100 protein-coding genes and 1 pseudogene (2 of these 101 cut by a window edge) are annotated in these 114,133 nt (G+C 61.7%); 34 read left to right on the top strand and 67 right to left on the bottom strand.

The features are described 5' to 3' along the window. The 4 genes from glpD to PFEN_RS14075 all read right to left on the bottom strand — a co-directional run. Positions 1–1,532, bottom strand: partial view of a glycerol-3-phosphate dehydrogenase gene (gene glpD / locus PFEN_RS14090; RefSeq protein ID WP_191487418.1) — the 5' portion only. 7 nt of this gene lie to the left of the window's left edge; the window shows 1,532 of its 1,539 coding nt (coding positions 1–1,532); the start codon lies at positions 1,530–1,532; its stop codon lies beyond the left edge, outside the window. A 384-nt stretch (positions 1,533–1,916) separates the two neighbouring features. After that, on the bottom strand, positions 1,917–2,672 hold the full coding sequence (locus PFEN_RS14085) for a DeoR/GlpR family transcriptional regulator (RefSeq protein WP_191487417.1): 756 nt from the start codon (positions 2,670–2,672) through the stop codon (positions 1,917–1,919). Positions 2,673–2,982: 310 nt separating this feature from the next. Then, the gene (gene glpK / locus PFEN_RS14080) at positions 2,983–4,488 is read right to left on the bottom strand and encodes a glycerol kinase GlpK (protein ID WP_191487416.1); all 1,506 of its coding nucleotides are present in this window, start codon (positions 4,486–4,488) and stop codon (positions 2,983–2,985) included. Positions 4,489–4,579: 91 nt separating this feature from the next. Beyond that, positions 4,580–5,431, bottom strand: coding sequence for an MIP/aquaporin family protein (locus PFEN_RS14075; protein WP_191487415.1), 852 nt, complete (start codon positions 5,429–5,431; stop codon positions 4,580–4,582). Positions 5,432–5,804: 373 nt separating this feature from the next. On the opposite strand from PFEN_RS14075, the gene ybaK reads away from it, so the two are divergent. Next, positions 5,805–6,275, top strand: coding sequence for a Cys-tRNA(Pro) deacylase (ybaK, locus tag PFEN_RS14070; protein WP_191487414.1), 471 nt, complete (start codon positions 5,805–5,807; stop codon positions 6,273–6,275). Positions 6,276–6,288: 13 nt separating this feature from the next. On the opposite strand, the gene PFEN_RS14065 is transcribed toward ybaK, so the two are convergent. Together PFEN_RS14065 and argF are read right to left on the bottom strand one after the other, a co-directional pair. Then, positions 6,289–7,338 (bottom strand): ABC transporter ATP-binding protein, encoded by a 1,050-nt coding sequence (locus tag PFEN_RS14065; RefSeq protein ID WP_191487413.1) that lies wholly within the window; start codon positions 7,336–7,338, stop codon positions 6,289–6,291. Then, a complete protein-coding gene (gene argF / locus PFEN_RS14060; protein WP_191487412.1) occupies positions 7,335–8,255 on the bottom strand; it encodes an ornithine carbamoyltransferase in 921 nt (306 codons plus the stop codon). Before argF ends, PFEN_RS14065 begins: the two co-directional genes overlap by 4 nt. 416 nt (positions 8,256–8,671) lie before the next feature. Between argF and PFEN_RS14055 the strand changes: the two genes are divergently transcribed. From PFEN_RS14055 to grxD, 3 genes are all read left to right on the top strand, one after another. Continuing rightward, positions 8,672–8,962 (top strand): hypothetical protein, encoded by a 291-nt coding sequence (locus PFEN_RS14055; protein ID WP_191487411.1) that lies wholly within the window; start codon positions 8,672–8,674, stop codon positions 8,960–8,962. A 135-nt stretch (positions 8,963–9,097) separates the two neighbouring features. Then, positions 9,098–11,203 carry a molybdopterin oxidoreductase family protein gene (locus tag PFEN_RS14050; RefSeq protein ID WP_191487410.1) on the top strand — a complete coding sequence of 702 codons (2,106 nt, stop codon included), beginning with the start codon at positions 9,098–9,100 and terminating at the stop codon, positions 11,201–11,203. Between the two features lie 203 nt (positions 11,204–11,406). Further along, complete coding sequence (grxD, locus tag PFEN_RS14045) at positions 11,407–11,748, top strand: Grx4 family monothiol glutaredoxin (protein WP_191487409.1); 342 nt, start codon at positions 11,407–11,409, stop codon at positions 11,746–11,748. A 192-nt stretch (positions 11,749–11,940) separates the two neighbouring features. Here the strand turns inward: grxD and bfr are convergent, their stop codons facing one another. Continuing rightward, on the bottom strand, positions 11,941–12,411 hold the full coding sequence (gene bfr / locus PFEN_RS14040) for a bacterioferritin (RefSeq protein WP_191487408.1): 471 nt from the start codon (positions 12,409–12,411) through the stop codon (positions 11,941–11,943). 197 nt (positions 12,412–12,608) lie between these two features. After that, complete coding sequence (locus PFEN_RS14035) at positions 12,609–12,827, bottom strand: bacterioferritin-associated ferredoxin (RefSeq protein WP_191487407.1); 219 nt, start codon at positions 12,825–12,827, stop codon at positions 12,609–12,611. 286 nt (positions 12,828–13,113) lie between these two features. Between PFEN_RS14035 and PFEN_RS14030 the strand changes: the two genes are divergently transcribed. Continuing rightward, positions 13,114–13,716: a peroxiredoxin gene (locus tag PFEN_RS14030; RefSeq protein ID WP_121134265.1), complete on the top strand. Its 603-nt coding sequence runs from the start codon at positions 13,114–13,116 to the stop codon at positions 13,714–13,716. Between the two features lie 70 nt (positions 13,717–13,786). On the opposite strand, the gene rnt is transcribed toward PFEN_RS14030, so the two are convergent. Then, a complete protein-coding gene (rnt, locus tag PFEN_RS14025) occupies positions 13,787–14,464 on the bottom strand; it encodes a ribonuclease T (RefSeq protein WP_191487406.1) in 678 nt (225 codons plus the stop codon). Continuing rightward, a complete protein-coding gene (gene pyrC / locus PFEN_RS14020) occupies positions 14,461–15,507 on the bottom strand; it encodes a dihydroorotase (RefSeq protein ID WP_191487405.1) in 1,047 nt (348 codons plus the stop codon). Before pyrC ends, rnt begins: the two co-directional genes overlap by 4 nt. Positions 15,508–15,665: 158 nt before the next feature. Here pyrC and PFEN_RS14015 point away from each other — a divergent pair, with 158 nt between their 5' ends. Then, positions 15,666–16,595, top strand: coding sequence for a flagellar protein MotY (locus tag PFEN_RS14015; RefSeq protein ID WP_191487404.1), 930 nt, complete (start codon positions 15,666–15,668; stop codon positions 16,593–16,595). 129 nt (positions 16,596–16,724) lie between these two features. Further along, on the top strand, positions 16,725–17,942 hold the full coding sequence (locus tag PFEN_RS14010; RefSeq protein ID WP_007938916.1) for an argininosuccinate synthase: 1,218 nt from the start codon (positions 16,725–16,727) through the stop codon (positions 17,940–17,942). Positions 17,943–18,006: 64 nt separating this feature from the next. Here the strand turns inward: PFEN_RS14010 and PFEN_RS14005 are convergent, their stop codons facing one another. Beyond that, positions 18,007–18,555 (bottom strand): hypothetical protein, encoded by a 549-nt coding sequence (locus PFEN_RS14005; RefSeq protein WP_191487403.1) that lies wholly within the window; start codon positions 18,553–18,555, stop codon positions 18,007–18,009. Positions 18,556–19,457: 902 nt separating this feature from the next. Here PFEN_RS14005 and PFEN_RS14000 point away from each other — a divergent pair. Beyond that, complete coding sequence (locus PFEN_RS14000; RefSeq protein ID WP_040070340.1) at positions 19,458–20,084, top strand: response regulator transcription factor; 627 nt, start codon at positions 19,458–19,460, stop codon at positions 20,082–20,084. Positions 20,085–20,301: 217 nt separating this feature from the next. Here the strand turns inward: PFEN_RS14000 and PFEN_RS13995 are convergent, their stop codons facing one another. The 8 genes and pseudogenes from PFEN_RS13995 to metG all read right to left on the bottom strand — a co-directional run bounded on the left by PFEN_RS13995 (position 20,302) and on the right by metG (position 27,243). Beyond that, complete coding sequence (locus PFEN_RS13995) at positions 20,302–20,481, bottom strand: PA3496 family putative envelope integrity protein (RefSeq protein WP_040070339.1); 180 nt, start codon at positions 20,479–20,481, stop codon at positions 20,302–20,304. A gap of 106 nt (positions 20,482–20,587) precedes the next feature. Then, positions 20,588–21,226: an endonuclease III gene (gene nth, locus PFEN_RS13990; RefSeq protein ID WP_191487402.1), complete on the bottom strand. Its 639-nt coding sequence runs from the start codon at positions 21,224–21,226 to the stop codon at positions 20,588–20,590. Between the two features lie 145 nt (positions 21,227–21,371). Continuing rightward, on the bottom strand, positions 21,372–21,962 hold the full coding sequence (locus tag PFEN_RS13985) for an Rnf-Nqr domain containing protein (protein WP_191487401.1): 591 nt from the start codon (positions 21,960–21,962) through the stop codon (positions 21,372–21,374). After that, positions 21,955–22,554, bottom strand: coding sequence for an RnfABCDGE type electron transport complex subunit G (locus tag PFEN_RS13980; protein WP_191487400.1), 600 nt, complete (start codon positions 22,552–22,554; stop codon positions 21,955–21,957). Before PFEN_RS13980 ends, PFEN_RS13985 begins: the two co-directional genes overlap by 8 nt. Beyond that, on the bottom strand, positions 22,551–23,543 hold the full coding sequence (locus tag PFEN_RS13975) for an RnfABCDGE type electron transport complex subunit D (protein ID WP_191487399.1): 993 nt from the start codon (positions 23,541–23,543) through the stop codon (positions 22,551–22,553). Before PFEN_RS13975 ends, PFEN_RS13980 begins: the two co-directional genes overlap by 4 nt. A gap of 1 nt (position 23,544) precedes the next feature. After that, a pseudogene (gene rsxB / locus PFEN_RS13970) lies at positions 23,545–24,360 on the bottom strand (electron transport complex subunit RsxB); the annotation flags it as partial. Then, positions 24,357–24,944: an Rnf-Nqr domain containing protein gene (locus tag PFEN_RS13965; protein WP_191487397.1), complete on the bottom strand. Its 588-nt coding sequence runs from the start codon at positions 24,942–24,944 to the stop codon at positions 24,357–24,359. The pseudogene rsxB and the gene PFEN_RS13965, both read right to left, overlap by 4 nt. Before the next feature lie 247 nt (positions 24,945–25,191). Then, on the bottom strand, positions 25,192–27,243 hold the full coding sequence (gene metG / locus PFEN_RS13960) for a methionine--tRNA ligase (RefSeq protein ID WP_191487396.1): 2,052 nt from the start codon (positions 27,241–27,243) through the stop codon (positions 25,192–25,194). A 339-nt stretch (positions 27,244–27,582) separates the two neighbouring features. Here metG and apbC point away from each other — a divergent pair, with 339 nt between their 5' ends. Further along, positions 27,583–28,677, top strand: coding sequence for an iron-sulfur cluster carrier protein ApbC (apbC, locus tag PFEN_RS13955; RefSeq protein WP_191487395.1), 1,095 nt, complete (start codon positions 27,583–27,585; stop codon positions 28,675–28,677). Here apbC and PFEN_RS13950 read toward each other — a convergent pair. Both PFEN_RS13950 and PFEN_RS13945 read right to left on the bottom strand, forming a co-directional pair. After that, on the bottom strand, positions 28,584–28,976 hold the full coding sequence (locus tag PFEN_RS13950) for a hypothetical protein (RefSeq protein WP_191487394.1): 393 nt from the start codon (positions 28,974–28,976) through the stop codon (positions 28,584–28,586). The two genes, apbC and PFEN_RS13950, sit on opposite strands and share 94 nt — an antisense overlap. Positions 28,977–29,196: 220 nt before the next feature. Further along, the gene (locus PFEN_RS13945; protein WP_002554837.1) at positions 29,197–29,406 is read right to left on the bottom strand and encodes a cold-shock protein; all 210 of its coding nucleotides are present in this window, start codon (positions 29,404–29,406) and stop codon (positions 29,197–29,199) included. 374 nt (positions 29,407–29,780) lie between these two features. Here PFEN_RS13945 and dcd point away from each other — a divergent pair, with 374 nt between their 5' ends. The 3 genes from dcd (at position 29,781) to PFEN_RS13930 (ending at position 31,662) form a co-directional block, all read left to right on the top strand. Beyond that, positions 29,781–30,347, top strand: a complete 567-nt coding sequence (gene dcd, locus PFEN_RS13940; protein WP_191487393.1) for a dCTP deaminase — start codon at positions 29,781–29,783, stop codon at positions 30,345–30,347. A 107-nt stretch (positions 30,348–30,454) separates the two neighbouring features. Continuing rightward, positions 30,455–30,688 (top strand): hypothetical protein, encoded by a 234-nt coding sequence (locus tag PFEN_RS13935; protein ID WP_191487392.1) that lies wholly within the window; start codon positions 30,455–30,457, stop codon positions 30,686–30,688. Between the two features lie 128 nt (positions 30,689–30,816). Continuing rightward, positions 30,817–31,662, top strand: coding sequence for a transporter substrate-binding domain-containing protein (locus tag PFEN_RS13930; protein ID WP_191487391.1), 846 nt, complete (start codon positions 30,817–30,819; stop codon positions 31,660–31,662). Positions 31,663–31,868: 206 nt separating this feature from the next. Here PFEN_RS13930 and PFEN_RS13925 read toward each other — a convergent pair whose 3' ends face one another. The 6 genes from PFEN_RS13925 to PFEN_RS13900 all read right to left on the bottom strand — a co-directional run bounded on the left by PFEN_RS13925 (position 31,869) and on the right by PFEN_RS13900 (position 38,891). Beyond that, positions 31,869–32,633: an ABC transporter ATP-binding protein gene (locus tag PFEN_RS13925; protein ID WP_121134233.1), complete on the bottom strand. Its 765-nt coding sequence runs from the start codon at positions 32,631–32,633 to the stop codon at positions 31,869–31,871. A gap of 7 nt (positions 32,634–32,640) precedes the next feature. Beyond that, a complete protein-coding gene (locus PFEN_RS13920; RefSeq protein WP_191487390.1) occupies positions 32,641–33,759 on the bottom strand; it encodes a succinylglutamate desuccinylase/aspartoacylase family protein in 1,119 nt (372 codons plus the stop codon). An 11-nt stretch (positions 33,760–33,770) separates the two neighbouring features. Continuing rightward, entirely contained in the window at positions 33,771–34,481 is a 711-nt protein-coding gene (locus PFEN_RS13915; protein WP_191487389.1) for an ABC transporter permease, read from the bottom strand. Further along, positions 34,478–35,206, bottom strand: coding sequence for an ABC transporter permease (locus PFEN_RS13910; protein ID WP_191487388.1), 729 nt, complete (start codon positions 35,204–35,206; stop codon positions 34,478–34,480). The genes PFEN_RS13915 and PFEN_RS13910 overlap by 4 nt, the downstream gene beginning before the upstream one ends. Before the next feature lie 58 nt (positions 35,207–35,264). Then, complete coding sequence (locus PFEN_RS13905; RefSeq protein ID WP_191487387.1) at positions 35,265–36,044, bottom strand: transporter substrate-binding domain-containing protein; 780 nt, start codon at positions 36,042–36,044, stop codon at positions 35,265–35,267. Between the two features lie 393 nt (positions 36,045–36,437). Beyond that, a complete protein-coding gene (locus PFEN_RS13900; protein WP_191487386.1) occupies positions 36,438–38,891 on the bottom strand; it encodes a penicillin acylase family protein in 2,454 nt (817 codons plus the stop codon). 217 nt (positions 38,892–39,108) lie between these two features. Here PFEN_RS13900 and PFEN_RS13895 point away from each other — a divergent pair, with 217 nt between their 5' ends. Continuing rightward, a complete protein-coding gene (locus tag PFEN_RS13895; protein WP_191487385.1) occupies positions 39,109–39,663 on the top strand; it encodes a cysteine hydrolase family protein in 555 nt (184 codons plus the stop codon). Between the two features lie 41 nt (positions 39,664–39,704). On the opposite strand, the gene PFEN_RS13890 is transcribed toward PFEN_RS13895, so the two are convergent. The 8 genes from PFEN_RS13890 to PFEN_RS13855 form a co-directional block, all read right to left on the bottom strand. Beyond that, on the bottom strand, positions 39,705–40,802 hold the full coding sequence (locus tag PFEN_RS13890) for a DUF1513 domain-containing protein (protein WP_191487493.1): 1,098 nt from the start codon (positions 40,800–40,802) through the stop codon (positions 39,705–39,707). A 2-nt stretch (positions 40,803–40,804) separates the two neighbouring features. Further along, on the bottom strand, positions 40,805–41,869 hold the full coding sequence (locus tag PFEN_RS13885) for an imelysin family protein (protein ID WP_191487384.1): 1,065 nt from the start codon (positions 41,867–41,869) through the stop codon (positions 40,805–40,807). 26 nt (positions 41,870–41,895) lie between these two features. Next, a complete protein-coding gene (locus PFEN_RS13880; protein WP_191487383.1) occupies positions 41,896–43,317 on the bottom strand; it encodes a di-heme oxidoredictase family protein in 1,422 nt (473 codons plus the stop codon). Between the two features lie 34 nt (positions 43,318–43,351). Continuing rightward, positions 43,352–44,686, bottom strand: a complete 1,335-nt coding sequence (locus PFEN_RS13875) for an imelysin family protein (RefSeq protein WP_191487382.1) — start codon at positions 44,684–44,686, stop codon at positions 43,352–43,354. Positions 44,687–44,797: 111 nt separating this feature from the next. Next, positions 44,798–46,849 carry a putative bifunctional diguanylate cyclase/phosphodiesterase gene (locus PFEN_RS13870; protein WP_191487381.1) on the bottom strand — a complete coding sequence of 684 codons (2,052 nt, stop codon included), beginning with the start codon at positions 46,847–46,849 and terminating at the stop codon, positions 44,798–44,800. Between the two features lie 284 nt (positions 46,850–47,133). Further along, a complete protein-coding gene (locus PFEN_RS13865) occupies positions 47,134–47,730 on the bottom strand; it encodes a superoxide dismutase (RefSeq protein ID WP_191487380.1) in 597 nt (198 codons plus the stop codon). Between the two features lie 179 nt (positions 47,731–47,909). After that, positions 47,910–48,512 (bottom strand): LysE/ArgO family amino acid transporter, encoded by a 603-nt coding sequence (locus tag PFEN_RS13860; RefSeq protein WP_191487379.1) that lies wholly within the window; start codon positions 48,510–48,512, stop codon positions 47,910–47,912. Beyond that, the gene (locus PFEN_RS13855) at positions 48,494–48,919 is read right to left on the bottom strand and encodes an ACT domain-containing protein (RefSeq protein ID WP_191487378.1); all 426 of its coding nucleotides are present in this window, start codon (positions 48,917–48,919) and stop codon (positions 48,494–48,496) included. Before PFEN_RS13855 ends, PFEN_RS13860 begins: the two co-directional genes overlap by 19 nt. Before the next feature lie 95 nt (positions 48,920–49,014). Here PFEN_RS13855 and PFEN_RS13850 point away from each other — a divergent pair, with 95 nt between their 5' ends. The 4 genes from PFEN_RS13850 (at position 49,015) to PFEN_RS13835 (ending at position 52,413) form a co-directional block, all read left to right on the top strand. Continuing rightward, positions 49,015–49,908 carry a LysR family transcriptional regulator ArgP gene (locus tag PFEN_RS13850; RefSeq protein ID WP_191487377.1) on the top strand — a complete coding sequence of 298 codons (894 nt, stop codon included), beginning with the start codon at positions 49,015–49,017 and terminating at the stop codon, positions 49,906–49,908. 52 nt (positions 49,909–49,960) lie between these two features. Further along, a complete protein-coding gene (locus PFEN_RS13845; RefSeq protein WP_191487376.1) occupies positions 49,961–50,959 on the top strand; it encodes an NAD-dependent epimerase/dehydratase family protein in 999 nt (332 codons plus the stop codon). A 114-nt stretch (positions 50,960–51,073) separates the two neighbouring features. Next, positions 51,074–51,916, top strand: a complete 843-nt coding sequence (locus PFEN_RS13840; RefSeq protein WP_191487375.1) for an ATPase — start codon at positions 51,074–51,076, stop codon at positions 51,914–51,916. Positions 51,917–52,098: 182 nt separating this feature from the next. Continuing rightward, positions 52,099–52,413, top strand: a complete 315-nt coding sequence (locus tag PFEN_RS13835; protein WP_191487374.1) for a hypothetical protein — start codon at positions 52,099–52,101, stop codon at positions 52,411–52,413. Positions 52,414–52,428: 15 nt separating this feature from the next. Here PFEN_RS13835 and PFEN_RS13830 read toward each other — a convergent pair whose 3' ends face one another. After that, positions 52,429–53,541 carry an enoyl-CoA hydratase/isomerase family protein gene (locus tag PFEN_RS13830; RefSeq protein WP_191487373.1) on the bottom strand — a complete coding sequence of 371 codons (1,113 nt, stop codon included), beginning with the start codon at positions 53,539–53,541 and terminating at the stop codon, positions 52,429–52,431. A gap of 130 nt (positions 53,542–53,671) precedes the next feature. On the opposite strand from PFEN_RS13830, the gene ung reads away from it, so the two are divergent. After that, positions 53,672–54,364, top strand: coding sequence for a uracil-DNA glycosylase (ung, locus tag PFEN_RS13825; RefSeq protein WP_191487372.1), 693 nt, complete (start codon positions 53,672–53,674; stop codon positions 54,362–54,364). Positions 54,365–54,564: 200 nt separating this feature from the next. Beyond that, positions 54,565–56,547, top strand: a complete 1,983-nt coding sequence (locus PFEN_RS13820) for a hypothetical protein (protein ID WP_191487371.1) — start codon at positions 54,565–54,567, stop codon at positions 56,545–56,547. A 217-nt stretch (positions 56,548–56,764) separates the two neighbouring features. Here PFEN_RS13820 and PFEN_RS13815 read toward each other — a convergent pair whose 3' ends face one another. Further along, a complete protein-coding gene (locus tag PFEN_RS13815) occupies positions 56,765–56,974 on the bottom strand; it encodes a hypothetical protein (protein WP_191487370.1) in 210 nt (69 codons plus the stop codon). A 76-nt stretch (positions 56,975–57,050) separates the two neighbouring features. On the opposite strand from PFEN_RS13815, the gene PFEN_RS13810 reads away from it, so the two are divergent. Both PFEN_RS13810 and PFEN_RS13805 read left to right on the top strand, forming a co-directional pair. Then, entirely contained in the window at positions 57,051–58,940 is a 1,890-nt protein-coding gene (locus PFEN_RS13810) for a hypothetical protein (RefSeq protein ID WP_191487369.1), read from the top strand. A gap of 349 nt (positions 58,941–59,289) precedes the next feature. Next, complete coding sequence (locus PFEN_RS13805) at positions 59,290–61,503, top strand: autotransporter outer membrane beta-barrel domain-containing protein (RefSeq protein WP_191487492.1); 2,214 nt, start codon at positions 59,290–59,292, stop codon at positions 61,501–61,503. A gap of 90 nt (positions 61,504–61,593) precedes the next feature. Here the strand turns inward: PFEN_RS13805 and PFEN_RS13800 are convergent, their stop codons facing one another. The 7 genes from PFEN_RS13800 to PFEN_RS13770 form a co-directional block, all read right to left on the bottom strand. Further along, complete coding sequence (locus tag PFEN_RS13800) at positions 61,594–65,091, bottom strand: hypothetical protein (protein ID WP_191487368.1); 3,498 nt, start codon at positions 65,089–65,091, stop codon at positions 61,594–61,596. A gap of 177 nt (positions 65,092–65,268) precedes the next feature. Next, the gene (vapC, locus tag PFEN_RS13795) at positions 65,269–65,673 is read right to left on the bottom strand and encodes a type II toxin-antitoxin system tRNA(fMet)-specific endonuclease VapC (protein ID WP_191487491.1); all 405 of its coding nucleotides are present in this window, start codon (positions 65,671–65,673) and stop codon (positions 65,269–65,271) included. Then, positions 65,666–65,905, bottom strand: coding sequence for a type II toxin-antitoxin system VapB family antitoxin (vapB, locus tag PFEN_RS13790; protein ID WP_191487367.1), 240 nt, complete (start codon positions 65,903–65,905; stop codon positions 65,666–65,668). The genes vapC and vapB overlap by 8 nt, the downstream gene beginning before the upstream one ends. A gap of 160 nt (positions 65,906–66,065) precedes the next feature. Further along, positions 66,066–69,893, bottom strand: coding sequence for a hypothetical protein (locus tag PFEN_RS13785; RefSeq protein WP_191487366.1), 3,828 nt, complete (start codon positions 69,891–69,893; stop codon positions 66,066–66,068). A 163-nt stretch (positions 69,894–70,056) separates the two neighbouring features. Then, positions 70,057–71,571 carry a tripartite tricarboxylate transporter permease gene (locus PFEN_RS13780; RefSeq protein WP_191487365.1) on the bottom strand — a complete coding sequence of 505 codons (1,515 nt, stop codon included), beginning with the start codon at positions 71,569–71,571 and terminating at the stop codon, positions 70,057–70,059. 1 nt (position 71,572) lies between these two features. Next, positions 71,573–72,031 carry a tripartite tricarboxylate transporter TctB family protein gene (locus tag PFEN_RS13775; protein ID WP_191487364.1) on the bottom strand — a complete coding sequence of 153 codons (459 nt, stop codon included), beginning with the start codon at positions 72,029–72,031 and terminating at the stop codon, positions 71,573–71,575. A 57-nt stretch (positions 72,032–72,088) separates the two neighbouring features. Continuing rightward, complete coding sequence (locus tag PFEN_RS13770; protein ID WP_191487363.1) at positions 72,089–73,066, bottom strand: Bug family tripartite tricarboxylate transporter substrate binding protein; 978 nt, start codon at positions 73,064–73,066, stop codon at positions 72,089–72,091. Positions 73,067–73,312: 246 nt separating this feature from the next. On the opposite strand from PFEN_RS13770, the gene PFEN_RS13765 reads away from it, so the two are divergent. Together PFEN_RS13765 and PFEN_RS13760 are read left to right on the top strand one after the other, a co-directional pair. After that, positions 73,313–73,984, top strand: coding sequence for a response regulator (locus PFEN_RS13765; RefSeq protein WP_191487362.1), 672 nt, complete (start codon positions 73,313–73,315; stop codon positions 73,982–73,984). Beyond that, the gene (locus tag PFEN_RS13760) at positions 73,977–75,392 is read left to right on the top strand and encodes a sensor histidine kinase (protein WP_191487361.1); all 1,416 of its coding nucleotides are present in this window, start codon (positions 73,977–73,979) and stop codon (positions 75,390–75,392) included. Before PFEN_RS13765 ends, PFEN_RS13760 begins: the two co-directional genes overlap by 8 nt. Positions 75,393–75,449: 57 nt before the next feature. On the opposite strand, the gene PFEN_RS13755 is transcribed toward PFEN_RS13760, so the two are convergent. Next, positions 75,450–76,271 (bottom strand): HDOD domain-containing protein, encoded by an 822-nt coding sequence (locus tag PFEN_RS13755; protein WP_191487360.1) that lies wholly within the window; start codon positions 76,269–76,271, stop codon positions 75,450–75,452. Between the two features lie 23 nt (positions 76,272–76,294). After that, positions 76,295–77,236, bottom strand: coding sequence for a YgfZ/GcvT domain-containing protein (locus tag PFEN_RS13750; protein ID WP_191487359.1), 942 nt, complete (start codon positions 77,234–77,236; stop codon positions 76,295–76,297). Between the two features lie 151 nt (positions 77,237–77,387). On the opposite strand from PFEN_RS13750, the gene PFEN_RS13745 reads away from it, so the two are divergent. Both PFEN_RS13745 and PFEN_RS13740 read left to right on the top strand, forming a co-directional pair. Continuing rightward, complete coding sequence (locus PFEN_RS13745) at positions 77,388–77,642, top strand: succinate dehydrogenase assembly factor 2 (protein WP_191487358.1); 255 nt, start codon at positions 77,388–77,390, stop codon at positions 77,640–77,642. Further along, positions 77,626–78,078, top strand: coding sequence for a protein YgfX (locus PFEN_RS13740; RefSeq protein WP_191487357.1), 453 nt, complete (start codon positions 77,626–77,628; stop codon positions 78,076–78,078). Before PFEN_RS13745 ends, PFEN_RS13740 begins: the two co-directional genes overlap by 17 nt. On the opposite strand, the gene nadB is transcribed toward PFEN_RS13740, so the two are convergent. Beyond that, positions 78,047–79,663 carry an L-aspartate oxidase gene (gene nadB / locus PFEN_RS13735; RefSeq protein WP_191487356.1) on the bottom strand — a complete coding sequence of 539 codons (1,617 nt, stop codon included), beginning with the start codon at positions 79,661–79,663 and terminating at the stop codon, positions 78,047–78,049. The two genes, PFEN_RS13740 and nadB, sit on opposite strands and share 32 nt — an antisense overlap. 540 nt (positions 79,664–80,203) lie before the next feature. Here nadB and rpoE point away from each other — a divergent pair. From rpoE to PFEN_RS13715, 4 genes are all read left to right on the top strand, one after another. Beyond that, positions 80,204–80,785 (top strand): RNA polymerase sigma factor RpoE, encoded by a 582-nt coding sequence (gene rpoE / locus PFEN_RS13730; protein ID WP_017127586.1) that lies wholly within the window; start codon positions 80,204–80,206, stop codon positions 80,783–80,785. 31 nt (positions 80,786–80,816) lie between these two features. Then, positions 80,817–81,410: an RseA family anti-sigma factor gene (locus tag PFEN_RS13725; RefSeq protein ID WP_191487355.1), complete on the top strand. Its 594-nt coding sequence runs from the start codon at positions 80,817–80,819 to the stop codon at positions 81,408–81,410. Positions 81,411–81,418: 8 nt separating this feature from the next. Next, a complete protein-coding gene (locus PFEN_RS13720; RefSeq protein WP_191487354.1) occupies positions 81,419–82,396 on the top strand; it encodes a MucB/RseB C-terminal domain-containing protein in 978 nt (325 codons plus the stop codon). Between the two features lie 305 nt (positions 82,397–82,701). Next, entirely contained in the window at positions 82,702–84,132 is a 1,431-nt protein-coding gene (locus PFEN_RS13715; RefSeq protein WP_191487353.1) for a DegQ family serine endoprotease, read from the top strand. 63 nt (positions 84,133–84,195) lie between these two features. Here PFEN_RS13715 and PFEN_RS13710 read toward each other — a convergent pair whose 3' ends face one another. The 18 genes from PFEN_RS13710 to PFEN_RS13625 form a co-directional block, all read right to left on the bottom strand. Continuing rightward, positions 84,196–84,681, bottom strand: coding sequence for an RDD family protein (locus PFEN_RS13710; protein WP_191487352.1), 486 nt, complete (start codon positions 84,679–84,681; stop codon positions 84,196–84,198). Positions 84,682–84,797: 116 nt separating this feature from the next. Beyond that, a complete protein-coding gene (locus PFEN_RS13705; protein ID WP_181288664.1) occupies positions 84,798–85,010 on the bottom strand; it encodes a cold-shock protein in 213 nt (70 codons plus the stop codon). Positions 85,011–85,433: 423 nt separating this feature from the next. Beyond that, a complete protein-coding gene (gcvT, locus tag PFEN_RS13700; RefSeq protein ID WP_191487351.1) occupies positions 85,434–86,558 on the bottom strand; it encodes a glycine cleavage system aminomethyltransferase GcvT in 1,125 nt (374 codons plus the stop codon). A gap of 59 nt (positions 86,559–86,617) precedes the next feature. After that, positions 86,618–87,994, bottom strand: a complete 1,377-nt coding sequence (locus tag PFEN_RS13695; protein ID WP_191487350.1) for an L-serine ammonia-lyase — start codon at positions 87,992–87,994, stop codon at positions 86,618–86,620. 364 nt (positions 87,995–88,358) lie between these two features. After that, a complete protein-coding gene (gene gcvP, locus PFEN_RS13690; protein WP_191487349.1) occupies positions 88,359–91,208 on the bottom strand; it encodes an aminomethyl-transferring glycine dehydrogenase in 2,850 nt (949 codons plus the stop codon). 9 nt (positions 91,209–91,217) lie between these two features. Then, on the bottom strand, positions 91,218–91,595 hold the full coding sequence (gene gcvH, locus PFEN_RS13685; RefSeq protein WP_191487348.1) for a glycine cleavage system protein GcvH: 378 nt from the start codon (positions 91,593–91,595) through the stop codon (positions 91,218–91,220). Between the two features lie 488 nt (positions 91,596–92,083). Beyond that, positions 92,084–93,592: a sigma-54-dependent transcriptional regulator gene (locus PFEN_RS13680; protein ID WP_191487347.1), complete on the bottom strand. Its 1,509-nt coding sequence runs from the start codon at positions 93,590–93,592 to the stop codon at positions 92,084–92,086. A 114-nt stretch (positions 93,593–93,706) separates the two neighbouring features. Then, entirely contained in the window at positions 93,707–94,066 is a 360-nt protein-coding gene (locus PFEN_RS13675) for a DUF5064 family protein (RefSeq protein WP_191487346.1), read from the bottom strand. A 55-nt stretch (positions 94,067–94,121) separates the two neighbouring features. After that, on the bottom strand, positions 94,122–95,051 hold the full coding sequence (gene arcC / locus PFEN_RS13670; RefSeq protein ID WP_191487345.1) for a carbamate kinase: 930 nt from the start codon (positions 95,049–95,051) through the stop codon (positions 94,122–94,124). Between the two features lie 229 nt (positions 95,052–95,280). Then, positions 95,281–96,291 carry an ornithine carbamoyltransferase gene (locus PFEN_RS13665; RefSeq protein WP_191487344.1) on the bottom strand — a complete coding sequence of 337 codons (1,011 nt, stop codon included), beginning with the start codon at positions 96,289–96,291 and terminating at the stop codon, positions 95,281–95,283. 192 nt (positions 96,292–96,483) lie between these two features. Then, positions 96,484–97,740 (bottom strand): arginine deiminase, encoded by a 1,257-nt coding sequence (arcA, locus tag PFEN_RS13660; protein WP_191487343.1) that lies wholly within the window; start codon positions 97,738–97,740, stop codon positions 96,484–96,486. A 332-nt stretch (positions 97,741–98,072) separates the two neighbouring features. Beyond that, positions 98,073–99,425, bottom strand: coding sequence for a CoA transferase (locus tag PFEN_RS13655; RefSeq protein ID WP_191487342.1), 1,353 nt, complete (start codon positions 99,423–99,425; stop codon positions 98,073–98,075). 342 nt (positions 99,426–99,767) lie between these two features. Beyond that, positions 99,768–100,175 (bottom strand): YbaN family protein, encoded by a 408-nt coding sequence (locus PFEN_RS13650; RefSeq protein WP_191487341.1) that lies wholly within the window; start codon positions 100,173–100,175, stop codon positions 99,768–99,770. Positions 100,176–100,429: 254 nt separating this feature from the next. Next, the gene (locus PFEN_RS13645; protein WP_191487340.1) at positions 100,430–101,038 is read right to left on the bottom strand and encodes a biliverdin-producing heme oxygenase; all 609 of its coding nucleotides are present in this window, start codon (positions 101,036–101,038) and stop codon (positions 100,430–100,432) included. 115 nt (positions 101,039–101,153) lie between these two features. Further along, on the bottom strand, positions 101,154–103,736 hold the full coding sequence (locus tag PFEN_RS13640; RefSeq protein WP_191487339.1) for a TonB-dependent receptor: 2,583 nt from the start codon (positions 103,734–103,736) through the stop codon (positions 101,154–101,156). 118 nt (positions 103,737–103,854) lie between these two features. Then, positions 103,855–104,820, bottom strand: a complete 966-nt coding sequence (locus PFEN_RS13635) for a FecR family protein (protein WP_412071433.1) — start codon at positions 104,818–104,820, stop codon at positions 103,855–103,857. Positions 104,821–104,925: 105 nt separating this feature from the next. Beyond that, positions 104,926–105,444: an RNA polymerase sigma factor gene (locus tag PFEN_RS13630; protein WP_191487338.1), complete on the bottom strand. Its 519-nt coding sequence runs from the start codon at positions 105,442–105,444 to the stop codon at positions 104,926–104,928. Between the two features lie 453 nt (positions 105,445–105,897). Continuing rightward, on the bottom strand, positions 105,898–106,350 hold the full coding sequence (locus PFEN_RS13625; protein WP_224770957.1) for a hypothetical protein: 453 nt from the start codon (positions 106,348–106,350) through the stop codon (positions 105,898–105,900). A gap of 591 nt (positions 106,351–106,941) precedes the next feature. Between PFEN_RS13625 and PFEN_RS13620 the strand changes: the two genes are divergently transcribed. Further along, entirely contained in the window at positions 106,942–107,376 is a 435-nt protein-coding gene (locus PFEN_RS13620; RefSeq protein ID WP_191487337.1) for a hypothetical protein, read from the top strand. Positions 107,377–107,872: 496 nt separating this feature from the next. Here PFEN_RS13620 and PFEN_RS13615 read toward each other — a convergent pair whose 3' ends face one another. Both PFEN_RS13615 and gap read right to left on the bottom strand, forming a co-directional pair. After that, positions 107,873–108,337, bottom strand: a complete 465-nt coding sequence (locus PFEN_RS13615) for a methylglyoxal synthase (protein ID WP_191487488.1) — start codon at positions 108,335–108,337, stop codon at positions 107,873–107,875. 35 nt (positions 108,338–108,372) lie between these two features. After that, positions 108,373–109,374, bottom strand: a complete 1,002-nt coding sequence (gap, locus tag PFEN_RS13610; protein WP_191487336.1) for a type I glyceraldehyde-3-phosphate dehydrogenase — start codon at positions 109,372–109,374, stop codon at positions 108,373–108,375. 212 nt (positions 109,375–109,586) lie between these two features. Between gap and edd the strand changes: the two genes are divergently transcribed. The 4 genes from edd to PFEN_RS13590 form a co-directional block, all read left to right on the top strand. Continuing rightward, a complete protein-coding gene (gene edd / locus PFEN_RS13605) occupies positions 109,587–111,413 on the top strand; it encodes a phosphogluconate dehydratase (protein ID WP_191487335.1) in 1,827 nt (608 codons plus the stop codon). Continuing rightward, a complete protein-coding gene (locus PFEN_RS13600; protein WP_191487334.1) occupies positions 111,410–112,369 on the top strand; it encodes a glucokinase in 960 nt (319 codons plus the stop codon). The genes edd and PFEN_RS13600 overlap by 4 nt, the downstream gene beginning before the upstream one ends. A gap of 311 nt (positions 112,370–112,680) precedes the next feature. Then, positions 112,681–113,412: a response regulator gene (locus tag PFEN_RS13595; RefSeq protein WP_191487333.1), complete on the top strand. Its 732-nt coding sequence runs from the start codon at positions 112,681–112,683 to the stop codon at positions 113,410–113,412. Then, on the top strand, positions 113,402–114,133 hold the 5' portion of the coding sequence (locus PFEN_RS13590; protein ID WP_191487332.1) for a sensor histidine kinase. Its footprint extends 729 nt past the window's final position; only the first 732 of its 1,461 coding nucleotides appear in the window; its start codon is at positions 113,402–113,404; its stop codon lies beyond the right edge, outside the window. The genes PFEN_RS13595 and PFEN_RS13590 overlap by 11 nt, the downstream gene beginning before the upstream one ends.

Below are 114,133 nucleotides of genomic sequence, written 5' to 3'. Positions count from 1 at the left end.
GCTTCGATCTTGCCTCGGTGCTGTTCGACCTTGTCCAGGTAGCGCTGCAACTGTTGCTGCTCGGCCGCCGTGGTGAACAGGCCCAGCTTGCTGCGCCGCCACAGGATATCCACGGCCGCGCAGGCCCACTCCTCGCTGCACAGGTAATCCACCTCGCGGGTATAGAGGCCGCCGCCCAGGTGTTCGCCCAGGTCGCTCAGATCCTGCACACCCTCCAGCAGGCGCCAGGTGCGGCTGCCATAGCTGGTGGCCCAGCGCCGGGCAATCTCGCTCGGAATCCAGTCGAAGCGGGTGCGGATCTCGTGGCTCAAGGCCTGTGGCGTGGTCATGCCTTCGCCACCGGGCAGGGGCGCGTTCGCGGTCCAGCTCGGCTTCAGGTCCTTGAAGAACGGCGCCAACTGGGTCAGCGCCGACTCGGCGAGCTTGCGATAGGTCGTCAGCTTGCCGCCGAACACCGATAGCAGCGGCGCTTCGCCATGGCTGTCGGACAGCGCCAGGGTGTAGTCACGTGTCACGGCCGAAGGGTTGTCGGACTCGTCGTTGCACAGCGGACGAACGCCGGAATAGCTGTGCACGATATCGCCGCGGGCGAGCTGCTTCTTGAAGTGCGCGTTGACCACCTTGAGCAGGTAGTCGGTTTCCGCTTCGGTGATGCTGACCTTGGCCGGGTCGCCTTGGTATTCGCGGTCGGTGGTGCCGATCAGGGTGAAACGGTTCAGGTATGGAATGGTGAAGACGATGCGTTGGTCCTCGTTCTGCAGGATGTGCGCGTGTTCACCTTCATACAGCCTGGGGACGATCAGGTGACTGCCCTGGATCAGGCGGATGCCGTAGGGCGATTCCAGCTTGAGGTCATCCTTGATGAACTTGGCGACCCAGGGGCCGGCCGCGTTGACCAGGGCCTTGGCCTGGATCGAGAACCGCGCGCCGTTGCCGCGCTCCATTTCCAGGTGCCACAGGCCTTTGTCGCGGCGGGCGCTGACGCAGCGGGTACGGGTGTGCACATGGGCGCCGTTCTCCCGCGCCGCCATGGCATTGAGCACCACCAGGCGAGCGTCGTCGACCCAGCAATCGGAGTATTCGAAACCTTTGGTGATTTCGGCCTTGAGCGGGCTGTCGGCGCCGAACTTCAGGCTTTTCGAAGCGGCGAGCTTTTCGCGTTTACCCAGGTGGTCATAGAGGAACAGGCCGGCGCGAATCATCCAGGCCGGACGCAGGTGCGGACGGTGGGGGAGGACGAAGCGCATCGGCTTGACAATATGCGGGGCCTTGGCGAGCAGTACTTCGCGCTCGGCCAGGGCTTCGCGGACCAGACGGAATTCGTAGTGCTCCAGGTAGCGCAGGCCACCGTGGATCAGTTTGCTACTGGCCGAGGAGGTGTGGCTGGCCAGGTCGTCCTTTTCGCAAAGGAAAACCGAGAGACCGCGACCGGCTGCGTCCGCGGCAATCCCGACACCATTGATACCACCGCCGATCACGGCGATGTCATAGATCTCGGCAAGGGGTGGGGCAGGCAAGGTGTTGGGGTTCATCGGTGGGCCTCGCAGGGTCTTCTCTATATTTGAATTCGAACATTAATGTTCGCTTTCGAAAATAGTAGCGGATAAACAGGCCCACGACCAGTGAGTCCTGATTGAAAAAATCCATCAGGATGGCTGGAAAGGAAAATTATCGAACATTGTAGGGCGATAGCCGCGTAGGCGCTGTGGCGAGCGGGCTTGCCCTAAGGCCAGTCAGTCAAGGTCGAACACCGTCCCTGTGGGAGCAGAGCTTGCTCGCGAAGAGGTCCTTGAGGCCGCTAAAAGCTTCGCGGGCAAGCACCGCTCCCACAAGTTAATGACGATCTCAATATCCCACCCCCCTTGACTGACTGGCCTTAGGGCAAGCCCGCTCGCCACAGGGGGCAGGCCTGAGCCTCAGACGACTTCCAGGCGAATCTTGTGTTGGTGCAATAGCTGGGCCAGCGCCGGCACGGGGGCCTGGTCGGTCACCAGGCAATCGATCAGGGTGATCGGCCCCAGGCGCACCATGGCGTTGCGTCCGAATTTGCTGGAGTCCGCCGCCAATATGACCTGTCGGGCATTGGCGATGATTGCCTGGGAAACCCGCACTTCCTGGTAGTCGAAATCCAGCAGGCTGCCGTCCTCATCGATGCCGCTGATGCCCACCAGGGCGAAGTCGACCTTGAACTGGTTGATGAAGTCGACGCTGGCCTGGCCCACCACGCCACCGTCGCGGCGCACGTTGCCGCCGGCGAGGAGGACTTCAAAGTCGTCCTTGGCGCTGAGGATCGAGGCGACATGCAGGTTGTTGGTGATGATCTTCAGGTGGTTGTGATTGAGCAGCGCCCGGGCAATGGATTCGGTGGTGGTGCCGATATTGATGAACAGCGAGGCGTGATCGGGGATATGGGCGGCGATAGCCTCGGCGATACGCTGCTTTTCATCGCGCATCTGGTCGGCACGCATGGCGTAGGCGGTGTTTTCCACGCTGGAGTCGTAGGCCGCGCCACCGTGGTAGCGACGTAGCAGATTGGAGTCCGCCAACTGGTTGATATCGCGGCGGATGGTTTGCGGGGTCACGACAAAAAGCTGGGCCATTTCCTCGATGCTGACATAGCCGCGTTCGCGGACCAGTTCGAGGATTTGCTTCTGGCGGGGAGGCAGATTCATTGGGCGTCCTTTGGGCTGCCGTACAAATTCCTCCATCATGCCGCAGGAAGGACCTGTCTGCCACTTGCGGGGCCTATCAATCGTGGATATGTGGCGTGGGCGTCGTGCGTTGTTGCTGTCGAGGTCGCTCTTGCTTCGGCGGCCTGTTGAACTTCGTCTGATCGTGAGATCGCCACAAAACCTGTAGAGCCTGGCTTGTCGGGGCGCCGCATCGCAGCGAAGCTGTTGGCGTCTTCAAAGACGCCTTCGCGGCGATCCGACAAGCCCGGTTCCTACAGAGACTCGTTCAGCCTAAAGAGCTGCTTCAGGCTCAGTTGCTATCTTCGTGCGGTTCCCAATCGCGGGTGCGGCTGACGGCTTTCTGCCAGCCAGCATAGAGTTTTTCCTTCTCGGCCTCAGGACGTTGCGGGGCGAACTCGCGTTCGATCACCGCCTTGCCCCGCAACTCGTCCAGGCTGCCCCAGAAACCGCACGCCAGGCCGGCCAGGTAGGCCGCGCCGAGTGCCGTGGTTTCGCGCATTTGCGGGCGCTCGACCTGGGTCCCGAGAATGTCGGCCTGGAATTGCATCAGGAAGTTGTTGGCCACCGCGCCGCCGTCCACGCGCAGGGCCTTGAGGCGTTCGCCCGAGTCCTGTTGCATGGCGTCCAGCACGTCGCGGGTCTGGTACGCGATCGACTCCAGGGCGGCACGAATGATGTGGTCGACCTTCACCCCGCGTGTCAGGCCGAACAGCGCGCCACGGGCATAGGGGTCCCAGTACGGGGCGCCCAGACCGGTGAACGCCGGTACCAGATAGACGCCGTTGCTGTCCTTGACCTTGCTGGCGAAGTATTCGGTGTCGAAGGCGTCGTTGATGATCTTCAGTTCATCGCGCAGCCACTGGATGGTGGAGCCACCGTTGAACACCGCGCCTTCCAGGGCGTAGGCCACCTCGCCGCGCGGGCCGCAGGCGATGGTGGTGAGCATGCCGTGCTTGGAGCGTACCGCCTTGGTGCCGGTATTCATCAGCAGGAAGCAGCCGGTGCCGTAGGTGTTCTTGGCCTGGCCCGGTTCCACGCACATCTGGCCGAACAGGGCGGCCTGCTGGTCACCGGCGATACCGCCGATGGCGATGCCACTCTTGGTGTGGCCGTAGATTTCCGAGGAGGACTTCACCTCTGGGAGCATTTCCCGGGGAATGTCGAGGATCTCCAGCATCTTCGAGTCCCACTCCAGGGAGTGGATGTTGAAGAGCAGGGTGCGCGAGGCGTTGGTGTAGTCGGTGACGTGGGTCTTGCCACCGGTGAATTTCCAGATCAGCCAGCTGTCGATGGTGCCGAACAGCAGCTCGCCGTTACGCGCGCGTTCGCGGCTGCCTTCGACGTTGTCGAGGATCCACTTCAGCTTGGTGCCGGAGAAGTACGGGTCGGTGACCAGGCCGGTGGTTTCGCGGATGTACTCTTCGTGGCCGTCGCGCTTGAGCTGCTGGCAGATCTCGGTGCTGCGGCGGCACTGCCAGACGATGGCGTTGTAGATCGGACGGCCGCTGACCTTGTCCCAGACCACGGTGGTTTCACGCTGGTTGGTGATGCCGATGGCCGCCACCTGGTCATGGTGCAGGCCGGCTTGCGCCAGGGCTTCGACCATCACCGCGCTCTGGGTGGCGAAGATTTCCATCGGGTCGTGTTCGACCCAGCCGGCTTGTGGGTAGTGTTGCTGGAATTCGCGCTGGGCGGTGCCGACCACGTTGGCGTTGCGATCGAAGATGATCGCCCGGGAGCTGGTCGTACCCTGATCGAGGGCAATGATGTAGTTCTTATTCTGAATGTCGGTCATTTTCGATTGCCTTGCTGAAATAGGGAAAAGTGCCGGGATGAGCGCCGTCAGGGAGAAAGGCGCTCACGAGGGGTGGCGCAGTGCAGGTGTTTCAGGAAGCCTGGACCTTTTTGGCAGCGGTCGCCGGTTGTTCCTGTGTCGCAGGTGCGGCGCTGGGCAGGTGACGGGCAATCATCCCGCGATACAGCACGGCACCGAGGCAGGCACCGACAATCGGTGCAAAGATCGGAATCAGGAAATACGGAATGTCGCGCCCGCCGGTGAAGGCGATGTCACCCCAGCCGAAGAGGAAGGTCATCAGCTTGGGCCCGAAATCTCGCGCCGGGTTCATGGCAAAGCCGGTCAGCGGGCCCATCGCGCTGCCGATCACGGCGATCAGCAGGCCGATCAGCAGTGGTGCCAGCGGGCCATTGGGCAGACCGTTGTTGTCGTCGGTCAGGGACATGATCACGCCCATCAGGATCGCGGTGATCACCACTTCCACGAGGAACGCCTGGGCGGTGCTCAGGGCCGGATTGGGATAGGTGGAAAACACCGACGCCAGTTCCAGGCTGGCCTGGGAGCCGCGGATCATATGGTGGGCCTGTTCGAAATCGAAGAACAGGTTGCTGTAGAGCGTGTAAACCAACGCGGCGGCACAGAAGGCCCCGGCGACCTGGGCGAAGATATAGAACGGCAGTTTGCGTTTTTCGAAATCGGCGAACAGGCACAGCGCAATGCTCACGGCCGGGTTGAGGTGAGCGCCGGAAACGCCGGCGGTCAGGTAGATCGCCATGCTCACGCCCATGCCCCAGATGATGCTGATTTCCCACAGGCCAAAGCTGGCGCCCGCGACTTTGAGCGCGGCAACGCAGCCGGTGCCGAAGAAGATCAGCAGCGCGGTGCCGAGGAATTCGGCGATGCATTGGCCCGAGAGCGACGGTTGTTTCAAAGCGGTACTCATTGGACACCTCGATTTTTGTTGTTGTTAGACGCCCACCCGGATGATGGACGTGGACTTTTCACCGATGCTCAGGAAACCCCATCTCTGATTTCGGCTTACCGCTCGTTACTGCTGAGAGTAGGGCTGTGATATTCAGTTTCGAAAAAATATAGACAAGAAACGCTGATGTCAAAGGTCGAAAGTGAACGATAGTCCACTTTTTGAGCGCTGGCTGCGTGAATGAGGAGGATTTATACGTAGGAAAAGGGTGATTTTTACGCACTCATTGATGCTTGTCGCATTAGGAAAAGCTTGATGCTTGGCCTGTCATAGAGCCTTTTCGTTGCGAATAGCCTAAAATCCGCGCTTGTCTTTCGAACCGCCTGGACCTGCCATGACCCCTGCATTGGACCTGCTGAAAAAAGTTCGTGCCGAACATCGCGTGCACAGTTACGAACACGATCCGAAGGCGGCTTCCTATGGCCTGGAGGCTGCGGAGAAACTGGGGCTGGCCCCGGAGCAGGTGTTCAAGACGCTATTGGCCAGCACGGAAAAGGCTGAACTGCTGGTGGCGGTGGTACCGGTCGTCGGAAGTCTGGATTTGAAGGCACTGGCCCAGGCGGCGGGGGTCAAGAAAGTCGAGATGGCCGATCCCGCGGCGGCCCAGCGGGCAACCGGCTATCTGCTCGGAGGTATCAGCCCGCTCGGACAGAAGAAGCGCCTGCGGACCTTTATCGACCAGAGCGCGCAGACTTTCGCGAGTATTTTTGTCAGTGCCGGCCGCCGGGGCTTGGAAGTCGAGTTGGCGCCAGCGGTGCTGGCCGAGCATACCCAGGCGAAATTCGCCGATATCGGTCGCGCCTGATCCCGCTCACGGCCTAGGTGCGCGGCTGAAACAGCACCAGGCGTTCGGTCGCCACGCGGATTCCGACCCGGGCGCCCGGCCGGTGGTCGAGGTGGCTGGGGAAGATCGACTCCAACTGACTGCCCGTGGGCAGTTGCAGGCGGTACAGGCTCGAGGCGCCGAGGAAGGTCTTGCCGACGACCGTCGCCCGCAACGCGCTGTCCGGGGCATGGACAATGTCATCCGGACGCAGCAGTACATCCACCGCGCCGCCGAGCGGCCAGGCATAGGCCCGATTGCCGCGCAGCACGCCCAGTTCGGTCTGAACCGACTCCGGGCAGCACAGTTGTCCGCGAATGAAGTAGCCCTGGCCGATAAAGCTCGCGACGAAAGGTGTCCGCGGTTCGTGATAAAGGTTGTAGGGCGTATCCCACTGTTCCAGGCGACCCTCCTTGAACACGCCGACCTGGTCGCTGACGGCGAAGGCTTCTTCCTGGTCGTGGGTCACCAGGATCGCGCTGGTGCCGCGTAGCTTGAGGATATCCCGGACTTCCTGGCTGAGCTTGCGCCGTAGCTCGACGTCGAGGTTGGAAAAGGGTTCGTCGAGCAGCAGCAATCGCGGCTCTGGCGCCAAGGCGCGGGCCAGGGCCACCCGTTGCTGTTGGCCGCCGGACAGTTCGTGGGGGTAACGCTTGCCCAGGCCCTTGAGGTTGACCAGCTCCAGCAGTTCCTCGGTGATATCAGCCTTGCGCGGGTGCTGGCGAATGCCGAAGACGATATTGTCGGCGACGCTCAGGTGCGGAAACAGCGCATAGTCCTGGAACACCATGCCGATCCGACGTTTCTCCGGTGCAAGGGTGAACCCGGCGCGGGAGATGACTTCGCCCGCCAGCCGGATCTCGCCTTCGTGCACCGGCTCGAAGCCGGCAATGGCTCGCAGGGTGGTGGTCTTGCCGCAGCCGGATGAGCCGAGCAGGCAACCGATGTCGCCGGCGTTGAGGTGCAGGTTGAGGTTCTGCACGACCCGTTGCCCCCCATAGCCACAGGCCAGGTCATGCAGGTTCAGCAGTGGCGCATGACTCATGCAGGGCGATACGCCGGTGCGACGAGGAATTCGAGCAAGGCCTTTTGTGCATGCAGTCGGTTCTCGGCCTGGTCCCAGGCCACCGAACGCGGGTCGTCGAGCAGATCGAGGCTGATCTCCTCGCCACGGTGGGCCGGCAGGCAGTGCAGGAACAGCACCTCTGGCGCGGCCAGGTCGAGCAGCTCACGGGTGACCTGCAGGGGCGCGAACAGGGCAAGGCGCTTGGCGGTTTCTTCTTCCTGGCCCATGGAGGTCCAGACATCGGTGCTCACCAGATGCGCGCCGCGTACCGCTTCACGCGGATCGCGAACCAGTTGCACGCGCTCGCCGGCCTGGGCCAGCAGCGCCGGGTTGGGGTCGTAGCCTTCGGGGCACGTGACCCGCAACTGGAAGTCGAACTGGATGGCTGCTTCGATATAGCTGTTGCACATGTTGTTGCCGTCGCCGATCCAGGTCACGGTCTTGCCCTGGATCGAGCCGCGATGTTCGAGGAACGTCTGCATGTCCGCGAGCAACTGGCAGGGATGCAGGTCGTCGGACAGGCCATTGATCACCGGTACGCGAGAGTTGGCGGCGAATTCGGTCAGGGTGCTGTGCTCGAACGTGCGCAACATGACCACGTCGAGCATGCGCGACAGGACGATGGCGCTGTCGCCGATCGGTTCGCCCCGGCCCAGTTGGGTGTCGCGCGGCGAGAGGAACAGAGCCTGGCCGCCGAGCTGGATCATGCCGGCCTCGAACGACACGCGGGTGCGGGTCGAGGACTTCTCGAAAATCATCCCGAGAATCCGTCCCTTGAGTGGCTCGAAGAGTACGCCGCGGTCACGCAGGTCCTTCAGCTCGATGCCTCGACGAATCACGCTGACCAGCTCTTCGGGCGTGCAATCCATCAGGGAGAGAAAGTGCCTTGCGCTCATCATTAACTACCTTTTTGCAACAGACCGCAGATACTCAAAGCCGGGTTTTACGGAAAAACGGGCGAGACCTGCGGCGTAAGCCGCACGGGGCGACGAAATAGGGGAAGACGCGATCGTATAAGAAAATGTCGCGTGTTACCAATAGGAGGCTCAGTTTCAAGATGGTTGGGGTCGGCTGTCTCGATGGCCATGACCTTTTTCAACTCGATACACGTCTGTCTCCTGGCAACAGCAGGTCTTTGTACACTGTGTCGCAAAGCCTTGGCAATCAAGGCTGACGTGCGTAGATGGAGCCTTGTCGCTTTCTGGTTGTCGGGGCAGGGCAAACGCGTGCAAAGATGGCCGCGGTGGAAACATTTCCTAAACTATTCTGCCAGGTAGTAAAATGTATCATTGCGGACATAAGGGGCTTTGGAATGGAATCGAAAGAGCAACAATTGATGGAGCTGCTGAAGCTGACGGCGCAGGCACTGACCCATCTGACCGCCTCCGTGACCTCGATGTCGTTTGAATTGTTGCGCAGCGAGGATGAAGTGACCCGTGCGGCCGGCCGCCGGATGATCGACCGCATGGCGACCATCAGTACCGGTCTCGACGAGCATTGGCGCCTGATCGGCGAACTGACCGGGGTCCAGATGGGCCAGGAGCAGATCGAAACCGTTCAGGAAATCCAGTTGCAACCGGTCTCCCGGTTACCCATGGCCTGATTTGCGCGCCGTCATCGGCAGGCCTGATATTCCCCGATTCACAAGACGAACGTCGCTGGTGTGTCGCGCGACGTGGGGCCATAGTTTTGTTCCCGCAACCGGTTCGGGTTGCCTTGAATAAAACAGAGACTGGCCATGACCAAGACTCTCCACCACCGTGCCTGCCATCTGTGCGAAGCGATCTGCGGCCTGACCATCGAAACCACCCGCGCCGACGACGCGGTGCGGATCACCTCGATCAAGGGCGATCCCCTGGATACCTTCAGCCGTGGGCATATCTGCCCCAAGGCGGTGGCGCTGCAGGATATCCAGAACGACCCGGACCGCCTGCGCCAGCCGATGCGTCGGGTCGGCGACGAATGGCTGCCGATGGAGTGGGATGAGGCCTTTGCCCTGGTGGCCGAACGCCTGGCGGCGATCCAGGCCCGGCATGGCCAGAATGCCGTGGCGATCTATCAGGGCAACCCCAGCGTGCACAACTATGGGTTGATGACCCACAGCAACTACTTTCTCGGCTTGTTGAAAACCCGCAATCGTTTTTCCGCGACCTCGGTCGATCAATTGCCGCAGCACCTGAGCAGTCACCTGATGTATGGCCACGGCCTGTTGCTGCCGATTCCGGACATCGATCACACCGACTTCATGCTGATCCTGGGCGGCAATCCACTGGCTTCCAACGGCAGCATCATGACCGTGCCAGACGTTGAAAAGCGTCTGAAGGCGATTCAGGCACGGGGCGGCAAGGTGGTGGTGGTCGATCCTCGACGCAGCGAGACGGCGACCATCGCCGATCAGCACCTGTTCGTCCGTCCGGGCGGAGATGCGGCCTTGCTGTTTGGCCTGCTGAATACCCTGTTCGCCGAAGGGCTGACGCGCGCCAGTCATTTGCCGGTCGATGGGCTCGATGAGGTGCGCCGGGCCGTGGCCGGCTTCAGTGCCGAGTCCATGAGCCCGCTGTGTGCGGTACCGGCGCCGCGGATCCGCCAGTTGGCCCGGGACTTCGCCGCGGCCGACAAGGCGGTCTGCTATGGGCGAATGGGGGTCTCGACCCAGTCGTTCGGCACCCTCTGTCACTGGCTGGTGCAACTGATCAACCTGGTGACCGGCAATCTCGATCGGGTCGGCGGTGCTTTGTGCACCGAGCCGGCGGTGGACCTGGTGGCCTCGACCTCCGGCGGCCATTTCAATCGCTGGCAAAGCCGGGTGTCCGGGTTGCCGGAGTACGCTGGCGAGCTGCCGGTGTCGGCGCTGGCGGAGGAGATGCTCAGCGAGGGTGAAGGGCAGGTGCGGGCCCTGGTGACGGTCGCCGGCAACCCGGTGTTGTCCACGCCCAATGGCCGGCAGTTGGAGCAGGCGCTGGACGGCCTGGAGTTCATGGTCAGTATCGACCTGTACATCAACGAAACCACTCGTTACGCCGACCTGATCCTGCCGTCGACCTCGGCCCTGGAGAACGATCACTACGACACCACGTTCAATATGTTCGCGGTGCGCAATGTGAGCCGTTTCAACCGGGCGATCCTGGCCAAGCCAGCAGGCGCGTTGCATGACTGGGAGATCTTTGTCGGTCTGGCCAAGGCATTTTCCAGCCTGACCGGCCAGGTGCTCAAACCAACCATGGCTCCGGCGCAGATGATCGATATGGGGCTGCGGATGGGCCGTTATGGCGATGCGTCGCCGCACAAGTTGTCGGTGCGGACCCTGGAGGACTATCCCCATGGCGTCGATCTTGGCGCGCTCAAACCCAATCTGGCGCCACGCCTGAAGACGCTCGGGCAGCGGGTCCAGGCCGCGCCGGCGGCGATCATGGCCGATATCGCCCGCTTCGCCGGGCAACAGGCGCCTGAAGTGGGAGAGCTGCTGATGATCGGTCGCCGGCATGTGCGCAGCAATAATTCCTGGATGCATAACTATCACCGCCTGGTGAAGGGCAAGCCGCGCCATCAGTTGCTGATGCACCCCGATGACCTGGCCAGCCGCGGTCTTGAGAATGGCCAGCGGGTGCGGGTCAGTTCGCGGGTCGGCATGATCGAGGTGGAGGTGCTCGCCAGCCTGGAGATGATGCCTGGCGTGGTGAGCTTGCCCCATGGTTGGGGGCATGCGCGGCCCGGGGTGAAAATGGGGATTGCCAGCGGCCAGCCAGGTTCCAGCGCCAACGACCTGACCGATGAGCGCCAGCTCGACGTGTTGTCGGGCAACGCGGCGTTGAACGGCGTGCCGGTCACGGTGGCGGCAGCCTGACACGCACTGATGTGGGAGCGGTTGCAGACCGCCAAGAGCTTCGCGGGCAAGCTCCGCTCCCACACAAGCTGGCTCCGGCATGATCCGTTGGGGCGGCGGCGGTCGTTGGCGGATGTCGGGGAGATCGAGCACCGCGCTTGGCTTTCCGTTACAATGCCTCACCGTGCCGACAACAGCGTCGGAAAGTTCAGAAGAGGTGCCTTGTGGATATCATCGAAACGATTAAAGAGCAGATTGCCAACAACACCATTCTGCTTTACATGAAAGGCTCGCCGAATGCTCCACAGTGCGGCTTTTCCGCCAAGGCCGCGCAGGCCGTGATGGGCTGTGGCGAGAAGTTCGCTTACGTGGACATCCTGCAGAACCCGGAAATCCGCGCCAACCTGCCAAAATACGCCAACTGGCCGACGTTCCCACAACTGTGGGTCGGTGGCGAACTGGTCGGCGGCAGTGACATCATGGCGGAAATGTTCGCCAACGGTGAGTTGCAGAGCCTGATCAAGGATGCGGCGACCAAAGCGGCAGCGACCAAGACCGAAGCCTGATCGCGGGTACTTGATTGAACGCGATCCTGTAGGCGCCAGCTTGCTGGCGATAGTGCCCCGACAAGTAACACAAGGTTCAAGGGCCTCATCGCCAGCAAGCTGGTTCCTGCAGGGATAGGTGGTTGCTTGTCAGGCACCTATAAAAAAGCCCCGCCTCTGAACAAGAGCGCGGGGCTTTTTAATATGGCGTTATTATTCGCCCATTTGCGACTGCAGGTAGTTCTCGAGACCCACTTTGTCAATCAGGCTCAGTTGGGTTTCCAGCCAGTCGATATGTTCTTCCTCGGACTCGAGAATATCTTCCAGCAGTTCGCGGCTGCCGAAGTCAGCGCTGGCTTCGCAGTGGGCAATGGCCGCCTTCAGGTCGGCATGGCCGGCGCGTTCGATACGCAGGTCGCACTCGAGCATTTCCTTGGTGTGTTCGCCAATGTGCAGCTTGCCCAGGTCCTGCACGTTCGGCAGGCCTTCGAGGAACAGGATGCGCTTGATCAGCCTGTCCGCGTGCTTCATCTCGTCGATGGACTCGTGGTACTCGTGCTTGCCCAGCTTGTTCAGGCCCCAGTCTTCATACATGCGGGCGTGCAGGAAGTATTGGTTGATCGCGACCAGCTCGTTGGCAAGGATCTTGTTGAGATGCTGGATGACCGTGATATCGCCTTTCATGGTGGGGTCCTGTCCTTTATTGACGGTTAAACAAGAGTTTGATCTCGACAACTTCGGGTGTCAAACCTAAGTTGTTGAATCTTATATACAAATTAATCGGAATAAGAGTGTTTGTGTTCCGCGTCTTTGCCCTAAGCGATTGAATTGCAGACATAAAAAAACCGGACACAGGGTCCGGTTCTTTGCTATTTCGCTATTCACGCGGCGGAAAATTCCACCGGATAAGGGATCGCCGCCTGTTGGCTTTGCAGCTCGGTCAGGGTCTCGCGCACCACTTGCTTGGCCAGGCAGGCACATTTGCCGCATTGGCTGGCCACGCCAGTGGCTTGCCGCACGTCGCGGTAGCTGCAGCAGCCTTCATAGATCGCTTCGCGGATTTGCCCATCGGTGACGCCAGTGCAGAGGCAGACATACATAAGGTGAGAACCATCGCTGATTAAGGCTCGATTGCGCTGGATCTTAATGTTAACGAGAATGATTGTCAAAGTGCTTTAGCTCAAGCTGTTGTCAGCGGACGCCTTGTCTGACGAATGGTGTCGGGGCGCCGTGGGCAAGTTTGTAAAAACCGTTGGGGACAGTCGAAAAACGCGGTGTATGATGGTCGGTCCTTAGGAAGGTAGGTCACGTCATAGTCTTGTCGTCTGCTTATGGCAGGCTGGGCTGGGCCTTAAGTTCTTCACCGCACACACCAGGAGATATTCAATGAGCGTACTCGTAGGCAAACAAGCCCCCGACTTCACCGTCCCTGCCGTACTGGGCAATGGCGAAATCGTTGACAGCTTCACCCTGTCCTCGGCCATCAAAGGCAAATACGGCCTGGTGTTCTTCTACCCACTGGACTTCACCTTCGTCTGCCCATCCGAGCTGATCGCCCTGGATCACCGCATGGACGATTTCAAGGCGCGCAACGTTGAAGTCGTGGCCGTCTCCATCGACTCGCACTTCACCCACAACGCCTGGCGCAACACCGCCATCAACGACGGTGGCATCGGCAAGGTCAAATACACCATGGCCGCCGACATGAAGCACGAAATCGCCAAGGCCTACGACGTTGAGTCCGAAGGCGGCGTGGCCTTCCGTGGCGCGTTCCTGATCGACGACAAAGGTGTTGTCCGTTCGCAGATCATCAACGACCTGCCGCTGGGCCGTAACATGGAAGAACTGATCCGTCTGGTCGATGCCCTGCAATTCCACGAAGAGCACGGCGAAGTCTGCCCGGCCAACTGGAAAAAAGGCGACAAGGGCATGGACGCTTCGCCAGAAGGCGTTGCCAAGTACCTGACCGAGAATGCCGGCAAGCTGTAAGCGTCACCCATAAAAAAACCGGTCGTCATGACCGGTTTTTTTATGCGCGGGGATTTCTTCGCCGACTGGATCAGTCGTTGTAGTCTTCCCAGCCGCCCATTTCCTTCCAGCGGTTGACGATGCCGCAGAACAGCTCGGCGGTCTTCTCGGTGTCGTAGCGGGCCGAGTGGGCCTCGCGTCCGTCGAAGTCGATATCGGCGGCCTGGCAGGCCTTGGCCAGCACGGTCTGGCCGTATGCCAGGCCGGCAAGACTGGCGGTGTCGAAGCTGGAGAATGGATGAAACGGGTTGCGCTTCATGTCCAGGCGCGTCACCGCGGCATTGAGAAAGCCCAGGTCGAAGCTGCTGTTGTGGCCGACCAGGATCGCGCGTTTGCAGCCGTTGGCCTTCAGGGCCTTGCGCACGCCGCGGAAAATATCGGTCAGTGCGGTTTCTTCGCTGACGGCCATGCGCAGCGGGTGATCGAGCTTGATCCCGGTGAACTCCAGGGCAGCCGCCTCGATATTGGCGCCTTCGAACGGCTCGACCCGGAAAAAATAGGTGTGCTCCGGGAACACAAAGCCTTTTTCGTCCATGCCGATGGTGGTGGCGGCGATTTCCAGCAGGGCGTCGGTGGCGGCGTTGAAACCTCCGGTCTCGACATCGACGACAACTGGCAGGTAGCCACGAAAGCGCGCGGCCATGGGGTGCCGGGAGCCGGTACCTCCGCCGTTGCCTTCTTGTTCGTCGTCGAAATGCTCTTCACTCACAGCGTTTCCTCCAGCAGGCGCCAGCGCAGTTTTTCACCGGCGCGCAGCGGGATGACTGACAGCTCGCCAAATGGCAGGCTGGTCGGGGCGGTCCATTCTTCACGAACCAGGGTGATTTTGTCGGTGTTCACCGGCAGGCCATAGAAGCGTGGGCCATGCAGGCTGGCAAAACCTTCGAGCAGGTCCAGCGCGTTGCGTTGTTCGAAGGCCTCGGCGTATAGCTCGATCGCGGCATAGGCGGTGTAGCAGCCGGCACAACCGCAGGCGGCTTCCTTGGCGTGCTGGGAGTGGGGGGCCGAGTCGGTGCCGAGGAAAAATTTCGGATTGCCGCTGGTCGCCGCCGTGAGCAGGGCTTCCTGATGCGTGCCGCGCTTGAGGATCGGCAAGCAGTAGAAGTGCGGGCGAATGCCGCCCACCAGCATGTGATTGCGGTTGTACAGCAGGTGATGGGCGGTAATGGTCGCGCCGACGTTGGCCGCCGCTTCGCTGACGAACTGCACCGCGTCCGCGGTGGTGATGTGTTCGAACACCACCTTGAGGCTCGGGAAACGTTCGACGACACGGCGCATATGCTCGTCGATGAACAGTTTCTCGCGGTCGAACACATCGACGTCGCCGCGGGTCACTTCACCGTGGATCAACAACGGCATGCCGACTTCGGCCATGACTTCCAGAACCGGGAAAATCTTGTCGACGCTGGTAACGCCCGAATCCGAGTTGGTGGTCGCGCCGGCCGGGTAGAGCTTGGCGGCGTGGACCAAGCCGCCGGCCTTGGCGGCGCGGATTTCCTCGGGCTGGGTGCGATCGGTGAGGTAGAGCACCATCAGCGGTTCGAAGCGGCTGCCGGCCGGTCGCGCAGCGAGAATGCGCTGGCGATAGGCATCGGCTTCCGCGGCGTTGCGCACCGGTGGCAGCAGATTGGGCATGATGATGGCGCGGCCAAAGGTGCGCGCGACATCCGCCACAGTGTGAGGTAACGCAGCACCATCGCGAAGATGAATATGCCAGTCGTCGGGACGCAGCAGGGTCAGGCGGTCGGACATTGGGGATTCCAGGCGGGTCGAACTGGAGGGAATGCTACCGGAAAAGACGGTCTCAGGCACTCGCTATCAAGTTTTGCCACGACCAACCGATACCACAGAGGTAGGGCGTGGAATCGGCATGCCTGTCTTGACGATGTAGACATCCAGTGGAGCCTCCCGTGCGCCAGCGTTATTTAGCCTTGCTCAGTATGTTCGCCAGCCTGCCCGCCATGGCGCTGACTTTCCAGACCCGTCTGGAGAGCATCGAGTGGAAGGTGGAAGGGGACAAGTTCGAGTGCCGGCTGAGCCAGCCGATCACCGACTTCGGTGCCGGTGAGTTCGTGCGCCGGGCTGGCGAGCAGGTGACCTTTCGCCTGAAAGCCTACAATCACGTGCTGGGCGGCGGTTCGGCGACCTTGCTGGCAGCCGCGGCACCGTGGCAGCCGGGGCGCGGCGACATCAACCTGGGCTCGGTGCGGATGGGGAGTGGCGATGTGCTCTTCAACAGCTCCCAGGGCCAGGCCGGACGCCTGGTCAGCGGCTTGCTGGAGGGGCGCAGCCCGCTGGTCCGGCACTACTCGCGAGACGGTGGTGTCTCGGAAATACGCCTGCTGCCGGTGAAGTTCAGCAAGGCTTACAACGACTATCAGGAATGTACCGCGAAACTGCTACCGAAGAATTTCGAGCAAGTGAAACAGGCGCAGATCGGCTTTCCTGGCACCGGTGTCGATCTTGACGCCCAGGCCAAGGCCGAGTTGCAGGTGATGCTCGATTTCATCAAGGCCGACCCGAGCGTCAACCATATCGAGCTCGACGGGCATTCCGACAATGCTGGCAATCGTCTGGCCAACCGCGATCTGTCGCGCCGCCGGGCGCTGGCGGTGATGGACTACTTCAAGGCCAACGGTGTCCCTGAATCGCAGATCGTCATGCGTTTTCACGGCGAGCGTTATCCGCTGGTACCGAACAACAGTCCGGCCAACCGGGCGAAGAATCGCCGGGTCAATATCCACCTGGAGCGTGTCCCGGTCGCTGAGAAGCCGGCGCCCGTGCCAGCACCCGCACCGGCACCCACGGCCAGCACGGCGAATGCCGCGAAGACCTCCTGAAGCGGCTGCTTTCGTCGCCGCGTCGACATTATCTGTCGCTTTGTCGTCCTAAGCTGTCGCGCCTCTGTAATTTCACTGGTTTGAGCGGTAGAATCGACGGCTTTCCGTACAACCCCGTGGAGTGATGGCATGGCGGACGTAAACAAGGTCGTTCTGGCGTATTCCGGCGGCCTGGACACTTCGGTGATCCTCAAGTGGCTGCAGGATACTTATAACTGTGAAGTGGTGACCTTCACCGCGGACCTGGGTCAGGGCGAAGAGGTCGAGCCGGCACGTGCCAAGGCGCAAGCCATGGGCGTGAAGGAAATCTATATCGATGACCTGCGCGAAGAGTTCGTGCGCGATTTCGTGTTCCCGATGTTCCGCGCCAATACCGTCTACGAAGGCGAGTACCTGCTGGGTACCTCCATCGCCCGTCCGTTGATTGCCAAGCGCCTGATCGAAATCGCCAACGAAACCGGCGCCGATGCCATTTCCCATGGCGCTACCGGCAAGGGTAACGACCAGGTGCGCTTCGAACTGGGCGCCTACGCCCTCAAGCCAGGCGTGAAAGTGATCGCTCCGTGGCGTGAATGGGACCTGCTGTCCCGTGAAAAGCTGATGGATTACGCTGAGAAGCACGCGATCCCGATCGAGCGTCATGGCAAGAAGAAATCCCCGTACTCGATGGATGCCAACCTGCTGCACATCTCCTATGAAGGTGGCGTGCTGGAAGACACCTGGACCGAGCACGAGGAAGACATGTGGCGTTGGACCGTCTCCCCGGAGAACGCGCCCGACAAGCCGCAGTACCTGGAGCTGACCTACCGCAACGGCGATATCGTCGCGCTGGACGGCGTCGAAATGACCCCGGCCACCGTGCTGGCGACCCTGAACCGGATCGGTGGCGAACACGGCATCGGTCGTCTGGACATCGTCGAGAACCGCTATGTCGGCATGAAGTCCCGTGGCTGCTACGAAACCCCGGGCGGCACCATCATGTTGCGCGCCCACCGGGCCATCGAGTCGATCACCCTGGACCGTGAAGTCGCGCACCTGAAAGACGAGCTGATGCCCAAGTATGCCAGCCTGATCTACACCGGCTACTGGTGGAGCCCTGAGCGTCTGATGCTGCAGCAGATGATCGATGCGTCCCAGGCTCATGTGAATGGCGTGGTTCGCCTGAAGCTGTACAAGGGCAATGTGATTGTCACCGGGCGCAAGTCCGATGAGTCGCTGTTCGACGCCAATATCGCCACTTTCGAAGAAGATGGCGGTGCTTACAACCAGGCTGACGCGGCCGGCTTTATCAAGCTCAACGCCCTGCGCATGCGGATTGCGGCGAACAAGGGCCGTAAGTTGTTCTGATCGGTTGCTTGTCTGAAAGAACCCGGCCCGTTGGCCGGGTTTTTTTTGGGACGTCGGGACGAGATCAGTCATCCTGGTTATCGTGGCGGTGATTGAGTTCGAAGCGGTAGTTTTTTCCCAGTTCGCAGACCTGGCGGACGGTCAAGTCGAGTTTTTGCGCAATCTCGATGGCGGTGTAACCGAGCGCGCAATAGTGCATGGCATGTCCGGCAATCGCATCTTGCGCGAACTCCGCCGTGACCGGTTGTGGGGCCCGGTATTTTCGGGTGATGTGCAGCGAACGGCTTTGGGCGATCTTCAGACCGTTTTCCCGGGCGATGCGCTTTATTTCGTTCTTGTTCATCTTGAGGGAGTATTGGAGCGCGGAGATGCCCGCCCCCTTGGTGATCAGCTCGCGCAACAGTTCAGTCTTGCGGATTCTTTCCTGTTCCTCTTCCTGTTCCTCCGGCGTCGTGGCGTGCTTGCCAGTGTCCGCAAGGGCCTGGTCGCTAAGGGGGGCTTGCACGCGATCAATGGTGCCGCCGCGTTTGAGGAAATCATCAATGGCCAGGTCCAGATCAAGATCCAGATGTCTCTGGGGGGGGAGATGCTTTTTGAAAGTGTGGTCGTTCATTATATATGGCCTGCTCGTCCGCGTCGTAGGATAGACCTTTGCTAATGTCGTTCGGTGTGGTGAGTTGTATTAATGATTGGGTGGCGTTCAATATATTGAAGTGGCTCGGCAAGTGTTGAGTTTGCAGCCTGGAAAGAAAGGGTCAAGACAGAGGGTTTTACTTTCGGGCTGTGATCGTCGCGTTGAAGGTAAGCGTTCTTGGCGGGGCGTAGTCCGTTTCCTGTTATTTTTATCGATGGTGGATGGGTTCTTTTAAAGTGACAGGCGTCAGTGGCAATAACGTTGGCGCTCAGGGTTTATGGCAACAGACTGAATCAGCGCCGCTTGTGTATTGGCGAGTGCTGGCTGAATATAAGTTGTCAAACCTTTCCACTGAGCGGGAATTAGCATAAACGGGTTTTTTATAATGCCGTCCTTACTTATGTGTATGCCAGGATGGATTACGGATGATTCTCGACCGGCTTCCCGTGCGGCCGCGCTCCGTCCAGCAGCGAGCCTGATTGCACTGGTGATCACGCACAGGGGCCGGCGATGTCCCGGGTCCAGGGGGATACAAGGGAGCACATTATTTCTTGTTGCAGAAATCCATTAGACACACCACACCTTGCGTTCTAATGTTTGAACCTGGCCAAGCGAAGCAAGCTGCTGTCGCTTCTGTCGGATGCCATATGAAATTCCCGAGGAGTGGGGGTTTATCATGGAATGTATGACTCCCGGACTACGAGTTATCCTGATGGGAGTCACATTTTTTCTGATAGTGCTTTTTTTGTAGGGCAAATCTCTGTTGTTTGTAGGGAATGTCTTTGGCTGGTACTGCCCGGTGAAGGCGCTATGCCCAGGAGGGTATGACTAGGCTATTGTGCTGACTCTGAAAATTCGAACAGCGAAAATTGGACTTGCCCATGAATAAAGTGCTGATCGTGGATGATCATCCCGTCATTCGTCTTGCTGTACGCATGCTGATGGAGCGTCATGGCTATGAAGTCATTGCGGAGACGGATAACGGTGTAGATGCTTTACAGTTGGCGCGGGAACATGCGCCGGACATTGTTATACTCGATATCGGGATCCCCAAGCTGGACGGGCTGGAAGTCATTGCCCGTTTAACGTCTATGGGACTTTCTTTCAAAGTTCTGGTGCTCACCTCGCAGGCCCCCGGGCATTTCTCCATGCGTTGCATGCAGGCCGGCGCCGCCGGTTACGTCTGCAAGCAGCAGGACCTGACTGAAATGCTCAGTGCCATCAAGGCGGTGCTTTCCGGCTACAGCTATTTTCCCAATCAGGCGTTGCACACGGTGCGCTCCAGCCTGGGAAATGCCAGTGAGGCCGATATGGTCAACCGGCTCTCCGGCCGCGAGATGATGGTGTTGCAGCAGTTGGCGAGGGGAAAGAGCAACAAGGAAATTGCCGATGGCATGTTTTTGAGCAACAAGACCGTCAGTACCTATAAAACGCGTTTGCTGCTCAAGCTCAATGCCCGTTCGCTGGTCGACCTGATCGAGCTGGCGCAGCGCAACGGCCTGGTTTGAAAGCGGCAAGTTGGCAACCGGCGTTTGGAAACGAGCGCTTGTCAGGGGACGCTTGAGGGCGGGGGGAGAACAGCGGGGAAGACGAGGAAAACCCCTGGTATTGAGTCGCCGGCAGGAGAGGCCGCCGGTGTTGCATCGATGATGCTCCGCGTGACAACGACACCTCTACAAACCGAAAAGCCTCCGCAAAGGAGGCTTTTGAGTGGCCGCGTGTTAATTACAAATCAAAATCATAATCTGCCAATTGCTTCTGCAGGCGTCGCTCTTCCAGTAGGTTGTCGATGGTGCGGCGTTTGCTGAGGTTGGTTTTTGCGACCTCGACCACGGGCTCGCTGTCCTCTGTTTCAGCAGCGATGAAGTCGTCCTCTACGTCCAATTGCTCTTTGTCGGTGCTCATAACATAACTCCGGGCTAAGACTGCCGTTGGCGCCCCTTATATCGATAATTGCCGGCCCGGTAAAAAAGATTTTTTCAATCGACTTATCAATAAAAGCAATAGTGGCTCAATCGTCCGAGGTCTTGTCCTTGTATTCGCACAGGTCTTCAATCCGGCAACTGCCGCAACGCGGTTTTCGCGCCTGACAGACGTAACGTCCATGCAGGATCAGCCAGTGATGGGCGTCGAGCAGGTAGGGCTTGGGCACGAACTTCATCAGTTGCTTCTCGACCGCGACCACGTCTTTGCCCGGTGCCAGGCCGGTGCGGTTGCTGACCCGGAAAATATGCGTATCGACGGCCATGGTCAGTTGCCGGAACGCGGTGTTGAGTACCACGTTGGCGGTCTTGCGGCCGACACCGGGCAAGGCTTCCAGTGCTTCGCGGGTTTGTGGGACCTCGCCGCCGTGGTTTTCCACCAGCAGGCGGCAAGTCTCGATCACGTTCTTGGCCTTGCTGTTGAACAGGCCGATGGTCTTGATATAGGCCGACAAGCCTTCGACCCCGAGGGCGTGGATGGCCTGCGGAGTGTTGGCCACGGGAAAGAGCTTGGCGGTCGCTTTGTTCACGCCGACGTCGGTGGCTTGGGCCGAGAGAATCACCGCGATCAACAGCTCAAAGGGTGTCGAATAGGCCAGTTCGGTCTTGGGGTCCGGATTGTCCTCGTGGAATCTGCGGAAGATCTCCAGGCGTTTGGCGGCATTCATGGGGCGGTGGATTCCTTTAGGGTTATACACAGCGCCTGTGAGCCTGGCTTGTCGGGACGCCGCATCGCAGCGAGGAGGCCCTTGAGGCCGCCAAAAGTTTCGCCGGAAAGTCAGGTTCCTACAGGTTGCGTTGCGTGTTCAAGAGCTAATTCGGCTTGGCCGAGCGATGTTGGCTCCAGGCTTGCCTGGCAGCCAGCAGCAGCCCCAGGAGAATAAACGCCCCCGGTGTCAGGGTGGCCAGGCGCAGTCCATCTTGTGCGGCCCACAGACGTGGCAATTCACTCGCCGTCGGGACCAGCCAGCGCAGGTGATCGAGCAACGTGCCGTTACCCAGCAGTTCTCGCAGCGAGCCCATTAGCAGCAAGCCCACCCCGAGGCTGGCGAGCAGGGCGGCGCTGGTTCCCAGGTGGCGGCGTTCGAACGCGCCCAGGCGCTCCAACAGCAGGCATTGCAGGCTGAGGAGGGCCGGATAGATCCCTAGTGCCAGGTGCAGTTCCCAGGCCCAGGCCTGCAGGCCGAGCGACAGGCAACTGACCAGGGTGGCGGCCAGCAGAAGACTGGCCAGCCCGGCCAGGCGTGGGTGAAACCAGGGCCTGAGGGCTTGGCTGGACAGGCCGTAGGCAATGATTGCCAGCAAACTCAGCAGCCACATGGCGAGGGCCTTGAGCAGTGAGTCGCTGGTGCCGAGCAGTGGCGTCAGGATCAGCGTCCCCTGGAGCATCACGGGTTTATTCATGGGCGGTTCTTCCCGTGAGTTGCGCCTGGTGTTCATCGAAGTAGCGCAGGGCATCGTGAATGGCGTTGAGCGCGGCGCGGGAGGTGATCGTCGCACCGGCGATCTGGTCGAATTGTCCGCCGTCCTTTTTCAGGCGCCAGTCGCTATCGGGGCTGTCCGCGCGCGACTTGCCCAACAACTGTTGCCACCAGAGGCTGCCCTGGTCGGCGATTTTCGCCCCCAGTCCTGGGGTCTCCGCGTGCGACAGGGGTTTGCTGCCGAGCAGCCGGCCATTCATGCCAATCCCGACCAGCAATTCCAGCGGGCCGCCGTAGCCCTGGGTACGAGTTTGCAGCACGACCGCGACCGCTTGTCCGTTCTGGAGCATCAGCGCGCCGCTGACCAGCAAGCTGTGAGGTTGCTGTGCCGTCTCCAGCTGCAGGGGGCGGCTCTCGTACTGCCCCGGCGGCAGGACTTCGAGCAGCCTGCGGTTTTCAATCGTCTGCCGTTGCGCCTGGATGAGCGGCAGCGCCTGTTGCTGCGCCAACCAGGTCAGACCGGTCCCGAGCCCGGTCATGGCCAGCAGGATGATCGCCGAGGCGCCTCTGTTCATACTGTTGGTTCCTCGGCACGGCCCGCCGCCAGGCGTTCCAGGGCCGGTACGGCGAGGTTCATCAACAGCACGGCAAAGGCCACGCCATCGGGGTAGGCGCCCCAAATGCGGATCACATAGGTCAGCGTGCCGACGCCCATGCCGAACAGCAGGCGTGCCCTCGGGCTCCTGGCGCCGGAGGCCGGCTCGGTGACGATGAAAAACGCCCCGAGCATGCTCGCGCCGCTCAGCAGGTGAAACAGCGGTGAGCCGTGGGAGTCCGATCCGGAGCCATTCCAGCACAGCAGACTGAGGATAAACAGGCTGCCGAGCATACCCACCGGTGCGTGCCAACTGAACACTTTCTGTTTGAGCAGGAAGGCGCCGCCGGCGAGGAACGCGAGATTGACCCATTCGCTGTCCCTGCCAGCGAAATGGCCGAATGCCGAGTTGCTGGCGAAGAGCTCGTCGAGGGTCAGGCTTTTGTTGATGCGCAGGGCGTCCAGCACCGTGGCCTGGGCCCAAGCGTCCGGTTGTCCGTCGAGGTGAAGGCCGAATACCGCGTGCAGGCCGCCGAGCAGGTCCATGCCATGGTTCACCGACCAGTGCGTCATGGGGCCGGGGAAACTGACGAGGACCAGGGCATAACCGAGCATGGCCGGGTTGAACGGATTTTTACCCAGGCCGCCATACAGGTGCTTGCCCAGCAGCAAGGCGCTGGCCGCGGCCGTGACGGTCAGCCACCAGGGGCAATAGGGCGGCAGAGCAATGGCCAGCAGGGTGGCGCTGACCAGGGCGCTGCCATCGCGTAGCGTGGCGGCTATCGGTCGGTGCCGGACACCCAGGACCAGTGCCTCGGCGGCCAATGCGCTGGCAGCGGCCAGTAGCAGGTTGATCAGGATGGCCCAGCCCTGGAGCCAGAGCAGCAGCGCGATGCCGGGCAAGGTCGCCAGCAGCACCCTGCGCATCGCCTGGTGGGTGCGCTCGTCCGGCGTTTCAAGGGGCCGCATGGGCCGCCTCGGCACTGCGCAGGGCCTGCTCCGCCGCTTCGAATTGCTGTTGCAGGGCCAGCAGTTGCGCGGCCTGCTCGGCGATCGGCGGATGGCCGAAGGCTTTCAGTGATTTGTTCAACTGTGCCCGACTCATGGCCAGTTCAATCTTGGCTTTTTTCAGCGCCGCGTCGGCGGCCGCGGCTTTCTGTGCCTTGATCCGCGCAATGGCATCCTGCACCGGGTTGCTGGCGGCGGGTTCGGGTTGCGCCGTGCGTTGTGTGCGGGCCAGGCGTTCAGCCTGCTTGCGCTGCTCTTCGGCCTGCAGCCGGGCGTTACGGCTTTCGAAACGACGGCGGGCATGGTTGCGTTTTTCCGTGCGGGCCCTGAGTTCTTCGGCGCTTCGGGCCAGGCCACCGACGACCGGCACGACCTGGGCCAGGGGCAGCGGATGCATCTCGATGCAATCCACCGGGCAGGGCGCCACGCACAGGTCGCAGCCGGTGCACTCGTCGACGATCACCGTGTGCATCCACTTGGCGGCGCCGACGATGGCATCCACCGGGCAGGCCTGGATGCACTTGGTGCAGCCGATGCACTCGGCTTCGCGGATAAAGGCGACCTGGGCGGGAGCGCTGCCGCGCTCCGGGTCCAGCGGCAGGACCGGCACATGCAGCAGTTCGGCCAGGGCGGCAATGGTTTCGCCGCCGCCCGGCGGGCACTTGTTGATCGCTTCGCCCTTGGCGATGCCTTCGGCGTAGGGTTTGCAGCCCGGGTGCCCGCATTTGCCGCATTGGGTCTGCGGCAGCAGGGCGTCGATATGTTGAATCAGGCTCATGGTTTGACCAATGCAGTGAAACCGAGGAAGGCCAGCCCCATCAGACCGGCGCTGATCAGCTCGATCGGCAAGCCGCGAAAGGGCCGGGGGACCTCCTCCTGGGAAGTACGCTGGCGCAGGTCGCTGAACAGGCTCAGGATCAGCCAGAAGCCCAGCCCGGCGCCCAGGCTGGTGGCGAGCGCCCGGGCCAGTCCCTGGTCGTCGGCGGCGTTGAGCAGGCTCAGGCCGAGGATGCCGGCATTGCCCAGCAGCAGGGGCGCGAGTCCGGCAAAGGGCAGGCGCGGCAGGCCGCGCGCGAGCAGGGCCAGGACCGGGCCGACCAGCAACACGCTGGCGGGCAGGAAGACGAACAGTTGCATGGCGTCCAGGCCCAGTGGCGCCAGCAGGTAGTGGTAGAGGGCGTGACTGAGCAGCGTGATGATCAGCATCAGTGCGCTGGTGGCAATGCCCAGCGCATGGACTGTCAGGCGCTCCCCGGCGGCGCCTGGTCGGGCTTGCAGCAACGGATCGACGCCCAGCGGCCAGTGCAACACGAAGTTGTTGAGCAGGGCTGCGCTGACGAGGGGGAATACAAGATCGATCATGGTCATGCCGGGTTAGGCTCTACGAAAACTGCCTGCGCGATGCTCATGCCGCGTTAAAAACAGCCTCGGAATGCTCATTTAGCTGGCTAAACCGCGCTTCCTCGCCTGTTTTTGCCTTGCCTGAGCGCCGCTCGGCGAGTTTTCGTATGAGCCTGGCGAATAGCGCTGATTATCCGGCAAGAAGGGACGGTGTACCAGTTTTGCAGCATCGCGGGCCATGGTTGTCCATGGCCCGCGAGCACCAGGGTTACTTGATCCGCTGGCCGGGCTTGGCGCCGGTGTCCGGGCTCAGCAGGTAGATTTCCTCGCCGCCGGGGCCGGCGGCCATGACCATGCCTTCGGAGATGCCGAAGCGCATTTTCCGTGGTTTGAGGTTGGCGATCATCATGGTCAGGCGGCCTTCCAATTCGGCCGGGTTCGGGTAGGCGCTCTTGATCCCGGAGAACACGTTGCGTTGTTCATCACCGATATCCAGGGTCAGGCGCAGCAGCTTGTCCGCGCCCTCGACGGCTTCGGCCTTGAGAATCAGGGCGACGCGCAGGTCGACGGCGGCGAAGGTGTCGAAGTCGATTTCGGCCGACAGCGGGTCCTTGGCCAGTTCGCCATTGCCCGTGGACGCGGCGGAGCCGGTGTCGGTCTGGCTGGCGGCGAGGTCTTCCTTCGAGGCGTCGGTCATGGCCTGTACTTTCACCGGGTCGATACGGGTCATCAACGGCTTGAACTCGTTCAACTGATGGTTGGCGAGCAGGCTGGCGTGATCGTTCCAGGTCAGCGGCGCGACATTGAGGAACGCCTCGGCATCGGCGGCCAGCAGTGGCAGCACCGGCTTGAGGAAGATGATCAACTGGCGGAACAGGTTGATGCCCACGGCGCAGACGGCCTGAACCTCATCCTGTTTGCCTTCCTGCTTGGCCAGGGACCAGGGCGCCTTGTCGGCGATCCAGGCGTTGGCGCGGTCGGCCAGCCCCATGATTTCGCGCATGGCCCGGGCGAAATCCCGTGCCTCGTAAGCTTCGGCGATGCTCGGGGTGGCGGCCAGGAAGGCCTCGGTCAGTTCCGGCGCGGCGTTGCCGGCCACCAGCACGCCGGCGTTGCCTTTGTGGATAAAACCGGCGCACCGGCTGGCGATATTGACCACCTTGCCCACCAGGTCCGAGTTGACCTTCTGCACGAAGTCTTCCAGGTTCAGGTCGAGGTCGTCGACGCCTTTGCCCAGCTTGGCCGCGTAGTAGTAGCGCAGGTATTCCGGGGACAGGTGGTCCAGGTAGGTGCGGGCCTTGATGAAGGTGCCGCGCGACTTGGACATCTTCTGGCCGTTGACGGTCAGGTAGCCGTGCACGTTGATCCCGGTCGGCTTGCGGTAGCCGGCGCCTTCGAGCATCGCCGGCCAGAACAGGGCGTGGAAGTTGACGATGTCCTTGCCGATGAAGTGGTACAGCTCGGCGCTGGAGTCCTTGCCCCAGAACGCGTCGAAATCCAGTTCCGGACGCCGCGCGCAGAGGTTCTTGAAGCTGGCCATGTAGCCGATCGGCGCGTCCAGCCAGACATAGAAATACTTGCCCGGCTCATCCGGGATCTCGAAGCCGAAATATGGCGCATCGCGGGAGATGTCCCACTCTTGCAAGCCGGAATCCAGCCATTCGGCGATCTTGTTCGCCACGGCGTCCTGCAGGGTGCCGCTGCGGGTCCAGGTTTGCAGCATGGCCTGGAAGTCCGGGAGCTTGAAGAAGAAATGCTGGGAGTCCTTGAGCACTGGCGTCGCCCCGGAAATCGCCGATTTCGGGTTTTTCAGGTCGGTCGGTGCGTAGGTGGCGCCGCATTTCTCGCAGTTGTCGCCGTACTGGTCTTCGGTACCGCATTTCGGGCAGGTGCCCTTGATGAAGCGGTCGGCCAGGAACATCTGCTTTTCCGGGTCGAAATACTGGGTGATCGAGCGCGTGGCGATATGCCCGGCATCGCGCAGGCGGCGATAGATCAGGCTCGACAGTTCGCGGTTTTCCTCGGCGTGGGTCGAGTGAAAGTTATCGAACTCGACCAGGAAGTCGGCGAAGTCGCCGCTGTGCTCGAGCTGGACGTTGGCGATCAACTGTTCCGGGGTGATGCCTTCCTTCTCGGCGCGCAACATGATGGCCGAGCCATGGGCGTCGTCAGCGCAGACATAGATGCATTGGTTGCCGCGGTGCTTCTGGAAGCGCACCCACATGTCCGTCTGGACATACTCGACCATGTGGCCAAGGTGAATGGAACCATTGGCATAGGGCAGGGCGCTGGTGACGAGGATCTGGCGTGGCTCGGACATGGGGCTCGGCTACTTGAAGTGAAACGGAGATCGGCCACTATAAAGCCCCGGCGCACATAATTCACCCCTTGCAGCCTTGCCCGGAGATTGTTCCGCCCGGGGGATTTGAAACCTGGCGCGGTTTTGTGGCGAGCGGGCTTGCCCGCGTTCGACTGCGCAGCCGTCGTAAAACCTGTGCACTCGGCCTGCCTGAGACACCGCGTGTGCTGGTTTCAGGGGCGCTTCGCACCCCAACGCGGGCAAGCCCGCTCGCCACAAATGATTGTCTGGCATGTCTCTGCGCTCCAGAACAGTTACGATAGCTGTCTGTTTTACTCAGTCTTTTTTCGGGAGTTGCCCATGAGCGCAGTCAATCGCGCAGCGGTGGAGGCCGTCCTTCGCCAGTACACCGACCCTTATCTGAACCAGGACCCGGTCAGCGCCGGCTGCGTGCGGGCCATTGATATCCAGGGCGATCGCGTGACGGTCCGGCTGGAGCTGGGCTATGCCGCCGGGCTGTTCAAGAGCGGCTGGGCGCAGGTGTTGCAGACGGCCGTTGAGGGTCTCGACGGCGTGGCCTCGGCCAAGGTCGAGATCGACTGTGTGATTGCCGCGCACAAGGCCCAGGCGCAGATCTCGGGCCTGGCCAACGTGAAGAATGTGGTGGCGGTGGCCTCCGGCAAGGGCGGGGTGGGCAAGTCCACCACGGCGGCGAACCTGGCGCTGGCGCTGGCCCGCGAAGGCGCCCGGGTCGGGATTCTCGACGCCGATATCTACGGGCCGAGCCAGGGCATCATGTTCGGTGTCGCCGAGGGTACGCGGCCGAAGATCAAGGATCAGAAGTGGTTCGTGCCGATCGAGTCCCATGGCGTGGAAGTGATGTCCATGGCCTTCCTGACCGATGACAACACGCCGATGGTCTGGCGCGGCCCGATGGTTTCCGGGGCTTTGCTGCAACTGGTGACCCAGACCGATTGGGGCAACCTGGACTATCTGGTGATCGATATGCCGCCGGGCACCGGCGATATCCAGTTGACCCTGGCACAGAAGGTTCCGGTGGCCGGCGCGGTGATCGTCACTACCCCGCAGGACCTGGCCTTGCTCGATGCGCGCAAGGGCGTGGAGATGTTCCGCAAGGTGAATATCCCGGTGTTGGGCGTGGTGGAAAACATGGCGGTGCACATCTGCTCCAACTGTGGCCATGCCGAGCATCTGTTCGGTGAAGGCGGCGGTGAGAAGCTGGCGAGCCAGTATGGCGTCGAGTTGCTGGCTTCGCTGCCGCTGTCGATGCTGATCCGTGAGCAGGCCGATGGTGGCAAGCCGACGGTGATCGCCGAGCCGGACAGCCAGATCGCCATGGTCTACCAGGAGCTGGCGCGGCACGTGGGCGCGCGGATCGTGTTGCAGGAAGCGGTCAGCCAGGCGATGCCGAATATCACCGTCAGCGACGATTGATACCTGTGGTCGGGCGCGCGGATCGTGTTGCAGGAAGCGGTCAGCCAGGCGATGCCGAATATCACCGTCAGCGACGATTGATACCTGTGGTCGGGCGCGCGGATCGTGTTGCAGGAAGCGGTCAGCCAGGCGATGCCGAATATCACCGTCAGCGACGATTGATACCTGTGGTCGGGCGCGCGGATCGTGTTGCAGGAAGCGGTCAGCCAGGCGATGCCGAATATCACCATCAGCGACGATTGATACCTGGTGGTCGGGCGCGGGCTTGTGTGGTGAGCGGGCTTGTCGGAACGCCGCACGCCGCGCTCGGCTGCGAAGCAGTCGTAAACCGATCATCTCGACCTGCCTGACAGGACGACTCGGCTGGTTTCAGGGGGGGGGGGCTTCGCACCCCCGGCGCGGGCAAGCCCGCTCGCCACAGGGGGCGCCAGGCTTCAGTTGGGGGCGGCCCATACAAAACACCCGGGCACAAAAAAGCCCCGCTTTTGAGGGCGGGGCTTTTTACTGGATCAGTACAAGTTAGATAACTTGAACTTCTTCAGCTTGCATGCCTTTCTGACCGCGGGTAGCGATGAAAGAAACCTGTTGGCCTTCTTTCAGGCTTTTGAAGCCGTCGGATTGGATTGCTTTGAAGTGTACGAACAGATCGTCACCGGATTGTGGGGTGATGAAGCCGAAGCCTTTTTCATCGTTGAACCACTTAACGGTACCGGTTTGGCGATTAGACATTTGATGTCTCCTTGGACAAAGTTAACTGCGACTCAGGAAAAGCCCTGGCCGAGACTGAGTGCAAAGAGCAGGAAAAATTCTTGGAGATGGTTGGATCGAAATTCAACATCGTGTAGAGATTCTCAGTGACACAAGCAGCACAGTGGCGCCACCTTACCCCACTTTCCGAGACGTGCCAATGGTCTTCTCCAAGGTTTCGTCTATTTCGTGACTGACGGCGTCACGCCAGGCCGTCGGCGCGGCTCAAGTGGCCGATTTGTCAGGCCTGTATACCCGGACATCGCGAGAAAAGCCGTCGACGCTTTAACCCGGCGGCGCGCCCCGGTAAGATGCCGGACAGAATTTCTCCACCTCGTTATATCAGGACACCCGCCATGAGCATCAAATCGGACAAGTGGATTCGCCGCATGGCGCAAGAGCACGGCATGATCGAGCCCTTCGTCGAGCGCCAGGTGCGTGGCGAAGCCGCCAACCGGGTGATCTCCTTCGGTGTCTCGAGCTATGGCTACGATGTGCGCTGCGCCGATGAATTCAAGGTGTTCACCAACATCAATTCGGCGACCGTCGATCCGAAGAACTTCGACGCGGGCAGCTTCGTCGACGTCAAGAGCGACGTCTGCATCATTCCGCCGAACTCCTTCGCCCTGGCCCGCACCGTCGAGTACTTCCGTATTCCGCGCAACGTGCTGACCATCTGCCTGGGCAAAAGCACCTACGCCCGTTGCGGGATCATCGTCAATGTCACGCCGCTGGAGCCGGAATGGGAAGGCCACGTGACCCTGGAGTTCTCCAACACCACCACGCTGCCGGCGAAGATCTATGCCAACGAAGGCGTGGCGCAGATGTTGTTCCTGGAGTCCGATGAGGAATGCGAAGTGTCCTATAAGGACCGTGGCGGCAAGTATCAGGGCCAGCGTGGCGTGACCCTGCCGCGTACCTGACGATTGGTGCGCTGAAACAGGGAATTCCTCGGCGCACGGCTACTCTATTGAGGGCACCGTCCCGGTTTGTGCACGACGAACCGGGTTTCAACGCTCAGGAGTAGCCCATGAAGATCGATCCACGTATCAGCGACCAACTGGCGAGGCTGGAGCCCAATCAAGTGGGCCTGCTGGCCTGGTCGTTGCTGGCGCACCCGCAGGACCTGACTGGCGCTATTCCGGGTATCCCGGGGCAGCCCGATCCCGACACGCCGCAACCCGGCGAGCCAGATCATCCGGCGCACCCGGACGAACCTGGCGAACCGCTTCTTCCTGATGAAACCCCCTCTCCCATGGCCTGATGCCGATTGTGTCGTCGCGAATGCGTACCGTGTAGGAGCGTCGACCGGCTGCTCCTGCAATGGGTTAGCGGTTAATCTTGAGCGGTGTGCTTGTCGCGCACGCATGGACTCAGACAAAAGGGCCGCTCATGATGTTTACCATTCCCGCGTATTTTTCCCGCGCGCTGTTCGCCGGGTTGTTGCTGACCGGCACCGCCATTGCCGCGCCACAGCCGCTGACCGATAGCGCGGCTACCCAGCAGGAAGCCAGCAACAACCGACTCGACCGGATCGTCCAGCAGGGCGTGTTGCGCGTCGGTACCACAGGTGATTACAAACCGTTCAGCTACAGGAATGCGGACGCTTTCATCGGCCTGGATATCGAGCTGGCCGAAGGGCTGGCGGCCTCCCTGGGGGTGAAGCTGGAGCTGGTGCCGACTACCTGGCCGACGCTGATGGGCGATCTGCAGGCCGACAAGTTCGACCTGGCAATCAGCGGGATCTCGGTGAACATGGAGCGCCAGAAGCTGGCGTTTTTCTCGCAGCCGTACCAGCGCGACGGCAAGACCCCGATCACCCTCTGTTCAAGGCAGCAGGACTTCCAGACCCTGGCCCAGATCGACCGCCCGGACGTCCGGGCCATCGTCAATCCCGGTGGCACCAATGAGAAGTTCGCCCGGGCCAATCTCAAGCACGCGCAGATCCTGGTGCATGGGGATAACGTGACGATTTTCCAGCAGATTGTCGATGGCAAGGCCGACCTGATGATGACCGACGCGGTGGAAACCCGGGTGCAGCAGAAGCTGCATCCGCAGCTGTGTGCGGTACACCCGGAGCAGCCGTTCGACTTCTCCGAGAAGGCCGTGTTGCTGCCCCGTGACGTGGTGCTCAAGCAGTATGTCGACCAGTGGCTGCACCAGGACATGGAAAGCGGCCGCTTTGCCAGGCGCCTGGAGACGTGGCTGGCCTACCCATGGCCGGCGGCGCATGGTTGAGTGCGCGATACGGTCGTAAGTCTGCATCGACCTTGCGCACGCTTTCGCGGGCAAGCCCTGCTCCTACAGTGCGTTGTCGTTCAGCGATTTTGTGTACGACACAACTCTGTAGGAGCAGGGCTTGCCCGCGAAGCCTTTAGCCGGCTTGCAGCCCCCTTCGCCGGCAAGCCGGCTCCTGCAGGTTCTATGGGGTGTTAGAGGGCGGGTTACTTGAGGTTGCCGCTGAGGAACTGACGCAACCGCTCACTCTGCGGATTGCCCAGCACATCGTCCGGCGCGCCCTGTTCTTCCACCAGGCCCTGGTGCAGGAACAGTACCTGGCTCGAGACCTTGCGGGCGAAGCTCATCTCGTGGGTCACCATGATCATGGTCCGGCCTTCTTCGGCCAGCCCCTGGATCACCTTGAGCACCTCGCCCACCAGTTCCGGGTCGAGGGCCGAGGTCGGTTCGTCGAACAGCATCACTTCCGGTTCCATCGCCAGCGCCCGGGCAATCGCCACGCGCTGCTGCTGGCCGCCAGAGAGAAACGCCGGATACTGTCCGGCCACCCGCGCCGGCAGGCCGACTTTTTCCAGGTAGCGGTGGGCACGTTCCTCGGCGTCTTTCTTGCTCACCCCCAGTACCCGGCGCGGGGCCATGGTGATGTTTTCCAGCACGCTCATGTGGCTCCACAGGTTGAAGTGCTGGAACACCATGGCCAGGCGGGTACGCAGGCGCTGCAACTCGGCGTCGTCGGCGACGCGCATGCCATGCTTGTCGCTGACCATGCGGATTGCCTGGCCATCGAGGCTCATGGCGCCGTCATTGGGCGTTTCGAGGAAGTTGATGCAGCGCAGGAAGGTGCTCTTGCCCGAGCCGCTGGCGCCGATCAGGCTGATCACATCGCCAGTCTTGGCCTTGAGCGAGACGCCCTTGAGCACCTGATGTTCGCCATAGCTCTTGTGCAGGCCTTCAATGGTCAGTTTGTACATGGGCACCTCAAGGAGAAAGTAGATAGCCGCTGCGATAGGCTTCGCGGCCAGCGACATGGGCAATCACCATGCCGGCGCTGGCCATGCGGCGCAGCGAACGGGCGTAGAGCAGGCCCGCCGTGCTGCAATGAACTGGGGTGACGCTGTCGTTCAGCGGGTCGATGATTTCGGCGATCAACTGTCCGGCGTCCAGGTATTGCCCTGGCACCGCGCAGAACACCAGCAGGCCGCCCACCGGTGTGCTCACCGGTTCGACACCGGCCAGCGGCGTTGCCGGGTACGGCAGTTGCGGCAAGGGCGCGGGTTCGCCGGCGATGGCGCCGAAGTGCGTCAGGTAATCAAGGATCGCCTGGCAGTCGCGACGTGCCTGTGGGTGGTTCACATCGCCCTGGCCACGTAGTTCCACGGTCACCGAGAAGCTGCCCTGGGGAATCGCGAAACGCTCGCCAAAGCGTTCTCGCAGGTCCCACCAGAGCAACGTGAAGCATTCGTCGAACGACTGACCGCCGGAGTCGGTCGCCAGCAGGCTGGCTTGCGAGCCGATGTAGCGGGCCAGCGGTTCCACCCGCGGCCAGGCTTCGGGCGTGGTGTACAGATGGGCCACGGCTTCGAAATCGCAATGCAGGTCCAGCACCATATCCGCATCGCAGGCCAGCCGTTGCAACGCCAGGCGCTGGGATTGCAACTGGGTTGCGGGCACCTCCGCGGCCAGGGCGGTCTTGAGTTGGCGGCGGATCAGTCGCAGGTTGTGCAGCGGATCGTCGCTGAGCTGATCTTCAATCTGCTGACCGATCTCGTCGCTGAGGTCGATGAACCAGCGATTGAAGTTCTGCCCGCTCTCCAGCTCGTAACGACCCAGCGGCACATCCATCAGCACCTGTTCCAGGCCGATCGGGTTGGCCACTGGCACCAGCACGATTTCGCTGCGCAGGGCGCCGGCCTGTTCCAGCTCGGCCAGGCGCTGCTTGAGATGCCAGGCCACCAGCATGCCAGGCAGTTCGTCGGCGTGCAGGGATGACTGGATATAGATCTTGCCCGTGGCCTGCTCCGGGCCGAAATGAAAGCTGTGGATCTGCCGGGCGGTACCCGGCAGGGGAGCCAGCAGCTCGTGAGTCAGATGACGCATGCTCGAGGGTCCTAGTGGGCAGGGCCGAGAAAGGCCAGCCAGCGGCGCTCGGCCAGACGGAACAGGCCGACCAGGGTGAAGGTGATCGTCAGGTAGATCACGGCGGCGATACCGAACGACTGGAAGGTCATGTAGGTCGCCGAGTTGGCGTCCCGGGCGATTTTCAGGATGTCCGGGATGGTCGCGGTGAAGGCCACGGTGGTGGAGTGCAGCATCAGGATCACTTCGTTGCTGTAATAGGGCAACGAACGGCGCAGGGCCGAGGGCATGATCACATAAGCGTAGAGCTTCCAGCCGCTCAGACCATAGGCCTTGGCCGCCTCGACTTCACCGTGGTTCATGCTGCGGATCGCCCCGGCAAAGATCTCCGTGGTGTAGGCGCAGGTGTTCAGGGCGAAGGCCAGGATGGTGCAGTTCATCGCATCGCGGAAGAAGGCGTTCAGCAGCGGCTGGTTGCGCACCGCTTCCAGGCTGTAGATCCCGGTGTAGCAGATCAGCAGCTGGATATACAGCGGCGTGCCGCGAAACAGGTAGGTGTAGAACTCCACTGGCCAGCGGATGCGGCGCTTGGGCGAGACCCGGGCGATGGACAGTGGAATCGACACCAGGAAACCGATGAAGATCGAGGCGCTGAGCAGCCACAGGGTCATGGCCAGGCCGGTGATGTGCTGGCCGTCGCTGTAGAGGAACGGTCGCCAGTATTGCTGCAGGAGTTCAATCATCGCACGGCCTCCCGGGCGCCCGCGGCATAGCGGCGTTCCAGCCAGCGCAGGACATAGTTCGAAGCGCTGGTAATGAGCAGGTAGATCAAGGCGGCGAGTACCAGGAAGTAAAACAGTTGATAGGTGCTCTTGCCCGCGTCCTGGGCCGCCTTGACCAGGTCGGCCAGGCCGATGATCGAGACCAGCGCGGTGGCCTTGAGGATCACCATCCAGTTGTTGCCGATCCCCGGCAGGGCGAAGCGCATCATTTGCGGAAAGGTCACGAAGCGGAACCGCTGGGCCCGGGTCAGGCCATAGGCGGTGGCGGCTTCGAGCTGTCCGCGCGGCACGGCGAGAATCGCGCCGCGAAAGGTTTCGGTGAAATAGGCACCGTAGATAAAGCCCAGGGTGATGACCCCGGCGGCAAACGGGTCAATCTCGATGTAGTCCCAGTCCATGGCATCGGTCAGGGTCGAGAGCCAGGTTTGCAGGCTGTAGAAAATCAGCAGCATCAGCACCAGGTCGGGTACCCCGCGAATCAGCGTGGTGTAGAGCTGGGCCGGAATGCGCAACAGGCTGATGCTGGATAATTTGGCACTGGCGCCGAGCAGGCCCAGCAGCACGCTGACCAGCAGCGACAAGATGGATAATTTGACGGTCATCCAGGTGCCTTCCAGCAGGATCGGGCCAAAGCCCTTCAGGCTGAAGGCTGAAAGCCCCAGAATTTGCAGGAGGTTGTCGAACATGAAAAATCAGACCTTTGGCAGTCGAAAAGGCGCCCCTCGGGCGAGGGGCGCCTGGGGATCACTTTCCGCTGTACAGGTTCAGATCGCCAAAGTGTTTCTTCTGGATTTCGGTGTACTTGCCATCTTTGTGTAACGCTTCGATACCTTTATCCAACAGGGCTTTCAGGTCTTTGTTACCTTTTTTGATACCGACCGCGGTTTTGGCTGGCAGCAGCGGATCGTTGATCGGCTTGCTGACTTCATAGCCGGCGCCCGCTGGCGACTTCAGGAAGCCCAGTTCGGCTTGCAGCATATCCTGCACCGAAGCGTCGAGGCGGCCGGAGGTCAGGTCGGCGTAAACCTGGTCCTGGTTGGCGTAGGCCTTGGTGGTCACGCCAGCCTTGTCCAGTACAGCCTTGGCGTAGGCTTCCTGAATGGTGCCTTGCTCGTAGCCCACGGTTTTGCCCTTGAGGGACTCAGGCGTGGAGAAGTTCGCACCCTTTTTGAACACCAGGGAAGTCGGGCCGGAGAACAGCTCGTTGGAGAAGTCGATGGCTTTCTCGCGGGCTTCGGTCACGGTCATCGACGAAATCACGCCGTCGAACTTGTTGGCGTTGAGGCCCGGAATCATGCCGTCGAAATCACTTTCGACCCATTTGCACTTGACCTTAAGCTCGGCGCAGATGGCGTTGCCCAGGTCGATGTCGAAGCCGACCAGGCTGCCGTCCGCGGCCTTGGATTCGAATGGCGCGTAGGACGGATCGACGCCGAAGCGCAGTTCCTTGTATTCCTTGGCCAGAGCGGAACCGGCGGCCATGCAGAGAGCCAGTGCAGAAAGGGTCAGCAATGCTTTTTTCATTATTTATTCCCTAAAAACCAATATGGGCGCTTGTGGCGCACTGAGTACTGTTACTGGAACGCGTATGACTCGATAAAAGTAGCAATTTCCGAACCAGAGTGACGAACAAGCGTTTTAAAAGGCGGAAATATGGCTACGAGCCAGCCAATGATGCCCGAATTTGGGCATTGAAAAATAGATGCACAAAATCGGGGCGTTCGTGAATGAGAAAAGGCTGCGGTCAGGTGTCGGCGCTGTAACGCAGGTTATTGATGTCGGAGCAGACGGTCGACGCTCGATTGCTTGCGAAGGACGTCAACGATAACGCGGTGCAACTGGAGGCACGTGGTGCCCTTGCGTTCATCGCGAGCAATCGAGCGTCGACCGGCTGCTCCTACAGTAGTGTGTACGGGGTTACTTACCGGGTACCAGGGTTAATCGGGTGGTGCCGTAAGCCTTGTCGAAGTTCTGCTGCTGCATCGGGAAGCTGACGTACTGCGCCTTCAACCAGCCGTCGATACCGCTGGCGTAGCTCGGGCTGGCCGGGTTGCCGGACTGCCCGGGGCTCTGCTGGCCGCTCATCGGTTCGCTCTGGCCGAAGTCGACAATCAGGCGCACCCCCGGCACCTGGATGACGTCGAAGTTCGACTCGCCCCAGGCATAGGCCGAGGTGTTCAGCGTGGTGTGGTCGCCGCCGGCCTGGATCAGTCCGCGAATGACCTGGCCCGCGCCGTTCTTCCAGCTATAACGGTGCAGCGCGCCCCATTGCCAGGCCTTGTGATCGGTGCCCAGCAAGCTGTCGCCGGCGCTGATTGCCGCCGCCAGGCTGCGGGCCAGGATCGCCGGTTTGTCTTCTTTCAGTGGCGTGCGGCTGTCATCCCAGAACGGGCTGTCCTCGCGGCCCAGCAGGTGATCGGCCTGGGCTGAGTAGGACAGCTTGCCGTTGGCGACAAAGGCTTGCCAGACCGGACCGTTCTGCGGGCCAAGCTTGTCGAGGAAAATCTGTTTCATGCTTTCCTGCAGGAACAGCTCATACAGCGCGGCGTCGGCCGACGTCGCGCTGAGCTTGCCGTCGAACGCCAGCAACCGGCTCAGGGCCTCGCGCGCCTTGTTCCGTTCGGCTTCCGGCAGGGCGTCGATGGCCTGTTTGAGCGGTCCGGCCATGCCCGGGGCTTCGAACATTTTCTTCAGCTTGTTGGCGAACGTGGTGCCCTGGTCGTATTGCATGGCGATCATGCTGCGGCTGTCCTGCCTGCCGGCGGCGGCCAGTTCCGCCAGGCGTTCGCCGCGTTCCGGGTAGTACCAGGCGTTGGACAGTTGCATGCCATAGCCGCGCGCCGCCGTGCGCTGGTTGGCGGTGCCCAGCCAGCCCTGGCCCGGGTCCTGGTCGTAGGGGTGGAGCATCGCGTCGGCGTAACCGTCCCAGTCGAAGCGGCTGTCCCAGCCCGGCGAGGGCAACAAGCCTTCGCCTTCGCGGCGGTTGGGGAAGCGTCCGGTGACCTGCCAGCCGATATGGCTGGCGTCGGCGAACACCATGTTCAACGCAATGGCGCGGATTTCCCGGCTGGCATCGGAGGCTTTCTCGGCGCTCTGGGCACGGGACAGGTCGAAGAACGCATCCAGGCTCTTGTCGTCCTTGAATGCTGAGGTCTGCAGGGCCAGGCCGTAGCCGCCGGTCAATGGGCCATTGTCCAGCGCGCTGTTGAGCAACGGGCCATGGCGGGTTTCGAATACCGTCTCGCGGATCGAGCGCTGGCCCTTGATGAAGTAGGTTTCGTTACGCACGATCGCCGGCAACCATTTGCCGTCGGCTTCGTAATAGAGCGCATTGCCCTGGCGCTTGAGTTTTTCCAGGAACAGGTCCTGGTTGTCCCCCGGTACGGCGGCCATGCTCCAGGCCACCTTGCCGTTGAAGCCGGACAACAGCATCGGCAGACCGGCGATCGAGGTGCCGGCGGCCTGGTACTTCGGCGCATGGATCTGCACGTAGTTCCAGGCGGCGGGGGCGCTGGTCGGCTGTTGCAGGTCGGCGGCCAACAGGCTCTTGCCGCTGCGGCTGCGTTGCGGGCCGATGGCCCAGTTGGTCGAGGTGCCGGTACCGAGGATGTTCAGTGCCGCGACTTGCTCGGCGGTCTTGTTCAACGTAGCCAGGCCCGACACCTGGCTCAGGGCGATGCCCTTGAGTTTTTCCGCTTCGGCCAGGGGCAGCGGTTGGTCCGCGGCGGCCGGGGTCAGCCAGGCGAGTTTGTCGACACCGACTTTCTGTGCCAGGACCAGGCTGGAAATTTCTTGCTGCAGGTTGGCCGACAGGTTGAAGTTGAGCAGGCAAAAGATCAGCGCCGAATCTTCCGGCTTCCAGTATTCCGGGTTGTAGCCGCTGCGGGCCAGGTCTGGCGGCAGCTTGTCGCGGTAGCGGAACAGGTAGGCGTTGACGCCGCGGGCATAGACTTCGAAGAAGCGCTTGAGGCGTGGCGACGCAGCGTTGTACAGCTCGCCGGCGCTTTTCTTCAGGTTGACGGCGCGCATGAAGCGGTCGCTGTCCAGCGCGTCCGGGCCGTTCATTTCGGCCAGCCGACCCTGGGCGAGCAGGCGCAGGGTGAGCATCTGGGTGATGCGGTCGCTGGCGTGGACGTAACCGAGGGTGAACAGCGCATCGTGAAAGGTGTTGCTTTCGATCAGCGGCATGCCGAGGCTGTTGCGGCGCACCGAGACATTCTGCGCCAAGCCCTTGAGCGGCTGCACGCCGGAGGTCGGCGGCAGGCTGTCCTGGGTGTTCCAGGCCTGGCAGCCCGTCAGGCCGAGCAGGCCCGCCATGGCGGCGGCAACGCCACATTGCTGAAAAGAGAGGGAAAAGGCTGGCGAGGCCATGGCAAAGCTCCTGCGGGGGTAGCGTCAGTAAAGGCGCTACGTTAGTGAGCGGGAGGAAGGCGCGCAAGACGGCGGGCGGGCTTATTTCAGGTTTTGAGTGATAAATCGGATTTGCCGAGGGCTTGTGATCGCGTGCAATCTGGCCAGCAGAGCAACATCTGCGCCTGCGCCAAGTCTTGCGCGCACTGCATCAGGACCAACAGGGAATGGAATAAACATGCACATTCAGGCAAACGCGGCGTTGATCCTGATCGACCAGCAGCAGGGCATCCTGCATCCCCGCCTGGGACCGCGCAACAATCCCGAGGCGGAGGAACGCATGCTCGAGCTGTTGCGGCACTGGCGCCGGAATGCGCGTCCGGTGGTCCATGTCCAGCACTTGTCGCATTCGCCGGAATCGGTGTTCTGGCCCGGGCAGTCCGGGGTCGAGTTCCAGCAGCGCTTCGCGCCAGGGACGGGGGAGCGGTTGGTGCAGAAGCGGGTGCCGGATGCGTTTTGCGCGACGGGGTTGGCGGACTGGCTGCGCCAGGCAGGTATCGCGCAGTTGGTGATCGTCGGGGTGGCGACTCACAACTCGGTGGAGTCGACGGCGCGCACGGCTGGCAACCTCGGGTTTGAGACCTGGGTGGTGGAGGATGCGTGCTACACCTTCGACAAGGCTGACTACTTCGGCGTGCCGCACAGCGCCCAGGAGGTCCACGCCATGTCCCTGGGCAACCTGCACGGCGAGTATGCGACGGTGGTGTCCAGCGGTGTGGTGCTTGGGGTTTGAGGCGCCTGTCCGCCGGTTGAATACGCTCCTACAGGAGGGCGTCAGGCCAGGTGCAGATGGTTGTCCCACAACCCCGCCGGCAGTTCCAGTGGCTGGGCGATCAAGGTTTTCTGGCGGCAGTCGTAGAAGCGGCAACGACCCTGGCCGGAGGTGACGACGAAGCCGTCCGCCACCGCGCCGACACCCGCGCAGTCCGGCAGCGGCGCATCCAGGCGTAGCGCGGCGCTGTCCAGGTCCCAGATGAAAAAGCGGTTGCCCCGTGGCGCGGTCAGGGCCACCAGGCGCAACTCGCTGTGCACCGCGACGCTGGCGCTGTAGTGCGCCATGGCTTGCAACTGCTGCTCGGCCACCGGGAAGGCGACAAAGGGCTGGCCGGGACGCTTGATCGCCAGCAACTCGGCCGACTCGTGGGCGGGCCCCATGAATTGCTGGCCGGCGACGAGGGTGCCGTCGCTGGCCACGCCCAGGTGACGCACGCTGTTCATCGGCTGGGCCAGGGTCTCCTTGCTCAGCAGCGTGCCATCACGGCGCATCAGCACCAGGCTCGGCTCCATGGCGTCGAGGTTCATCTCCACCCGGCTTTCGGCCTCGGTGCGAATCCCGCCGTTGGCAACAATCAGGGTCTCGCCGTCGGGCATCCACGCCACCTGGTGGGGACCGATGCCGTGGGTGGAAATTTCGCCGCCGTGGACCAGTCGCTCGCCTTCGAAGCGATACACACCGAGCAGGCCACGGCCCGGATCGGTGGTGTCGTTCTCGGTGGCGTACAGCCAGTCGCCGCTCTTGTGGATCACCGCATGCCCATAAAAATGCCGGTTCGGCCGCGAGGCGATGGTCTGCAACAGCCGACCGTCACGCAGGTCGATCAGGTAGCTTTCGGTACCAGGGCGCCGCGCCACGTAGAGTGCCAAGGGATAAGTGGGGTGGTTGATGATGTCGTGACAGCGCTGACCGACCTGGGTAGCGAAGACCCGCCTACCGTCCAGCCGATAGCCCACGGCATAGTGGCGGCCATCGCTGTCGTCGCGGGCGGAGAGCAGCAGCGGACTTTTGTCTTTTTGCCGGAACAGGCTCCAGCCGCCCAACGTCAGCGCGCTGAGCAGGAGGCTGCCGAGGGTCAGGGCCTGGCGTCGCAACATCATCAGTCACCGTCGTTGGCGTTGAAGCCCAGCTGGATCCCCAGCGCCTTGGCCAACTCGCCTTCATGCAGGCGGTGGACGACGTTGAGGCTGTCGTAGAGGTCGTTGAGCTGTTGGCGCCCGGCATCGTCGCCGAGCAGGTCGGTCAGCGAACGCTGGGTGCTGTCGAACAGCTTCAGGGACGCGGCGTAGGCGGCGTCGATCTTGTCCGCCAAGGGTTTCTGCTGCGCCGGCAGCAGGTTGCGCAGGCCCTGGTTGTCGACGCCGACCCAGACGGTTTGGGCGGCGGCCAGGCTGGCGCGCATGCCTGGCAGCGACGACTGGCTGCGCCAGGCATCGGCCTGGAACGGCTGCGGGATGCCCTTGGTCTGCCGGCCCATGGGCGTGCCGAGCTTTTTCTTCAGGGTGTCGAGGGCGGTCACCTGGACGCGCAGTAGATCGGCGATGGCTTCGTGGGCGTCGGCGTAGCGCGGGTTGGGGAACTTGCTCATTTGCGCGAGCATGCCGTCGCTGGTTTCCCAGCGCGAGAGGATTTCTTCGGCGAGGACTTTCTGGCGTTTGCCGATGGCGGTCAGCAGTGGGCAATAGCGGGATTTCTGCGCGCTGTCGGCCAGATCGATCTTGCTGTCGTAGAGGATGTACTCATAGGCCGAGAGCCCCTGGACCACGACACTGGACTTGGCCAGGGCATCGGCGTCGATCCGCGGTTCGGCGCTGAGCAGTTGCTCGACCTGGCGCCCCACCAGGTTCTTCTTGTCCGGCCAGAACTGCACCTGCCAGGAACGATTGCCTTCGGCCAGCGGGCCGATCAGCAGCGGCTGCAATTCGGCCCAGGCTTTCTGGGCGTGGAGGAAGTCGGCGCGGGCGGTGGAAAGGCTTGCCTTGCCTTCGCAGAAGGCCAGGGCGCTGATCGCCAACTGGCGGTCGGCGTCGACCCAACGGCTGTAGGTCGGCAGGATCACCTGCTTGGCGATGGCCGCCGAGGTCAGCGCCTGCGGGTCCTGGGGCGAGCAGGCGCCGAGGGCGAGCGCCGCGAGGCTGGTGAACAACAGTTTGGGGCGGAACATGTCCATGTCCTCTATTTAGACAAATCTTACAAAGAATTCAGGAAGGCCAGTAACGCCGCGCGTTGTTCGGCATCGAACGCCAGCACCCGCTGCTGCGCCGCCTGGGCTTCGCCGCCGTGCCAGAGCACGGCTTCGAGCAGGTTGCGGGCGCGGCCGTCATGTAGGAACTGGGTGTGGCCGCTGACGGTCTGCGTCAGGCCGATGCCCCACAGCGGCGGAGTGCGCCAGTCATTGCCGTTGGCCTGGAACTCGCTGCGCTGGTCGGCGAGGCCGGGGCCCATGTCATGCAGCAGCAGATCGCTGTAGGGCCGGATCACCTGGTTGGCCAACTCGGGTTCGGCGGCCGTGGCCGAGGTGGTGAACTGTGGGGTATGACAGGCCTGGCAACCGGCCTGGTGGAACAGGCTCTTGCCGGCCAGTACCTGCGCCGAACCGACCTCACGCCGCGCGGGTACCGCGAGGTTGCGGGTGTAGAAGGTCACCAGGCGCAGGATGTTGTCGCTGACTTCCGGCTCGCCGTCCGCGCCGCCGCCGTGGGGCGCTTGCAGGCAGTCGGTCTGGCTCGGGGTGCAGTCGTCGAAGGGCCGCAGGCGGGTGGTCAGGCCCATGTCGCTGGAAAACGCGTGGACGTTCTGTTGATTGATGTTCGGTTGCCCAGCCTTCCAGCCAAAGCGACCGAGCACGGTCTTGCGCTGGGTATTGTCCCAGACCCGGTTGGGGCGCCCGTTGACGCCCAGGCGTTGCTGATTCCTGGCGTTGGCCAGAAGGGCTTCTTCGGGAATCGCTTCGAGCAGGCCCAGACCGATCATCGGCGGGGCGATACGCGCGGAAAACAGCGTCTGCGGGTGCATCGGGCCATAGCCCAGTTGGCTGAAGCGCAGTGTCGGCCGGCGCAGTTCGACGGTCGTGCCGTCCTGGAAGCGCATCGGCACGCTTTCATAGTCGACCCGGACCTTGCCTTCCGGGGCGACGCCGGGGATGGCCATGTCCTGCAACTGCCCGCCGTAGAGCGGCTCCGGCACCACGCCCTGGCGTTCGATCAGTTTGGCGTAGATCGGGTTATTGGGAATCGACAGGCGTACCAGCATCGACACCGCGTTATCCGCGCCCGGGGCCGGTGGATGGCCGCGACCGTCCCTGATATGGCAGTTCTGGCAGGCGTTGGTATTGAACAGCGGGCCGAGGCCATCGCGGGCGGTGGTGGTGGCCGGGGCGATCACCCAGGGGCTGCGGAAGAAACTGTTGCCGACGCTGAAGTCCAGGCGCCGTTCTGGCGAAAGGTTGGCCGAAGGTTGCGAGAAGGCATTGCGATCACTTCTGGCGACCGTGGCGCCGCCGCCGGATCGCGCTTCGCCGGGTTCTGCCTGGGTAAAGCGCGGAGCGTCGTCACAGGCGGCCAGGCCAAGGGCCAGGAGCAGCGTCGACAGGCGCAGGGGCAGCGAGGGCATCGGTGTCCAGGGTTGTTGGAAAGACAAGGGCCGATCAGAAATCGTGATCGGCATTGTCCGGGTTCAGGTCGCTGATCCCCAGCTTGGCCGCCGCCTGCTCGATGGAGCCGGTCTGCTTGACCAGCGCCGAGATGGCGTCACGCACGATCTTGTTACCGGTTTCGTTGCCGGCCGCGATCAACTGGTCGTAATGCTCGCCCTTGTTGGCATGGTCGACCATGATCTGGATCTTGGCTTCGGTGGCTTGCAGGTCACTCTTGAGCATCGCATCGGTTGCCGGGTCGGCCTTGGCCACCAGGGCGGACAGGCTCGGGCCGGTCAGCTGGCTGCCGTCGACGCGGGTGTATTCGCCCAGGTAGACGTTGCGAATGCCCTTGGCATCGTAGAAGTGCGAGTTGTGGGTGTTGTCGCTGAAGCAATCCTGCTCGTCTTCCGGCGAGTTGGCTTCCAGCGAAACCTTCATGCGCTCGCCCGCCAGTTCACCGAGGGACAGGCTGCCCATGCCGAAGAGCATTTTACGCAGGCCACTTTCAGCCGGCTCGGCCTCCAGGCTGGCGCGGTAGTTGTCGGCCACATCGGGTTTCCAGTTGCCGACCATTTCCTCCAGGTCGTCGACCAGCAGTTGGGTCACGGCCTTGAGATAGGCCCGCCGCCGATCATTGTGACCACCGGTGGCGCCGGCGCCTTCGAGGTAGTCCGAGGCCGGACGGTTGCCGGCGCCAGGGGCGGTGCCATTGAGGTCCTGGCCCCAGAGCAGGAATTCGATGGCGTGGTAGCCGGTGGCGACGTTGGCTTCGGATCCCCCCAGCTCGTTCAGGCTGGCGAGTTTCTCCGGGGTGATCTCGCTGACATCGACCTTGTCTTCGCCGACCTGGATCTGCGGGTTGGCGATGATGTTGGCGGTCGCGGCCGGGTTGCCCAGCGCAGGTTCGTAGGAGGCGTCGACGTAGTCGATCAGGCCTTCATCCAACGGCCAGGCATTCACCTGACCTTCCCAGTCGTCGATGATGCTGTTGCCGAAGCGGAACACTTCGCTTTGCAGGTACGGCACGCGCGCGGCGATCCAGGCCGCGCGGGCGGCCTTCAGGGTTTCTCCGTTCGGCTTGGCGAGGAAGGCGTCGACAGCGGCTTGCAGGTTCTTCGCGGTGGCTTCGGCATCGCTGAATACGGCGTAGACGATCTCGGTGTAGTGAGCGACCACGGCCTTGGCGGCGGCTTCGTCAACCTTGCCGGCGGCCTCGTCGGCGGACGCTTGGGCGGCGGCGGCCTGGGGGGCTGCCGCGGTTTTTTCCTGGTCCTTGTCGCCACAACCGGCGAGGGCGATGGCAATGGCCAATAGACTGGCGGTGGCCAGAGGCATGCGAATCATGACGAACATCCTGCTTCGAGAGGGGGGATGGGGGCACGGGGCCCGCAAAACCGGCACATAATGCGAAAGATTTGCATTCTATGTAAAGAGCTTAGTGTTTGAAATATTTGGTCACAGGATCGCGGCGTTGCTGCGCTGCGCCTGTTTGAGATACGCGCCCAGTTCCCGGGCTGGCAAGGGCTTGCTGTAGTGGTAACCCTGGCCTTCATGGCAGCCCTCGGAAATGATATAGGCCTCCTGCTCGGCGGTTTCCACGCCTTCGGCGATCACCTGCATGCCCAGGCTCTTGCCCAGTTGGATGATCGCCCGGACGATGGTTGCATCGTCGTCGTCGTCGAGCAGGTCCTGGACGAAGCTCTTGTCGATCTTGATCTTGTCCAGCGGCAGGCTCTTGAGATAGCTCAGCGACGAGTAGCCGGTGCCGAAGTCGTCGATGGCGATCAGTGCGCCGGAGCGGCGCAGGCTCAACAAGTGCTGGGCGGCGGTGCTGATGTCTTCCATCAGGCCGGTTTCGGTGACTTCCAGCTCCAGGCTGCGCTGTGGCAGGCGGTACATCTGCAAGAGGTTGTTGACCACCCGTGGCAGTTCGGCGTGGTGCAACTGGACCGTGGACAGGTTGACCGCCATGCGCAGGTCGCTGAAACCCTGGTCGTGCCATTCGCGCAGTTGGCGGCAGGCCTGATCCAGTACCCACTCGCCGATGGCGATGATGGTGCCGTTCTGCTCGGCCAGTGGAATGAACAGGTCCGGCGGTACCAGGCCGTGTTCCGGGTGTTGCCAGCGGATCAGCGCCTCGACGCCGACCACCCGATGGTCGCGGTAGCTGATCTGCGGCTGGTAGACCAGGTAGAACTGATTGCGGGCGAGGGCTTCGCGCAGGTCTTTTTCCAGTTCGCGGCGGCGGCGCATTTCACTGTCGACACTGGCGATATAGAACTGGTAGCGGTTGCGCGAGCGGGTCTTGGCCAGGGTCATGGTCTGTTCGGCTTTCTGCAGCAGCTTCTCGGTGCTGTCGCCGTCTTCCGGGAACAGGGTGATGCCGATGGTGGCCCGCAGGCGGATCTCCTGGTGATCGAGGGCAAACGCCGCTTCCAGATCGTCGAGGATGCTCTGTGCCAACTCGGCCGCCTCATAGGGTTGTTCGATATCGGCCTGGACCAGGGCGAACTGGTCGCCACCCAGGCGGGCCAGGGCGCCGAGGCGGCCGCTGTGGGCGCGCAGGCGGTCGGCCAGGGCCAGCAGCAACTGGTCGCCGACCTGGTAGCTGAATTGTTCGTTGATGCCCTTGAAGTCGTCCAGGCCGACACACAGGACCGCCACTCGGCGTTGCAGGCGTCCGGCGTCGACCAGGATCTTGTCCAGTTGCTGTTGCAACTGCTGGCGATTGGGCAAGCCGGTGAGAAAGTCATACTGGGCCATGCGCAGCAGGCTGTTTTCCGCTTCGTGACGCAGGTGGGTATTGCGTTCGATGGACGCCAGCAACTGGTTGGCGGTGTTGACCCAGATGCCCAGTTCGTTATTTTCATGGCCCTTGAGCTGGGGCAACTGATGTTCGCTGGGACGATCCGGGTTGACGGTGCTCAGGTGTTCGATGATCCGCGACAGCGGTTTGGTCAGCAGCCAGTGATAAACCAGATAAAGCACCATGCCGAGGAACAGCGCGCGTAGAACGCCGGAGAAAAAGATGATCACCGAGTTGACCAGGAAACCCTGGCCGTAGGTGGCGGTGTCGAGGGTGATGCTCAGGTCGCCGTAATACTCGCTGTAGGGACCGCGACCGACCAGTTGGGTGCTGAAGGTACTTTCCTTGCCGAGGATCGGGTCGGTCAGCCAGCGGCTCGAGGTTTTCTGCAGTTCGCGGGATTTTTCCGCGAGCATCGGCTCATTGGGATGGCCGATGGAGGCCACGCGCACGGCATCGTCCTGGAACAGGCCCTCGATGACCTGCATGCCCATCTCCCGATCAAGGCTGTAGACCGCCTGGGTCGAGGGATCACGGAACATATCGAGAATGCGCTGGGCGTCGCTGGCGACCGCCTGTCGAGTCTTGTAGGCATCAAAGACGATCTGCGCACAGCTCAGTACGACGCCGACGATCAGCGCCGACAGCAGTACGACCCGGAGCAACTTCACCGACAAGCTGTTCTTGAATTCCAGCTTCAAAGGGCTATTCCTTGTTCCGTGCGGATGGCATCAAGTTGCCATGAGTATTGGCAATCCGGCCCGCTCAGTCAAAGGGACAATGCGAACGGCGAGAACCCGTGCTCATGCTTGGCCCGATAGGGCGGGCCGAGCCCATTCTGGCCATTGATACTATGTCGGTCATCCGAGCCTTGTACTTGAGGGGCGGCAAGTGATTTTCCCGGATTATTCAGATTAGTTCCCGCCAGCGTGGGAGACATAAAAAACCCGGCAGCGCCGGGTTTTTTTGTGACGCGGATTCAATCTCAAGCGGTGAAGGCTTTGCCTTCGAACTGCTCAGCGACGAATTTCCAGTTCACCAGGTTCCAGAACGCCTCGACATACTTCGGACGCAGGTTACGGTAGTCGATGTAGTAGGCGTGTTCCCAGACGTCGCAGGTCAGCAGCGGGGTGTCGCCGCTGGTCAGCGGGTTGCCGGCGCCGATGGTGCTGGCCAGGGCCAGGGAACCGTCAGCCTTCTTCACCAGCCAGCCCCAACCGGAACCGAAGGTGCCAACGGAAGTCTTGGTGAACTCTTCCTTGAACTTGTCGAAGGAACCGAAGGCGGCGTTGATGGCTTCAGCCAGCTTGCCGGTCGGTTGGCCGCCGGCGTTTGGCGCCAGGCAGTTCCAGTAGAAGGTGTGGTTCCAGACCTGAGCGGCGTTGTTGAAGATGCCACCGGAGGAAGACTTGACGATTTCTTCCAGGGTCTTGCCTTCGAACTCGGTGCCTGGCACCAGGTTGTTCAGGTTCACGACATAGGTGTTGTGGTGCTTGTCGTGGTGGAACTCCAGGGTTTCCTTGGAGATGTGTGGCTGCAGGGCATCATGTGCATAAGGCAGCGGAGGCAATTCGAAAGCCATGTTGATTCTCCTAATCAGGTCTGTTGCGGTGAGCGCAAGGCCGATCACGGCGGCCATACAGGCGTGCGCCGAGGAGTTTGTACTCTTTGCGGCGCAAGATTCGGATCATAGCACCGGGGTGGCGGCTTAACCACGCAACAACTGTGTGGAATAGAGGTTCCAGAGCCTTTTGGAATAAATCAGCCGGCCCTGATCAATTGCGCGGCGACGCTGAACATCATGATCGCCACCAGCAGGTCGAGCAGGCGCCAGGTGGCGGGGCGCGCCAGCCACGGGGCCAGCCACGCCGCGCCCAGGGCCAGGCTGAAGAACCACAGCAGTGAAGCGCTGGCCGCGCCCACCACGTAGGCGCCGGGCTCGCTCTGCTGGGCGCCGAGGGAGCCGATCAGGAGCACGGTGTCGAGGTACACGTGGGGATTGAGCAGGGTCACCGCCAGGGCACTGAGGAGCACGGCGCGCAATGAACGCACGGTCTGGCCCGGGCCTTGTTGCAGACTCTGCCGGGAAAAGGCCCGGCGCAGCGCCAGGCTGCCATACCAGAGCAGGAAGGCCACGCCGCCCCAGCGGGCGAACGCCAGCAGCGTCGGGTTGTGCGCCAGGACGCTGGCCAGGCCGAAGACCCCCGCCGTCACCAGGAACGCGTCGCAGAGCACGCACAAGGCCGCCACTGGCAGGTGATGTTCGCGGCGCAGGCTCTGGGCCAGGACAAAGGCGTTCTGCGTGCCGATCGCCATGATCAGGCCGGCGGCCACCAGCATGCCATTCAGATAACTTTGCCACATGCTTGCGACTCCCCTTGTTCGGCCAGTTGGCGCAAGACGTTCATGGCGTGCTCGGCATCGTCGCGTCCGACGAACAGGTGATCGTGGTAATAGCCGGCGATCACATTGCAACTGATGCCGGCCTTGCCCAGGGCACCAGCGAAGGCGGCAGTGAGGCCAACCGCTTCCAGGGCCGAATGCACCTTGAGGGTGATCCAGGCCGCCCGGTAATCGAACGGCAGGCCCAGGACCTGCGCGTCTTCGCGGCGCAGGATCACGCTCAGGCCTTCGCGTTCGCGAAAGCTGCCGATCGGTTCGCAACCTTTGAGCAGACTTGCATCGGTCAGGGAGCAGAAGACGTAGTCGCCCTCGTTGAGCTCGGGGCTCATGCTGCGCAGCAGCACGCTCAGGGAAGTTTCGCCGGCCATGTCGGTGTCCTCGGGTTAACAGTGAATGTGGGCATTCTGTGGGGTGATGTTGTATAAGGAAAACCAATAATGCTGATCGCTCATTAGGAAAACTGATGTTCGACTACAAATTACTCTCCGCACTGGCCGCCGTGGTCGAGCAGGCCGGCTTCGAGCGCGCGGCCCAGGTGCTGGGTTTGTCGCAGTCGGCGATTTCCCAGCGGATCAAGTTGCTCGAAGCCCGGGTCGGTCAGCCGGTGCTGGTGCGGGCCACGCCCCCGAGCCCGACCGAGATCGGCCGGCGCCTGCTCAACCATGTGCAGCAAGTGCGCCTGCTCGAGCGCGACCTGCAGAGCCAGGTGCCGGCGTTGGATGAAGAGGGGCTGCCGGAACGCCTGCGTATCGCCTTGAATGCCGACAGCCTGGCGACCTGGTGGGGCGCGGCGGTGGCGGATTTCTGTGCCCGCCAGCAGCTGCTGCTGGATCTGGTGGTGGAGGACCAGACCGTGGGCCTCAAGCGCATGCGCGCCGGTGAGGTCGCCGCTTGCGTGTGCGCCAGCGAGCGCCCGGTGGCGGGGGCGCGGAGCATGTTGCTGGGGGCCATGCGCTATCGGGCGCTGGCCAGTCCGGCGTTCATCGCCCGGCATTTTCCACTGGGGATCGACGCGCGGACGCTGGCCCGAACGCCGGCGCTGGTGTTCGGCCCGGACGACTTCCTGCAACACCGTTATCTCGCGGCACTGGGCGTGGAAGGTGGTTTCGAACATCATTTGTGCCCCTCGTCGGAGGGCTTCATCCGCCTGACCGAGGCGGGCCTGGGATGGGGGCTGGTGCCGGAGTTGCAGGTGCGCGAGCAACTGACCCGGGGCAGCCTGGTGGAATTGATCGCGGATAAAACCATCGACGTGCCGTTGTACTGGCATCATTGGCGCAACGGCGGGCAATTGCTCGGGCAACTGACCGAGCACCTGGCGCGTTCGGCGGCGCAATGGCTGGTGCCTCTGGCGTGACGGACAGCGTTTAAGTAGCAGGCAACACGAATCAAGGCATTTGGAGCACGACATGAAAATTCTGGTCACCGGCGCGAGCGGCTTTATCGGCGGACGCTTTGCGCGTTGCGCCCTGGAGCAGGGCTTGGACGTGCGGGTCAATGGCCGCCGGGCCGAGAGCGTCGAGCATCTGGTGCGACGTGGCGCCGAGTTCATCCAGGGCGACCTCGGCGACCCGCGGTTGGTGCGCGAGCTGTGCCAGGATGTCGAGGCCGTGGTGCATTGCGCCGGCGCGGTGGGCCTCTGGGGCCGTTACCAGGACTTTCACCAGGGCAATGTGCTGGTCACCGAGAATGTCGTCGAGGCATGCCTCAAGCAGCAGGTCCGGCGCCTGGTACATCTGTCGTCGCCGTCGATCTACTTCGATGGTCGCTCGCACCTGGGGTTGACCGAGGACCAGGTGCCCAAGCGCTTCAAGCACCCTTACGCGGCGACCAAGTACCTGGCCGAGCAGAAGGTCTTCGGGGCCCAGGAGTTCGGCCTCGAAGTTCTGGCGTTACGCCCGCGCTTCGTCACCGGTGCCGGCGATATGAGCATCTTCCCGCGGCTGTTGAAGATGCAGCACAAGGGGCGCTTGTCGATTGTCGGCAACGGCCTGAACAAAGTCGACTTCACCAGCGTGCACAATCTCAACGAAGCGCTGCTGAGCAGCCTGCGGGTCGGCGAATCGGCCCTGGGCCAAGCCTACAATATCAGCAACGGCACCCCCGTTCCGTTGTGGGATGTGGTGAACTATGTGATGCGCCAGATGCAGGTGCCGCCCGTGACCCGCTATCGCTCCTATGGCCTGGCCTACAGCGTGGCGGCCTTGAACGAAAGTGCCTGCGCCCTCTGGCCGGGGCGCCCGGAGCCGACCCTGTCGCGCCTGGGCATGCAGGTGATGAACAAGGATTTCACCCTGGACATCAGCCGCGCGCGGCATTATCTGGGCTACGACCCCAAGGTCAGTCTATGGGCGGCCCTCGACGAGTTTTGTGCCTGGTGGAAAGCCCAGCAGCCGAGTGCTGGTTAAACATTCGGTTACCACGACTGAACCCGGCTCCCGGTTCAGGGTCGATCAGAGCGGCGGGTCGGAGGGGTATACTCGCTGCATTTCGCTATCACCGCGGTTCAGAAAGGTTCCTTCATGCGTAACGATGCCAACGACGATTTCGATGATGTGCCCAGCCTGCGTGCCGACGTGGATGACCATGAGGATCACGTGGGTACCGCGCCCGTGCGCGAGCGCGGCCGTACCCAGGTTGCCGCCACGCCACGGCTCAAGGTCAAGGTGCCGAGCACCGGGCCGCTGTGGGCGCTGGTCGGGGCCTTGTTCATTGCCTTTGCCGGCCTGGCCTGGTGGAGTTTCCAGCAGATCTCCCTGATGGAGCAGCAGTTGGTGGCGACCCAGGAAAGTTTCGCGCGTATCAGCGAAGAGGCGGCGGGGCGCTTGCAGGCGATTTCCGGGAAGGTGGTGGCCAGCGAGTCGAGCGTCAGCAGTGACAGCGAAGCGCTGAAATTGCAGATTCGCCAGCTCGAAGGCAAGTTGCTCGAGCAGGGCCGCCAGCAACAGGGTGTTGCCGGGCAGGCGACGGGGCTAGAGCAACGGCTGCAACAGATGAGCGCGCTGACGGCTGAGCAGCAGACCGCCAATACCCAGTTGCAGGCCCAGGTCAAAAGCCTGACGGCGGAGCTGGCCGGTTTGAAAGGCGCCCAGGGCGATGCCGGCAAGCTCGACGCGCAAGTGAAGAGCAATGCCGCGGATATTGCCGCTTTGAAAAAACAGGGCAATTCCAGCGCGGCGATCGAGCGTATCGAGCAGGAACTGGTGGTGCTCAAGAGCGAGCAGGACAACCGTCAGGCCGCGGGTGGGCAGGTGGGCGCCAACACGGCGGAGTTCGATGCGTTCCGTGGGCAGGTCACGCGCAACATCAACACCCTGCAGAGCCAGATCCAGAACCTGCAGGAGCAGATCAGCGCACGGCACTGATTATTGCGCCGGTCTTGATGGCCTCTTCGCGGTAAGCTCCCATGCCCTGGGCGGCGCGGAAATTTTCTCCGCCAGGGCACTCGCCGAAGGTTTTACGGTCTGATCTGGTGTAGGCGGGCATAGGCCCGCCTACGTCGGTCAGCGTCGCTGTCCGGCGCCCTTTAGCGGTCCAGGAGGCCGCCATGTGCCCTCGAATCCTTCTCGCTGCAAGCCTTTCCCTGGCGCTGTCCGCATGCGTACCCTATTACGATGGAGGGGCCACCTACTACCGTTCCGAAGTCTACAGCGCACCGGCGCCGGCCTATTACTACGGCGGCGGTTCCTACTATCGGCACGACTACTATGTGCCGGCCCCTCGTTATTACGCGCCGCCGCCGATCTACCGACCCTATCCGAACCAGGGCTGGAATCGGCCCCACTGGCGCGGTGACGACCGTGGCGGGCACGGTGGTCGCCGTGGCGATGGTGGCCGTGGTCATGACGGTCGGGATCGCTGACCAGGACAACTCCGATCAGTAGTCCGACAAATCCGCCAGGGGATGACGTCCCTCCCAGGCCTTGTGGAAATGCGCCTCGACCACCGCCTCGGGCACGGCGGCGATATCCGGCCAATGCCAGCGCGGCTCGCCATCCTTGTCGATCAGCCGCGCCCGCACCCCTTCACTGAATTCCGGGTGCCGGCAGCAATTGAGGCTGAGGGTGTATTCCATCTGGAACACCTGCGCCAGCGACAAGTGCCGGGCCCGGGCGATCTGTTCCCAGATCAGGTGCGCGGTCAGCGGGCAACCCTCCTTGAGCTGCCTGGCCGCCCGGGCCAGGCGTTTGTCGGGGTCTTCGGCCAACTGCGTGATGGCCTTCCAGGCACAGCGCACATCACTGACATCCAGCAGCGCGTCGATGCGCTCGCGCAGCGGCAGCCACTGCGCCGCTGGCTGTTGCTCCCGGGCCTGCTGCTCCAGGGCCTTGAGCAGGCTGTTGAGTTGCATCGCCGTCTGTTCCTGCCAATTGAGTCGCAGCAAGCCTTCGATCAATTCTTCCTGCTGGTCGTCGCCCAGCAGCCGATCGGCCAGGCCCAGGTCGATGGCGTCGCGACCGTTCATCTGCGCGCCGGTCAGGCCGAGGAACAGCCCCAGCTTGCCCGGCAGCCGCGACAGAAACCAACTGGCACCGACGTCCGGGTACAAGCCGATGCCGATCTCCGGCATGGCCAGGCGGCTGCTCGGGGTGACGATGCGAATGCTCGCGCCCTGCAGCAGGCCCATGCCACCGCCGAGTACATAGCCATGGGCCCAGCACAGCACGGGTTTGGGGTAGGTATGCAGGCGATAGTCGAGTCGGTACTCGGAGGCGAAGAACACGCTGGCCAGTGGCGGCACGGCCCCCGGATGCGCCTGGCAGGCCTGCGCCAGGCTGCGTACCTCGCCCCCGGCGCAGAACGCCTTGGCGCCGTTGCCGCGCAGCAGCACGCAGGCGATGTTCGGATCCCGCGCCCAGGTCTCCAGGCGTTCGTCCAGCTCCTGGATCATCGGCAGTGACAGCGCATTGAGGGTCTTCTCGGCATCCAGCGTGGCGATGCCCAGGCGGGCGCCATCGATGCCGGTGAGTTCTTCGAAATGCAGGTTCATCGTGACCTCGCTACTCGTTGAATGCACAGTATGATCCTTGTATGGGAAAGTGCAGGTTCCGTCTTGGATCAATTGACAAGCGTGGCGGGCTTTCCTAGTGTCCGCCCCATTGTTAACTCCGGACACGATCATGACCGACGACGACCGCATCAAACTCGAGCCCAGCTGGAAGCAGGCGCTGCGTGAAGAATTCGACAAGCCCTATATGGGCGAGTTGCGAGAATTTCTGCGCCAGGAGCGGGCCGCCGGCAAGGAGATCTATCCGCCGGGTCCGCTGATCTTCAATGCGATGAACTCCACGCCGCTGGACCAGGTGAAGGTGGTGATCATTGGCCAGGACCCTTACCACGGGCCCGGCCAGGCCCACGGCCTGTGCTTTTCGGTACAGCCGGGCGTCCCGGCGCCGCCGTCGCTGGTCAATATCTACAAAGAGTTGCAGCGCGACCTGAACATCGACATCGCCAACCACGGCTACCTGCAAAGCTGGGCCGAGCAGGGCGTGTTGCTGCTCAACACGACCATGACCGTGGAGCGCGGCATCGCGGCCTCGCATGCCAATCGCGGCTGGCAGTTCTTTACCGATCGCATTATCGAAGTGGTCAGCGAGCGCCAGGACAAATTGGTGTTCCTGCTGTGGGGCGCCCATGCCCAGGGCAAGCAGAAGCTGATCGATGCGACCAAGCACCTGGTGCTGAAGTCGGTGCATCCGTCGCCGCTGTCGGCCTATCGCGGCTTTATCGGCTGTGGGCATTTCAGCCGGACCAACAAGTTCCTCGAGCAGAACGGCGTGACGCCGATCGAGTGGGCGTTGCCGCCGCTCTGACAGCCACCTCGCCCTGCGGACAAACCACAGATCCGCAGCCCCGGCTTTTCAGACGTAAGGCCCGTCGACCTGTCATTTCTGACAGTATCCGCCATGGGCCTTTACGCATTAAATGTTCTCCTACGGCCTTGTCGGTTGGTCATGCGCCAACTTGGTGGTCAACGGCCGCTTCGTTGATCAACCTAGCAAGGAGAACAGACATGCCTATCGTCAAGCCGCCGGCCAAGGGATCTTCCGATGAGGACAAAAATACACCCAGGATGCTGAAGGAACCTCATGTTCCTGATGCGTTGCCGCTTCTGGAGGATGAGTCGGCCTATCTCATACCCCGCTTGGCGCAGTCACGGCCCTTGCGGGTCGAGGTGGTTGAGTTGTGGGGCGGGTCGGGGGCGCTGGACCCCGGTGAAATCACTACCGTCGAGTTCTACTGGGACAATGAGCCCGACCCGGTTGACTCGCGAACAGTAGAGGCGCCTTATGGTCCCGAAATCATTCCGTTCCCCGGGTTCATTCCCGCCCTCAAGCTGGCTGTCCCCGGCCCGCATCAGGTGCGTTACGTGGTCCAACTGGTACCCGGAAATCCCACCGATCCCTCATATCCGATCAATGTGAACATCGACAAGGAAGGTCCCAATCAAGACCAGCCAGGTCGGAAACTGAAGTTCCCGGCGGAGGTGGAAAGGGATGGGGTCACCGATGACTATCTGGCGGACAATGGTGATCGGGTGGTCGCCACTGTGGAGCGTTGGCCCGACATGCGCCTTGAGGATGTGGTCGAGGCTTACTGGGAACGTTTGCCCTTCCGAGATATCGATCCGGTTGCCCGCGTGGAAATCGAGCAAGCGCACAAGGACGGCGCGCCTGTCGAGCTGGTCTTTGAGGGTGATGTAATTCACCGCAATGGTAACGGTGAGTTCACGGCGTATTACTACTTGATCGACAGGGCGCAAAACACCGGGGCACGCTCCGACCGCACGCTGGTCCAGGTGGACCTGACCGCTTCTCCCGTGATGCTGCCTGCCGTCCGGGTGCCGCAAGCCGACGATGGGCTGATCGATCTGGAGGATGCCCGTTCCCCGGGTGGAGTCTATATGTTCATCGACCAGATCCTCAATCTTGAGGATGGAGATGTCATTACCCCTTCCTGGAACATGCTCGCTCTGCCAGTGATCGTGTACGACGCCTCGCTGACCTGGCCACAGAGGGTCGCTATCGATTGGAGTACCTTGTCCGCTGGGGGCTTCGAGGTCACGCCGGGCACCGTACTGGCCCGTTATACCTGGCGTCGGGGGACCTCCATCGCACGGCCCTCCGATCCACGATTCGTGCCGGTCAATCTGACTGTTGCCGGCCCGGTCAACCCGGGTAACCCCGACCCGATCAACCTTTGGCTCGAACAGGTGACGATCAAAGGCATGACCGGTGACAACATCATCACCGATGCCGATATCGGCAGGCCGGTTCGGGTGGTTGTACCCCTGTATGCCGATCCGCATCCGGGTCAGGTGCTCGAACTAATGTGGGCCGCGCATCCGACTCCGGTGGATACCTACACCGTACAGGTCGGTGACAGAGAGGATGATGAAGTGGAGTTCTTCATTCCCTGGACACTTGTCGAGCCGGTTGGCAACGCCGTGGTACAGGCTTACTACTGGACATTCAACGGTGTGAACCGACAGCGCGCGCCCGACACCGCCGTCAACGTCAACGTGATCCCCATCACCGGCCTCAAGGCCCTCGAATTTCCGGATGTTTCCAATTCCGGAGGATCCGGATCGGGGTTTATCAACTGTTCGCACCTGCCCTGGCTAGGGGTTCGGGTGAGAATACCGGGTGACCCGACGCGGTTGGCGATGGATGACAAGATAGAGCTGTCCTGGATCGGTCATGCGGGCACCAACAACAACGCCCCGGTCATTCCGGAAACGGTGGAGGTGTTCACACATACCTTGACGGCTGAGGAGGCCCTCAATGGTTATATCTTCACGGTGCCCTTTGATCCTTACGTCAAGCTTCCGGGGTTGATCAAGCCAGTCGAGGGCTCGGACAGCCCGGCGAATGGCTGCGCGGTTGTACGTTACAGGCTGATCAAGGCACAGGGCGGGGTGGGCAACTCGGCTAGGAAATTGCTGCCTATCAGCCTGATTCGCTCCAACAGTCCGCCTTGTCTTGGAGAGGACTGAGGCGTTCGACCTGCGGTGATCTGTCTATCGGAGGGGCCAGGGGCCCTTCCGATTTTCCCCGGGGGATATTCGTTGAAAATCGTCTTGAATTCAGCCTTTTCATACTGGGCTGATAGCGTCCATCCAGCCCATCCGACATCCGGTTGAGGGCGTGTGCGTTGCCGTTGAATCTCATCGAATTATTTAGAGTGATTTGGAGTAGCGCGATACTTGTTTGTTACTCAATGTTATGATACACGGCTTTTTTCTGATCACCCTGAAGAAAATACAACGCATTTGGACGATGCATATTTTCGACGGTTTGGCACCTGTCAATACTGACAGTTTCGCCGGTCACCAGATATTTGTTTAATGACTTTGACTTCAGCGCAAGAGTCAGTCCCTGACTCACCCACCGCGCGTTGTTGAATGGCAGTACTTTTTTCATCCTGACATCCTTTGGGCGTTCGTCCACGGCTTTGTTCGGCCCGGGATTTGTCCGCTTCCGCAAGGAGCTTGCAAACATGTCAAAGCAACAGACTATCTCTGCTAAAAATGGGTTGCTGGTGGATGATGATCCACCCGCCGCGCCCCCAATCCCGACCAATACTCTGGAGGATGTACCCGGCGACAGTCAGACTAATGTTGTTCCTGTCGAGGCTCAGTTGAACGGGTTGGACCTTGATATTCCACTGTGGCCGAATTCGGCGGAGGATGGGGAGGAGGACACGATTGTCGCCTACATTGGAACCCGCCCGGTCGGTATTTTCGACTTTCCAGGTCCCATCACGGACAATCCGGTATCAATCACTATCAAATCCTCTTTGCTCCAGCAGCATGGAGAAAAAGATATTAAATATATCGTTACGCTGAACGGTCAAAACACAGCGGAGTCTGATCCGCCGCTCACTGTATTTGTAGACGCTATCGACCCCAATCTCAACAATCAACCGGCGGCGATCATACTGCCTATGGACTTGCCCGGAAATACCATCACGCCCGAGTACCTGAGTAGTCATGGTAACGGCATTACGCTGACTATCCCGCGTCCACTGGACAGCAGGCCTGGCGACACCTGGCAAATACGCTGGGGGACCAGCCCCACGCCCACCCTGGAAGGCGATGTCCCCGATACGGGGCCGATTACCGTCTTCGTATCGTCTCTTATCATCACGAACCGTGGAGAGGGTGACAAGGCGATCACCTATGAAATAGCGGATCGGGCGCGCAATTTTACACAGACCTCGTTTCCGACGACGGTTAATGTTCAACTCAATAATCCGCCTACTGGTCTGCTGCCTCCGGATGTCGTGGGCGCGCCGCTGATCAACAAGGAAATGGCGCGCAATGGCGTGGTGGTGCAAGTACGGGCCTTCACCGATTTTTTGCAAAATGATGTGGTCTATTGCTATTGGCACGGTGCATACATTGGTGACCAGCGGCTTGGGCTGTCACCGTTATTTCCCTTGGAATTCACCGCCGACTATAACGTGGTGGCAGATCCGGGCAATGAGTATGACGCCGATGTGACGTACCTTGTGAGGCGCGGTAGGGATGATTATGACGCTCCACCAGCTTCCGTCGAGGTCAACCTGACGGAGCCGGGAGTGGTCAACCCCGGGCCAGGTCCCGAAGACCCGAGTCTTGAGCATCCGCTGGTAAAAGGTACTTCCCAGATGGACAACGTCCTGATCCCGGCCGACCGGGGGGACAACGCCACCGCGACTTTTACCATCTATCCCGGTTATTTGGCGGGCGAGACCATTGAGCTGTATTACGGTACGGGGGGAGGGGAATTGACCGATACTTATACAGTACTGGGAACCGAGGACCCTGACTTTCAGGTGTCATTGAATATTCCCTGGGACACAATTGATTTGTTTGGCAACGGTGATATACCTGTTTACTACAAGATCAAGAATGCGGTGAACTACAAAGATTCTCCGTCGGTGAATGTCAGTGTCCGTATTTTCCTGTTGGAAGGATTGGCGGATCCTGTTTTCGAAAGAGTATCTGCCACCACGGGTGCCATTCTGTGTGCCCATACCCCCTGGCTGGGTGTGCCGATCAGGATTTTCGACAATACCACGTTGGAGCCTGGCGATATTGTCATTGTTCATGCGGTCCGGTATACCTTCAACCCTATTGCACTGGTACCCGGAAGCGAGGTGGAAACTTCCGAGTATGAAGTCAGGCTCAGCGATATCCAGGATGGCTTTACCCGTGTCATGGACTTACCCTATTTCGCCCTGTATACGGCGACGGGGGGCAGGGGTTATGTCGGAGTCACCTGGAGCCTTTATCGCCCATCGAATGGTGATCGGGGTACGTCCGATGAGGTGCGGGCCCAATGGGATGTGCGTAGCGGCTCCACTACGGGGACTTGCGTGCCGGGCGCCACGCGAGGCGGTTAGCGAGGTTGAAACATGTTGAAGCAACATCCGGGTAGCGTGCTATCCGGATGTTGCTGTTTCAAGGTGTTGAGTCCGCTTCATCAGGTTACTGCATTTGTCAGTTAAAGTGATGGTCATACCGAAAACGTGTTTTTTGGGTGTGTATTTCTAGTATTTTTATTACTTGTTGTTAGGAAAAATCCTACATAGGTAGGTTAATCCGATCTGTAGTCTGGCGGCCTTGAAAACGGAGACCTATTCGATACGGGGATCCGGGTTCTAACTGGAACTTTTATGAGAGCCGCATGACATGAGTAAGATCAACACTCCACGTTTTCAGCACACGCGTTTATTTACATCCATCAAGTTGATGGCTATCGCGCCTTTGTATTTTCTGGGCGGGCAGGCTTTTGCTGCCACCGAGGTCGATGGCAAAACCTTTAATGTCACCTCTTCCATGCTGTCGGACAGCTATATTGTGAGAAACGGTGGCACCTTGAATGTCCAGCCAGGTGGCAGGACCAGTGATATTCGGTTAATGACGGGCTCCACGTTGAACATGGACGGTGGTCGGGTTCGGTCCACCGGTCCGACAGTCGCCATGAGCTTGGCCAACAGCCGGGGTACGATCTCCGACTCCAGCATTACCAGCACCATGGCCGGCGGCCTGGATGTTGTACGCAACCCCTCGTCCACCACGGGCTCCGAAGCCGTGCTGAATAACAGCACGATCACCGGGGCGACCTATGGTGCCAACGTCACGGAATTCAGTACTTTGTTGCTGAACAACTCCACCGTGACCGGTCAGAGTCGTGAAGGCTTGATTTTGCGCGGTGGCCAGACCACGGCCGTTGGCAGCCTGATCACTGGCGCCACCAATGGTGTGCTCATGACCCGTGACAGCAACTCCCCGAGCGGTACGCGGCCTGAACTGATCCTGGACAACAGCCAGGTGATTGGCCTGAGCGGTCCGGCGATTCTGCTGAACACTGCGGTTACCGGCGAGATCGACGTGCGCAATGGCTCGACGCTTACCGGTAGCAACGGCAACATGGTGGAGCTGACCAATGGCGCCAACGCCAATATGCGTGTCGCCAACAGCGCCCTGACCGGCAATATCCAGATCGGCGATGCCAGCACCCTGAACCTGGGCCTTGACGGTGCCTCCATGACCGGCGATCTGGTCAAGGACGCCGGCGGCATCGCCCACGTAGCCCTCAACAACGGCTCGATCCTGACCGGTCGCCTGGACAACGTCGACACCCTGGCGATCAACAGCGACGCCACCTGGGTCATGACCGACCACCAGAGCATCGGTGACCTGACCATGGCCGGCGGCAACGTCAAGTTCGGCGACCCGGGTGCGTTCTATCAGCTGGATGTGGCAAACCTCGCGGGCAACGGCACCTTTATCATGACCGCCGACTTCGCTCATCTGCAGAGCGATTTCCTCAACGTCACCGGGACCTCCGAGGGCGCGCACAAGCTGCTGATCAGCAGCAGCGGCGCCGACCCGCTGTCCGAGGACCGCCTGCACGTGGCGCACACCGCCGACGGTGGCGCGACCTTCAGCCTGGTGGGTGATCGGGTCGATGTCGGGACCTACTCCTACAGCCTGATCGGCGACGACAATGGCCGTGATTGGCACCTGGATCCGTCGACCAAGGTCATCAGCCCTGGCACCGCGTCGATCCTGGCCCTGGCCAATGTCGCGCCAACCGTGATGTATGGCGAACTGACTTCCCTGCGTTCGCGCATGGGTGAGCTGCGCTTCAACGGCGGCCAGAGCGGTGGCTGGGTGCGCACTTATGGCAACAAGCACAAGGTCGATACCGGCGAGGGCGCAGCCTATGACCAGGTCCAGCAAGGCATTTCCCTCGGTGCCGACGGACGCCTGCCGGTCGGTGACGGGCAATGGCTGGCCGGTGTCATGGGCGGTTACAGCAAGTCCGACCTGAACCTGGGCCGGGGCACCAGCGGCATGGTGCACAGCACCTATATCGGTGGTTATGCCACCTGGCTGGATGAGCAGAGCGGTTACTACTTCGACGGTGTCGCCAAGCTCAACAGCTTCCACAACAAGTCCACGGTGGCGCTCAGTGACGGCAAGACCGCCAAGGGCCGCTACAAGGATGTGGGTGTGGGCGTTTCCGGTGAGTTCGGGCGTCATATCAAGCTGGACAACGACTACTTCGTCGAGCCGGCGGTACAGCTCTCGGCGATGGCGGTGGGTGGCAAGGACTACACGCTGGATAACGGTCTGAAGGCGGAAAACGGTCGTACCCTGTCGTTGCTCGGCAAGGCCGGCGTGACCGGCGGACGCAACTTCGACATCGGCGACGGTCGAGTGGCCCAGCCTTATATTCGCGGTGCCTTCGTGCAGGAGTTCGCCAAGAACAACAAGGTGCAGGTCAACGACAACACCTTCCACAACGACCTTTCGGGGTCGCGCGTGGAGATCGGCACCGGTGTGGCGGTATCCCTGTCGGACAAGTGGCAAATGCACGCCGACCTGGACTTCAGCAAGGGCGAGAAAGTCGATCAGCCCTGGGGGGCCAATGTTGGGGTTCGCTATAGTTGGTAAGAGTTCCGTGTAAACGAAAAGAGGAAGCCTTGGCTTCCTCTTTTTGTTTTTCTTGAGTGCAATTGATTGGGGCAGCGGAGCAGCTTTTAGTTATCGTGGAGCAAAGGTGATACTGTTGGTAAGTATGAAACTGGTAAAGAGAAGCCTGTTTTCCCCGATAAAGAGCTCCAAGAGAGTGCCGGCCCCGATCGTACCTCGAGTCACTGTGCCTATTTTCATGAACTCAACTTTAACGGTATTACTCAGATCGTTTGTGAAAATAGGGTTTTCCGCACTGGGACCTCTTGGTCCTGTTACGGGTGCTGGGCCACCGTTAGTGGTGATATACCGGTACCAGATTCCAGGGACGTTAGTGGGATTCAAGTTTGATGTTGGAGAAGGCTCGCTTCCGATTTGATTGATCAGGAATACGTACGTCGGCTTTGATTCGGCCTCACGGATTTTAGTAACTCTATTGGCGCTGACCGTATCGGTGGCTAGCAGCACCGTATAATCTGGAGTGCTGGGATCTACAGAAATGAGGTTGAATGGGGCTGTTACTCGGAAAGTATGAAATGTCGTATTGTCGAAGTAAATGGCACGGCCAGTCACTTTAATGTTGACGATGGAGATGGTCCGAACGGGCGATGGCGGAATTTCCTGTGTTGCGCCAGCGGGAAGTACACGGTAATAGATCCGTATCACCCGATTATGATTGGGCGTAATCGTTGTATTGCTCACCGAAAATGTCTGCGGACCCAATGCCGTGACCGTTTTGTTTTGCGATGTGGAGCCCGCTCCGGAGGTGCCTTCCCAGACCATGGTGATCTGATCTTGTAGCTGCATGCCTTGATAATCCACCTCGATGGTGACGCCGTTGACAGGCTTCACCAGGTTGAGCGTGTCGTTAAGCAGATCCGCCTCGCGCATGATCGCTGCCTGCAGGATGCGCTGATTATTTTCCACTCGTAGTACGAGCGTCGGGAACACCAGTGCCTCTGCTTCGTTGCTGCCGCCGCCGAACACTACTTTGAAGATCACGCGCAATTCGCTGCCGTGCTCCAGTGTCCGTAGCCAATCGGCGTGGCTGACGTTGCTGGTAATGATTCGGGTCAGGAATTTCTGATTGAATTCCGTGGCATTGATCGGCGAGGCAGTCCAGATCGGCAACCGATTGAGCGTTCCATCCGGGTTGTCGCTTTCCAGCGACAGCCAGACCCGGTCACCCTGACGATAGAACGGCCAGGCATCGACCCGGAAGGTCACGCTACCGTTGACATCTATCTGGCCGGCGTTGGCCTGGAGAATCTGCAAGGGCGGCAGGTCCGATACTGGCAGGTTCTGGATGGTCAGGTTCAGCGGATTCGAGGGTTGGGTTGCCCCGGAGCGGGTCACCTCATAGTTGACGTTCACCGTTTTGCCGATATTGGGCCCCACGGCGGTAGCGCCGGACAAGGTGAAGTCGACATAGCCCTGCGCCGCATTTCCCGGTTTTGGCGCGATGGTCGGGCTGCCGACATCGGTGGCGCCTTTCCAGTAGGGTTGAATGCTGTCGGCGTTTTCCATGTCGTAACGCACCCGCACGGTGACGGCGGTTTGCGCATTGATCGGGTTGAGCACATTGCCACGTGGCTCGGTGGTTTCCAGTACCTCGGGTTTTTCCAGTATCAGATTGATGCCAACGGTGAGGTTGAAGGTATGGGAGTAACGCACCGGATCCCGCCCGCGCTTGACGATATAGAAGGCCTTGACCGAGCCGCCCTTGTTGGCATCGACATACTGGCGTTCGATTGGGAAGGGGATATCGCTATCCAGCCAGGCGCGGGTCACTTCGAAGTCGCGATGGATAAAATTGCCACCGGGTTTGCTGCCCTGCCAGTACACGTTGAGCAGATCGCCTTCTTGCAGGTTGGCGGTCCTGGGTACCACCACCGTGGCGCCACGGGTCGATGATTCCGGGTCGAGCACGCCGCCGGGAGCTTCGGGCACGTCCGGTTTCGGTAACGTGGCCGTGGCTTCGCCGACATTGAGCACGACATGCAGGGATTTGCGCTCGCCCTCGGTGTTGGTTACCAGATAATGCACATCCAGGGTGCCGCCATTGAGCCCGGCGATATCCAGGTCGCGGTCGTGTTGCAGGTAGAAAAGCACCGGCTCGGTGTCGCTACCGGCCATCTTGAAGAAGTGCCAGAACTCCAGGTCATCGTTGGCGCGGGTGCCCAGCAGGTACAGATCGACGCGGTCGCTGGAGCGCTGACCCATGTAGGGAGTGATCTGTACAGTGGCCAGCAAGGAGGCTGGGTCGAGAAAATCCCCCACGGCTTCGAGTACCTGGGGGCGGGGCATTAGGCTGAGAATACTGCCGATGATCGCCAGGCGGGTTACTTCCGACGGTTGCGGGGCGCTGCCACTGCGGATCCGTTCATAGCTGAGCACGGCGGTGCCACCGACCAGATCCCGAACCACTTGGTTGCGCAAGGGTATATCGCTGTTACGGCCGATCTGGTCATCGGGAATCGGGTAGTCGATGACCTCGAGCACGGGCGCGCCATCCGCTGTGCGGCCCTCCAGGGTAATGTGCAAGGCATCGCCGATCTGATAGCCCTGGCGGACTTGGGTGACCACGATGGTGGCGTCCTTGTCTTCGCCGAGTCGATCATAATCGAGGGTATCGAAGACCTCGCCCAGGTCGGATTCGTCGATATAGGCGTAGGGCAGGCGGGGCCGGCTGTCGTTGCCGATATTGACCTTGAGCACGGTCTGCGGCGACCACTTCACCGAGTAATTGCCGCACTGGTCGATGGCCTGGTACTCGACGACCTTCTGGCCGTCGGGAACCTTGAGCCAGGTCTCGTAATAAGCGGTGATGGTGAGGGGCCGGCGATTGTTGGCTTCGTCCCAGGTGACGGTATGCACGGGGGTGACCAGGACGCCGCCGATGTACAGGCGGATCTTGTCGTGCTCGGCCATGCGCCAACTCTGGGGAGCTCCTTCGTCGAGGGGGTAGGGATCGATGGTGAAGGGCACGCCGTGCTCGGCGGTGTCCTTGTCGACGCCGTAATCGATGACGAATTGCGGTGGCAGCGGTGGTGCGAGTTCTTCATGCCAGGGCGTGCTGGGTACGGGGTCGTAGGGCCCGGCGGGTGGGGTGATGTCGACCAGCAGGCTGTAGCGCGGAGTGAATTCGTGGTTGCCGCCGGTGTAGCGGGTGAGGCGGAAGAACAGTGGTTGGATCAGTTGTTCGGGCAGGTGAGCATAAGAAATGAACAGGGGTATTTTGGCACCCTTGTCCGCTTCTTCCTTGGACACCGTGGTAAAGGCCACGGGATCGTCGGGATCGCCGCAGAACAGCTCGACGAAGTCACCTTCTTCCTGGTCCAGATAGGGGTGCAGGTAACAGAGCAGCCCCTCGGGGTAATAGAGATCGAGGGCGGCCTTGTTGACGCCGATATCGGCGCCGATCACCGAGCGCTGGCCGAGGACCTCGATGACCAGATCGTTGAAGGCTCGGCGCTCGGGTTGCGGCTCGCGCTCGAAGTTGGGCGCCGGTTGCTCGGGTGAAGACAGGGGGTCGACGACGGACAGGGGCAGGGAGGGATCTTCGTTCATGACGAGGCACCTTTCGGGAATTCAGGAAGCGACCCGAAAGCCCGGATGGCGAGTCGTGGGAATTATTGAACGCCTGGGGGGAGGGGCTGACTAGCTGTCAGAAATGACAGTGGCGACGAGTGGTCAAAGGGCATCGATCGATGCACCTTCGCTTCGGATCAAACGGGAGGGTGATAACTACTCAGTGATCCAGTTTTCGACAATCAGACCATTGACTCGCTTGAATTCATTTTCATTGTTGGTGACCACCACCAGGCCGCAGCTTCTGGCGTGCCCGGCAATATGCAGGTCATTGACGCCGATGGTGATGCCTTTCCTCTCCAGGTCGGAACGAATGGAGCCATAGTGATAGGCAGCCTTTTCGTCGTAGTGCAGAACGTCGAGCCTGGAAATAAAGTCTTCAACGGCACGGGTGTTTTTTTCAACCCGCTGGCTTTTTTCCGCGCCGTGCATGAGTTCCGCCAGCGTAATCGAGGAAATGGCCATCCGGCCGGCATTGGCATTGAATTTTTCCAGCACCTCGATGGGACGGCGCTTGATCACGTAGATCACGATGTTCGTATCAAGCAGGTACTTAATCATCAAACGACTCTCTGGCTTTTTGCGTTTGCTGCGCACGCTCAGTCATGAAATCGTCTGATACCGGTTCGCCAGCGAGAAAAAAACTGTCCCATGTGTTTTCTACCGGCGAAATGATTCGCTCCCGTCCAACCGCGCGCACGGTAACCGTTTTGACATCAGCCGGAAATCGCATATCCGCAGGGATGCGAATGTTCTGCGTGCGGTTATTGATGAAGATGGTTCCTTGGGACATGGAGAGGCCTCTTTGCGATGGGACAGTCCTTGGGAAGGGTATCAGATCGTTGCCATAGTGCATAGCTCTATAGCATGCCGGATGGACATTCGTTCCTCCCAATGATGGAAAACGAAAGGGGAGCGTCGCTCCCCTTTCTACATATTGCCTCCCAAATTTCTTATGCTTTGGCGGTGCTATGGACAATATACGGCTGTGACTGGATCTGGGGGTAATCTACATACGAAGCTATTACCGTATATTTAGGGAGCCCAATACCGTCGAACGTCATGCCGTAGCTCCAACTACCATCTGTCCCGACTGTGATGGCCGGGATGTGATTGTTTCCGTTGACGGTAAGGACAACGCGTTGGCCATATGCGCCTCTGCCCTCATAGCGGCCAAAGAACAATGAAGAGCTAGTGCCGCCATTAGGGCAGACATTCATCTTATGATCATAGAGCGCCGTGATGGTCGGCGGCGCCGGTGGCGTCACTGTAGCTCGTACCGTAAAGATCCTGGTATCGGACGACAACGTTCCGCCGACGATCTTGGCGACGAGATTGTATTTTTTTTCCGATAAATTATTGATATGGCCGCTCCAGGCTCTGGAGACGTTAACCGAGGTGCTCAGGACGAGTGTCGTCCCGTCGCGTACCTCGATGGTGGAGTTGGGCGTTGCGGTGCCGGTCAGCGTCAGACTTCTTTGGTCGGTCGTGCCGTTGTGAGGGACTGAAGCGCCTGTGGAAGTGTGCACGCCCGTAATAACCGGTTTCACCTCGGCGGCTCGTACCGTAAAGCTCCTGGTATCGGACGACAACGTTCCGCCGACGATCTTGGCGACGAGATTGTATTTTTTTTCCGATAAGTTATTGATATCGCCGCTCCAGGCTCTGGAGACGTTAACCGAGGTGCTCAGGACGAGTGTCGTCCCGTCGCGTACCTCGATGGTGGAGTTGGGCGTTGCGGTGCCGGACAGCGTCAGACTTCTTTGGTCGGTCGTGCCGTTGTGAGGGACTGAAGCGCCTGTGGAAGTGTGCACGCCCGTAATAACCGGTTTCACCTCGGCGGCTTGTACCGTAAAGCTCCTGGTATCGGACGACAACGTTCCGCCGACGATCTTGGCGACGAGATTGTATTTTTTTTCCGATAAGTTATTGATATCGCCGCTCCAGGCCCTGGAGCCGTTAACCGAAGTGCTCAAGACGACTGTCGTTCCGTCGCGTACTTCGATGGTGGAATTGGGCGTTGCGGTGCCGGACAGCGTCAGACTTCTTTGGTCGGTAGTGCCGTTGTGAGGGACAGAAGCTCCCGTGGAAGTGTGCACGCCAGTAATAACCGGTTTTACCTCATTTGTGACGGTCAGGGTACGTGTTGGGAACGCTAATGCATCTCCAATATTCGTTCCGCCGTTGACCGCCGCCTTGAACAATACCCTGAGCGTGGTGCCATTGCCGAGTTGGTTCAGGTAAGTGGCCGGGATTGGCCCTCGGTACACAAACCGTTGCACTGACTCTTGCGAGTTCACATAGTTGCTGAACGAAACCAGGGTCGTGTTGTGGCTGCCGCCGGAAGCGTTGGTACCTTCCAGCTTGATTTCCAGATGTTGTCGGTGTGCGAAAAAAGGCCAGGCATCGACGCGGATCATGATGCTCTTGGTGATATCCAGTTCGTCGCCCAGCACTTCGACACTGTCCGCGAAGACGCGTGGGGTGGGCAAGTCGGCTTCGGCGATGGTCTGGATCATCAGATCCAGTACGTTGGAAGGTTTGGTTGCCCCTGAGCGCGTCACCTCATAGTTGACGTTCACCGTTTTGCCGAGATTGGGCCCCACGGCGGTAGCGCCGGACAAGGTGAAGTCGACATAGCCCTGGGCCGCATTTCCCGGTTTTGGCGTAATGGCCGGGGTGCCGGAATCGGTGGCGCCTTTCCAGTAGGGTTGGATGCTGTCGGCATTTTCCATCTCGTAACGCACTCGCACGGTGACGGCGGTTTGCACATTGAGCGGGTTGAGCACATTGCCACGTGGCTCGGTGGTTTCCAGTACTTCGGGTTTTTCCAGCGCCAGGTCGATGCCGACGGTGAGGTTGAAGGTATGGGAGTATTGCACCGGGTCACGCCCGCGCTTGACGATATAGAACGCCTTGACCGAGCCGCCCTTGTTGGCATCGACATACTGGCGTTCGATCGGGAAGGGGATATCGCTGTCGAGCCAGGCGCGGGTTACCTCGAAGTCGCGATGGATAAAATTGCCACCGGGTTTGCTGCCCTGCCAGTACACGTTGAGCAGATCGCCTTCTTGCAGGTTGGCGGTCCTGGGCACCACTACCGTGGCGCCACGGGTCGATGATTCCGGGTCGAGCACACCGCCGGGGGCTTCGGGCACGTCCGGTGCTGGCAAGGTCGCCGTGGCTTCGCCGACATTGAGCACGGCATGCTGGGATTTACGCTCGCCCTCGGCGTTGGTTACCAGATAATGCACATCCAGGGTGCCGCCGTTGAGCCCGGCGATATCCAGGTCGCGGTCGTGTTGCAGGTAGAAAAGCACTGGCTCGGTGTCGCTGCCGGCCATCTTGAAGAAATGCCAGAACTTCAGGTCATCGTTGGCGCGGGTGCCCAACAGGTACAGGTCGACGCGGTCGCTGGAACGCTGACCCATGTAGGGCGTGATCTGTACAGTGGCCAGCAAGGAGGCTGGGTCGAGAAAATCCCCGATGGCTTCGAGTACCTGGGGGCGGGCGAGCAGGCTGAGCGTGCTGCCGATGATCGCCAGGCGGGTCACTTCCGACGGTTGCGGAGCGCTGCCGCTGCGGATCCGTTCGTAACTGAGCACGGCGGTGCCACCGACCAGATCGCGCACCACCTGGTTGCGCAAGGGGATATCGCTGTTACGGCCGATCTGATCATCGGGAATCGGGTAGTCGATAACCTCGCGCACGGGCGCGCCATCCGCGGTGCGGCCCTCCAGGGTAATGCGCAAGGCATCGTCGATCTGATAGCCCTGGCGGACTTGGGTGACCACGATGGTGGCGTCCTTGTCTTCGCCGAGTCGATCATAATCGAGGGTATCGAAGACCTCGCCCAGGTCGGATTCGTCGATATAGGCGTAGGGCAGGCGGGGCCGGCTGTCGTTGCCGATATTGACCTTGAGCACGGTCTGCGGCGACCACTTCACCGAGTAGTTGCCGCACTGGTCGATGGCCTGGTACTCGACGACTTTCTGGCCGTCGGGAACCTTGAGCCAGGTCTCGTAATAAGCGGTGATGGTGAGGGGCCGGCGATTGTTGGCTTCGTCCCAGGTGACGGTATGCACCGGGGTGACCAGGACGCCACCGATGTACAGGCGGATCTTGTCGTACTCGGCCATGCGCCAACTCTGGGGGGCTCCTTCGTCAAGAGGGTAGGGATCGATGGTGAAGGGCACGCCGCGCTCGGCGGTGTCCTTGTCGACGCCATAATCGATGACGAATTGCGGCGGCAGCGGCGGGGCGAACTCTTCATGCCAGGGCGTACTGGGCACGGGGTCGTAGGGGCCGGCGGGTGGAGTGATGTCGACCAGCAGGCTGTAGAGCGGGGTGAATTCGGGGTTGCCGCCGGTGTAGCGGGTGAGGCGGAAGAACAGCGGCTGAATCAGTTGTTCGGGCAGGTGAGCATAAGAAATGAACAGGGGGATTTTGGCGCCTTTGTCCGCCTCTTCCTTGGACACAGTAGTAAAGGCTACCGGGTCATCGGGATCGCCGCAGAACAGCTCGACGAAGTCACCTTCTTTCTGGTCCAGATAGGGATGCAGGTAACAGAGCAGTCCTTCGGGGTAATAGAGGTCGAGGGCGGCCTTGTTGACGCCGATATCGGCGCCGATCACCGACCGCTGGCCGAGGACCTCGATGACCAGGTCGTTGAAGGCGCGGCGCTCGGGTTGCGGTTCGCGTTCGAAGTTGGGAGCCTGTTGCTCGGATGAGGACAGGGGGTCGATGACATCGGATGCAGGTAGGGAGGAATCATCGTTCATGACGAGGCACCTTTCGGGAATTCAGGAAGCGACCCGAAAGCCCGGATGGCGAGTCGTGGGATTATTCAACGCCGGGAGGAAGGGACTGGCTAGCTGTCAGAAATGACAGTGGCGACGAGTGGTAGGCAGGCCAGCGGTGTGCTCCGCCAGCCCAAAGGTTTTCTCAGGCATTGGCCAGGGCGCGCCGCTCGGCGGCACGCTTGCGCCAGATGCGCAGCAGCGGCATCAGCAGCATGACAAGGGTCAGGCCCCAGACGCTTGCGGTGATCGGGCTCGACCAGAGAATCTCCAGCGCGCCATTGGAGATCGACAGCGCCCGGCGCAGGTTCGACTCCATCAGGCCGCCGAGGATAAAGCCCAGCAGGATCGGCGACAGTGGGAAGTCCAGCTTGCGCAGGATATAGCCGAAGATGCCGATGCCGATCATCAGGAACAGGTCGAAGGTGGTAGCGTGTACCGCGTAGACACCGATGGCGGTAATGATGGCGATCACCGGCACCAACGCCCAGTTCGGCACGGCGAGGATGCGGGTGAACAGGCGGATCATCGGGATGTTGAGGATCACCAGCATGACGTTGGCGATGAACAACGAGGCGATCAGGCCCCAGACGATATCCGGTTGCTGTTGGAACAACAGCGGGCCGGGGGTGATGTTGTACAGCGACAGCGCGCCGATCATCACCGCCGTGGTCCCGGACCCGGGAACACCAAGGGTCAGCATCGGCACCAGGGCGCCGCAGGCCGCGCCGCCGATCGCGGTTTCCGGGGCGGCCAGGCCGCGCTTGTCGCCGCGGCCGAACTTACCGTCGGCGCCGGCGATTTTCTTCTCGGTCATGTAGGCCACGGCGCTGGCCAGTGTCGCCCCGGCACCCGGTAGCACGCCCATGATGAAGCCGAGTACGCCGCAACGCAGGTTCACCGTGAACACCGCGGCGGCTTCCTTGAAGTTGAACATCATCCGCCCGGTGGCTTTCACCGCTTCCTGGCCGCGATGGGTTTTCTCCAGTAGCAGGAGGATTTCGCTGATGGAGAACAGGCCCAGCACCAGCACGACGAACTGGATGCCGTCGGTGAGGTGGATATTGTCCCCGGTGAAACGGTAGACGCCGCTGTTGGCATCGATCCCGACACTGGACAGGAACAGCCCGATCAGTGCGGCGATAAAGGTTTTCAGCGGTCGATCACCGGCCATGCCGCCCAGGCAGACGATGGCAAACACCATGAGCACGAAGTATTCCGCCGGACCGAAGGCAATTGCCCATTTCGCCAGCAGCGGGGCGAACAGCACCATGCCGCAGGTGGCGATGAACGCGCCGATGAACGAACTCCAGGCCGACAGCGATAGCGCCACGCCGGCCAGGCCCTGGCGAGCCATGGGGTAACCGTCGAGAGTGGTCATCACGGTGGAGGCTTCACCCGGGATATTGAGCAGGATCGAACTGATCCGCCCGCCGTACTCGCAACCCAGGTACACCGCCGCCAGCAGGATCAGCGCCGACTCCGGCGGCAGGCCGAGGGCGAAGGCAATCGGAATCAGCAGGGCCACGCCGTTGATCGGGCCGAGGCCTGGCAACAGGCCGACGACAGTACCGATCAGGGTGCCGCACAAGGCGGTTACCAGGTTGTAGGGGGTCATGGCGACGCCGAAGCCCTGGCCCAAATAACCTAAAGTATCCATATCAGTTCTCCAGTACGTCGAGCAATCCGAGGGGCAATGGCACATCCATGGCTTTATCGAACAACAGATAAAGCCCGATGCTCATCAGGCCGATGACGATCGTGCCCGGCAACCAGCGGCCGCCGTACAGACGCGCCATGGGGATGCCCACCAGGATGCTGCTGAGAATAAAGCCCAGGGTTTCGAAGGTGCCGGCGAAAACCAGCAGCAGAACCACGCAGAGACCGATCTTGCGCAGGGTCTCGCGGTCCAACGGCGGCTCGTCTTCGCTGTGCACGATGGGCGTGGGCCGTAACAGCAGGTACAGCAGGCCCAGGCCCATCAGGCCGAGCATCAGCAGCGGGTAGGCGCGCGGGCCGACGGGTTCATAGGAAAAGGCCGCTTGATAGGGCCAGGCCATCAGTGCCAGGCCGGTACAGGCCAGCAGCAAGACGGCGGCGAACAGTCGTTGTAAAAGCATGGGGCGAGCTCCTCTGGCGTGCCCCCGGCGAGGGGCACGAACGCTAGGCGAAGACAATCACTGGATCAGGCCGAATTCCTTGGCCAGCACCTTGTAGTCGGCGACCTGCTTCTTCACATAGGTGTCGAGTTCCGGGCCGGTCATGGCGAAGGGGAACAACTCGCGCTGGTCGCGTAGCTTGGCGAATTCCTCCGAGGCCAGGAGTTTGTCGAAGGCGGCTTTCCACCAGGCGTAGTCCTCGTCGCTGACCTTCGGCCCCAGGTAGAAGCCGCGCACCACTGGCCAGACAATGTCGTAGCCCTGCTCCCGGGCGGTGGGGATGTTCTTCATTTCCTCTTCATCCAGGCGCTTCTCGGCGAACACCGCCAGCAGGCGCATGTCGCCGCTCTGGATATGTGGCATGGAGTCGGAGATGTCGGTGCTGCCGACCTGGATGTGCCCACCCATCAATGCGGTGACGATTTCGCCGCCGCCCTCGAGGGCCACGTAGCGCAGGTCGCGTGGGTTGATCCCGGCGGCCTTGGCGATCAGCGCGGTCTGCATCCAGTCCTGGCTGCCGACGGTGCCGCCGGAGCCGATGACCACCTTGCTCGGGTCGGCCTTGAGGGCTTTGACCAGATCATCGAGGGTCTTGTAGGGCGAGTCGCTTTTCACCGCGATGGCGCCGTAGCTGGTGCCGACGGCCGCCAGCCAGCGCACGGCGCCTTCATCGAAACGCCCGAACTTGCCCTGGGCCAGGTTCAGCAGCGAGCCGCTGGACCAGGCCACCAGGGTCCCGGCATCGGCTGGACGCTGGGCGACCACGGCGTTGTAGGCCACGGCGCCGACGCCACCGGGCATGTAGGTGACACGCATGGGTTTGCTGAGGATTTTTTCGTTGACCAGGGCGCTTTGCGCCAGCTTGCAGGTCAGGTCGAAGCCGCCGCCGGGGGAGGCCGGGGCGATGCATTCGGGGCGCTTGGGTTCGGCGGCCGAAAGATGTCCGGCAAACAGCAGGCAGCCGGCGGCGAGGGCGAAGGTGCGCAATGGCAACATCGTGGAGTACTCCGTTATTGTTCTTATTCGGACGAAACCGCGTCGAGGCGCTTTCGGGGTTCGCGGCAGGCGCCGACGGTGGTCGTGACTGTCCGTGAAGGGACTTTAATAGGTCAACCTTTCACCAGGCTTTCAATGCAAAAGGTTCGATAAAGCGTGGCGGCGATGGCTAGCGGGGCCTTGTTTATCCGGTAGACTCCCCGCCCAAAAGGGCGTTCAAGCCACCTCGATCAAGGTAGGAAATCCATGCGCGTGCTTCTGGTCGAAGACCATCTCCAGTTGGCTGAAAGTGTGGCCCAGGCGCTCAAGAGCGCGGGGTTGACCGTGGATGTGCTGCACGATGGGGTGGCCGCCGACCTGGCATTGAGCAGCGAGGAGTACGCCGTGGCGATCCTCGACGTGGGCCTGCCGCGCCTGGATGGTTTCGAGGTGCTGGCCCGTCTGCGCGCGCGGGGCAGGAACTTGCCGGTGCTGATGCTGACCGCGCGCAGTGATGTGAAGGACCGCGTCCACGGCTTGAACCTGGGAGCCGACGATTACCTGGCCAAGCCGTTCGAACTCACCGAACTGGAAGCGCGCGTCAAGGCCCTGTTGCGGCGCAGCGTGCTCGGCGGCGAGCGCCAGCAGCGCTGTGGAACGCTGGTCTACGATCTGGACACCCGGCGTTTCAGCCTCGGCGACGAACTGTTGACCCTCACCTCGCGCGAACAGGCGGTGCTCGAAGCACTGATTGCCCGGCCTGGTCGGGTGATGAGCAAGGAACAGTTGGCCGCGCAGGTCTTCGGCCTGGACGAGGAGGCCAGCGCCGATGCCATTGAGATCTACGTGCACCGCCTGCGCAAGAAACTTGACGGCCAGGCGGTGGCCATTGTCACCTTCCGCGGTCTCGGCTATCTGCTGGAACACCGCGATGCATAAGGCCGGCAGCCTGCGCTGGCGGTTGCTGTGGAACCTGGCGCTGTTGTTGGTGGGGTTGATGCTCGCCAGCGGCTGGAGTGCTTACTACAACGGCCGCGAAGCGGCGGATACGGCCTATGACCGCACCTTGCTGGCGTCGGCGCGAACCATTGCCGCGGGCCTCTCGCAACGCGACGGCAGCCTGAGCGCCGATGTGCCTTATGTGGCCCTGGACACTTTTGCCTATGACAGCGCCGGAAGGATCTACTACCAGGTCAACGACATTCACCAGCAATTGATTTCCGGTTACGAAAACCTCCCCGCGCCGCCGCCCGGCACGCCGCGTACCGATGACTATCCGGCGCTGGCGCGGTTCTACGACGGCCAATACCGCGGGCAGAACGTGCGGGTGGTGAGTCTGCTCAAGGCGGTCAGCGAGCCGAACATGAACGGCATGGCGGAAATTCGCGTGGCCGAGACCGATGAGGCGCGAGTGAACATGGCCCGCAGCCTGATGGCCGACACCTTGCTGCGCCTGGGCATGCTGGCCGGGGGCGCGTTGTTGCTGGTGGGGTTTGCCGTGAGCGCGGCGTTGCGTCCGCTGGAGCGTTTGCGCGCGGCGGTGGAGGAGCGCCAGCCGGACGATCTGCGGCCGTTGCCGCTGGTGGAGGTGCAGCATGAGCTCTGGCCGCTGGTGCGTTCGCTCAATCACTTCACTGAGCGCCTGCGCCGGCAATTCGAGCGCCAGGGGCAGTTTATCGCCGATGCCGCCCATGAGCTGCGCACGCCACTGGCGGCACTCAAGGCGCGTCTTGAGCTGGGCCTGCGGGCGACGGAGCCGGCAATCTGGCGCGAGACCCTGGAGACGGCGGCCCTGGGCACGGATCGTCTGACCCATCTGGCCAACCAGTTGCTGTCGCTGGCACGGATCGACAATGGCGCGCGCGCCATTGCCGAAGGGGGCGCGCAGTTGCTCGACCTCAGTCAACTGGCGCGGGAGCTGGGCATGGCGATGGCGCCCCTGGCCCATGCCCGTGGCGTGGCGTTGGCGCTGGAGGCCGATGAACCGGTCTGGCTACGAGGCGAGCCGACCTTGCTCAACGAGCTGTTGAGCAATCTGGTGGACAACGCCCTGGCCCATACCCCATCGGGTGGCAATGTGATCCTGCGGGTCGGCTTGCCGGCGGTGCTGGAGGTGGAGGATGACGGGCCGGGGATTCCGCGGGAGGAGCGCGAACGGGTCTTCGAACGGTTTTACCGGCGCCATCAGCAGGGCGTCGGCGCCGGGCTGGGATTGGCGATTGTCGGCGAGATCTGTCGGGCGCATCTGGCGCGAATCAGTTTGCACGATGCCCAGCCCCACGGTTTGAAGGTTCGCGTGAGCTTTATCGCCGGGGTTGCCCGCGAAGCTTTTGGCGATCCTGATTGAGCTCTTCGCGGCGTCCCGACAAGCCCTGTTCCTAGAGTTTTGGGTGGTCCGTGGTTTCTAGCGGAACATCTCCCGGGCATTGTTGAGCTGCTCGATGAGTGTGCTGCTCTGCGGGTCCAGCTTGAGCTTGATAAAGGCCTTCAGGTCGCCCAGCGCGATCTGTGCGAAAGGATGCTCGGTACCCTGATGGCAAAACACACTGGCGACCTGCACCAGGTCGATATAGTCGATGCCCTTGCTGTCACGTTCCAGGTTCAGGTATTGCCCGGGCAGCTTCGCCAGCATTTCCGGAAACTCCCAGACCTTCAGCAACTCGTCCCCGAGCAACGGGTGAATACTGTCGATCACGTGGTCCAGGCTCAGCGGATCGGCGAGCAACTCGTAGTGGTCCTCGGCATAGGTCAGGATCGGCAATACGCCGATCTGGTGCACCAGCCCACCGAGCGCCGCCTGGTCCGGCTTGAGCTGGGTGAAGTTGCGGCACAATACGTAGCTGACGCCGGCGATCTCCAGGCTCTTGCTCCAGACCTCGCGCATTTTCTGCTCCACCACTTCGGAGCGGGCATGGAAAATCTGTTCCATGACCAGGCCGATGGCCAGGTTGCAGCTGTAATTGACCCCCAGGCGGGTGATGGCGGTGTGCAAGTCGGTGACTTCATGGCTGGCCCGCAGCAACGGGCTGTTGACCACCTTGATCAGGCGTGCCGACAACGCGGTGTCGCCACCGATCACTTTGCTCAAGGTGCTGACGCTGATCTCCGGATCCTCGGCCGCCTTGCGAATCTTCAGGGCCACTTCCGGGAGCGTCGGCAGAACCAGGTCATCATTGTCGATGGCCTCAACCAAATCCTGTTGGACCTTTTCCGCCAGCTTGTTCATTTCTATTCTCTAGGGCGGTGCAGTTAACGCTGGATTTCGCTGTCGCGGTCCAGTTGATAGGGCAAGTCCAGCAGCGTCAGGCCCGGACCTTGCAAATCGCCCAGGTGGACATGGCCTTCCTCTGCCGCTTCGGCTTGCAGCACGGCCAATAGTTCAATGCCATTTTCAGCCCGGGCGGCGATTACCACTTCACCGATGGCACTGCCGTGGGAAGGCGCGAACAATGCGCTGCCCGGCTCCGGCAGTTGTTCGGCCACCAGTGCCAGGCGGTACAGGCGACGCTTGAGCTTGCCCAGATACTGCATGCGGGCAACGATTTCCTGCCCGGTATAGCAGCCCTTCTTGAAGCTTACGCCCCCGACCGCCTGCAAGTTGAGCATTTGCGGGATGAACAGTTCGCGGGTCTGCGGCATGACCTGGCCGATCCCGGCCCGCACCTGGCCCAGCAGCCAGGTGTTGAGATCGGCTTCGGGCAATTGCCCCGCCAGATGTTCACGCACCCGGCCGGCCTGGTCCGCCGGGACCCAGAGTTCGTCGCGCCCTGGGGATACCCGCAGCGCGATCAGGCCGTCCGCGCGGACCATGGCGTCGGTCTGTTCCGGCAGTTCAAGACCCAGGCCGCGCAAGGCGTCGTCAGCGCCGCCAAGCCCGAAGCGGACCCAGCCGGGGCTTTCGTCGGTGAGCCTGGACTTGGAGAACACGGCGTATTTTTTCAGGTCCGCCAATTGCGGCTCCAGCAACTCACTGGCCATCGCCAGCAATACGCCGTCGCCTTCGAGCAGGATGCGGAAGCTCGATTGCATGCGGCCTTTTTGCGTGCAGCGGGCGCCGAGGCTGGTCCGGCTGTCACTCAGGTAGTTGAGGTTGCAGGTCAGCTGGCCCTGGAGGAACTTGGCGGCGTCGGTGCCACGGACGGCAAGAACGCCTTCGTGGGTCAGCGTGCAGAAAAAAGCGGAATCGGCCATGGGTCTTCGCAGCGAAAAAGGGATGGGAGACATCATAGTGGGGCGCCTGACAAATGGGTAGTTCACAACACCAACGCCGCCCCCCGACCAAAGCCGGCTGTCCGCGCGCGCGCGGGCCTGTATACTTGTGCGCAAATTTGAGGAGCGCTCCATGGTCGAAGATGTAGAACTCAATCGCCTCTATTGGCACAGCCGCCGCGGCATGCTGGAGCTGGACGTGTTGCTGGTACCGTTCGTCAAGGAGGTGTACCCGCATCTGAGCCTGGCCGACCGTGAATGCTATCGCAATCTGCTCGAATGCGAGGACCAGGATATGTTCGGCTGGTTCATGGAGCGCTCCGAGTCGGAAGATCCGGAGTTGCAGCGCATGGTTCGCATGATCCTGGATCGTGTCCAGCCCAAGTAAACCGTTCGAATGTCGCTGGCAGGCTTCCCGGCTGTTGCCGGCGGCGTATCTCGGGGCCCAGGGCCTGGCGTTGGGTTCGCTTTGTCTGCTTGATATTGCGCGCTGGGCGAGTCTGTCCGGGGCGTTGTTGTGCCTGTTGCATGGTGCCTGGGTGCTGCCGCGACAACTGCTGTTGAGCCATCCGTCGGCTTTTACCGGGCTGCGCCGCGACGAGCAGGGCTGGCGATTGTGGAGCCAGGCCGCTGGCTGGCAACCGGTGCGCTTGCAGCGTGACAGCCTGGCCTTGCCGTGGCTGGTAGTGCTGCGCTTTCGCCTGGCGGGCGAACGTCGGGTGCGCGCGTTGTGCGTGCCCCGCGACGCGCTGGCGCCGGATGAGCACCGGCGCTTGCGCGTGCGCTTGAAGTTCAGCCGACGTAGGTGGGCGGCACCAGGATAGTGTCCAGCGCCTCGGGCAGCATCCGCGGGTAGTCGAGGGTGTAATGCAGGCCGCGGCTTTCCTTGCGCGCCATGGCCGAGCTGATCATCAGTTCGGCGACCTGGGCCAGGTTGCGCAACTCGATCAGGTCGCGGCTGACCTTGTAGTTGCTGTAGAACTCGTCGATCTCGTCCTGCAGCAGGCGCACCCGATGTTGCGCCCGCTGCAGGCGTTTGTTGGTGCGCACGATGCCGACATAGTCCCACATGAAGCGCCGCAGTTCGTCCCAGTTGTGCGCGATGATCACGTCTTCGTCGGAATCGGTCACCTGGCTGGCATCCCAGCTTGGCAGGGCGGCGGGCATGGCGACCTGTGGCAGTTGCTGGAGAATGTCGGCCGCGGCCGAGCGGGCATAGACGAAACATTCGAGCAGCGAGTTGCTGGCCATGCGATTGGCGCCGTGCAGGCCGGTAAAGCTGGTTTCGCCGATGGCGTACAGGCCGGGCACATCGGTGCGACCCTGCTGGTCGACCAACACGCCGCCACAGGTATAGTGGGCGGCGGGCACCACCGGGATCGGGCCCTTGGTGATGTCGATGGAAAATTCCAGGCAACGTTCGTACACCGTCGGGAAATGCGTCTTGATAAAGGCTTCGGGCTTGTGGCTGATATCCAGGTACACGCAGTCGATACCCAGGCGCTTCATCTCGTGGTCGATGGCCCGGGCCACGATGTCCCGTGGCGCCAGTTCGGCCCGTGGGTCGAAGCGTGGCATGAAGCGTTCGCCGTTGGGCAGCTTCAGGTGGGCGCCTTCACCGCGCAGCGCCTCGGTGATGAGAAAACTCTTGGCCTGCGGGTGGTACAGGCAGGTGGGGTGGAACTGGTTGAACTCCAGGTTCGCCACCCGGCAGCCCGAGCGCCAGGCCATGGCGATGCCATCGCCGCAGGCGCCGTCGGGGTTGCTGGTGTAGAGATAGACCTTGGCCGCGCCGCCCGAGGCCAGGACGGTGAAGCGCGCGCTGTAAGTGTCGACTTCGCCGGTGCCGCGATCAAGCACGTAGGCCCCGAGGCAGCGGTCGCCGGCCAGGCCCAGGCGTTTCTCGGTGATCAGGTCGACGGCGACCCGTTGTTCCAGCAACTCGATGTTGGGCCGCTGGCGGGCTTGCTCCAGCAGGGTCTTGAAGATCGCCGCGCCGGTGGCGTCGGCGGCATGGATGATGCGTCGATGGCTGTGGCCGCCCTCGCGGGTGAGGTGAAATTCGAAACCGCCGTCATCGGTACCTGCGTCTTCGTCGCGGGTAAAGGGTACGCCCTGGTCGATCAGCCATTGGATGGCCTCGCGGCTGTGCTCGACGGTGAAGCGCACGGCGTCTTCATGGCACAGACCGCCGCCGGCATTGAGGGTGTCCTCGACGTGGGACTGCACGGTGTCGGTATCGTCCAGCACCGCGGCGACCCCGCCCTGAGCCCAGAAGGTCGAACCATTGGCCAGGTTGCCCTTGCTCAGTACGGCAATGCGCAGGTGGCTGGGCAGGGTCAGTGCCAGGCTCAGGCCGGCGGCACCGCTGCCAATGACCAGTACATCGTGTTGAAAATGTCGGCTCATTTGAATAATCCGAAAAAAGCGCCCGGGGCAGTTGCCGGGGCCCGCCCGGCAGCCCACTAGTATATGGCTGGGGGGACCGGCACAATAGCCGAGCCTTTATGGCATTGTTAAAGGACTGTGGGCGCTGAGTGTGCGCCAGTCCATGCCGCCGTGCATGCGGTTTTGCAGGGTAAGGCGATGATTTTTCAGCTATAACCAGGGCTCAGGCAGCCGTGGTCAAGGCGACTATCACAATGCCATCATTTGCAGCGGGTTCCGGGAACTTTTACGGGGCTGCGGGCTCCCATGCGGGGTGCCTGAAAGAAGAGGACAGCGTCGGCTTTATGCGGGGGGCGTGATACGGCCCTTGCTAGCGGATTCGACGACCAGATTATTCACGCAGTCGGCGATGGCCGTGCTGCGTTTTTCGTGTGTGTCCGTTCAGCGGGCCACAGGAAACTTGCTTGAAGGGGGAGAACTTTTGCCAGAAGCCCGAGTCTATGTTTGCAAGCCTGGTCAATTAGCGATGCGCGCCTCCTTCAGGTCCTATGAGGAGTGTTCATGCTAACCCAGGAAGAGGATCAGCAGCTGGTCGAGCGCGTTCAACGCGGCGACAAGCGGGCATTTGATCTGCTGGTGCTGAAATATCAGCACAAAATTCTCGGGTTGATCGTGCGATTCGTGCACGACACCCATGAAGCCCAAGACGTTGCACAAGAAGCCTTTATCAAAGCCTACCGTGCATTGGGCAATTTTCGCGGTGACAGTGCGTTTTACACCTGGCTTTACCGTATCGCCATCAACACGGCGAAGAACTACCTGGTTTCCCGCGGTCGCAGGCCACCAGACAGTGATGTGAGTTCCGAGGATGCGGAGTTCTATGATGGCGATCATGGTCTCAAGGATCTCGAGTCGCCGGAGCGTGCATTGCTGCGGGATGAGATCGAAGGCACTGTTCATCGGACCATCCAGCAATTGCCAGAAGATTTGCGTACGGCTTTAACTTTACGTGAATTCGATGGTCTGAGTTACGAGGACATTGCAGCGGTCATGCAGTGTCCGGTGGGCACCGTGCGCTCCCGGATTTTCCGCGCTCGGGAGGCCATCGATAAAGCCCTGCAGCCGTTGTTGCAGGAAACCTGAGACAGCGGCGACAGCCAAGAGAGGAACCGCCATGAGTCGTGAAGCCCTGCAGGAATCGCTGTCCGCGGTGATGGATAACGAAGCGGACGAGCTGGAATTGCGTCGGGTGCTCAATGCCCTTGACGATGCCGAGACCCGTGCCACCTGGTCTCGTTACCAAATCGCCCGGGCAGTGATGCACAAGGAACTGTTGGACCCGCGCCTGGATCTCGCTTCGGCCGTTTCCGCGGCCCTGGCCGGTGAGGACGTCCCGGCCAAACGCACTCGCGGCCCTTGGCGCACGATAGGTCGCCTGGCCGTGGCCGCTTCGGTCACCGTGGCCGTTCTGGCCGGTGTGCGCCTGTACAACCAGGATGACATTGTCGGTGCCCAGCTGGCCCAGCAATCCACCCAGCCTGGCCTGGTTGCCCCGACGGCCAAAGGCCCGGCGGTCCTGGCCGGCTATACCGAAAGCAGTGACCAGGCGACCGGCCCGATGGCCAATGGCGTGCTGCAGCAAGGCCAGTCGGGCTGGCACGATCAGCGTCTGCCAGGCTACCTGCGCCAGCATGCGCAACAGGCCGCACTCAAGGGCACTGAAAGCGCTCTGCCCTATGCCCGTGCCGCCAGCCTGGAAAACCGTTAAGGAGGATCATGCGCGCGCTACCTCTTCTAACGCTTTTGCTCATTGGCTGGTGGGCTCTTCCAGCCCAGGCCGATGAGGCTCAGGACTGGTTGGGTCGTCTTGGGCAAGCCGAGCAGCAGCAAAGCTTTCAGGGCACTTTCGTCTACGAACGCAACGGTAGTTTTTCTACCCATGGCATCTGGCACCTGGTGCGCGATGGCAAGGTTCGTGAGCGCTTGATCCAGCTCGATGGCTTGGCACAAGAGGTTGTTCGCGTCGATGGTCACACCCAGTGTGTCAGTGGTGCGCTGGTGGCGGGGCTCGGCGATATGCCGGACTCCCATGCCCGTTCGCTGGACCCGCAAATACTCAAGAACTGGTACGACATCGCTGTCATCGGCAAGTCGCGCGTGGCCGGCCGGCCGGCCGTCGTGGTGTCGCTGACGCCGCGTGATCAGCATCGCTATGGTTTCGAACTGCATCTGGATCGTCAGACCGGCCTGCCCTTGAAGTCATTGTTGCTCAATGACAAGGGGCAGTTGCTGGAGCGTTTCCAGTTCACCGAATTGAATACCACCCAGCCCCTTGAAGACAGTCAGGTACAGGCCAGTGCCGAGTGCAAGCCGGTGGTCCTGTTGGCCAATCAGGCCCAGCCCAAGCCGCAGGCACTGGGGGCAACGGCGGTCCAATTGTGGCATTCGGACTGGCTGCCACCCGGCTTCGAGCTGGTCAGCAACACCGCGCGTGTCGACCCGGCCACCAAGGCCCAGGTCAGCAGCTTGATGTATGACGACGGTCTGTCGCGTTTTTCAGTGTTCCTTGAACCACTTAACGGTGCCACGGTGACGGACAGCCGCACCCAACTGGGGCCGACTGTGGCGGTTTCCCGGCACTTGAGCACGCCTGGCGGTGATGTCATGGTGACGGTGGTGGGCGAGATTCCCGTCGGCACCGCCGAGCGGATTGCGCTGTCGATGCGCTACGGCGATACGCAGGCCAAGCAGTGAGCTGCTGAATCATGAGCCCCGCGCGCGCGATTCCTTGTCGGTGCAGGAGCGAGCTTGCTCGCGATGAACGCCAGAGCGCCACGTTTTTCCTGGAGGTCTGCGTTATCGTTGGCCTCCATCGCGAATGTCGGTGTAGAAATGTCTGGTGATCAATTTCATTTGCAAATATCTCCGAGTTTTCTTATAGGTCAGAGCCTCTCGGCTCTGGCCTTGTTTGTTGTTCCCGGTCCAGAAGTCCCGGCGGGTCATGTCCGGGATTTACAAGGGCCTATTGCTAAATCACGCTCGTTGTTCACGGGAGCCATATGTCGATACCACGCTTGAAGTCTTATCTGTCCATTGTTGCCACCGTCCTGGTGCTGGGCCAGGCGCTGACCGCCCAGGCCGCTGATTTGCCCGACTTCACCCAATTGGTGGAGCAGGCCTCGCCGGCGGTGGTCAACATCAGTACCACCCAGAAGCTGCCGGACCGCAAGGTCTCCGATATGCAGGGTCTTGAAGGCCTGCCGCCGGAAATCCAGCAGTTCTTCCGCGGTTTTCCGCAGCCCCGCAGTCCGAACGGCGGCGGTGGAGGCGGTCGTCAGCGTGAAGCGCAGTCGCTGGGCTCGGGTTTCATCATTTCCAAGGATGGCTACATCCTGACCAACAACCACGTGGTCGCCGATGCGGACGAGATCGTGGTACGCCTGGCCGATCGCAGCGAGCTCAAGGCCAAGTTGGTGGGGACCGACCCACGTTCCGACGTGGCGTTGTTGAAGATCGACGGCAAGGACCTGCCAACCCTCAAGCTGGGCAAGTCCAAGGACCTGAAAGCCGGTCAGTGGGTCGTGGCCATCGGCTCGCCGTTTGGCTTTGACCATACCGTGACCCAGGGCATCGTCAGCGCCGTGGGCCGTAGCCTGCCGAACGAAAACTATGTGCCGTTCATCCAGACCGACGTGCCGATCAACCCGGGTAACTCGGGTGGCCCGCTGTTCAACCTCAATGGTGAAGTGGTCGGGATCAACTCGCAGATCTACACCCGTTCCGGTGGCTTCATGGGAGTTTCCTTCGCGATTCCTATCGACGTGGCGATGGATGTATCCGATCAGTTGAAGGCTGGTGGCAAGGTCAGTCGCGGCTGGTTGGGCGTGGTGATCCAGGAGGTCAACAAGGACCTGGCCGAGTCGTTCGGCCTGGACAAGCCGGCCGGTGCCCTGGTTGCCCAGGTGCAGGAGGGTGGCCCGGCGGCCAAGGGTGGCTTGCAGGTCGGTGATGTGATCCTCAGCATGAACGGCCAACCGATCGAGCTGTCCGCGGACCTGCCACATCTGGTCGGCGCGTTGAAAGCCGGCGACAAGGCGTCCCTGGACGTGATTCGTGAAGGCAAGCGCAAGACCGTTGACCTGACGGTCGGCGCGATCCCGGACGAAGGCAAGGAAATGGATCTCGCCAAGGCCAAAGGTGCCGAGCGCAGCAGCAACCGCCTGGGGATTTCCGTGGTCGAGCTGAGCGATGAGCAGAAGAAGGCCAACGACCTCAAGGGTGGCGTGCTCATCAAGGAAGTCCAGGACGGTCCTGCCGCCTTGATCGGCCTGCAGCCGGGCGATGTGATCACCCACCTGAACAACCAGTCGATCACCAGCGCCGCGCAGTTCACGGAGATCGCCAAGGCCCTGCCGAAGAACCGTTCGGTGTCCATGCGCGTGTTGCGTCAGGGACGTGCCAGCTTCATTACCTTCAAACTGGCTGAATAAGTCGGACTGAAGTCGCGGCATGAAAAAGCCCGCCTCGAAAGAGGCGGGCTTTTTTGCGGGTGCTCACTTGGATTTCTTGGGCAGCCGCACCAACTGGCTGTTGGAGTAAATGTCGTGCCAGCTACGCTTCTGTTTGTCGACCAGCGACCACAGGAAACCCAGGCCGAACAACCAGGAGGCAATGGACACGATAAAGCGTAGCAGCGCCTGCCAGAGGCTGATGGCCGTGCCGTCGGCGTTCTGTACGCGAATGCCCCAGACCTGCATGCCCAGGGTCTGGCCCTTGTAGGTCCAGAACTTGGCGAAGAAGCCGAACAGCACGAACAACAGGATCGTCGAGAGCAGCGGGTCGCCGTCCAGTGCCCCGGCGTCGGACAGCTTCCTGAGCTGTTGTTCGCCGATGATCGACATCTGCACCAGCTTGTAGATAAAACCGGTGACGATCAGCAGTGCCGTACACAGCAGGAAGTCATAGAACATCGCGGCCAGGCGACGGCCCAGGCCGGCAGCGGGAAAATCACCCTGGGGGCTCAGCGCGTGTTTCGACATGACGGCTCTCTCTTTGGCGGCTGAAAAAAACCATTTTACGAAATTGCGCCCATAAAAAAGCCCCTGATGTCAGTATCAGGGGCTTTTCATTGCAAGAAGGCTTGTTCCCGGCGGGATCAGGCTTCCGCGATCACTTCATCAGCCTGCATGCCTTTCTGGCCCTGCACGGCGACGAAGGTTACTTTCTGGCCTTCTTTCAGGCTCTTGAAGCCGTTGCCCTGAATAGCGCGGAAATGGACGAATAGATCCGGACCGCTTTCTGGAGTGATAAAACCAAAACCTTTCTCGTCGTTAAACCACTTGACGGTACCGCTCTGACGATCAGCCATTTTCTTATTTCCTTGACGCTAGAATTAATGACAGCCCCCTTCATTTGAAAGAGTACTGGGCTGGGTTGCAGGAAAGTAAGAGACGTCGAACGGGTTGTAGCAAACTTCAGGCTACTGCCCAGGTCACGATTCCAAGCGACCCATGCAAACACAGTAGAGAAACTCTACGCCAACTCCGGGAGAAAAAACAAGCCCCGCGAAACGCAGCGGTTTACGCCAGTTCATGGGGGTATGTGGCCCTCCAGGCCGTCGCTGGCCAGCCGAGTGGCGTCGCTTATCTTCGACTGTTATAACGCAAGTTCATAGGTGAATATATGCACTGTTTTGTGGCGGTTGCGTGACAAGGTAGTGCACTGTTTCAGCAGGGCTTAGTTGTTACTGTAAGTATCAACAGGGGTGTCGGCCCCTGTTGATATCCGTGTATTAGCCCCTGTAGTAACGCTGCGGAACAAATGGCATCTTGCTGACCTTCAGCGGTATGCGCTTGCCCCTTACGATGGCCCAGACTTCGCTGTCCAGGGCGGTATGCGAGCTGTCTACATAGCCCATGGCCAGAGGGGCGCCCAGGGTCGGACCGAAGCCGCCGCTGCAGACGCTGCCGATCACGCTGCCGGCCTGGTCGACGATTTCCGCACCTTCGCGCACGGGGGTCCGTTCCTGCGGTAACAGGCCCACGCGTTTGCGCGGCACACCCTGTTGCTGCTGGGCGAAGATCGTGGCGGCGCCCGGGAAACCACCGGCCCGCGCACCGTCGGCGCGGCGTACCTTGGAGATCGCCCAGAGCAGGCTGGCCGCCACCGGGGTGGTGTCGCTGTTCATGTCGTGGCCGTACAGGCACAGCCCTGCTTCCAGGCGCAGGGAGTCACGGGCACCCAGGCCGATCGCCTCGACCTCGGTTTCGGCCAACAGGCTGCGGGCCAGGGCTTCGGCGCTGGCCGCCGGAACAGAAATTTCGAAACCGTCTTCGCCGGTATAGCCGGAGCGGCTGACATAGCAATCCACTCCCAGCAGGCGCACGGCGGCGAACTGCATGAAGGTCATTTTCGTCACTTCCGGGGCCAGGCGCGCCAGGACGCTGACCGCCGCCGGGCCTTGCAGGGCGAGCAGGGCACGCTCCTCGAACAATGGCTGGACTTCGCACAGATGGCCCAGGTGTTTTTGCAGGTGCGCCAGGTCCTGGTCCTTGCAGGCGGCGTTGACCACCAGGAACAGCTCATTGTTGCCCAGGTTGGCGACCATCAGGTCATCGAGAATGCCGCCGGTTTCGTTGGTGAACATCGCATAACGCTGCATACCCACCGGCAGGTCGAGGATGTCCACTGGCACCAGGGCTTCCAGGGCCTTGGCGGCAGCGGCGCCAACCAGGCGGATCTGGCCCATGTGCGAGACATCGAACAGCCCGGCTTGCTCACGGGTGTGCTGGTGTTCTTTCATCACGCCCAGCGGGTATTGCACCGGCATGTCGTAGCCGGCGAACGGCACCATGCGCGCGCCGAGTTGCAGGTGCAGGGCGTGCAGCGGGGTTTGCTTGAGTGATTCGGTGGACATTGCGGCTCCTTGGTAGCGTGTGCAGGGGGCGGGCAGGCCCGGTTCCCCGTGAATAAGGGTCAGCACTCGATGATGTTGACGGCGAGACCGCCGCGAGCGGTCTCCTTGTATTTGCTTTTCATGTCGGCGCCGGTCTGGCGCATGGTGCGGATCACCTTGTCGAGGGAGACGAAGTGCTGGCCGTCGCCACGCAAGGCCATGCGCACGGCATTGATGGCTTTCACCGAACCCATGGCGTTGCGTTCGATGCACGGCACTTGCACCAGTCCGCCGATGGGGTCGCAGGTCAGGCCAAGGTTGTGTTCCATGCCGATTTCGGCGGCGTTCTCGACCTGTTGCACCGTGCCACCGAGGACTTCGCACAAAGCTCCGGCAGCCATTGAACAGGCCACGCCGACTTCGCCCTGGCAGCCGACTTCGGCGCCGGAGATCGAGGCGTTTTCCTTGTAGAGAATGCCGATGGCGGCGGCGGTGAGCAGGAAACGCACCACGCCGTCCTCGTTGGCGCCGGCAATGAAGCGCATGTAGTAATGCAGCACGGCGGGGACGATCCCGGCCGCGCCGTTGGTGGGTGCGGTGACCACGCGGCCGCCGTTGGCGTTTTCTTCATTGACCGCCAGGGCGTAGAGGTTGACCCAGTCCAGCACCGACAGCGCATCGCGCAGCGCTGCTTCCGGGTGCTTGCACAACTGCCGGTGCAGTGCCGCGGCCCGGCGCTTGACCTTCAACCCTCCGGGCAGGATGCCTTCATTGCGGCAACCGGCGGCGACGCAGTCCTGCATTACTTGCCAGATCTTCAGCAGGCCGGCCCGGGTTTCCGCTTCCGGGCGCCAGGCGCTTTCGTTGGTCAGCATCACCTGGCTGATGGACAGGCCATAGGTGGAACAATGGCCGAGCAGTTCCTTGGCGCTTTTGAACGGGAAGGTCAGCACGGTGCTGTCTTCGACGATCCGGTCGGCGCCGGCGGCGTCTTCATCGACCACGAAACCACCGCCTACCGAGTAGTACTCGCGGCTGCGGATCTGGATGCCGGCGGCATCGAAGGCACGGAAGATCATGCCATTGGGGTGATAGGCCAGGGGCTTCCTGATCATCGCCAGGTGGAGTTTTTCATTGAATTCGATGGAATGTTCGCCGAGCAGATTCAGGCGGCCGTTACTGCGAATGGTCTGCAGGCGGGCGGCTACGGTTTCTGTATCGACGCTATCCGGGTGTTCACCTTCCAGGCCCAGGAGCACGGCCTTGTCGCTGCCGTGGCCCTTGCCGGTGGCGCCGAGCGAGCCGTACAGCTCGACTTTGACGCAGGTGGTCTGTGACAGCAGTTGCTCGCGCCGCAAGCCCTCGACGAAACGCGCGGCTGCGCGCATCGGACCGACGGTGTGGGAGCTGGAGGGACCGATGCCGATCTTGAACAGGTCGAACACGCTCAGGGACATAGGGGTTCTCCGGTTTTTCTAATAATTATTGGTGTGAAACTTGGGGTACGGTTTGCACGCTACTGTGTGGACGACGGAATGTGGCGAGCGGGCTTGCCCGCGCTTGGCTGCGAAGCAGCCATAAAATCAGCCAATGCGTTCTTTCTGATGCAACGCGCTGGGTGGTTTTGGGGGCGCTGCGCGCCCCAACGGGGGCAAGCCCCCTCGCCACAGGCAAGCCCCTCGCCACAGGCAAGCCCCTCACCACAGGCAAGCCCCTCACCACAGGCAAGCCCCTCGCCACAGGCAAACCCCTCACAGCAGGTAAGCCCCTCGCCACAGGTAAGCGCCTCACCACAAGCAAGTGTCTCGCCACTATAAAGGGTTAAGCGTAGTTCTCGATCGACGGGCAGGCGCAGACCAGGTTGCGGTCGCCGAACACGTTGTCGACACGCCCCACCGGCGGCCAGTACTTGGCTTCGACCAGCGACGCCACCGGGTACACCGCCTGTTCGCGGCTATACGGATGACTCCACTCGCCGACGATCTCCGCCGCGGTGTGCGGGGCGTTCTTCAGTGGGTTGTCGTCCTTGTCCAGGCTGCCGTTTTCCACCGCGCGGATTTCTTCGCGGATGCGGATCATGGCGTCGCAGAAGCGGTCCAGCTCTTCCTTGGATTCGCTTTCGGTCGGCTCGATCATCAGGGTGCCGGCCACCGGGAACGACATGGTCGGGGCATGGAAACCGAAATCGATCAGGCGCTTGGCGACGTCATCGACACTGATGCCGCTGCTGTCCTTCAATGGACGCAGGTCGAGAATGCACTCGTGCGCCACCAGGCCGTTGCTGCCGCTGTAGAGTACCGGGTAGTGCTCTTCCAGGCGCCGGGCGATGTAGTTGGCATTGAGGATCGCCAACTGCGAGGCGCGCTTGAGGCCTTCGCCACCCATCATGCGGATATACATCCAGGTGATCGGCAGGATGCTCGCGCTGCCGAATGGCGCCGCGCACACCGCGCCTTCCTTGCGCTCCATGCTGGCATGACCCGGCAGGAACGGCGCCAGGTGCGACTTCACGCCGATCGGGCCGACGCCCGGGCCGCCACCACCGTGGGGAATACAGAAGGTCTTGTGCAGGTTCAGGTGCGACACGTCGCCGCCGAACTTGCCCGGGGCGCAAAGGCCGACCATGGCGTTCATGTTGGCGCCGTCGATGTACACCTGGCCGCCGTTGTCATGAATGATGCCGCAGATCTCGCGGATGCCTTCCTCGAACACGCCGTGGGTCGACGGGTAGGTGATCATCAGCGCGGCGAGGTGTTCGCGGTGCTCGATGGCCTTGGCCCGCAGGTCCTCGATATCGACGTTGCCGCGGGCATCGCAGGCGGTGACGATCACGCGCATGCCGGCCATGTTGGCGGTGGCCGGGTTGGTGCCGTGGGCCGACGACGGGATCAGGCAGATATCGCGGCGTTCGTCGCCACGGCTCTGATGGTAGGCACGGATTGCCAGCAGACCAGCGTATTCGCCTTGGGAACCGGCGTTCGGTTGCAGGGAAATCGCGTCATAGCCGGTGGCGGCGCAGAGCATCGCTTCCAGCTCATCGGTCAGTTGTTGGTAGCCGGCGCTCTGCTCGGCCGGGGCGAACGGGTGCAGGGCGCCGAATTCGGCCCAGGTCACCGGGATCATTTCGCTGGCGGCGTTGAGCTTCATGGTGCAGGAACCCAGCGGGATCATGGTGCGATCCAGGGCCAGGTCCTTGTCGGCCAATTTGCGCAGGTAGCGCATCAGCTCGGTTTCCGAGTGATAACGGTTGAACACCGGGTGGGCGAGGATCGCCGATTGGCGCGCCAGCTCAGCCGGGATACGGCTTTCCAGCGCCGCGGCCAGGGCGTTGAAGTCCGGCAGGGTCTTGCCGCCGGCCAACAGGCTCCAGAGGGTTTCGATGTCGGCCTGGCTGCTGGTTTCGTCCAGGGACAGGCCCAGGCGCTGGGTATCCACGACACGCAGGTTGATGCGCTGGGCACGAGCCTGTTCGTGCAGGACGCTGGTCTGGGCGCCGGTGTTCAGGGTCAGGGTGTCGAAGAAGTGTTCCTGCTCGACGGTCAGGCCCAGTGCGTTCAAGCCCTTGGCGAGGATCGCGGTCAGGCTGTGGATGCGCCGGGCGATTTGCGCCAGGCCCTTGGGACCGTGGTACACCGCGTACATGCTGGCGATGTTGGCCAGCAGGACCTGGGCCGTGCAGATGTTGCTGGTGGCTTTCTCGCGACGGATATGCTGCTCGCGGGTCTGCATGGCCAGGCGCAGGGCCGGCTTGCCGAAACGGTCCACCGAGACACCGACCAGACGGCCGGGCATGTCGCGCTTGAATGCGTCGCGGGTGGAGAAATAGGCGGCGTGCGGGCCACCGAAGCCCAGCGGCACGCCGAAGCGTTGGGCGCTGCCGATAGCGACATCGGCACCGAACTCGCCCGGTGGGGTCAGTATCGTCAGGGCCAGCAGGTCGGCGGCCACCGCCACCAGGGCATGGGCGGCGTGGAAACGTTCGCTCAGCGCGCGGTAGTCGAACAGGTCGCCGTTGCTGGCCGGGTATTGCAGCAGGGCGCCGAAGAACGGGCTGACATCGCCCAGTTCACGTTCGTCGCCCACCACCACGTTGATGCCCAGGGGCGCGGCGCGGGTGCGCAGCACGTCAAGGGTCTGTGGGTGGCAGTGGATGGAAGCGAAGAAGGCGTTGCTGCCCTTGTTCTTGCTCAGGCGCTTGCAGAAGGTCATGGCTTCGGCGGCGGCGGTGGCTTCGTCGAGCAGCGAGGCGTTGGCGATCGGCAGGCCGGTGAGGTCGCTGATCAGGGTCTGGAAGTTCAGCAGCGCTTCCAGGCGGCCCTGGGAGATTTCCGGCTGGTAGGGGGTGTAGGCGGTGTACCAGGCCGGGTTTTCCAGGAGGTTGCGCAGGATCGGTGCCGGCGTATGGCAGTTGTAGTAGCCCTGGCCGATGTAGGTCTTGAACAGCTGGTTCTTCGCGGCGATGGCCTTGATCGACGCCAGGGCGTCGGCTTCGCTTTGCCCGGCTCCGAGGTCAAGGACACTGGTGCCCTTGATGCTGTCGGGGATCACGCTGGCGCTCAGGGCTTGCAGGGAGTCGAAGCCGAGGGTGGTGAGCATGGCCTGTTCGTCCGCCTGGCGCGGGCCGATATGACGGGCGATGAACTCGTTGGCGGTGCTGAGATTGACAGTCATGACGATTCCTCAGGCGTTGTCTTTGATCAGGCGGTCGTAGGCGTCCTGATCCAGCAGTCTAGCGATTGCCGAGGCATCGGTTGGCTGGAAGCGGAAAAACCAGCCGGCACCCAGTGGATCGTCGTTGACCAACTCGGGGGTGTCCGCCAGCGCCGGGTTGAACTCGAGCACTTCACCGTCCAGCGGCATGTACACGCCGCTGGCGGCTTTTACTGACTCCACGGTGGCGGCTTCGGCGCCTTTGTCGTAGTGCTGCAGTTCCGGCAGTTGCACAAACACCACGTCGCCCAGGGCGTCCTGGGCGAAAGCCGTGATGCCGACCGTGACAGTGCCATCGGCTTCGCTACGCAGCCATTCGTGGTCTTCAGTAAAACGCAACTCGCTCATGGAAACTCCTAAGGGGCCAGACTCGTCGGGTGGACGCAGGGGATACGGGATCGACGTCCCGCTGAATGGGATTCCCTTAGCAAGTTTGTGGCCAATAGTGCACAAGGCTTGTAAATCAAGGGCTTGAGGTTTTTTTGCGCGCTGGGTGAATACCTGGCTGTAGCGAAAACGCTACGGTTGGGGCGGTGAAAAAAAGCCCAACAGGATCAAAGCCTTGTCGGATGGGGGTTGGCTTGAGGTGTATCGAAATCGTTCCGCTGTAGCGCTTTCAGTACAGATGGAGGTCGTTTTTGGCGCTGTCCGGTGGGAGCAGACCCTTGCCGGACGACGCGATCCCTGTAGCAGGGCTTGGCCGCGAAGCTTTTAGCGATCTCAAGGGCCTCTTCGTTGCGTTGCGGCGTCCCGACAAGCCCTGCTCCTACAGTCTGTTGTCGAGCACAGGTTTGGCCTACGGCATCACCTTGTAGCAGCCAGGCGGGCGCGGGCGCTCAGGGCTTGCCGGGAATGCCGTATTTGCGCAGCCGGTGGGCAATGGCCGTATGGGAGGTCTGCAGGCGACTGGCCAGTTGCCGGGTCGAGGGATACTGCGCGTAGAGCTTTTCCAGCAGACTTTTCTCGAAATCCTCGACCGCCTGTTCCAGGCTGTCGATCTCGGGATCGCTCTGGCGCGCCACCGAGGTCCCGGCTATATCCAGGTCGCCGATGTCCACCACGCTGCTCTCGCAAATCGCCGCCGCCCGGAAGATCACGTTCTGCAACTGCCGCACGTTGCCCGGCCAGCGGTTTTCCAGCAGCGCCGGATAGGTCCCGGGCGCCAGCCGGCAGACCGGGCGCTGGATCTGCGCGCAGGCTTGCTGCATGAAGTAGCGCGCCAGCAACAGAATGTCCTGGCCACGTTCGCGTAGCGGCGGAACCTCGACATTGAGTACGTTCAGCCGGTAGAACAGGTCTTCGCGAAAGCTGCCTTCGCTGACCATCTTCTCCAGGTTGCGGTGGGTGGCGCTGAGAATCCGTACGTTGACCTTGACCTCGCGATCGCCTCCGACGCGGCGGAAACTGCCGTCATTGAGAAAACGCAGCAGCTTGGCCTGCAGGTACGGCGACATTTCGCCGATTTCGTCGAGAAACACCGTGCCCTGGTTCGCCAGTTCCATCAGCCCCGGCTTGCCGCCACGCTGGGCGCCGGTAAAAGCGCCGGGGGCATAGCCGAACAGTTCGCTCTCGGCGAGGTTCTCCGGCAGGGCCGCGCAATTCAGGGCCAGGAACGGCGCGCCGTGGCGCGTGCTGATGGCATGGCAGGCCCGCGCCACCAGTTCCTTGCCAGTACCGGTTTCACCCTGGATCAGCAGCGGTGCGTCGAGGGCCGCGACCCGCTGGGCGCGAGCCTTGAGGGTGCGGATCGCCGGAGACTCGCCGAGCAGCGAGTCGAAGCCTTCGGCATGGTCGTGGTGCAGGGCCGACAGACGCTCGCCGATGCGGTTGGGTTGATAGAGTGTCAGTAGCGCACCGGCATCGGTGATCGGCGTGGCATCGAGCAACAGGGTCTGGCCGTTGACGGTGATTTCCCGCAGCGGCAGGCGAAAGCCGTTTTCCAGCAAGGCATCCAGCAGGCCGGGATCGGCAAACAGTTCCGCGATGCTTTCGCCGGCCGGCTCGCGACCGTACAGGGCGACCAGCGCCGGGTTGGCCAGCAGCACATGGCCAGCGCTGTCCAGGGCCAGCACCGGGTCGGTCATGGCCGCGAGCAGGGCGTCGAGTTGCAGGTGCCGGCGTTGTCCCGGGAGGATGTCGACCACGGTCACCGCCTGCACGCCGTGGACGCTGAACAGGGCGTCGCGCAACTCCTCGAGCACTTGCGGGCTGAGGGTCGGGGCGTCGATATAGACGTTGGGCGGGACCATCTCCACCGCGTCCAGGTTGAGATTGCGTCCACCGAGCAGGGCCAGAACTTCCTGGGTGATGCCGACGCGGTCGATAAAACTGACGTGGATACGCATGGGGTGGTTCGGAGTTCCGGGCGCGAGGGCGGCAATTATGCCTTGGCACGAGGACTTTGGTGAAATCCAGCGTGCCGCGAGGGACTTTACCTGTCGGCATTGAGCGTGGGGGCGTTATCCAAGATGCTCGGGTTTCACCGGCTCACCGGATTGGGCATGGAGTTTTGCACGAACGTCTTCGAACATCCGGTCGTAGTGGCCATGCATGGTGCGCAGGTCGGCACTTTTCGGCATGCCGTGCTTCACTGCGATATGGAAGGCTTCGCCGGCGAAGTTGAACGCCAGGTCCCTGGGCAGGGTGAACACTTCGCTGAATGCTCGGCCGTTGATGTCGCCGTGCAGGGTGAACTGCATGGCCGTGCCTTCCTTCGGGTCCTGCACCACCTCATAGTCGATCCTGAGGTCGTAGCTGAAATCGCCGGGTTGCAAGGCCACACGCTGAATATGCAGATGACCGGGATCGAATGTGGCCATGGTGTTCTCCTTCAAAGCATGAAGTAGGGCAGACCACGGGCCTGCCCGATGGTTCTCATGAATAAGTGATGCCGGGTTGTGCCGTGCTGATCCGGGTACCCGCCTTACCTTGGACTATCGCCTCGATATCCGCCAGTGAACCGATCACCGCGACCTTGCCGGTGTGCCTGGCGAACGCGCACGCGGCCTGGACTTTCGGGCCCATGGAACCGGCGGCGAAACCGAGTTTCTCAAGGTCGTCGGGATGGGCCTGGATAATGGCTTTCTGGCTCGGTTGGCCCCAGTCGACAAAGGCCGCATTGACGTCCGTGGCGATCACCAGCAGGTCGGCGTCCAACTGTTCGGCCAGCAGCGCCGAGCACAGGTCCTTGTCGATCACCGCCTCGATACCCTGGAGCTTGCCATCTTCCCCATACATGGTCGGGATGCCGCCACCGCCGGCACAGATCACGATACTGCCCTTGTCCAGCAACCATTTGATCGGACGGATTTCGAAGATGCGCTTGGGTTTCGGGCTGGCGACCACGCGCCGGAATTTGTCGCCGTCGGCGGCGATGCTCCAGCCTTTTTCCGCGGCCAGTCTTTGCGCTTCGGCCTCGCTATACACCGGGCCGATGGGTTTGCTCGGGTGCTGGAAGGCCGGGTCCTTGGGGTCGACTTCGACCTGGGTGAGCAAGGTGGCGAAGGGCACCTCGAAATCCAGCAGGTTGCCCAATTCCTGTTCGATGATGTAGCCGATCATGCCTTCGGTTTCGGCGCCGAGTACGTCCAGCGGGTAGGCTGCCACCGTAGTGTAGGCGGCGGCCTGCAACGATAGCAGGCCGACCTGCGGGCCGTTGCCATGGGCGATGACCAACTGGTTGCCACGATGGATCCTGGCAATCTGTTCGGTGGCGATACGGATATTGGCGCGTTGATTGTCCGCGGTCATGGGTTCGCCACGACGCAGGAGGGCGTTACCGCCCAGGGCTACGACGATACGCATGGGTACTGTCCTTCCAAAGTAAACGAGAGCGATCGAACCTTGTGGCACTTGACCTTGTGGCGAGGGGGGCTTGCCCCCGTTCGGCGGCGAAGCAGTCGCAAAACCTGCAACATCGGTTTATCAGGTGCAGCGAGTTGCCAGGTTTCAGGGGCGCTTCGCACCCCAGCGCGGGCAGGCCCGCTCGCCACAAAAAGCCGTTCATCACATATACGCGGTTGAGGTTGGTTCGTCAGATATCCGCCAGCGCCGACACCAGGATCGCCTTGATCGTGTGCATGCGGTTTTCCGCCTGCTCGAAAGCGATGTTGGCCGGCGACTCGAACACCTCCTCGGTCACTTCAACCCCGTTGGCCAGATGCGGGTAGCGGCTCGCGATGTCCTTGCCGACCTTGGTTTCGCTGTTGTGGAAGGCCGGCAGGCAGTGCATGAACTTGACCCGGGGATTGCCCGCGGCCTTCATCATTTTCGCGTTGACCTGATACGGCAGCAGTTGCTCGATGCGCTCGTCCCAGGCCTCCACCGGCTCGCCCATGGACACCCAGATATCGGTATGGATGAAGTCCACGCCCTTGACCGCTTCCTTCGGGTCTTCGGTGATGGTGATGCGCGCGCCGCTTTCCTCGGCAAACGCCTGGCACTGGGCGATGAAGTCTTCATGGGGCCAGAGGGCCTTCGGCGCGCCGATGCGCACGTCCATGCCGAGCTTGGCACCGATCATCAGCAGCGAGTTGCCCATGTTGTAGCGCGCATCGCCCAGGTAGGCGTAGCTGATGTCATGCAGCGGTTTGTCGCTGTGCTCACGCATGGTCAGGGTGTCGGCGATCATCTGCGTCGGATGGAATTCGGCGGTCAGGCCGTTGAACACCGGCACGCCGGCGAACTTCGCCAGTTCCTCGACGATTTCCTGTTCGAAGCCACGGTACTCGATGGCGTCGAACATCCGCCCGAGCACGCGGGCAGTGTCCTTCATGCTCTCCTTGTGGCCGATCTGCGACGACACCGGATCGATATAGGTGACGTGGGCGCCCTGGTCATGGGCCGCGACTTCGAAGGCGCAGCGGGTGCGGGTCGAGGTTTTTTCGAAGATCAGGGCGATGTTCTTGCCCTTGAGATGCTGTTGCTCGGTGCCGGTGTACTTGGCACGCTTGAGGTCGCGCGACAGGTCGAGCAGATAGTGCAGCTCGCGGTTGGTATGGTGCATCAAACTCAGCAGGCTGCGGTTGCGCATATTGAAAGCCATGTGTGGATCTCCTGGGGTGTTGGTTATCCGCCTGTCCCGAGCCGACCGGATGCCGCCGTCCTGTAGGAGCAGGGCTTGCCCGCGAAGGCGTCCTCAAGACCGCCAGAAGCTTCGCGGGCAAGCCCTGCTCCTACAGGGGCCATGCATCCGACCGTGACCCTTCGTGGGGGCAAGGGCAGGTTTGAATATTGGTTAGTAATCGATCGGGTCGCGAATGATCGGGCAGGTCATGCAATGGCCGCCGCCACGACCACGGCCCAGTTCGCTGGCACTGATGGTGATGACTTCCACGCCGGCCTTGCGCAGCAAGGTGTTGGTGTAGGTGTTGCGGTCGTAACCGATCACCACCCCGGGCTCCACGGCCACCACGTTGTTGCCGTCGTCCCACTGTTCACGCTCGGCGGCGAAGCTGTTGCCGCCGGTTTCCACCACGCGCAGGGCCTTGAGGTTGAGGGCCTTGGCGACGGTGTCGAGGAAACTGCTTTCTTCACGGCGCACGTCGATGCCACCGGGCTTGCTTTCGTCGGGTCGCAGGCTGAAGGCGACGATCTGGCTCACCACTTCCGGGAAGATGGTCACCAGGTCGCGGTCGCAGAAACTGAATACGGTATCCAGGTGCATGGCCGCGCGGGACTTCGGCAGGCCGGCGACGATCACCCGCTCCACCGCGTTGTGCTTGAACAGGTTCAGCGCCAGTTGGCCGATGGCCTGGCGCGAGGAGCGCTCGCCCATGCCGATCAGCACCACGCCGTTGCCCAGGGGCATCACGTCGCCGCCTTCGAGGGTGGCATTGCCGTGCTCCTGGTCCGGGTCGCCGTACCAGACCTGGAAGTCGGCGTTGACGAATTCCGGGTGGAACTTGTAGATGGCGCTGGCCAACAGGGTTTCCTGGCGTCGCGCCGGCCAGTACATCGGGTTGAGTGTCACGCCGCCAAAGATCCAGCAGGTGGTGTCGCGGGTGAACTGGGTATTGGGTAGCGGTGGCAGGATAAAGCTGGAGTGGCCGAGGAAGTCGCGAAACATCTCGATGGTCTTGCCACCGAAGCTGTTGGGCAGGTCATCGGCCGAAACGCCGCCGATCAGGAACTCGGCGATTTTGCGTGGCTCCAGGCTGCGCAGCCACGAGTCGACCTCATGGACCAGTCCCAGGCCGACCTGGTTGGCGGTGATCTTGCGCTCGAGGATCCAGTCCAGGGCTTCCTTCTGGCCGACGATGTCGGTCAGCAGGTTGTGCATTTCCAGCACGTCGATATCGCGTTCGCGCATCTTGGTGACGAAGTCGAAGTGATCGCGCTTGGCCTGGGCTACCCAGATCACATCGTCGAACAGCAGTTCGTCACAGTTGTTCGGGGTCAGCCGCTGGTGCGCCAGGCCCGGTGAGCAGACCAGCACCTTGCGCAGCTTGCCGGCTTCGGAATGAACGCCGTATTTCACTTTTTCCGTGGTCATTGCAGATCCTCCAGAGAGCGGAACAAACGGGGTGTTACAGGGACGGGAAGCCATTGTGCGGGCCGTGGGAAACCATTCGGGCACGAGCGACTCGCGCGCCTGATCGTGGTTTTCCAGGAAGCTCAGGCATTGCAGGGCTCCAATCCGGCAGAAGTGAGGCTACAGGGTAGGTCAGGGGCCGAATCGGAAAATGATTTAGATCAGATCACCGGCACATTCGAGCGTTGAAGCATGCCGTGAGCCTGTGACGGGGATGGACTGGCAACGCGCGAAGGGGCCCGTTCCAGAACGGTTACGGACGATACGCAAACGGCGCCCCGGTGATCCTGGACTCACCACCACTGTGGCGGATGAGCCCCCAGCTTCGTGGCCGGCAAAGCCCACTGCAAGGGCAGCGTCCCGATCTTCAGCGGCGACAGCAAACGTCGTGCCGGACCCCAGGAGGTCTGTTCCAGCACTGGATTCCAGTCTGGTGTCCCGGTGGCTGACAGAGGCTCGGTCCCATTGACCGCACCCTGTTCCACCAACAACTTCGCCGTACGGGCCAGTGACAAGCGCGCCGAGCCCCCCAGTCCGCTGTGCAGGCGTTCGCTCAGCGCGCGGATCGCCGCGGCGGCCATCAGGTAACCGCTGCCATGGTCCAGCGCCTGCACCGGTAGCGGGGTGGGTTTGTCCGCCTGTTTCCAGAGCATGCCGGCCTGGGCGATGCCGCAGCTCATCTGTACCAGGCTGTCGAAACCCCGGCGATTGCGCCACGGGCCGCTCCAGCCGTAGGCGTTCAGGCTCACATCGATCAGTCCGGGGGCCAGGCGCTGGCGTCGCCGGGCATCGTAGCCGAGTCCGTCCAGCGCATCGGCGCGGTAGCCGTGCAGGAGGATGTCGGCGCCGCCCAGCAAGCCTTCGAAAACCTCGCGGTCAGCGGCGTCATGCAGGTTCAGGCGGGCACAGCGCTTGCCCAGGGTCACATCCGGGGCCAGGGCGGGTTCGTCCCAGGTCGGCGGGTCGATGCGCAGCACCTCGGCGCCCAGCCCGGCGAGCAAGCGGCTGGCCACGGGGCCGGCGAGGATGCGGGTCAGGTCGAGGACCTTGATGCCCGCCAGTGGGCGCGCCTCGCAGCCCAGCCAGATCCGTGGGCCATGGCTGTCGTTCGTGGTTCGCTGGATCAGTGCTTCGGCATTCACCGCCAGCCCTTGCGGATGCTCCTTCCAGGCCGGCCATGCACGCATTTGCGCGGCGCAGCCACCGGCCTCGACCACGGCCTGTTCCAGCTCGCCGGCCGACCATTGGATAACCTTGCTGGCCATGGTGTTGCGATCGCTGGCCAGGCCCAGGACGCGTTCGGCGGCGCGCCGATGGTGCGGGGCGTTGGTGTGCAGGCGGATCCAGCCATCGGCGCTGGCGTAGTCACCGGCAATCGGGTCCCAGGGTGGCGGGATTTCCCAGCCCACCGGCTGTACCGCCGTGCCGAACCAGAGCGAGGCCAGGCGCCGGTCGACTTCGACGCTGGGACGTTGCCCGTTCTGTTGCCGCAGCAGTTCGGCCACCGCCTGGCCAGCCGCGGCAAGTGTGGCGCCGGCCAGTTCGGTGACGGCGAAGGCCGAGGGCAAAACGCCGCTACCGGTGAAGACCGGGGGCGTGAGGGGCAGGTCGAGTGCGGCTTGAATGGACGTCAGTAGATCGGTCATCGCAGGCCCTCCGAGAGAAGGGCCATTGCACCTGAAATAGCGCCGATTGTCGATGTCGGGCGTCCCGCGGATCGTGCGACACGCACCGCCGGTTCAAGCAGTCCCTGTAGATACTCTGTTGCGGGTCAAGCTTTGGCGAAGCTTTTAGCTCACGAACGCCTTCGCTGCGATGCGGCGTCCCGACAAGCCAGGCTCTACAGGACCGCGCCGGACACAAATCGAGGGCACGACACAGACCTGTAGATACTCGGTTGCGAGTCAAGGGGGCAAGACGGTAGCTACAAATTGGCGCATCAGCACAAATATCGCCGGCCCCGGAGCGCGGCAAGCGCCGAATGGGCCTCAAGGCGCGTCGGGCACGGCAAGCCGCTCCGGGCGCGACCAGATCCACAGATTGCCCAGGCTCATCCCGGCGATGGCCAGGTACACCGGCCAACCGTGTTCGAGCATCACCAGCATCAGCGTGGCACAGAGCAGCATGCTCAGCGTGGCGCTGATCTTGGCCCGGCGGGCGATGATCTTGCCATTGCGCCAGTTGCTCAGGATCGGGCCGAACAGGCGATGGTTTTCCAGCCAGGCGCTCAGGCGCGGCGAACTCTTGGTCGCGGCCCAGGCGGCCAGCAGGATGAACTCGGTGGTCGGCAGGCCGGGAATGACGATGGCGATCAGGCCGATGCCCAGGCTGACGTAGGCGAGCAGGCCGAAGAGCACGCGGGCGAGTTTCGATGAGGAGGGTCTGGACTGGGTCATGGTGTCAATTGTGGTGCGCCGAGAGCATGGGCTCAAGTCTTGGTGTTCTGTATGGCTCGTCAGGTACTACGTGATCTTGAGCCGGGTCTCAATTTGTGGCGAGCGGGCTTGCCCGCGCTCGGCTGCACAGCAGCCGTGGAACCTGTGCATTCGGCCTGCTTAACATACCGTGCACGCAGGTTTCAGGGGCGCTTCGCCCCCCAGCGCGGGCAAGCCCGCTCGCCACAAGGTCCCGTTCACCCCAGTATTTTGTATCAGACCGGTTCCGGCGCCGTGGCGTAAGCCTGTTCCAGCAACACGGTGAAGCGCACGAACGCATCAATGGCGCCTTTTTCCGCCGCCACTTCTTCCTCGGCGCTGAGCTCCAGCCCGTCGAGGCTCCTGGTAAAACGCTTCCAGCCTTCGGCACGGCCACCGGCCGGCTCGCCCAGATGGCGGGCGCCGAAGCTTTCGCCCAGGCCCAGGCCCATCGCGCGCTTGATCAGGAACGCGGCGCCGAGCTTCGAGCCTTCGGAGACGAAGAGCCAACCCAGGGCCTCGGCCTTGCTCGGGTTGTTCACGGCACCGGCCAGCGGCGCCGGTACTTCGGTGTCGAGGTCGGCGAGGTCGGCCTTGGCCGCTTCGGCGCGGCAGCGCTCGGGCAGGTCCGCGATGATGGCGATCAGTTCGGGGTCGTTGTACAGCGCCACCAGCTCCGACTGGAACAGGTACTGGGCCACCACGAAACGGGCGAAACCGGCTCGGGTTTCAAATGGCGCATGGGCTTTGACCAACTGGTCGAGCCTGGCATGTGGCGCGTGGGTGATCTGGTTCAGGCGTTGCGAGCGCAGGCTCGGCTGCTGGCGGTTGTCCGGAGTGCTCATGACCATGTCCTTGAGAATTAAGAGGCGCTGTGTGACTGGACGAATCAGAAGATGCGTGACAGTAAAAACACTCGTCCGGGCGCTGTGAAATCCGCCCGGGTGAGCGGTGGTTCGATCAGATGTCCCAGACCAGGTTGACCGAGAAATTGCGCCCCGGCGCGGTCAGGCGCTCGAGGTTGGCCGGGTTCAGCACACCGGCTTCGCCGACGCTGTCGTAGCCACGCACGTCATCCCAGTTCCAGTACTGCTTGTCGGTCAGGTTGTAGAGGCCGGCGTTGACGGTGACATCCTGGCTGACCTTGTAGTAGCCGCTCAGGTCCAGCACGCCGTAGCTCGGGGTCTTGAACTGCTCGCCCTTGCCGTCGGGCGAGAAGAAGTTGCTGCTGTCCACCAGCTTCTTGCGCTGCACCAGCGTCCAGCTCAACAGGCCGCCGTAGTTGTCCTGGTCGTAGCCCAGGCCCATGACGGCGGTCAATGGGTTGACGCTGTTGAGCGGTTGGCCGGTGTCGTTGTTGCGACCATGGGCATAGGCCAGGGAGCCCTTGCTGTAGAGGCCTGGTGGTGCGCCGAAGGTATCCAGGTCGAGGCGTCCCTTGAGTTCGCCGCCCTTGATGGTGGCGTGCTTGATGTTGTTGCTCTGGAAGGTCAACTCGCTGTAGCCGGGGGCGATGGCGTCCTCGTTGATGAAGTCGCGATACTGGTTGTAGAACAGCGTGAGGTCGAAGGTGCCGTGCTCGAACTTGCCGCGCACGCCGGTCTCGTAGCTTTTGCTCTTTTCCGGTTGCAGGTTCGGGTTGGGCGCAACCTGATAGCCCGTGCTCAGGTTCTGGAAACGACCGTACAGGGCCTTGGCCGATGGGGTGCGGAAACCTTCGGCGTACTGCCCGTACCAGGTGTACTGGTCGCTCAGGGCGTAGGTCAGGCCGAACTTGGGCGAAATCCGATGCCAGGTCTTGTTGGCGTCGTCGACGGTGCCGCCACCGGCCGCGGCGATGGTGTTGAGGAACGCCTGGGTGATCCGCGGCTTGAGTTGGGTGTAGTCATAGCGCAGGCCCGGCAGGAAGGTCCAGCGGTTCCAGCCAATCTGGTCCTGGGCGAACAGGCTGTAGCTGTCGAGCGTCGGGTCCGGGAAGTCGCTGGACTTGACCAGACGGTCGGACGGGCTGTCGGCGCCCACGGCGGTACAACCCCGGCTCACGGCCAGGCAGGTAGCGGAACCGCTGCGTGAACCACTGACTTTCTGTTGCTTGAGCGTGGTGCCGTAGGTCAACAGGTGATCGGTCTCCCCGACATTGAAGGCTTTGTCGGCCTGGGCATCGAAGACCCACTGGTTTTCTTCGTAGACCGTGTCGCGGCGGCGCAGGACGTTACGGGTGAAGGGGAAATAGTTTTCCAGGGTGCTCTGGTCGGTTTTCGCGATCTGGTAGTTCAGGCTCAGCTTGAGGTGATCGGCCACGACACTGTCCAGACCGAAGCGGTTTTCGATGCCGAAACGTTCGCGGCCGATGGTGTCGTTGCCCGTGCGCGAGCGGTACATGCCCAGTGGCTGGCCGGCGTTGAACGGACCGCCCACGGCGCTGCGCTGGTTGGTATCGACATCGTCCTTGTAGCGCTCGTAGGTCAGGCCCAGGCGTGAGTCGTCGTTGTAGTTCCAACCCAGTTTGGCCAGCACGTTGGTGGTCCGGACCTGCTCCGGATTGGCCGCGGTGCGGTCCAGGCCGCTGCCGCCAGTGTCGCCATAGGACTCGGTCTGACGGCCGTTGCGTTGGCTCAGGTGCAGCAGGCCATCGACATCGCCCGTGCGTCCGGCGACGGTGGCCGAGCTCAGCCAACTGCTGTTGGCCGAACTGTAGCCGCTCTTCAGGCGGGCGCCGATGTCCTGGCCCGGCTTGATGATGTCATCCGGGTCGAGGGTGTAATAGCTCACGGCGCCGCCGATGGCGTTGCTGCCGTAAAGCACAGACGCTGGACCACGGAGGATCTCCACGCGTTTGACGATTTCCGGGTCGACGTAGTTGCGCTGGGTGCTGGCGTAAGGGCCATTGAAGAAACTGTCGGGAATCTCGACGCCATCGACCTGGGTCAGGATCCGGTCGCCGTCGATACCGCGAATGTTGTAGTGGTTGATGCCACCGCCGCGCTGGCCGGTGCCGCCCACCGAGACGCCGGGTTCGTCACGCACCAGTTCCTTGAGGGTATTGACGTTCTGGCGGTCGAGTTGCTGGCGGTCCTTCACCGTCACGGTGTTGGGCACCGAGCTGACGTCCTGCTCCTGGCGGGTGGCGCTGATGGTTAGCTGCTCCAGGTTCAGGGTGCTGCCGCTGGCGCGTTTTTCCAGGACGATGCTGTTGTCGCCGACTTTGCGGTAGCTCAGGTTGGTGCCGACCAGCAGGCGTTCCAAAGCTGTTTCCGGCGGCAGTGCTCCCTGCACGCCGGGTGAGGCCACGGCCTGGCCGAGCTCGGCGGGCAAGCCGACCTGCCAGCCGGTGATCGCGGTGAAGGCATTGAGCGCCGACACCAGGGGTTGTTGCGCGATCGAGAAACGGTAGTTGCCCAGACTCCTGGCCGGTTGTTCGGCGCTACCGGCGGCCAGCACCGGCGTCGCTTGCGCGGCGGCCAACAGGATGGCGGCGAGCACGGACAGGCTGCATTGTTGCAGGCCGCCGGTGCGGGCCTTGAAGGTGAAACGAGTGGGCATCGATAGCGCTCCCGGGTGGACGAATCGTTATAGGTGCTTAGCGGTTCAAAATGAGAATCACTTGCATTGGATATAACGAGACGAATCACCGAGGGCTATCGCGTAAAAATAACTGTTCTCAGTTGAGAATCACCAGTGCCGGGTACTCCGAGACCTTGGCGGAGGTGATCTGGGCCAGGGCGCGGACCACGTCCAGGGGCTTGTCCAGGCGGTAGTTGCCAGTAACGGCGACTTGGGCCAGGTGCTCGTTGTTGTTGATGATCCAGCCGGGGTAATAGCGGCGCAGTTCGGCCAGCACCTGGCTCATCGGGCAATTTTCGAACACCAGGCGGCCCTGGACCCAGGCCAGGTCCTTCTGCGCATCGAGCTTTTCCGGGCGCCCGAAGCCGTGGGGACCGACCCGTACACTGTTGCCGGCGGACAGGCGCAGGCGGGCGCTGTCGTCGAGGGTGCGCAGGTCGACAGCGCCGCGCTGGACCTGCACTTGCGCCTCACCGTCGAGGTAACGCACCGCGAAGCTGGTATCGCTGACGCTGGCGCGGACCGGTCCGGCATCGATTTCCAGCGGTAGCTCGCGTTCGGCGGCGACTTCGAAGAATGCCTCGCCCTTGTACAGCCGGGCCTGGTGTTGGCGTTCGTTGAAGCGGCTGGAGAATGCCGAGTTGGTGTTGAGCAGGACCTTCGAGCCATCCTCGAGTTGCAGGTGCTGGCGTTCGCCGGCCACGGTCAGGTGATCGGCCTGCAGGCGCAGGGGCAGGTTGCCGTGGATGCCGAGGGCGATCAGCAGCGCGGCGGCGCTGGCCAGGGGTTTCCAGTGCGGGCGCAGGCGTCGCGACAGTGACGGGCGCCGCTGTTGTTGCAGGACCTGGGCGGCGGCGAACACTGGCTGCGCATTCCAGGCGTCGCTGGCGCGCGCATAGGCCTGGGCATGGCGCGGGTCGGCGGCGTACCAGGCTTCGAAGGCGGCCTGTTGTTCGGCGCTCGGGTACTCCATCAGGATCAGCCAGTCCAGTGCCTGATCCATGGCCGGGTCGTGCGGCACCTGCCCGGAGGCGGAAGGGCGCGGGTCTTGACTGTTTGTCACGGGTGTTCCTCGGCAACGGTTGCCACGGTTTGGTTCAACGGCCTTATGATTTTGAGCGATAGCGCTGGCTCTTGAGCTGACTGCCACGCGACCCGGGTCTGGAGCTTAAGGGCGATCCAATCGTTCGGCCACCTCGACACAGATCGCCATGATCAGTTTGAGCTCTTTTTGCACGGTGCTCAGGGACACGTCGAGCTGTTCGGCGATCTCCTGGTAACCGCGCCCGTGGAGGCGACTGAGGATGAAAATCCGTTGCTGGCGGGCACTCAACCGAGCGAGGCTGACGCTCAGGCGCTGGAGTATCTGCTCAGCGTGGGCGGCGTCTTCCGCCGTACTCAGGGGCGCGGCGACATTCTGCATCACAGCCAACGGCACATCGTCCATCAGGGTGCGCGACTGGATACGGCGCGCGCGCAGATGATCCAGCGCCAGGTTGCGCGCGGTCTGGAACACGAAGGGTTCGAGGTGATCCACCGGGTGTTCGCTCAGGGCGCGGGTGACCCGCAGGTAGGTTTCCTGCAGCAGATCCTCGGCGGTGCTGGGGTTGTTGACCATGCGCTGCAAGGTCCGCAGCAGCGTGACACGCTGGGCGAGGAAGACAGTGTTGAAATGGGATTGACTCACGGAAGCACCGGACCGATGACAAGTTAATGATAATGCTTATCATCTGTATTGTTGGTCAAGCCCTGATACGCTCCTTGTTCTTCCAGTGTTTGAGGCATCCGGCTGATCGGACCCGCAGCGACCTACTACTGAGCCGGCCTGCTGGCGATGGCGCCCTGATGGGCGATACAAGATCGACCAGTTGCTGGAATCCAAACGAAACAAATAGGGTCGTTGCTCTTTTTGGATGCGTCACTGATAATGTTTCGCGAGGGCTCCTTAAAGAGCAGGGGTATTGAGCATCACGGCGACATTGGCTCAATACTGTGGATGTGCAAGGCTCGCCGGCCTTGTGGTAGCGGCAACCGGCAACAATGGTTGGCTTCCGACCCCTTTCTCGTGGTCACACGGGGACGTGCTAAGCGAAGCGCTGCGACTACCAGCCCTCATTATTTTCTTGAAAAGGTGCTCATCTTAGAGCTCCTTTTTTGCTTTCAGAGTGCCGACTTTCGTTGCGTGAGGACTACGGTGTAGTTTGTAGGCGGTCACCACCGAGTAGAAGTTGTTTCCCTCTGTGTCCAACTGTGGCGAAAGAATCACACATCCCTTTGCACTCTTCAGAAGGGTCAGGCGATAACCGTCTGCGGTGAGGTGAAACTCACATAGGATCTGTGCGCCCGGCGAACAGATGGTCGCTACATACATTGCAACATCGTGAATGCTCTTGCATCCCCACTTGGGAAGCTCGTGCCCGTGGCCTTGCCAGATATGATTGACTCCGAAGCCTTTGTTTACACCGACATGTTTACCCACCCTGAGATAGATTTCGCCCGCCGGTAACGTGAGGTTTCGACTGCTATAGCCTGGAATCAAGCCATAGCTTGGAAGGCCCGTCACGGGATGCGGTATGAAGTCATCTTCGTGCAAATTACAGTAATCGTGTAGGGGCTTGGGTGGTGAGGTCTGTGACAAGGAAGAGCATCCTTTGCGTTGTACTCCTGATTATGCACAAGCAAATAGGTGTTCAGACTGTTTGAAGTTTTAAGCAATAAAATTTTCGTATTGCGATGTGCTTGTTCAATATTCAGTCTGATATTGCGGTATTTGATTGGGGTAAAGAATTTTGCAGATTTTAAGTCGTTGTTTTTAGATGAATGTGTAGGCTGTTTCTTATTTATATGCTCAATTCATCAATATTTTGCTAGTAGATGAAGCGGTTTGCAAAAAAATCTCATATTTCCTACATGTTTCAGGTGTGGGAGAATATTGCGTGCGCGAAAGGTGAACGCTAGAGTCTGGTTGTCGCTGCAAATTCAGCGATACGGGTTTTGCAGCCCGGAATAGCAAAGGCGTACAGCGCCGCGAAAGCGGTTTTTGTGCTCGCTTCATGGTGAGCTGTGCGCAGGAGGCTTCGGCCTGCCGGTTCCTTTGCTCCGGTCTGCAAACCTGTGTACGGCTCGCCACCTTTCGTTTTGCAGCGTGGGTGACGAGTTCCTTATCTAGCAAAGGAGCTTTACCATGACCAAGAAGATCACCCCCGATCCGCCGACCGTTCGCAATGCCTCCAGTACGGCGGACAAAGAGATGTACCTGCGTAAATTCTCTGACGAATCTTCAAGCGAGGTTGCGCCGGTCCCGGCAAATACGGCTCGTTTGCTCGATACCCTCGCGCTCACCTGCTCCAAACCCATCATCCCCGTAGCCCCGCACAAGCCCACACTATTTGCCATTCAACCGGGCATCAGTGCCCAGGATGCGTTGACCTACGTTTCGAATCTGCTCGAAACAGCGGAGCTCAATGGCGATGAAATCAGCTTGCATACCAATCCCGTCGAACGGGCGTTGTTCTGGGGCATGTTGCATTCGGTGGAAGTGGCGCGCGCGGTGGTGGATGCGTTGTTGGAGGGGGCGTGCTTACCTGATCCCGCTTCACCGTCGTTGGACAGCCAATAAGCAAAAACGAAAAAACCGCCCAAAGCGCAATGCAGTCCACCCAAAATGTAGTTCACCTAATAAAGGGAGGTGAACACAGTACCTGTGGGAGCAGAGCTTGCTCGCGAAAGGGCCCTTGAAGTCGTTAAAAGCTTCGCGGGCAAGCTCCGCTCCCACAAGGTAAGGGTGGGCTTCTAATACCGTGTTTTCTTAAGTGAACGACGTTGTGTCAAAGGCGGGCTTTCAAAACCTTCGTATATCCCTCGGCGAAATCAATGCTTAAAGCATTTGAGCCCTGTCCGGGTGGCTAATGGAGCAAATCCTATGGATAAGCAAAGGACTCGTCAACGGTAGAGAGCGCTGACGCAGCGATAACGGTGTCACGTTCACCATCGCTATCGCCAGCGAGCTGGCTCCTACAAAATCGGTGTTTCACCACGAGATTTTGTCGAGCCTGCCCCGGCGTCCCGGCAAGCCAGGTTCCGCGAGGGATCGTGCTCAACCTGCCTGATCGGCGTTAACGCCGTGCCGCCAGATACGCCTCATAATCCGGCACCCGATACTCATGCGCCTGTTCCATCAACGGGCTGCTGAGCAGGTAATCGGCGCTGCACTCGTTGCAGGCCACGGGAATGTTCCACACCGCCGCGACCCGCAGCAACGCCTTGATATCCGGGTCGTGGGGCTGCGGTTCGAACGGGTCCCAGAAGAAAATCAGCATGTCCACCCGCTGCTCGGCAATACGCGCGCCCAACTGCTGGTCGCCGCCCAATGGGCCGCTGATCATACTCTCCACCGGCAGCCCCAGACGCTTGTTCAACAACAAACCGGTTGTGCCGGTGGCCACCAGTTCATGCTGAGCCAGACGCTCTTTCTGGCGCTCGGCCCAGTCCAGCAGAAACACTTTGCAATGGTCGTGGGCGACCAGGGCGATACGCTTGCGCGCCGCCATGGTGGTATGGGTAAAGCTGATCCCTATCATCGGTTCCTGCTGCACGCCTGTTCCTCGTTCCACGGTTATTCGGCGTTGCACAGCGCCAGGCAGTTATCCAGCATGCGGTTGGAGAAGCCCCACTCGTTGTCGTACCAGGCCAGGACCTTGAGCAGCTTGCCGCTGGCCTTGGTGTGGTTGGCGTCGAAGATCGACGACAGCGGGTTGTGGTTGAAATCGCTGGAAACCAGGGGCAGGGTGTTGTAACCGAGGATCTTCGAATGCTGGCTGGCTTCCTTGAGCAGGGCGTTGACCTCGTCGGCGCTGGCCTCGCGCTTGAGCTGCACGGTCAGGTCCACCAGGGACACGTTGATCACCGGCACGCGCACGGCCATGCCGGTCAGCTTGCCCGCCAGTTCCGGCAGCACCAGGCCGACGGCTTCGGCGGCGCCGGTCTTGCTCGGGATCATGTTCTGGGTCGCCGAGCGCGCGCGGTACGGGTCGGTGTGGTAGACGTCGGTCAGGTTCTGGTCGTTGGTGTAGGCGTGGATGGTGGTCATCAGGCCACTTTCGATGCCCAGCTCGCGGTGCAGCACCTGGGCCACCGGGGCCAGGCAGTTGGTGGTGCACGACGCGTTGGAAATGATCTGGTGCGACTGGCGCAGGATGTCATGGTTGACCCCGTACACCACGGTGGCATCGGCGCCTTTGGCCGGTGCCGAGATAATCACTTTGCGGGCCCCGGCGCTCAGGTGCGCGGCGGCCTTGGCGCGGTCGGTGAACAGGCCGGTGCACTCGAAAACCACGTCGATCTTCTCGGCGGCCCACGGCAGTTCGGCCGGGTTGCGGATCGCGCTGACGGCAATCCGGTCGCCGTTGACGGTCAGGCTTTCGTTGTCATGCTCTACGCTGGCATCAAAGGTGCCGTGAACCGTGTCGTACTTGAGCAGGTGGGCATTGATGGCGCTGTCGCCCAGGTCGTTGATGGCGACGACCTGCAGGTCCTGACGGTAACCTTGGGTATAGAGTGCGCGCAGGACGTTGCGGCCGATGCGGCCAAAACCGTTGATTGCGATTCGTAGAGTCATTTAGGGAAGCGCCTTCCATAGATTTGTTGTTGGAATTACAAGATTATTCGCATAAAAATAGAAAACAAGCCTTTTTAGTGGCAATATTTTGTTTTATCTACAACGAGTGACCTGAGTCAACGGGTCCGGATGATTGCAAAGCCCCGTCGTATGAGGCTTTCGGTCAGCTAGGAACCACAGGTCGCCACATCCGTTAGCCTGGAGTTCTACACATGCATCCCCGCGTTCTAGAGGTCACCGAACGGCTTGTCGCCCGCAGCCGCGCTACTCGCCAGGCGTATCTGGCACTGATTCATGGCGCCGCCAGCGATGGCCCGATGCGCGGCAAGCTGCAATGCGCGAACTTTGCCCACGGCGTGGCCGGGTGTGGCAGCGACGACAAGCAGAACCTGCGTCTGATGAACGCCGCCAACGTGGCGATCGTTTCCTCCTATAACGACATGCTTTCCGCGCACCAGCCTTACGAAAACTATCCGCAACAGATCAAGCATGCCCTGCGCGAAATCGGCTCGGTCGGCCAGTTCGCTGGCGGTGTACCGGCCATGTGCGATGGCGTGACCCAGGGCGAGCCGGGCATGGAGCTGGGTATCGCCAGTCGCGAAGTGATCGCGATGTCCACCGCCGTGGCGCTGTCGCACAACATGTTCGATGCGGCGATGATGCTCGGCATCTGTGACAAGATCGTGCCCGGCCTGTTGATGGGCGCCTTGCGCTTCGGTCACCTGCCAACCATCTTCGTGCCCGGCGGGCCGATGGTCTCGGGGATTTCCAACAAGGAAAAGGCCGATGTGCGCCAGCGCTATGCCGAAGGCAAGGCCAGCCGCGAGGAGCTGCTGGAATCGGAGATGAAGTCCTACCACAGCCCCGGCACCTGCACCTTCTACGGCACCGCCAACACCAACCAGTTGCTGATGGAAGTCATGGGCCTGCACTTGCCGGGCTCGTCCTTCGTCAACCCCAATACCCCGCTGCGCGATGCCCTGACCCGCGAAGCGGCGCACCAGATCACCCGCCTGACCAAACAGAGCGGCAGCTTCATGCCCCTGGGTGAGATTGTAGACGAGCGTTCGCTGGTCAACTCGATCGTCGCGCTGCACGCCACCGGCGGTTCCACCAACCACACCCTGCACATGCCGGCGATCGCCCAGGCGGCCGGTATCCAGCTGACCTGGCAGGACATGGCCGACCTTTCCGAGGTGGTGCCGACCCTGTCCCACGTCTATCCGAACGGCAAGGCCGATATCAACCACTTCCAGGCGGCGGGCGGCATGGCCTTCCTGATCCGCGAACTGCTGGAAGCCGGCTTGTTGCACGAAGAGGTCAACACCGTGGCCGGCTTCGGCCTCAGCCGCTACACCCAGGAGCCGTTCCTGCAGAACGGCGAACTGGTCTGGCGCGACGGCCCGATCGAAAGCCTCGATGAAAACATCCTGCGCCCGGTGGCCCGTGCCTTCTCCCCTGAGGGCGGCCTGCGGGTGATGGAAGGCAACCTCGGGCGTGGCGTGATGAAAGTTTCCGCCGTGGCAGTGGAACACCAGATCGTCGAAGCCCCGGCGGTGGTGTTCCAGGACCAGCAGGACCTGGCCGACGCGTTCAAGGCCGGCTTGCTGGAGAAGGATTTCGTCGCGGTGATGCGCTTCCAGGGGCCGCGCTCCAACGGTATGCCTGAACTGCACAAGATGACCCCGTTCCTCGGCGTGCTGCAGGACCGTGGCTTCAAGGTCGCGCTGGTCACCGACGGTCGGATGTCCGGGGCTTCGGGCAAGATTCCGGCGGCCATCCATGTCTGCCCCGAAGCCCATGTCGGCGGTGCGCTGGCGCGGGTCCGCGATGGCGACATGATTCGCGTGGATGGGGTCAAGGGCACCTTGCGGGTGCTGGTGGACGACGCCGAGTTCGCCGCGCGCACGCCTGCGATCGGCCTGTTGGGTAATCATATCGGCTGTGGCCGTGAACTCTTCGGCTTCATGCGCATGGCCTTCAGCTCGGCGGAGCAGGGCGCCAGCGCGTTCACGTCGGCCCTGGAGCACCTTGAATGAAGTTGGCGTTGGTAGGCGATATCGGCGGGACCAATGCGCGGTTCGCGCTGTGGAAGGACAATGCCCTGGATTCGGTCAAGGTCCTGGCGACCGTCGATCATGCCAGCCCCGAGGAGGCGATCAAGGTCTACCTCGACGGCCTCGGCCTGGCGCCGGGAGCGGTCGGCGCCGTATGCCTGTCGGTGGCCGGTCCGGTGGGCGGCGACGAGTTCCGTTTCACCAACAACCACTGGCGCCTGAGCCGCCAGGCATTCTGCGCGACCTTGCAGGTCGACGAGCTGTTGCTGGTCAATGATTTTTCGGCCATGGCCCTGGGCATGACCCGGTTGGCGCCGGGCGATTACCGCGTGGTCTGCGAAGGTACGCCGGAGCCGTTGCGTCCGGCGGTGGTGATCGGTCCCGGCACCGGGCTGGGCGTGGGCACCCTGCTGGATCTGGGCGAGCAGCGTTTCATGGCCTTGCCGGGGGAGGGCGGGCATGTCGACCTGCCCTTGAGCAGTCCGCGCGAGACTCAGTTGTGGCAGCATATCTACAATGAAATCGGGCATGTCAGCGCCGAGACCGCCTTGAGTGGCGGCGGTTTGCCACGGGTCTACCGGGCGATCTGCGCGGTGGACGGGCATGTGCCGGTGCTGGAAACGCCGGAGTCGATTACCGCTGCCGGCCTGGCGGGTGATCCGATTGCCCGGGAAGTGCTGGAGCAGTTCAGTTGCTGGTTGGGCCGGGTCGCGGGCAACAACGTACTGACCACGGGCGCGCGCGGTGGGGTGTATATCGTCGGTGGGGTGATCCCGCGGTTTGCCGACTTTTTCATCCACAGCGGTTTTGCCAGGTGCTTCGCCGACAAAGGTTGCATGAGCGACTACTTCAAGGGTATTCCGGTGTGGCTGGTGACGGCACCGTATTCCGGGCTGATTGGCGCGGGGGTGGCGTTGCAGCAGGCGTTCGCGCACTGATTAAGGAAATTTGAAGCCGAGCACGGTTTTGTGGCGAGCGGGCTTGCCCGCGCTGGGGTGCGAAGCGCCCCTAAAACCAATGGTTGCGGTGTATCAGGTAAAAACGCGGTGTCTGGTTTTACGGCTGCTTCGCCGCCGAGCGCGGGCAAGCCCGCTCGCCACAAGGGCGCGCTCGCCTTCGGGGGTTTTTGGCTGACAGACTTGGGGGCCTGTCTGCAAAGGCATTCACCCAGGCAACACTGCTTCGCGGCTTAATCGATTAAGGCATAATCCGCATTTCAGTCCTCATCACAACAACAAGGACGATTTCCGTGAGCGTATTCAGTAAATCCATTCTCCTGGTCGACGACGATCAGGAAATCCGCGAGTTGCTGGACACCTACCTCAGTCGTGCCGGTTTCCAGGTGCGTACCGTCGGCAATGGCGCCGGTTTTCGCCAGGCCCTCAACGAGGCGCCGAGCGATCTGGTGATCCTCGACGTCATGCTCCCCGACGAGGACGGCTTCAGCCTGTGCCGCTGGGTGCGCCAGCACCCGCGTCAGGCCCAGGTGCCGATCATCATGCTCACCGCCAGCTCCGATGAGGCCGACCGGGTCATCGGCCTGGAACTGGGCGCCGACGACTACCTGGGCAAGCCGTTCAGTCCCCGGGAGTTGCAGGCGCGGATCAAGGCCTTGTTGCGCCGTGCCCAGTTCGGTCAGGAGCGCGGCGGCAGCGAGGTCCTGGCCTTCGACGAGTGGCGCCTGGACACGGTCAGTCACCGACTGTTCCACACCGACGGTGAGGAAGTGATTCTTTCCGGCGCGGATTTCGCCCTGCTCAAGCTGTTCCTTGACCACCCCCAGGAAATCCTCGATCGCGACACCATTGGCAATGCCACCCGCGGGCGTGACCTGATGCCCCTCGACCGGATTGTCGACATGGCGGTCAGCCGCCTGCGCCAACGTCTGCGCGACACCGACAAGCCGCCGCGATTGATTCGTACCGTGCGCGGCAGCGGGTATCAGCTGGCGGCCAACGTCATCGCAGCCAATGCTCTCTGAGCTGCGCCGGCGCCTGCCGGTCCCGCGCTCGCTGCTCGGACGCATGCTGCTGCTGACCCTGTTGGCGGTATTGATCGCCCAGGCCCTGTCCAGCGCGATCTGGCTCTCGCAGTTGCGCGCGACCCAGCTCGAAGGTCTGGTCACCAGTGCCCGCAGCCTGGCCCATTCGATGACCGCCAGTGTCAGCTACCTGCGCTCGCTGCCGCTGGCCTATCGCCCCCTGGTGCTGGATCAATTGCGCAGCATGGGTGGCACGCGCTTTGTCGTGACCCTCAATGACAAACCCCTGGACATGCGTCTGCTGCCGGCCACGCCACGCAAGACGGCGGTACTCGACGCCGTGCACGAGGTGCTGCGCCAGGCCCTGGGCAACGAGGTGGATATCTCGGTGCAGTTCGTCAGTCCCGACGACCTGCGGATCTTCAACGGTGGCCTGAAACTCGACGAGTTGCCGCGTTCCTGGGCCCACTATGCGTTGACCCTGGAACCGGTCAATCCGCCGGTGCTGGTGACACAGATCCAGATGTCCCCCGGCGAATGGCTGTACATCGCCTCCTTGCTGCCCGAGCCCTATACCAGCCTTGAAGAGGAAGGCCTGCCGTCGCAGCAGGTGTGGTTTATCGTGCTGACCAGCGGTTTCCTGCTGTTGTTCATCGGCCTGCTGGTGCATTGGCAGAGTCGGCCGCTCAAGCGCCTGGCGCGGGCGGCGCGGGATATGTCG

The sequence above is a fragment of the Pseudomonas sp. FEN genome, from assembly GCF_904067045.1.
Classification (GTDB): Bacteria; Pseudomonadota; Gammaproteobacteria; order Pseudomonadales; family Pseudomonadaceae; genus Aquipseudomonas.
This window is presented reverse-complemented; position numbering and strand designations above follow the sequence as displayed.

Bases quoted from the DNA above. Each gene is read 5' to 3' on its own strand.
- PFEN_RS14085 (WP_191487417.1), bottom strand. From the start codon at position 2,672: ATGAATCTGCCTCCCCGCCAGAAGCAAATCCTCGAACTGGTCCGCGAA.
- glpK (WP_191487416.1), bottom strand. From the start codon at position 4,488: ATGACCGACATTCAGAATAAGAACTACATCATTGCCCTCGATCAGGGT.
- PFEN_RS14075 (WP_191487415.1), bottom strand. From the start codon at position 5,431: ATGAGTACCGCTTTGAAACAACCGTCGCTCTCGGGCCAATGCATCGCC.
- ybaK (WP_191487414.1), top strand. From the start codon at position 5,805: ATGACCCCTGCATTGGACCTGCTGAAAAAAGTTCGTGCCGAACATCGC.
- PFEN_RS14065 (WP_191487413.1), bottom strand. From the start codon at position 7,338: ATGAGTCATGCGCCACTGCTGAACCTGCATGACCTGGCCTGTGGCTAT.
- argF (WP_191487412.1), bottom strand. From the start codon at position 8,255: ATGAGCGCAAGGCACTTTCTCTCCCTGATGGATTGCACGCCCGAAGAG.
- PFEN_RS14055 (WP_191487411.1), top strand. From the start codon at position 8,672: ATGGAATCGAAAGAGCAACAATTGATGGAGCTGCTGAAGCTGACGGCG.
- PFEN_RS14050 (WP_191487410.1), top strand. From the start codon at position 9,098: ATGACCAAGACTCTCCACCACCGTGCCTGCCATCTGTGCGAAGCGATC.
- bfr (WP_191487408.1), bottom strand. From the start codon at position 12,411: ATGAAAGGCGATATCACGGTCATCCAGCATCTCAACAAGATCCTTGCC.
- PFEN_RS14035 (WP_191487407.1), bottom strand. From the start codon at position 12,827: ATGTATGTCTGCCTCTGCACTGGCGTCACCGATGGGCAAATCCGCGAA.
- PFEN_RS14030 (WP_121134265.1), top strand. From the start codon at position 13,114: ATGAGCGTACTCGTAGGCAAACAAGCCCCCGACTTCACCGTCCCTGCC.
- pyrC (WP_191487405.1), bottom strand. From the start codon at position 15,507: ATGTCCGACCGCCTGACCCTGCTGCGTCCCGACGACTGGCATATTCAT.
- PFEN_RS14010 (WP_007938916.1), top strand. From the start codon at position 16,725: ATGGCGGACGTAAACAAGGTCGTTCTGGCGTATTCCGGCGGCCTGGAC.
- PFEN_RS14005 (WP_191487403.1), bottom strand. From the start codon at position 18,555: ATGAACGACCACACTTTCAAAAAGCATCTCCCCCCCCAGAGACATCTG.
- PFEN_RS14000 (WP_040070340.1), top strand. From the start codon at position 19,458: ATGAATAAAGTGCTGATCGTGGATGATCATCCCGTCATTCGTCTTGCT.
- PFEN_RS13995 (WP_040070339.1), bottom strand. From the start codon at position 20,481: ATGAGCACCGACAAAGAGCAATTGGACGTAGAGGACGACTTCATCGCT.
- nth (WP_191487402.1), bottom strand. From the start codon at position 21,226: ATGAATGCCGCCAAACGCCTGGAGATCTTCCGCAGATTCCACGAGGAC.
- PFEN_RS13985 (WP_191487401.1), bottom strand. From the start codon at position 21,962: ATGAATAAACCCGTGATGCTCCAGGGGACGCTGATCCTGACGCCACTG.
- PFEN_RS13980 (WP_191487400.1), bottom strand. From the start codon at position 22,554: ATGAACAGAGGCGCCTCGGCGATCATCCTGCTGGCCATGACCGGGCTC.
- PFEN_RS13975 (WP_191487399.1), bottom strand. From the start codon at position 23,543: ATGCGGCCCCTTGAAACGCCGGACGAGCGCACCCACCAGGCGATGCGC.
- PFEN_RS13965 (WP_191487397.1), bottom strand. From the start codon at position 24,944: ATGATCGATCTTGTATTCCCCCTCGTCAGCGCAGCCCTGCTCAACAAC.
- metG (WP_191487396.1), bottom strand. From the start codon at position 27,243: ATGTCCGAGCCACGCCAGATCCTCGTCACCAGCGCCCTGCCCTATGCC.
- apbC (WP_191487395.1), top strand. From the start codon at position 27,583: ATGAGCGCAGTCAATCGCGCAGCGGTGGAGGCCGTCCTTCGCCAGTAC.
- PFEN_RS13945 (WP_002554837.1), bottom strand. From the start codon at position 29,406: ATGTCTAATCGCCAAACCGGTACCGTTAAGTGGTTCAACGATGAAAAA.
- dcd (WP_191487393.1), top strand. From the start codon at position 29,781: ATGAGCATCAAATCGGACAAGTGGATTCGCCGCATGGCGCAAGAGCAC.
- PFEN_RS13935 (WP_191487392.1), top strand. From the start codon at position 30,455: ATGAAGATCGATCCACGTATCAGCGACCAACTGGCGAGGCTGGAGCCC.
- PFEN_RS13930 (WP_191487391.1), top strand. From the start codon at position 30,817: ATGATGTTTACCATTCCCGCGTATTTTTCCCGCGCGCTGTTCGCCGGG.
- PFEN_RS13925 (WP_121134233.1), bottom strand. From the start codon at position 32,633: ATGTACAAACTGACCATTGAAGGCCTGCACAAGAGCTATGGCGAACAT.
- PFEN_RS13920 (WP_191487390.1), bottom strand. From the start codon at position 33,759: ATGCGTCATCTGACTCACGAGCTGCTGGCTCCCCTGCCGGGTACCGCC.
- PFEN_RS13915 (WP_191487389.1), bottom strand. From the start codon at position 34,481: ATGATTGAACTCCTGCAGCAATACTGGCGACCGTTCCTCTACAGCGAC.
- PFEN_RS13910 (WP_191487388.1), bottom strand. From the start codon at position 35,206: ATGTTCGACAACCTCCTGCAAATTCTGGGGCTTTCAGCCTTCAGCCTG.
- PFEN_RS13905 (WP_191487387.1), bottom strand. From the start codon at position 36,044: ATGAAAAAAGCATTGCTGACCCTTTCTGCACTGGCTCTCTGCATGGCC.
- PFEN_RS13900 (WP_191487386.1), bottom strand. From the start codon at position 38,891: ATGGCCTCGCCAGCCTTTTCCCTCTCTTTTCAGCAATGTGGCGTTGCC.
- PFEN_RS13895 (WP_191487385.1), top strand. From the start codon at position 39,109: ATGCACATTCAGGCAAACGCGGCGTTGATCCTGATCGACCAGCAGCAG.
- PFEN_RS13890 (WP_191487493.1), bottom strand. From the start codon at position 40,802: ATGTTGCGACGCCAGGCCCTGACCCTCGGCAGCCTCCTGCTCAGCGCG.
- PFEN_RS13885 (WP_191487384.1), bottom strand. From the start codon at position 41,869: ATGTTCCGCCCCAAACTGTTGTTCACCAGCCTCGCGGCGCTCGCCCTC.
- PFEN_RS13880 (WP_191487383.1), bottom strand. From the start codon at position 43,317: ATGCCCTCGCTGCCCCTGCGCCTGTCGACGCTGCTCCTGGCCCTTGGC.
- PFEN_RS13875 (WP_191487382.1), bottom strand. From the start codon at position 44,686: ATGATTCGCATGCCTCTGGCCACCGCCAGTCTATTGGCCATTGCCATC.
- PFEN_RS13865 (WP_191487380.1), bottom strand. From the start codon at position 47,730: ATGGCTTTCGAATTGCCTCCGCTGCCTTATGCACATGATGCCCTGCAG.
- PFEN_RS13860 (WP_191487379.1), bottom strand. From the start codon at position 48,512: ATGTGGCAAAGTTATCTGAATGGCATGCTGGTGGCCGCCGGCCTGATC.
- PFEN_RS13855 (WP_191487378.1), bottom strand. From the start codon at position 48,919: ATGGCCGGCGAAACTTCCCTGAGCGTGCTGCTGCGCAGCATGAGCCCC.
- PFEN_RS13850 (WP_191487377.1), top strand. From the start codon at position 49,015: ATGTTCGACTACAAATTACTCTCCGCACTGGCCGCCGTGGTCGAGCAG.
- PFEN_RS13845 (WP_191487376.1), top strand. From the start codon at position 49,961: ATGAAAATTCTGGTCACCGGCGCGAGCGGCTTTATCGGCGGACGCTTT.
- PFEN_RS13840 (WP_191487375.1), top strand. From the start codon at position 51,074: ATGCGTAACGATGCCAACGACGATTTCGATGATGTGCCCAGCCTGCGT.
- PFEN_RS13835 (WP_191487374.1), top strand. From the start codon at position 52,099: ATGTGCCCTCGAATCCTTCTCGCTGCAAGCCTTTCCCTGGCGCTGTCC.
- PFEN_RS13830 (WP_191487373.1), bottom strand. From the start codon at position 53,541: ATGAACCTGCATTTCGAAGAACTCACCGGCATCGATGGCGCCCGCCTG.
- ung (WP_191487372.1), top strand. From the start codon at position 53,672: ATGACCGACGACGACCGCATCAAACTCGAGCCCAGCTGGAAGCAGGCG.
- PFEN_RS13820 (WP_191487371.1), top strand. From the start codon at position 54,565: ATGCCTATCGTCAAGCCGCCGGCCAAGGGATCTTCCGATGAGGACAAA.
- PFEN_RS13815 (WP_191487370.1), bottom strand. From the start codon at position 56,974: ATGAAAAAAGTACTGCCATTCAACAACGCGCGGTGGGTGAGTCAGGGA.
- PFEN_RS13810 (WP_191487369.1), top strand. From the start codon at position 57,051: ATGTCAAAGCAACAGACTATCTCTGCTAAAAATGGGTTGCTGGTGGAT.
- PFEN_RS13805 (WP_191487492.1), top strand. From the start codon at position 59,290: ATGGCTATCGCGCCTTTGTATTTTCTGGGCGGGCAGGCTTTTGCTGCC.
- PFEN_RS13800 (WP_191487368.1), bottom strand. From the start codon at position 65,091: ATGAACGAAGATCCCTCCCTGCCCCTGTCCGTCGTCGACCCCCTGTCT.
- vapC (WP_191487491.1), bottom strand. From the start codon at position 65,673: ATGATTAAGTACCTGCTTGATACGAACATCGTGATCTACGTGATCAAG.
- vapB (WP_191487367.1), bottom strand. From the start codon at position 65,905: ATGTCCCAAGGAACCATCTTCATCAATAACCGCACGCAGAACATTCGC.
- PFEN_RS13785 (WP_191487366.1), bottom strand. From the start codon at position 69,893: ATGAACGATGATTCCTCCCTACCTGCATCCGATGTCATCGACCCCCTG.
- PFEN_RS13780 (WP_191487365.1), bottom strand. From the start codon at position 71,571: ATGGATACTTTAGGTTATTTGGGCCAGGGCTTCGGCGTCGCCATGACC.
- PFEN_RS13775 (WP_191487364.1), bottom strand. From the start codon at position 72,031: ATGCTTTTACAACGACTGTTCGCCGCCGTCTTGCTGCTGGCCTGTACC.
- PFEN_RS13770 (WP_191487363.1), bottom strand. From the start codon at position 73,066: ATGTTGCCATTGCGCACCTTCGCCCTCGCCGCCGGCTGCCTGCTGTTT.
- PFEN_RS13765 (WP_191487362.1), top strand. From the start codon at position 73,313: ATGCGCGTGCTTCTGGTCGAAGACCATCTCCAGTTGGCTGAAAGTGTG.
- PFEN_RS13760 (WP_191487361.1), top strand. From the start codon at position 73,977: ATGCATAAGGCCGGCAGCCTGCGCTGGCGGTTGCTGTGGAACCTGGCG.
- PFEN_RS13755 (WP_191487360.1), bottom strand. From the start codon at position 76,271: ATGAACAAGCTGGCGGAAAAGGTCCAACAGGATTTGGTTGAGGCCATC.
- PFEN_RS13750 (WP_191487359.1), bottom strand. From the start codon at position 77,236: ATGGCCGATTCCGCTTTTTTCTGCACGCTGACCCACGAAGGCGTTCTT.
- PFEN_RS13745 (WP_191487358.1), top strand. From the start codon at position 77,388: ATGGTCGAAGATGTAGAACTCAATCGCCTCTATTGGCACAGCCGCCGC.
- nadB (WP_191487356.1), bottom strand. From the start codon at position 79,663: ATGAGCCGACATTTTCAACACGATGTACTGGTCATTGGCAGCGGTGCC.
- rpoE (WP_017127586.1), top strand. From the start codon at position 80,204: ATGCTAACCCAGGAAGAGGATCAGCAGCTGGTCGAGCGCGTTCAACGC.
- PFEN_RS13725 (WP_191487355.1), top strand. From the start codon at position 80,817: ATGAGTCGTGAAGCCCTGCAGGAATCGCTGTCCGCGGTGATGGATAAC.
- PFEN_RS13720 (WP_191487354.1), top strand. From the start codon at position 81,419: ATGCGCGCGCTACCTCTTCTAACGCTTTTGCTCATTGGCTGGTGGGCT.
- PFEN_RS13715 (WP_191487353.1), top strand. From the start codon at position 82,702: ATGTCGATACCACGCTTGAAGTCTTATCTGTCCATTGTTGCCACCGTC.
- PFEN_RS13710 (WP_191487352.1), bottom strand. From the start codon at position 84,681: ATGTCGAAACACGCGCTGAGCCCCCAGGGTGATTTTCCCGCTGCCGGC.
- PFEN_RS13705 (WP_181288664.1), bottom strand. From the start codon at position 85,010: ATGGCTGATCGTCAGAGCGGTACCGTCAAGTGGTTTAACGACGAGAAA.
- gcvT (WP_191487351.1), bottom strand. From the start codon at position 86,558: ATGTCCACCGAATCACTCAAGCAAACCCCGCTGCACGCCCTGCACCTG.
- PFEN_RS13695 (WP_191487350.1), bottom strand. From the start codon at position 87,994: ATGTCCCTGAGCGTGTTCGACCTGTTCAAGATCGGCATCGGTCCCTCC.
- gcvP (WP_191487349.1), bottom strand. From the start codon at position 91,208: ATGACTGTCAATCTCAGCACCGCCAACGAGTTCATCGCCCGTCATATC.
- gcvH (WP_191487348.1), bottom strand. From the start codon at position 91,595: ATGAGCGAGTTGCGTTTTACTGAAGACCACGAATGGCTGCGTAGCGAA.
- PFEN_RS13680 (WP_191487347.1), bottom strand. From the start codon at position 93,592: ATGCGTATCCACGTCAGTTTTATCGACCGCGTCGGCATCACCCAGGAA.
- PFEN_RS13675 (WP_191487346.1), bottom strand. From the start codon at position 94,066: ATGGCCACATTCGATCCCGGTCATCTGCATATTCAGCGTGTGGCCTTG.
- arcC (WP_191487345.1), bottom strand. From the start codon at position 95,051: ATGCGTATCGTCGTAGCCCTGGGCGGTAACGCCCTCCTGCGTCGTGGC.
- PFEN_RS13665 (WP_191487344.1), bottom strand. From the start codon at position 96,291: ATGGCTTTCAATATGCGCAACCGCAGCCTGCTGAGTTTGATGCACCAT.
- arcA (WP_191487343.1), bottom strand. From the start codon at position 97,740: ATGACCACGGAAAAAGTGAAATACGGCGTTCATTCCGAAGCCGGCAAG.
- PFEN_RS13655 (WP_191487342.1), bottom strand. From the start codon at position 99,425: ATGACCGATCTACTGACGTCCATTCAAGCCGCACTCGACCTGCCCCTC.
- PFEN_RS13650 (WP_191487341.1), bottom strand. From the start codon at position 100,175: ATGACCCAGTCCAGACCCTCCTCATCGAAACTCGCCCGCGTGCTCTTC.
- PFEN_RS13645 (WP_191487340.1), bottom strand. From the start codon at position 101,038: ATGAGCACTCCGGACAACCGCCAGCAGCCGAGCCTGCGCTCGCAACGC.
- PFEN_RS13640 (WP_191487339.1), bottom strand. From the start codon at position 103,736: ATGCCCACTCGTTTCACCTTCAAGGCCCGCACCGGCGGCCTGCAACAA.
- PFEN_RS13620 (WP_191487337.1), top strand. From the start codon at position 106,942: ATGACCAAGAAGATCACCCCCGATCCGCCGACCGTTCGCAATGCCTCC.
- PFEN_RS13615 (WP_191487488.1), bottom strand. From the start codon at position 108,337: ATGATAGGGATCAGCTTTACCCATACCACCATGGCGGCGCGCAAGCGT.
- gap (WP_191487336.1), bottom strand. From the start codon at position 109,374: ATGACTCTACGAATCGCAATCAACGGTTTTGGCCGCATCGGCCGCAAC.
- edd (WP_191487335.1), top strand. From the start codon at position 109,587: ATGCATCCCCGCGTTCTAGAGGTCACCGAACGGCTTGTCGCCCGCAGC.
- PFEN_RS13600 (WP_191487334.1), top strand. From the start codon at position 111,410: ATGAAGTTGGCGTTGGTAGGCGATATCGGCGGGACCAATGCGCGGTTC.